Below are 115,343 nucleotides of genomic sequence, written 5' to 3'. Positions count from 1 at the left end.
GGCGTGTCGTCGCGTACCCACAGGCCGGTCTTGCCGCCCTCCTTGCGCAGCACCCGGACCTGCTCGATGCTGGCGGCCGGATCGACCGCCTTGATCATGTCGATGAGGGCCAGCCCGGCGGTGGCGACGCAGGTCAGGGCTTCCATCTCGACCCCGGTACGGTCTGCCGTACGCACCGTCGCGGTTATTTCGACTCCGTCTGTCGCGAGGGACAGGTCGACAGTGACACCGTGGACGGCGATGGGATGGCACAGCGGTATGAGTTCCGGAGTGCGCTTCGCCGCCATGATCCCGGCCAGCCGGGCGACGCCGAGCGCATCGCCCTTCGGCACGCCCGCTCCCGCCAGCAGGTCCAGCACCGCCGCCGTGGTGCGCACCCGCCCGGCCGCGACCGCGCTACGCACCGTGATCTCTTTGCCGGCGACGTCCACCATCCGCGCGGCGCCTTTGGCGTCCACATGAGTCAGTTGAGGTGAGGTTCCGGACGTGGGTAGTTCTGTCACGACTAGAGCCTAGTTGCCAAGGCGTCGAACACTGACAGTGAACACGACGAGTAAGCGACTCACCACTAACTGTGATAAATCGCCATACTTGTTTGAATTATGAACGTACTAGTTGAAAGCAACCGCGCAGAAACTACGCTCTCCAGCAGAGGTTGGCAAGCAGACAGCTCGAGCCGAGGAGACGGAAATGCGCAGTCACGAGTGGAACTGAAAATCGCTTAGGCTGTCGGCACTCACGACCATCTGTCTCCTGACGGAAGAGGTCAGCACGTGGCCGACCAGACGAACACCTCGCAGCAGACCGATCGGCAGCTCAGACTGCTAGTCGGTCTAGTTGCGTCTCTGGGGGCGGTCATCGTCCTCGCCTCCCTGGGCTTCGCCCTCACCAGACCCGTGGGCAGCGAACTGGCGCTGCGCGCCGGCGGCATGGCCCTGCTGGTGATGCTGGCGACCCTCACCAACGTGCAGGTGCGCATCCGGTCCAACCACCACAACGTGCACTGGGCCGACGCCGCGCTCCTGGTCGCCGCCGCCCTGCTGCCGATGCCCTGGGCGGTGCTGGCCGCCGTCGTGGGCTCCACCGCCGCCAGGGCCGTGAACCGGATGGCCTCGCCGATGCGGTTCGTCTTCGCCGTGGCCAAGGAGACCGTCATCTGCGGCATCGCCGCGGCGGTGCTGTCACTCGCGCCGAGCGCGGCCCAGGACCCGGTGCACCATCTCGGCCTGCTCGCGCTGGCCTACCTGGCCGCGCAGGTGGCCGACGACGTCATCGCGCTGCCCGTCATCGCGCTGGCCACGCAGACCAGCCTGCGCGACCGCTTCCTGGCCGACCCCGACCTGCGCTGGGGCTCGGCGCTGGTGCGCTTCGCGGTGGCGGTGCTGACGCTGGTCGTGCTCAAGCAGGAACCGCAGCTGCTCATCGTCATTCCTGTGATCGTCCTCAGCCTTCACCTCACCCATCGCGGCCGGGTGCGGGCGCGGGCCGAGCGCAAGGCCTGGCAGCAGCTCGCCGAGGCGACCGACGCGCTGAACGCGGTGCAGCTGGACGAGGTGCTGCGCAAGGCCGTCCGCAACGCGGCGACGCTGTTCTCCGCCGACACGGTCGAGGTGGAGATCCGCCTGCCCGGCCTGGAGCAGCTGGTCAGCGGCACCCACGCCGAGATCCTGTACCAGGGCACCCCCACCCACGTGCCGCCGGACCCGGCCCGCACCGCGGTCGTGCCGCTGGGCGGCGACGGCGACAGCGAGAAGGTCGGCGAGCTGCGCCTGTGCTTCCAGCGCCCGGTCTCGCTGTCCGAGCGCGAGCAGCTCACCCTGCGCGCGTTCGCGGGCGCGCTGGGCACCTCGGTCCGCAACGCCACCTCGTTCGTGCAGCTCGAACAGCTCGCCGACAAGTACGCCCACGACGCGACCCACGACCCGCTCACCGGCCTGCCCAACCGGCGGCTGCTGCGCGACGAGGTCACGCTGGCCCTGGACACCCGCGGCGCCCGCCGCGGCGTGACCGCGCTGCTGGTGCTGGACCTCAACCACTTCAAGGAGATCAACGACGCCCTCGGGCACGGCGCGGGCGACCAGGTGCTGGTCACCGTGGCGCGGCGGCTGGAGGAAGCGGCCGGGACGGACGCGCTCGTGTCCCGCCTCGGCGGTGACGAGTTCGCGGTGCTGTACCGCTCGGTGCCGACCCCGGCACTGGCCCAGCACCGGGCGGAGGCGCTGCTCAAGGTGCTCCAGGAGCCGGTCGAGATCGACGGCATGCCGATGGTGGTGTCGGCGAGCGCCGGTGTCGCCACCGCCCCGTCCACCGGCGGCTTCGTAGAGCTGCTGCGCCGCGCCGACATCGCGATGTACCAGGCCAAGCGCACCGGGCGGATGGTCGCGGTGTACGCACCCGACCGCGACACCGCCGACCGCACCCGTCTGGTCGTCGGCGGCATGCTGCCGCGCGCCGTGGCCCAGCGCGAGTTCACGCTGGAGTTCCAGCCGATCGTCGACATGGCCAGCGGCGCCACCATCGGCGCCGAGGCGCTGGCCCGCTGGCAGCACCCCGACCGCGGCCGGGTCGAGCCGCGCAGCTTCCTGGAGCCGATCGAGCGGTCCGGCCTGCTGACCGCGTTCACCGACGCGGTGCTCGACCAGGCCCTCGCCGGGGCGGCCCGGTGGCGGGCGGCCGGATGCCGCTGGCCGGTCGCGGTGAACATCTCCCCGCGCAGCCTGCTCGACCGGCGGCTGCCCGCCCTGGTCGCCACCCGCCTCGACGACCACGGCCTGCCCGGCGACGCGCTCATGCTGGAGCTGACCGAGTCGCACAACCTGAGCCCGCTGGACGTCGTCGACCAGGTGCTGGCCGAGCTGACCGAGCTCGGCTGCGAGCTGGCCCTGGACGACTTCGGCACCGGCTACTCCTCGCTGTCGGTGCTGGCCCGCATCCAGGCCCGCGAGCTGAAGATCGACCGCTCGTTCGTGGTGCAGATGGAGCACAGCATCAGCGACGCCGCCGTCGTGCGCTCCACCGTGGAGCTGGCCAACCACCTCGACCTGCTGGTCGTCGCGGAGGGCGTGGAGCGGGAGAGCCAGCGGCAGATGCTGTGGAAGCTCGGCTGCACCGCCGGGCAGGGCCACCTGTTCGCCAAGCCGATGCCGCTGCCCGCGCTGATGGAGCTGATCGACAGCGGCAAGATCACTCAGTTGGCCGAGCCGCTGCACCGGCCGGGCGCGGTGGTGCAGCTGCCGCAGAAGCGGCGCAACCCCGGGCGTGGCACCGGCACCGGGCGGGTGTCAGACTCCACGGCATGACCAGCGCATCCGGCCGCCCCGCCCGTGACCTGTGGCGCCGGATCGACCGGGCCGCCGGCGGCCTGGCCGCCGACCTCGGGCTGTACGCCCTGAGCGCGCTGTTCGCCGGGTTCACCGGCGCCGGGTCGACGCTGGCGCCGCACCGGGCCTGGGGCGCCGTCGCGGTCTGGGGCTACGCCGCCGCCTGCGCCGCCGTCGTGGTCCAGCTGCTCATCCGGTACGCCGCGAGCCGGGCGCCCGCCACGCCCAAGCTCACCGGCCCCACCGCCCGCGCCGCCGTCACCGCGGTGACCTGGCTGGTCGTCACGCTGCTGCCGCTGCTCCTCCAGGCCGCCGCGCGCGCCGGGGGAGCCGGCGACCGGGCCCAGGAGGAGGTGCTGGTCGTCGAGGCGTCCGCCCGGCGCCTGCTCGACACCGGCACGCCCTACCTCGGGCGGGATGCCATCGCGGGGCTGTCCGATCCGCTGCTCGGCTACACGCCGTACCAGCCGGGGATGGCGGTCTTCGGCCTGCCGCGCGCGCTGTTCGGCGCAGCGGCCTGGACCGACGCCCGGGTCTGGTTCGCCCTCGCCACCGCGGCCTGCGTGGTCGCCGCGGCCGCCCTGCTCCGCCGCCCCGGCACCGGCGGCACGCAGGTCCAGGACAGCCTCCTGGTGCGCGCCGTCCAGGCGGCCACCGTGCTGCCGCTGTGCGCGCTGACCCTGGCGACCGGCGGCGACGATCTGCCGGTGCTGGCCCTGTGCCTGCTCGCACTCGCGCTGGCGGCCCGGCGGCGGTTCGGCTGGGCGGGAGCCGCCATCGGCGCCGCCGCCGCGATGAAGCTGCTCGCCTGGCCGGTCGTGGTGGTGCTCGCCGCGTACGCCCTGGTCCGCCGCCGGGGCATCCGCTACGCCGCCGGGGCGGTGGGCCTGCCCGTGCTGGCCATGCTGCCGCCGCTGCTGGTCGAACCGGCGGCGTTCATCGAGAACGTGATCCGGTTCCCCACCGGCCACGGCCTGGTCACCAGCCCGGCCGCGTCACCGCTGCTGGGACGCCTGCTCGCCGAGCACGTCCCGGCGGGCCGCACCGTGGCCCTGGCCCTGCTCGGCCTCACCGCCCTGGCCATCGCCGCCTGGCTGCTGCGCCACCCGCCCCGCTCCGCCGCCACGGTGGCCGCCGTCTGCGCCGTCGGCCTGCTGGCAGCCATCATCCTGATGCCCGCCACCCGCTTCGGCTACCTCCTCTACCCCGCCACCCTCGCCCTCTGGGCCGCCCCGCTCTTCTCCGTCGATCATGAACTTATGGCACGGGTCGACGGCGTGTCGGGGGCACAGCTTCCTGATCAACTCAGCAAGGCGTAGCCGGCCGCTGCGGCGAGCAGGCCGAGGGTGATGCTGAGGGCGGCGTTGAGGACGGCGTAGCCCTTGGCGCCGGACTCGGCGAGCTTGAGGGTCTCGTAGCCGAAGGTGGAGTACGTGGTCAGGGCGCCGCAGAAGCCGGTGCCGAGCAGGGCCGCGAGATCGCTGGTCGCCGCGCCGCCGGCCAGCGCGCCGAGCACGAACGAGCCGACCACGTTCACCGCCAGCGTCCCCCAGGGGAAGACCGAGTCATGGCGGGCCTGCACCGCCCGGTCGGCCAGGTATCGCAGCGGCGCCCCCACCGCCGCGCCCAGCGCCACCAGCAGCACCGTCACGGCAGGTCCCCCAGGTCGACCAGCTCCACCGGCTCCACCGTGACCAGCCCGTCGACGCCGAGCTCGGCCAGCTCCGGCAGGAACGCCCGCACCTTCTCGGCCGCGTCCACGATGACCACGAACATCGGCAGCTCCGCCGAGAGCGACAGCAGCCGGTCGGTATGGATCCGCGCGGACCGCCCGTATCCCTCGACGCCGCGCAGCACCGTCGCGCCCGCCAGCCCGGCCCGGTGCGCCCGGTGCACGATCTCGGTGTAGAGCGGCCGATGGGCCACCCGGTCGTCCTCGCCGACGACCACCGTCAGCCGCAACGCGCTCACCGCCGCACCGCCCATCGCGTCAGCACCGTCCCGCCGTACACCGCGAGCAGGGCCGACACGAGCGTGCCGGCCAGGTAGGCCAGCGCCGTGCCCGGAGCTCCGGCGTGCAGCAGCCGCACGATGTCGACGGTATACGTCGAGAAGGTGGTGAACCCGCCCAGCACGCCGGTGCCGACGAACGGCCGCAGCAGGCGCCGCCCCGGATACACGTGCGTGACCAGCACCATCAGCACGCCGATGAGCCCGCACCCGAGCACGTTGATCGCGAAGACGGTCCACGGGAACCCGTCCGGCGGCTGCGGGAACGCGACCCCTAGCCCGTAGCGGGCGAGCGCGCCGAGCACACCCCCGGCGGAGATGACGCCGAGCACGTCCCACTGTCCGCGCCGCATGCCGGGCTCAGCCGAAGGCCATGTCCACGAAGCGGGAGAAGTGCAGCTGCGCGGCGACCGTGATGGTGTCGGTGGGGCCGTTACGGTGCTTGGCCACGATGAAGTCGGCCTCACCCGCGCGCGGCGACTCCTTGTCGTAGTAGTCGTCGCGGTGCAGCAGGATCACGATGTCGGCGTCCTGCTCGATCGAGCCGGACTCACGCAGGTCGGACAGCTGGGGCCGCTTGTCGGTGCGCTGCTCCGGGCCGCGGTTCAGCTGGCTCACCGCGATCACCGGGCACTCGACCTCCTTGGCCAGCAGCTTGAGGCCACGGGACAGCTCGGAGACCTCCTGCTGGCGGCTCTCGGTCTTCTTCGGCGAGCTCATCAGCTGGAGGTAGTCGACGACGATCAGCTTCAGGTTGTGCCGCTGCTTGAGGCGGCGCGCCTTGGCCCGGATCTCCATCAGGTTCATGTTCGGGGTGTCGTCGACGAAGATCGGCGCCTCGGAGATCTCGCCCATGCACCGGGCGAGCTTGGTCCAGTCGTCGTCGGACAGCTTGCCCGAGCGCAGCACGTGCAGCGGCACCTTGGCCTCGGCCGACAGCAGGCGCATGACGATCTCGGTCTTCGACATTTCCAGCGAGAAGATGGCGCTGGCCGCGTTCGCCCGGATCGCTGCGTTACGGGCGAAGTCCATCGACGCGGTGCTGTTGTGCGTCGGGATCATCGACCTGCCTGCCAGGTACAGGTGGTCGGTGTTGTCGACGGTCACACATCGCACGGGGACACTGGCGACCGGTCGCACAGCGACCACGTACCGGATGCCGGTCCGGGTCAGGTTCCTCGTCCGGCAGCGCTCCTTGTGCGCAAGCTTCTTGCGTTCCAGGCGGAAGATCTCGTCTGCGGTGGAGAAGTTCAGGGTGTACGCCGTGGAGGACTCCGGGGTCCGGCCCTTCACCCGCCTGGTCGTGACGGTGCAGCGGTAGCCCAGGCTGATAACCAGTTCCTGCATGGTGTCGGCCAGTTTCGCGCTGGTCGACGTGAGCTGGAGGTTGCCGGTGGGCGCGACCGTTCCGTCGGTGTCCATCAGCCCGGCGAGCAAGTCGCGCCGCTGGCGCTCGGAAGCACGGAGATAAGCGGCGGGGACGTGCTTGTCACCGTAGACACCGGCGGCCCGCAGATATCCGAGGAACGACCCGAACCGGGCATGGCACTCGGCACACCGCCGGGACACCCCGCCGGTGGCGGGAGTGACCTTGCCGCACGTGGCGCAGCCCTCGCGGTCCTCTGGCGGCACCATCCCCTTCGACCGGCCGCCGCAGGATCGACCACAGGTGTAGACACTGACGGCCTGGGGAGTGAACTGTTCGCCGCAGACCACGCACACACGGTCGGCGAGCGGAGGCAGCTCCGGCACTTTGATCGAGTACAGGTACAGGCCGGACTCCGGCATCATCGAGAACCCGTCAGCCTCGATATAGGTGACCATCTCCGGGTCGGCGGTCGTGATCCGAGCGGCCAGCGAATGCCCGTCGCCGAGCCAGGCGCCGAGTGTGTACGGCGGGACAGGCAGGTCCGTTCGCTCCGGAAGTGCCAGGGCGGCGGTGTTCTCCACCGCATGGTTGAGCCTGCCGTCGGCGGGGTGGTGCAGCGTGGCCGCGATCTGCTCCGTCGTGACGGGTTCGACCGGGGCTGCTGTCGTCTCCGCGTTCATCAGCCGGTCGACCCGCTGGCGCAGTGCCTGCATCAGCGCCTGTCGCGAATACGCCGGCCAGGCCCGGTTCCAGGGCTGGCCATTCCGCTCGTACTGCCGGATCACCTTCGCGCTCGAACCGACCTCAGCGGCGACGACCTGCAGCACGTGCCGGAAGACCGGACCGGCGAACGACTCCGCCTCGCGGAGCGTCACGAGCACGTCGTCCTGGGCCATCGCCTCGCGGAGCACGGCCTCAGCCTGGGCTCGGGCAGCCTCCGGCCACTGGTGGGCCGCCTTGGTCTCGGCTCGCTGCCGACGGCTTGCCCGGGTGGTGGTCTTCCAGAGATGGTCGGCGTCGGCAACGATGGTCGAACCGTCGGAGAACTCGACCTCGTAACACGGGCGATCGTGCATCACGTCGAACGCGTGCGACACCTGCGTCGGTCGGCCGTCGGCGCCGATGAGCCAGTCGCCAGGGCCGACTTCGCCCATGGTCGTCCAACCGGCGGGCGTCGGCAGCGGCGTGTCCAGCGCCAGGGCCTTGCCGAGGCCCGGTCGACCGGCGACGATGATGAGCTGGCCCGCCTGGAGCCCGCTGAGCAGTCCGTCGAGGTCCTGGAAGCCGGTGGGCACCCCGCGCATGGTGCCGTCGGCGGCGCCCACGGCCTCGATCTCGTCCAGCGTCGGCTGGATCATGTCGGCGAGCACGGCGAAGTCCTCGCTGACGCGGCGCTCGGTGACGTCGTAGACGGCCTGCTGGGCGAGGTCGACGACGTCGTCGACGTCGCGGCCGGTGCCCGCGGCCGAGCCGTAGCCGAGCTGCACGATCTTCGTGCCCGCCTCGACGAGGCGGCGCAGCACGGCGCGCTCGCTGACGATGCGCGCGTAGTAGGAGGCGTTGGCCGCGGTGGGGACCGTCGCGATCAGCGTGTGCAGGTACGGCGCGCCGCCGACCCGGGACAGCTCGGCCTTGGCCTCCAGCACCGCCGCGACGGTGATCAGGTCGGCGGGCTCGCCGCGACCGTACAGATCGAGCACGGCCTCGAAGATGGTCGAGTGCGCGGGCTTGTAGAAGTCGTTGGCGCGCAGGATCTCGACCACGTCGGCGATGGCGTCCTTCGACAGCATCATGCCGCCGAGCACGCACTGCTCGGCCGCCACGTCCTGCGGCGGAGTGCGCTCGTAGACCGCCTGGTCGGGGGCTGGAGGCTGGGTCGCGAGGACCTGTCCCCGTACGCCGTCACCCACTGTCGTCACGGCGCCTCCCCCTACTTTCGCGGATCTGATTGACCCTAGGCGGGCCGCCGCCCGGGCACAAACACCCCGGTGGACAGACCTGCGGACAACCCTGTGGACAACCCCGGAAGACCTGTGGGGGATGCTGTGCACAACCTGTGGACAGGCGCATTCCACAAGATGTGCATAACGCTCTGACCTGGGAAAACACTACACACAGGGTGTGCACACAAGATTATCGCCAAGATTTTCGGATCGGGCGTGGCGTAGATCATGACATCGTTGTCCGCCGATTTTCGCCGGTTCGGCCGATTGCCCGGGACATCGGTCTCGGCCACGCTGCCCGCGTGGGATATCCGGACCGGCAGTCGCAGCCCGAGGGGTGGGGGCAGGTGCCGTACGGCGCGCCCAACACCCGGGCCGGCGGCTGGGGCGATCCGGACGACCGGGCCGTGCCGCGCCAGCGCTCCGCCGCCGACCGCTACGGCCAGCCGTCCTACGACGACCGCGACGACCGCGGCTTCCACACCTACGTCACCCACGAGGCCTACGAGCCGTACGAGGACGACCGGTGGCCGGACAACCTCGCCGAGCACCCCCCGCCGGAGGCCCGCACGGCTCACGCCCCGGCGCCTGACCAGGGGCCGGGCGAGCGCGACTACTGGTCGGCGCTGCTGTGGGCCACCGGGTGGTTCGCCGTGCCACTACTGGTCCTGCTCGGGCGGGCGCTGCTGCTGCCCGGCACCCCCGACCCCGCGTGCCTGGCGGTCGGGCTCGGCGGCTGCGAATCCAAGCGCTCCGCGGCGCTGGGCGACCTGATCTCCTCGTCGCCGCGCTGGGCGCTGGCCCTGGGTGGCGCGCTCGCGGTGGCGGCCGTGCTCCGCTGGGCCAGCGACACCTGGCGCGCCGCGACCATCGGCTTCTGCGCCGCCGTCGTCGCCGGCGGCGCCGCCACCGTCCTGCTCAGCATCACCTGACGCCCCGTCGCGCCGCGTGCGCGCCGCCTGGCGCCGCGCCGCGCGTTCGTTGCCGCAGTTTCGGGGAAACGGCCCGAATAGGTGGCCTGATTCCAGCAGTTCCCCCGAAACTGCACGCGTCGCAGCCACCCGCGCGTGGCGGGGCGGAGGGGCAGTGCGCGGGTAGGGCCGCGTGGGCGCGGTTTCCCGGAAGGTGCTGCATCCCGGTCCGGGCGGATAACAGCCAGGTGTCAGGAGTGTCGCGATTGGTTCCGCTTGTGTCTCAGGTACGACACATCACGAGCTTTTGATCTTGTCAGGCCCGTCCATGGGTGCATGAAGCGACTCAGCGCCCCCGCCATCCTGCTCGCCGTCGCGCTCGCCGCGGCAGGCTGCTCCGCGGGCGAACCCTCGACCTCCGCCGACCGCCCAGCCCCGCCCGGACCGCAGGCCGGGGCCGACCGCGACCAGGGCGCCGCCGTCGACCCCCAGCGCGACAACCAGTCCACCTTCGCCCTGGACGTGGACACCGCCTCCTACACGTACGCGGCGGGCCGGATCGCCGACGGGCGGCTGCCCGACGCGAACACCGTGCGCCCCGAGGAGTTCGTCAACGCCTTCGACCAGCACTATCCGCAGCCCCGCGGCGACGGGTTCGCGGTGCACGTGGACGGCACGCGGGTGCCCGGAAGCCATGCGGGCTCGTCGTCGCTGCGGCTGCTGCGCATCGGTTTGCAGACCCGCGCCGAGGACGCCGGGCAGCGTAGGGACGCCGCGCTGACGTTCGTGATCGACGTGTCCGGCTCGATGGGCGACCCCGGCCGGCTCGACCTGGTCTCCGACGCGCTGCACACCCTGGTCGACCAGCTCCGCCCGACCGACGCGGTCGCGATCGTCACCTTCAACGACAGCGCGAAGGTGGTGCGCCGGATGACCCGGGTGTCGGAGAAGGAGGACCTGCACGCCGCGATCGACTCGCTGCGCGCGGGCGGCAGCACCAACCTGGGCGCGGGCCTGGTGACCGGCTACCAGACCGCGCGGGACGGCTTCCGCGACGGCTACAGCAACCGGGTGATCCTGCTCTCGGACGGCCTGGCCAACACCGGAAACACCGACGCCGACCGGATGCTGCGCCAGGTGCGCGCGGAGGCCGACAAGCAGATCGCGCTGCTGGGCGTAGGCGTCGGCAGCGACTACGGCGACGCGCTGATGGAGCGGCTGGCCGACCGCGGCGACGGGTTCGTCGTGTACGTCTCCGAGCGGCGCCAGGCCCGCGACGTCTTCGTCCGCAGGCTGCCCGCGACGCTGTCGCTGCGCGCACTCGACGCCAAGGCCCAGGTCACGTTCGACTCCGCGACCGTCGAGAGCTACCAGCTCATCGGGTACGACGACCGCCGCGTCGCCGACCAGGACTTCCGCAACGACCGCGTCGACGGCGGCGAGGTCGGCCCGGGGCACTCGGTGACCGCGCTGTACCTGGTCAAGCTGGTGCCCGAGGCGCGCGGCCGGGTGGCGCAGGTGCGGGTCCGCTGGCTGGACCCGGTGAGCAAGGAGGCGTCCGAGGCGTACGAGTCGGTCGAGGCCGCCGACCTGGACGGCACGTTCGACCGGGCCGACCCGCGGCTGCGGGTCTGCTACGCGGCGGCCTTCTTCGCGGTGGCGCTGCGCGGCGGCGCCGACGGCCGCCCGGACGTGGCCGAGCTGGCCCGCATCGCCGACACGGCCGCGGGCGAGCTGGACGACCGCGCGGTCGACGACCTCGCCGACATGATCCACGACGCCCAGCCGCTGCTGGGCCGCTGAGCAGACGATCGCGGCCCCCGGGACGGTGTCCCGGGGGCCGCGATGCGTTCCGCTTACTTGGCGGCGACCACGTTCAGGTTGAACTTGGCGGTCACGTCCGGGTGCAGCTTGATCTGCACCGTGTAACCACCGGTCGTCTTGATGTGGCCCGGCAGCTCGATCTTCCGCTTGTCGAGCGCGGGACCGCCGGCCGACTTCACGGCGTCGGCGATCTCGTTCGCGGTGACCGAACCGAACAGGCGGCCGCCCTGGCCGGCGCGAGCCTGCAGGGTGACCTTCAGGCCCTCCAGCGCCGACTTCAGCTCGTTGGCGTGGCCCAGGTCCTTGACCTCACGGGCCGCGCGGGCCCGCTTGATCGAGGAGACCTGCTTCTCGGCGCCCTTGGTCCACGCGATCGCGAAGCCCTGGGGCAGCAGGTAGTTACGGCCGAAACCGTCCTTGACCTCGACGATGTCACCCGGGGTGCCGAGACCGGACACCTCGTGCGTAAGAATGATCTTCATTGCGGTGCCCCCTCTCAGCGACCCGTGGTGGTGTACGGCAGGAGCGCCATCTCACGGGCGTTCTTGACCGCACGAGCGATCTGCCGCTGCTGCTGCGTGGTCACGCCGGTCACCCGCCGAGCGCGGATCTTGCCGCGGTCGGAGATGAACTTGCGCAGCAGCGCGGTGTCCTTGTAGTCGATGTAGGTGATCCCCTCCTTGTCGAGCGGGTTCACCTTCTTCTTCGGTTTGCGGAGGGCCGCAGCCTTCGCCATTTTCATGTTCCTCAAGTCTCTGCATTCTCTGACGGTCCGCCGCGAAGCGGCCGGATCATCCGTCAGAACGGTGGCTCGTCGTCGAAGTTGCCACCCGAACCGCCGGCCGGAGAGGCGGTAGCCCACGGGTCGTCGGCGAAACCTCCGCCGCCGCCCCCGCCGGAGCTGTTACCGCCGGAGCCGGAGCCGTAGCCGCCACCACTGCCACCGGAGCGCGACATCTTCTGCACCTTCGCCGTGGCATACCGCAGCGACGGGCCGATCTCGTCGACCTCCAGCTCGAAGACAGTGCGCTTCTCGCCTTCCTTCGTCTCGTACGACCGCTGGCGCAGCCGTCCCGAGATGATGACGCGGGAACCCCGCTGCAGCGACTCGGCGACGTTCTCCGCGACCTGACGCCACACCGAGCACTGCAGGAAGAGCGGCTCGCCGTCCTTCCACTCGCCGGAGGCCCGGTCGAGCGTGCGCGGGGTGGATGCGACGCGGAACTTCGCCACTGCCGCACCCGACGGGGTGAAGCGCAGCTCAGGGTCGTCGGTCAGGTTGCCGATGACCGTGATGGTGGTTTCTCCAGCCATGACCTTCTCCTCGGTTCACATATGTTCTGCCGCAAAGGTTCCCACAGGGATGCGACAGCACACGTGAAGCGGTCCGGGCGTTGCGTATCCGGGAGGAAGCTCAGCGAACTTCCGGACGGATGACCTTGGTACGCAGCACCGACTCGTTGAGTCGCAGCTGGCGGTCCAGCTCGGCCACGGCCTCAGGCGACGCCTGGAGGTCGATGACGGCGTAGATACCTTCGGCCTTCTTGTTGATCTCGAAGGAGAGCCGGCGACGGCCCCACACATCGAGCTTCTCAACCGAGCCACCCGACGTACGGATCACGTTGAGGTACGTGTCCAGCGACGGTGCGACGGTGCGCTCCTCGAGACTGGGGTCGAGGATCACCATGACTTCGTAGTGACGCAAGACGTACTCACCTCCTATGGGCTGATCGGCCACGGTCGTTCCGTGGCAGGAGGTCTGCGTCGTTCTGCGAGAAGCCGCGGGATAGGCCCGCGGCGGACAGAACTCGCCCATACTACCTGCTCGGGATGGTGCGCCCGCTTTCGCCCGTACCCCCGGGCGGATGACCCGTGTCACCGTCGGCAATGCGACACGGCCGCCCCAGGTGAGACGGCCGTGTACCGAATGAATGTCCTGGAATAGACCGCGGAGCGCTCTTCCGACGCTGGGTGGGACCTGGGGAGGAACGACCACACCGACGATGTTGGAAAGAGCGCTCCGCGGAGTCTCTGTTGATGCTACGCGAACTCTGCCCGAGTTGCCCGCTGAGCGATAATAGCCCGAATTGCACCCGCACCCACGCCTACGACACACACCGTGGCGATAATTGCCAGAAGTCCGATCGGCCCGTTGTCGACCGGGAAGCTGGCCTCCTGCATGGGCCCGCTGTTCCCGCTGCCCTCGCCCACCACGACGGCGCTGCTGGGGCTCGGGTCTGCCCCCGGCTGCTCGTCGTCCGGGTTGAAGATGTCCTTCGGCACTTCCGGGATCGCGGTGTCGTCGCCGCTCGGCGCGGGTTCCGAGCTGTTGGCCGACGACCCGTGGCTGCTGCTGTGGCTGTCGCGGCTCTTGCTCGGCTTGGTCGACGACGAGCTGCCCGAGGTGCTGCCGGAGCTGCGGCTCGGGTTCGGGGTCGAGCCGGTGGTGGGGGTCGTGCCGGTCGGCTGTGTGGTACGCGCCGCCACGTCGACCGTCAGCGGTTCGAAGCTCGGGTTCAGGTTGAGCAGGCACTCCGGGACCATGGCGACCTTGACCGGGCCGCGGTGGAACTGCACCTCGATCGTCTCGCCGTCCGACACCGCGGCGCTGTCCTTGCCGTCGATCTGCAGCGTCGCCTTCTGGCCCAGGCCGTTGGTCAGCTTGACCTTCGACTCGGCGGCGACGGTGATCTTCATGGTGGTCGGCTTGGAGCCGCACAGCAGCACGCCCAGGCCGCCCCCGGTGAAGTCGACGTTCGGCGCGGCCTCCGGCTCGGCGGCCCCGGCCGGGCTCGCCAGCAGCAGCGGCAGGCCCGCCAGGAGGCCGGCCGCGGCGAACGCGGCGGCACGTCGACGAATGGCGTACGACATGGATTTCTCCCCCTGGGGCAGGCGCCCCGGTTCAGGTCACCTCGCGGGGGCGAGGTGGCACGCGTCTCATGCCTCCCGACCGGCGGAGCGTGGGGAGCCACGTGCGGCACTGAGCTCAACGCGACAACTGCGCTCCGGTTGCGCCTGCGACCACGCGACAGGTCGGCGGGGGCGGGTAATACTGGTCGAATGCTTATCGGGGCTCACGTCGATTACGAAGATCCGCTCGCGGAGGCGGCCGCGCGCGGCGCGGACGTCATCCAGTTCTTCCTGTCCGATCCGCAGGAGTGGAAGCCGCCCGTGCCGCGTGCCGACCTCGCGGCCATCCGTGAGAGCGCGGTCCAGGTCTTCATCCACGCGCCCTACCGGATCAACGTGGCCACCACGAACAACCGGATCCGCATCCCGAGCCGCAAACTGCTCATCCAGCACGTGCTGGGCGCCGCGGAGGTCGGCGCCGCCGGGCTGATCGTGCACGGCGGCCACGTCGACAAGGGCGACGACCTCGCGACCGGGTTCGACAACTGGCGCAAGGCCCTCCAGCAGGCCAAGGACAGCGGCGCCGTCCTTCCCGGGACCCCGATCCTGATCGAGAACACCGCGGGCGGCGACAACGCCTGCGCCCGGCGCTTCGACAACCTGTCCCGGCTCTGGGACGCGGTCGGCGACTTCGGCGTCGGCTTCTGCCTCGACACCTGCCACGCGCACGCGGGCGGCGAGGACCTGCTCGACATCGTCGATCGTGTGAAGGCCATCACCGGCCGGATCGACCTGATCCACGCGAACGGATCGCGAGACGAATTCGACTCCGGGCGCGATCGGCACGACAATCTGACGAGCAAGAGTGAACCCGGCATGATCGATCCCGAGCTGGTCGCGGCTGTCATCAGCGCGTCCGGCGCTCCGGCGGTGGTGGAGACCCCCGGCGGCGCGGAAGGTCAGTCGGCCGACATCGCGTACCTGCGCGCACACCTGTGAGAGGTCAGCTGTGACTGGGACCGAGAGCACCGTGGCGAACGAGCCCGTGACTCCGCGCCACCCTGCGCCGGAGCCCGAGCCGATCGAGGAGGACGCCTTCGCCCGGTTCAGCCCGGCCCCGGAGGAGAACCCCGGCCGGCTGCGCCACCTCGCGCGGCGCACCTGGCGGGTGGTCGTGCACGAGTGGGCGCTGGCGGCGTACGTGTCGCTGGCGCTCGCGGTGATCATGACCTGGCCCACCGCGTGGTACGCCAGGTTCACGATCCCGCAGGACACCGGTGACCCCACCCTGCAGGCGTGGCAGATGGCCTGGTCCGGGCACTCGCTCAAGACCAACATCGGGCAGCTGTGGAACTCCAACAGCTTCTACCCCGAGCCGTACAGCTTCGCCTTCTCCGACACCCTGCTCGGCTACTCGCCCGCGGGTCTGTTCGGCACCGGCATGCAGGCGGCGCTGGTCCGCTACAACGTGATGTACATCCTGCTGCACGCGCTCGCCTTCTTCGGCGCGTACGTGCTGGCCCGCCAGCTCGGCTCGGGCAAGACCGGCGCGGCCGTGGCGGGTGCCGCGTTCGCGTACGCCCCGTGGCGCCTGGCCCAGGCCGGGCACATGCACATCATGTCGACCGGCGGCATCGCGCTGGCCCTGGCCATGCTCGCCCGCGGCCACGGCTTCTCGCTGCGCGGCGGCTACGACCCGGACAAGCGCAAGCCCGGCTGGGCGCTGGCGGGCTGGCTGGTCGCGGCGTGGCAGGTCAGCCTCGGCTTCGGCATCGGCCTGCCCTTCGCGTACGTGGTGGCCGCGATCGTGCTGGTCAGCCTGGTGTTCTGGTTCGTGTACCGCTACCGCAACGGCGCGCACCGGCCCTTCGGCTGGAAGCTGTTCTCGGCCGACCTGGTCGGCGGGGTCGTGTTCGCCGCCGTCGGCGGGCTGATGGCGCTGCCGTACCTGAAGGTCGTCGAGCTGCACCCGTACGCGCAGCGCTCCGAGGCCGAGCTGTCCTGGTACTCCCCGCCCGCGCTCGGCTTCTTCACCAGCCCGGCCCAGGACCTGCTGTGGGGCCAGGCCCACTCCGGCGCCCGCGAGACGCTGGGCTGGGCGGCGGGGGAGACCAGCCTGCTGCCCGGCTTCGTGCTGTACGGCCTGGCCATCGCCGGCCTGATCCTGTCGGTCTGGACGCTGCGCCAGCGCCTGCTGCTGTTCGCGGGCGTGGTGCTGAGCGTCGTGCTGGCCATGGGCACCCAGTTCTTCGGCGGCCGCCCCGGCTACCTGTGGCTGTACGACGTGCTGCCCGGCTGGGACGCCATCCGCACCCCGGGCCGCCTCGTGGTCTGGACCACCCTGCTGCTGGCGCTGCTGGCAGCGGGCGCGGTGACCGCCTTCGTCGAGCAGGCCAAGCAGATCGCGGTGGAGCGGGTGCCGTCCCGCCCGCACCCGATGCTGCGTCTGGCCACGTTCCTGCCGCTGGCGCTGGTGCTGATCGAGGGTCTGAACATCACCGAGCACCCGGTGGTGCCGCAGCAGCCCGCCGCGATGGCCGCGGCCCAGGGCCCGCTGCTGGTGCTGCCCAGCGACCCGCTGATGGACATGAAGGTCATGCTCTGGTCGACCGACCGGTTCGAGCCCATCGTCAACGGCAACAGCGGCTTCCAGCCGCAGAGCCTCGGCGAGATCCGGGAGCTGACCAAGAACTTCCCCGACCAGGCCAGCGTCGACCGGCTGCGCCAGATCGGCGTCAAGACCGTGGTCGTCCTCAAGGAGGAGGCCAAGGGCTCGCCGTACGAGGCGGCCCTGACCGCCTCCGGGGACGGCCTGGGTCTCCAGCGCACCGAGACCGCCGACGCGGTGACCTTCACCCTGTCCTGACCGTAAAGAGGCGCGGCCCCTGCTCCCGATGGAGCAGGGGCCGCGCCTCTTCGTATACCGGCTTCAGGCGACGGCGAGCCTGCCGCTGCCGCCGTCCGCGGCCAGGACGGGCGGGGCGCCCGGGTCCGGGTTGAGCGGGCCGGCGTCGGGGTCGGGGGTGTCGGAGTCGGCGTACGTACGCCGCACCACGTCCAGCTCCGGCCGCAGGATGTCGCGCACCACCAGCACCACCAGCGCCACCACGGCGATCAGCCGGATCGCGGAGGCCAGCACGAACACGCCCTCCGGGAACACCGGCTTGCCGGAAGCGGTCATCAGCTCGCCGTAGAAGGCCAGGAAGTAGATCACCTCGGCGACCTGCCACACCAGGAACGACACCCACTTGGGCCGCGCCAGGATCAGCAGCGGCAGCAGCCACAGCGTGAACTGCTGCGACCAGACCTTGTTGGTGATCAGGAACAGCGCCACCACCAGGAACGCGAGCTGCGCCACCCGGGGCGGGGTCTTGGCCATCAGGGCCAGCACCAGGATGCCGACGCAGCAGGCGGCGAACAGCGCCAGCGACAGGTTGGTCACCAGCGGCACCTTGTCCCAGATCGTAGCGCCGGACGGGTCGAGGTGGCGCCCGATGTACCAGGACGTGCCCCAGTCGATGCCGCGCTCGGTGTTCAGATCGAGGAACCGCTTCCAGTTGTCGTAGTGCGTGACCATCACCGGCACGTTCACCACGAGCCAGGCCACGGCACCCGCCGCGACGGCCTTGAGCAGCGGCATCAGTTCCCGGCGGCGCCAGAAGTCGAACAGGGGGTTGTCCGCCTCGCCGGTCAGCTCGCGCACCGGCCGCAGGGCCAGCGCGGCCAACGGCAGGAACAGGAACGCGGGCCATAGTTTGGCGGCCATGCCCAGGCCGAGCATGGCCCCGGCGGCGATCGGGTTCCGCTTGGCCCAGAACCAGACGCCCGCGACCGCCAGCACGATGGCCAGCAGGTCCCAGTTGACCGTGGCTGTCACCAGCAGCGCGGGGGACAGGGCGAACATCGCCGCGTCCCATGGTCTGCGCCGCCGCAGCGAGAGCATCATGGCGACCGTGGCGATCGCGAAGACGCCCAGCACCAGGGCGTTGGCGTTGTAGAAGTACTGCGCCTGGTTGATGTCGTTCTTCGTGCCGAACGCGTGCACGGGCAGGCCGATGAGGCCCATGAAGGCGCCGGTGAGCACCGGGTACTCGACCGGGTAGTCGACGTACGGCACCGCGCCCTCGTTGAGGTGCTCGGCGTAGTAGAGCGCGAGCACGTCGGTGTAGCAGAAGTGCGTGTACTGCTTGTAGTCCGCCCAGGCGCCGTCCTGGCAGGGCGACTTCTGCACCCAGTGGAACGCGAGCATCAGGCAGGTGAGCGCGAGCACGATCCGCGCGGCGGTCCAGAACCTGCCGCCGCGGTCGGGGGTCTGCGGCACCGCGTGCTCGCCGCGCGGGCCGCCGATCGCCTCGCTGAGGCCGTGGACGAACGGGTCCTCGGTCGAGGGTGAGGCGACGTGCTCACGAACATCACTCATAGCCCGACATCCTGCCTCAGAAATCTGTGAAGCGCAGCAAGGCGCCAGGTAGCGGGCGGCAATTGGGAAAAGAAAGAGGGGGTCCCGTGACGGGACCCCCTCTCAGGGCATCTGATCAGCGATTACGCCGATCACCTGTTACATAGCGGGTTCGTCGGTTTGCACGATCGCGATGGTTGCGGGCTCGGGTTCCCACCGCCGTTGCCGCCGCCGGTGCCCGGCGACTGGGACGGGTCGGGGGTCGGGCACAGCGTGCCGAGCGCGCAGCCGTCGTTCGGCAGCGTCGGCGGGGCGGTCGGGGTCGGCTCTACGCCGTCGCCCTCCTCGATCGAGCCGATCTCGCCACAGGTGCAGTCGGCGATCGGCTCCATCTTCTTGCCCTTGTTGGCGCCGTTCATGAAGCCCTGCCAGATCTGGGCCGGCAGGCCGACACTGGCGATGTTGGTGTGCCCGTCCTTCTGGTAGATCGGTTCCGAGGCGCCGACGTTGTTGCCGACCCAGATCGCGGCCGCGATCTGGTTGGTGAAGCCGACGGTCCAGACGTTGGAGTTGGCGCCCTTCTTCTTCACCGACTCCCAGGTGCCGGTCTTGGCGCCGGCCTCGCGGCCGCCCTCCAGCGTCCGGCCGTAGCGGGCCGGCATGTTGCGCAGCACGCCGGCGACCTCGTCGGCGACCTCCGGGCGGATCGTCTGCTTGGAGTCCAGCTTCTCGCCGGTGTTGGGCACCTTCTCGTACTGGCCGGTCTCCTTGTTCTTCTTCAGAACCTGGAGCACGAAGTGCGGCTTGTTGTACGTGCCGTGGTTGGCCAGGGTCGCCACGCCGGTCGCGTGGTCCAGCACCGTGATCGGGTACTGGCCGTAGCCGATCTGGTAGTCGAACGCGGCGCGGACCTTGGCCGGGTCGTTCTCGAAGGCGGGGTCGTTCAGGTGGCGGGCCTTGCCGTCGTTGGTCGACCACATGGTGGTGATGCCGACCCGGCGCGCGGTGTCGAGCACCTTGTCCGGCCCGATCTGCTTAGCGATCTTGAAGAACGGGACGTTCAGCGACAGCTCGGTGACGTGCTGCAGGGTGCAGTTGGTCTTGCAGTCGATGGCGCTGACCTCGCGACCGGAGTTCTGCACCCGGTACGGGCAGGCGTTGTAGTCCTTGCAGTTCTTCTCCGTGATCGGGGTCGGGTCCCACATCGACTTGATCGAGATGCCGTTCTCCAGGGCCGCCGTCAGGGTGTAGATCTTGAACGACGACGCCGGCGGGTGGCCGCCGTCCTCGAACTCGGTGCCCTCGGCGAACTTGCCCGCGTAGTCGATGCCGGTGCCGTTCGGGCCGCCGTAGTAGGCGAGCACCCGGCCGGTCTTCGGTTCGATCGCGACGCCGGCCGCGATGACGTTCTTCGGGTATCCGTTGATCTTCGTGCCGGGCCGGTCGAGCGGCTTGACGATGACGTCCTTGCAGACCTTCTTGTCACCCTCGCCGGTGCACTGCTCCTTGCGCTCGAAGTCGCGGAACAGCTGGGCCTCCAGCGCCTTCTGGGCCGTGGCGTCGATCGTCGTGATGATCTTGTAGCCCTTGTTGCGCCAGTCGGTGATGCCCCAGGCGGCCATCTCGCGGTCGACGTACTTCTGCACGACGAAGCCGGTGCCGGTGCCGGTGATGCCCTGCTCACCCGCCTGCGCGGAGTACTTCTTGAGCGACTTCTCCGGGAAGACCATGCCCGCGCGCGCGGCGGCGTCGAGCTTGCCCATCTCGACCATGTTGTTCAGGACGTAGTTCCAGCGCTCCTTGGCCCCGTCCATGTTGAAGTTGGGGTCGAAGCCCTTGGTGCCGTCGTTCTCGTTCGGCTCGGGCTGCTTCAGCACGCCGCCGAGAACGGCGGCCTCCTCGATCGTCAGCTTGTCCGCGGGCTTGCCGAAGTACGCCTTCGAGGCCGCGCCGACGCCGGACGAGCCGCGGCCGTACCAGACGGTGTTGACGTAGAAGCCGAGGATCTGGTCCTTGGAGAACTTGTCCTCCAGGCGCCGGGCCATGACCGCCTCGCGCAGCTTACGGGCGTAGCTGACCTCGAGGTCCTTGGCCGCGTTACGCGCGTACTGCTGGGTGATGGTCGAGGCGCCCTGGGTCTCGCCGCCGGTCAGGTTGTTCCACGCGGCGCGGGCGATACCCCACATGTCGATGCCGTGGTGGTTGAAGAAGTTCTTGTCCTCGCCCGCGATCAGCGCGACCTTCACCTGCTCGCTGAGCGTGCCCATCGGCACGATCTCGCGGTTCTCGCCGCCGAGCTTGGCGATCTGGGTCTTGCCGTCGCTGGCGTAGACGAACGTGTTCTCGTTCGAGCTGAAGTCGGCAGGCTCGGGGACCGAGGAGTAGAAGTACGTGCCGACGATCAGGCCGCCGCCCGCCAGGAGGATGAAGACCGCGATCGACGACAGGATGATGCTCAGCCGCTTGCGCTTGGGCTTCTTCTTACCGCCCTGGGCGCCCTTCTTCCCCTTGCCGCCGGGACGCGCGGAACCGCCGGGCAGGTCCTCGTCCGGCACCGACGGGGGGCGCACCGAGGCCCGGCCCGCGACACCCGGCACGCTGGCCCGGCCCGCGCCGCCGCCGACCGTGGCCCGACCGGCCGCACTGGGCACGCTGGCCCGGCCGGAGGCGGGGCTCACCGGCGCCTGGCCGTAGCCGGCGCCCTGCTGCCCGTAGCCCTGGTCCTGGCCGTAACCCTGGTCCTGGCCGTAACCGCTCTGCTGGCCGTAACCCTGGTCGTAGCCGCCCTGCTGGGAGTAGCCGCCCTGGTCGTAGCCGCCGCCCTGGCCGTGTGACTGCTGCCCGTAGCCGCCGGCGTGACCGGAATCACCCTGCGGACCGTCGGAGTAGTCGTAGCCGTAGTCCTCGGATGGCACCGAAGCGCGGCCCGAGTTCGACGCCGGCGGCTGATACGGGGGACGGGAATACTCGTCGTCGTACCCGTTGCCGGCGTTGGGGTCGCCGTACGAAGTCATGTCACACCGTTCCGGTCGGGGATGTGGCGCTGGCGCCAGCTTCGGACAGCGGGGGCGCCATCCGGTGTGCTCGGCCAAGAAGGTACTGCTCCACGAGGTGGTTCCAGTTGCAGCCGCGGCACACCTCGACCACGTATACCTGGAACTCACCGAGCGTGTCGGCCAGTGCCGCCAGCTCGGCGCGCGTGCGAGCCTGGCCGGCGGCGTGCTTCAGCTGATCGCCGTAGATGTAGTGCACGTTGATCACGAACTCGCGACGGCAGATGGGGCACCGCTTCTCGGTGGTCTCGCCGTGGAACCGAGCCGCGCTCTTCAGGTAGGGCGACGCGTCGCAGACCTCTGACGTGCCGACCCTTCCCGCGTACACCTCCCGCAGCAGCGCCCGCCGCTGCAGGGCATAGTCAACGAACCCATCCATACGGGGGCGACTCCCCGTAAGCGCCCCGGTTCGGGGCACAGAGATCCGTTGCTGCGCGCGCATGAAAAGCAGGGTAACCCGTCGTCGGGACCGCCGCGACCGCCGTCACAGAGCGTGACGAACGCCGCGCCCTGCGCAGACACGGTGATCAAGGGCACCCGGGGATTGCCTAGACCTGTCGCTCCGTTCTAACGTAACGATGTATCGGCGCGATACATCGTGAAGTCAACGTCCGTGTGAACCATGCACGAGGAGGGGGTGGCCGACTTGCTCGACCTCGCCATCCTCGGCCTCCTGCACGAATCGCCGATGCACGGCTACGAGCTGCGCAAGCAGCTCAGCACCAAGCTCGGGACGATTCGTGCGGCGATCAGCTACGGCTCCCTCTACCCCACACTGCGGCGGTTGCAAACCGCCGGCTGGATAACGGAGGCGGGGGAGACCCCCGCCGACGACGCCGGCGTGCCACCGCTGACCAGCCGTCGGGGACGGGTGGTCTACAAGATCACAGCCGAGGGCAAGGAACGGTTCCAGGACCTGCTGGCGCAGGTGGGACCGGAGGCGTATGAGGATGCGGCCTTCGGTGTTCACTTCGCCTTTTTCTCCCGGACCGACGTCGACATCCGCCTGCGCATCCTCGAGGGCCGCCGCCGCAAGGTGGAGGAGCGCCGGGAGGGCTTCCGCGAGGTGCTCGCCCGCGCGGCCGTACGGCTCGACGCGTACACCCTGGAGCTCCAGCGACACGGCTTCGACGCCGCGGACCGCGAGGTCCGCTGGCTGGAGGAGCTGATCGCGAACGAGCGCTCCGGCCGCTCGCCCCAGGCGCGCGGCGCCACCGGCCCCGCGCCGGACACAGACCTGGAAAGACCGCTCACGGCCCGACCGGGCCCTGACGACTCCGCCGAGTGAGTTGGGCGGCCCGGCCGACCGGCCGACCGCCTGAAGATTGAGAAGGAGGCAGGAGCTATGGGCTCCGTCCGCGTTGCCATCGTAGGTGTGGGTAACTGCGCCTCGTCCCTGATCCAGGGCGTGGAGTACTACCGCGACGCCGATCCCGCCGACCGCGTGCCCGGCCTGATGCACGTCGACTTCGGCGGCTACCACGTCCGCGACGTCGAGTTCGTCGCCGCCTTCGACGTGGACGCGAAGAAGGTCGGCCGGGACCTGGCCGAGGCCATCGTCGCCAGCGAGAACAACACCATCAAGCTGTGCGACGTGCCGCCGACCGGTGTCACCGTGCACCGCGGCCCGACCTTCGACGGCCTGGGCCAGTACTACCGCGAGATGATCGAGGAGTCTGACGACGCCCCGGTCGACGTGGTGAAGGTCCTCAAGGACGCCAAGGTGGACGTCGTGGTGGCGTACCTGCCGGTCGGCTCCGAGCAGGCGGACAAGTTCTACGCCCAGGCGGCGATCGACGCGGGCTGCGCCTTCGTCAACGCGCTGCCGGTCTTCATCGCCTCCGACCCGGTGTGGGCCAAGAAGTTCGAGGACGCCGGGCTGCCGATCGTCGGTGACGACATCAAGAGCCAGGTCGGCGCCACCATCGTGCACCGCGCGCTGGCCAAGCTGTTCGAGGACCGCGGCGTCGAGCTGCTGCGCACCTACCAGCTGAACTTCGGCGGCAACATGGACTTCATGAACATGCTGGAGCGCAAGCGCCTGGTCTCGAAGAAGATCTCGAAGACGCAGTCGGTGACCTCGCAGATCCCGCATGAGATGACCAAGGGCGATGTGCACATCGGGCCGTCGGACCACGTGCCGTGGCTGGACGACCGCAAGTGGGCCTACATCCGCCTGGAGGGCCGCTCGTTCGGCGACACCCCGCTGAACGCCGAGCTCAAGCTTGAGGTGTGGGACTCGCCGAACTCGGCCGGCGTCATCATCGACGCGGTGCGCGCCGCGAAGATCGCGCTGGACCGCAAGATCGGCGGCCCGATCCTGTCCGCTTCGAGCTACTTCATGAAGTCGCCGCCGGTGCAGTACAGCGACCACGACGCCCACCAGGCCGTCGAGGGCTTCATCAAGGGCACGGTAAATCGTTGATTTCGTAGCCCGCACATGAAGATGTGAGCGGGATTACTCACTCAACCGACGATGGCCTATCTGCTGCGGAAATTGACGAACGTCACGCGGCAGATAGGCCTTCATCTGTGGTAAATGGCCGCTGACGTTCCAGTTCTGGGCATGCTCAGCGTATGGACCCGGTGCCCCAGAGTATGCATAGTGAAGCCATGGGTAAGTCAGATCTCATGGACCGGGTGGCCGAGGATCTAACCAGAGGCCATACCTACCCGGCGATCCAGCGCATGCACAGCCTGGTCGCCGCGCACCCCACCGACCTCGATCTGCGGCGCAGGCTGGCCGCGATCTACCGGGCCACCGGCAACGCCGTCGAAGCCGGCCGCTGGTCCTACCTGGACGAATCCGCCGACCCGGCCGAACTGGCCGCGTTCGAGACCCGGTACCCGCCGCACCGCCGCCTCGACGCGCTGCGCTGGCCCGCCGGAGCCCAGGCCCCCACCGACATCTCCCGCGTACGGCTGGCACCCCTGCACGCCGCCGCCGGCGCCGCGGCACCGGCCGCGCCGCACGGTCCACGCCGGCTCACCACCGCGGCGGCGGTCGCCGCCCTGGTCGCGCTGGCTCTGCTCGCCGTCGTCGGCGCCCAGACCGTGCTGGAGTGGCTGCTCTGACAGGACGGGGCTGCTGCCAATGAGGCCGGCCCCCTCAATTTTCTGTGACCCGGCCGTTATAAATGCCTCTGGCGTGAGGGGCACCAGTCCATAAGGATCAGGGCGTGGCAAAGGCGGACGTACTCGCCCGGGTGCGCGCCGATCTCGCGGCCGGGCATACCCACGTGGCTGTTCAGCGACTGCGGACGCTGCTCGCGGTGCTGCCCAACGACCTGGAGGTCCGCGCGCTGCTGACCTCCGTCTACCGGCAGACGGGCAATCCCGTCGAGGCGGGCCGCTGGGGCTTCCTGACCGAAGAGGTACGGGAATCCGAGCTCGCCGCGTTCGCCAAGGCCAATCCGGACCCGTGGCAGCGCCTGCGCCTGCTGCACTTCGACGGCGACCCGGTCGGCCTGTCCGAGGCCGCCGCGCAGCGCCTCGTGCAGCTCGCCGACGAGGCCGAGAAGTCCGGTCCGCCCACCCGATGGGTCGGGTCGTACCGGGCGCCCGCCAAGTCCCGCGGCGTGGCTCTGCCGTGCCTGTTCACCACCGTCATCCTGGCCGTGGCCCTGGCGCTGGTCGGCATCGGCGCCTGGAAGATCATGGGCTACCTGCTGGAGTAGCTGTGCTGCTGGCGCCCGCCTCCGCGGGCGCGGTCCGCTCGCCTTTCAGGCGGCGTCTTCCCTCGTCGCTGCCGAGCCTTTGGCTCGGGCACGCTCCTCAGTCCAGACGCCGCCGGCGAGCGGACGGGGCGGTGGGCACGTGTGGGGCGTGCGGGCTGGGGATTTGCGGGCGGGGGCTACCTTTCGGGCCGTGGGTACCGCGACGCTGATCTTCCTGGTCATCGGGGCCATGGGCATCGTCCTGGCTGCGATCGCCATTCTCGGTGGCGACCTGCTCGACCTCGGTGACGGGTTCGTCTCCACCGAGCTCGTGGCCGCGTTCGTCGGCGGGTTCGGGTTCGCCGCCGCCATCCTCAACGAGCTGATCGGCGGCGACGTCAGCCTGGTCGTGGTGCTCACGCTGGGCCTGGTCTCGGCGGTGCCGGTCGCGGTGCTGACGGGACTGCTGGCGCACCGCCTCGGCGACATGCCCACCGACGGCACCCCCACCCGGGCCGACCTCGTCGGCACCCGCGGCGTCGTGGTGACCCCCGTGCCCGCAGGCGGTTACGGCGAGGTCCGCGTACGCATCGGCGGGCAGCCGGTGAAGCTGGGCGCCCGCGCCGACCGGCCCGTGGCGCTGGGGACGAAAGTCCTGGTCATCGAGGCCATCAGCGACACCAGCGTGTTCGTCCGAGAACTGCCTGAGCAATAATTCGGTCCCCCTCCCGCGGCACGCCTGCGCGACCGCCCCTGTCAGAAGGAAGGCAATGTCACCCCTCTACATCGCGATCGGCGGCGGCGTACTGCTGCTGCTCCTGATCGTCCTGTTCGTGCTGTCCCGGATCAAGGTCGCCGGACCCAACGAGGCGTTCATCGTGACCGGCCGCAAGGGCCGCCGGATCGAGACCGCCGACGGCGTCCGCTCCACCGATCTGTCCGGCCAGAAGGTCGTCATGGGCGCCTCGGTGTTCGTGCTTCCGGTCGTCCAGAAGCTCCAGGTGCTCGACCTGTCCAGCCGGCGCATCCACGTCGAGATCACCGGTGCGGTCAGCAAGCAGGGCATCCGCGCCAACCTCCAGGGCGTCGCGATCGTGAAGGTCGGCGGCACCGAGGACGCCATCCGCGCCGCCGCCCAGCGCTTCCTGCACCAGCAGGCGGAGATCGAGGAGTTCACCCGCGAGGTCCTCGCCGGTGCGCTGCGCTCGATCGTCGGCCGCCTCACCATCGAGGAGATCATCCGGGACCGGGCCGCGTTCGCCAGCGCGGTGGCCGAGGAAGCCGAGCACTCGATGACCAACCAGGGTCTGGTGCTCGACACGTTCCAGTTGCAGGACATCCTGGCCGAGGGGTCATACCTCCAGGACCTGGGCCGGCCGGAGGCCGCCCGGGTGCTCAAGGACGCCGCCATCGCCGAGGCGGTGGCCCGCCAGCAGGCCGAGCAGGCACGACTGCTGTCCGAGGAGTCGATCGCCGAGGCGCAGCGGAACCTGGCCCTGAAGCAGGCCGGGATCCAGGCCGAGATCGACGCCGCCAAGGCCGTCTCCGCCGCAGCGGGTCCGCTGGCCGAGGCCGAGCGGCAGCAGATCATCATCGCCGAGCAGCGCAAGGTCGCCGAGCAGAACGCCGAGCTCAAGCAGCGCCAGCTCGACACCGAGGTGCGCAAGCCCGCCGACGCGGCGCGATACAAGGTCGAGCAGGAGGCCGAGGCCGACCGCAACGCCCGGGTCCTCGCCGCGGACGCGTCCCGCCAGGCGACCATCGCCGCCGCGCAGGCCAACGCCGAGCAGGCCCGCCTCACGGGTGAGGGCGAGCGGGCACGGCGTGCCGCGCTGGCCGAGGCGAACGCCATCGAGGGTGCCAAGGAAGGTGAGGCGGAGCAGCGCCGCCGTTCGGCCATCGCGGAGGCGGTCGAGCGCGAAGGTGCTGCCAACGCCGCGGCGATCCTGGCCACGGGGCAGTCCGAGGCCGAGGCGATGCGTCTGAAGGCCGAGGCGTTCGCCCAGTACAACGAGGCGGCTGTGCTCGACCTGCTGGTCAAGGTGCTGCCGCAGGTGGTGGCCGCGGCGGCCGCGCCGATGAGCGCCATCGACAAGATGACCGTGATCTCCACCGACGGTGCCAGCTCGCTGACCAAGTCGGTCGCCAGCAACGTGGCGCAGGGCCTCCAGCTCGGCACGGACCTCACCGGGATCGATCTGCCGGCGCTGCTGGCCAAGGTCACCGGGGCGGCCCGCGAGAGCTGAGCCTCCCGCTCCGCACAGGGCCGGCGTCTCCCGCTGTAGGGCGGGGGCGCCGGCCCCGTTCACTCCGGGGCGCGGTTGCGTTCACGTACCGCCGCCCGAACCCACGTAGGGTGGGTGACGTGCCGCACCCCGTGATCCCGAACACGACCGCCAGTTCCGCGCCGGTCGCGTCCTCGCGCGCGATCCTGGCCGGCGGACCGTTCCGGCGGCTGCTGGCGGTGCGGCTGACCAGCCAGATCGCCGACGGGTGGTTCCAGGCGGGTCTGGGCGGGGCGCTGCTGTTCAACCCGGAGAAGCAGACCAGCCCGGTGGCGATCGCGGCCGGGTTCGCCATCCTGCTGCTGCCGTACTCGCTGCTCGGCCCGTATGTCGGCGTGCTGCTGGACCGCTGGGACCGCCGCGCCTCGCTCTCGTTCGCCAACATCGCCCGCGCGGTGATGGTGGTCCCGTGCGCGGCGCTGCTGTGGTCCGGGCTGCAGGGCGTCGGGTTCGCGGTCTCCGCGCTGATCGTCATCGCCATCAACCGGTTCTTCCTGGCCGGGCTGTCCGCCGCGCTGCCGCACGTGGTCGATGACCGCAAGCTCGTCCCGGCCAACGCGCTCGCCTCGACGCTGGGCACGATCTGCTACTCGACCGGGCTGTTCAGCTCGGCGGTCGTGATCGGTTTCCACCTCGTCGGCGGCGACCGCCACGGGTACGGCCTGATCAGCGCCTCGGCCGCGATCGGCTACCTGCTGTCCGGCCTGCTCGCGCGGGTGCTGTTCCGGGCCGGTGAGCTGGGCCCGCTGGCGGGGGAGCGGCGCACCGGCAGCCTGGCGCAGGCCCTGGTCGAGGTGTTCCGGGGGATGGTCGCGGGTGCGCGCCACCTGGCCGGGCGCCGCAAGGCGGCCGAGGTGATGCTGCTCCAGGCGGGCTACCGCTACCTGTACGGCGTGCTCACGCTGGCCACGCTGCTGCTGTACAGCCGGTACTTCGGCAACAGCACGGACCGGGCCGGGCAGTCGCTGCTGTCGCTGGGGCTGGTGGTGATCCTCGGCGCGGCCGGAGTCGCCCTGGCCGCGGTCGTCACACCCCTGGCGGTGCGCTGGTGGGACGGGCGGCGCTGGCTCATCGCCGTGGTCGCGGGCGTCGGCGTGGTGGTGCTGGTGTTCGGCCTGCCGTTCCGGCAGACGCCGCTGCTGGTGGCTGTCTTCCTCATCAACGTCGCGGCGCAGAGCATCAAGATCATCGTGGATGCGACGTTGCAGCACGAATGCGAAGACGCCTACCGCGGACGCATCTTCAGCGTTAACGACACCCTGTTCAACCTGCTCTGGGTGGGCGGCCTGTTCACCGCCGCGCTGATCCTGCCCCCCAACGGCAAGTCCTTCGTCGGCCTGGTCGCGACCGCTCTCGGCTTCGTACTGCTCTCCGTCTGGTACGCCGCGGTCAGCCGCCGCCCGGCCTGACCGCACGGCACGCCACGGTGGTCAGGCGTGGGGGAGGATGCCCTCGGCGCGGGCCCAGCGCTGGAGTTCGGCCTCGGCCGCGTCGCGGTCGAGCGGGCCGTGTTCCAGGCGCAGCTCCTTGAGGTGCTTCCAGGCGCGGCCGACGATCGGGCCCGGCGGCACGCCGAGCAGCTCCATGATCGCGTTGCCGTCCAGGTCCGGGCGCACCCGGGCCAGGTCCTCGGCCTCCTGCAACTGCGCGATGCGCTGCTCCAGCGCGTCGTAGTCGGCCGCGAGCTGGGACGCCTTGCGCCTGTTGCGGGTGGTGCAGTCGGAACGGGTGAGCTTGTGCAGCCGTGCGAGCTGGTCCGCGGCGTCGGTGACGTACCGGCGGACCGCCGAGTCGGTCCACTCGCCCCGGCCGTACCCGTAGAAGCGGAGGTGCAGTGCGACGAGCTGAACGACGGGCGTGATGACGTCCTTGGGGAACTTCATCAGCTTGAGGCGGGACTTCGCGAGGCGGGCGCCGACCATCTCGTGGTGGTGGAAGCTCACGCCGCCGTCGGCGCCCACCGCCTTGGTGGCGGGCTTGCCGATGTCGTGCAGCAGGGCGGCCAGGCGCAGCACGAGGTCGGGGCCGCCGTCGGCGGTGTCGAACCCGACCGCGTTGGCGACCACCTTGAGCGTGTGCTCGTAGACGTCCTTGTGCTGGGCGTGCTCGTCGATCTCCAGCTTGAGCCCGGCCAGCTCGGGCAGGAACTGGTCGGCCAGGCCGGTGTCGACCAGCAGCCGCAGGCCGGTGACCGGGTCGGCGCCGAGCATCAGCTTGCCGAACTCGTCGCGGATGCGCTCGGCGGTGATCCGCTGAAGGTCGGCCGACATCCGCTCCATCGCCTCGACCACGGACGGCTCCAGGGTGAAGCGCAGCTGCGCGGCGAAGCGGGCCGCGCGCAGCATGCGCAGCGGGTCGTCGCCGAACGACTGCTGCGGCGTGCCGGGGGTACGGATCACCCGCGCCGCCAGGTCCTGCAACCCGCCGAACGGGTCGGCGAACTCATGGCCGGGCAGGCTGACCGCCATCGCGTTGACCGTGAAGTCGCGGCGCACCAGGTCGTCATGCAGGCTCGTGCCGTACTGCACCTGCGGGTTGCGGCTGATCCCGTCGTAGGACTCCGCCCGGTACGTCGTGATCTCCAGCCGGAGGCCGGAGCGCTGGGCGCCGATGGTGCCGAACTCGCGACCGGTCTCCCAGGTCGCCTCGGCCCAGCCCTTCACGATGCGCAGGGTCTCGTCCGGGTGCGCGTCGGTGCAGAAGTCGAGGTCGTCACCGAGCCGCCCGAGCAGGGCGTCACGGACGGAACCGCCCACGAGGTGCAGTTCGTGACCGGCCTTGGCGAACCGGCGGCCCAGTTCGTCGGCGACGGGGGAGACGCGCAGCAGTTCGGCGACGGCGTTGCGCTGGGCTTCGGAGAGCGGAGTGGAGGGCGACATCGATCATCCAGCCTACTTGGCGGGCTGCTCAGCCCGATTCGCAGGTATGGTGCATGCCATGACCGCCCCCGATCGCCTCCCCCCGGTCGACGCCGCCGATCACACCGCCGTGCTGCCACGGCTGGTGTCAGACGGGCTGCCCGCCGAGGAGCTGGAGGCCGCGGCCGAGCCCAGCTTCGAGGAGGAGCACAAGGGCGCGGCCGGGAACTCGATGCTGATGGCGGTCGGCTCGCTGGTCAGCCGGGGCACGGGCTTCCTGCGTACGGCGGTGCTGACGGCCGCGATCGGCACCGAGGTGCTGGGCGACACGTACACCACGGCGCAGATCTTCCCGGGCATGATCTACGAGCTGCTGCTCGGCGGCATCCTGTCCAGCGTGCTGGTGCCGATGCTGGTCCGGTCGCGCAAGACCGACCCGGATCGGGGCGAGGCCTTCACGCAGCGCCTGCTCACGCTCACCATGATCGTGCTCGGCATCACCACCGTGCTCGCGGTGGTCTGCGCCCCGCTGCTGTCGCTGACCTACGCCAGCGGCAACCCGCAGGAGTACCGCGACCTGATCACGGCACTGTCGTACCTGATGCTGCCGACGATCTTCTTCTACGGCGTGACCGGCCTGTGCAGCGCCGTGCTGAACACCCGGGGCAGGTTCGGGCCGCCCATGTGGTCCCCGATCCTGAACAACATCGTGGTGATCGGCACCGGCATCGCGTTCATGGTCATCTACCACGACAAGCCGGTCACCGACCCCACCCAGGTGACCCGCGGCGAGATCCTGCTGCTCGGCGGCGGTGTGCTGCTCGGCATCCTGGTCCAGTCGTTCGGCCTGCTGCCGGCGCTGCGCAAGGTGGGCTTCCGCTGGCGGCTGCGGTTCGGCTTCCGCGAGCTCGGCCTGCGGCGGCTGGCCCGCATCGGCGGCTGGATGCTCTGCTACGTGATCGTCAACCAGGTCGCGCTGCTGGTGATGACGAACCTGCTCAACCGCGGCCAGAAGCACGGCCCCGGCCCGATGATCTACAACAACGTCTTCCTGCTGATGATGATGGCGCACGGCATCATCGCCGTCTCGATCATCACGGCGCTGCTGCCCCGGATGAGCGCCGCCGCCGCCGACGGCCGGGCGCACGACATCGCGGCCGACCTGAGCCGCGGCATCCGCATGGTCTCCGTCGTCATCGCCCCCATCGCGGTCACCTACGCCGTGCTGGCGCTGCCGATCGCCATCGCGCTGTTCGAGCGCGGCGCCGTCGACCGCGAAGCCTCCATCCACACCGCGCCGGTGCTGATGGTGGCCGGGCTGGCCCTGCTGCCGTTCGCGATCAGCCAGCTGTTCAACTTCAGCTACTACTCGATGCAGGACACGAAGACCCCGGCCCTGATCAACCTGCCGGTGATCTCGCTGCGGCTGTCTTTGCAGCTCGGCTGGGTCGCCGCGTTCGCCATCGGCACCACGGCGGTCGGCATGATGTTCGGCAACGCCGTCTCGTACATCGCCGCCGCCCTGTTCTCGGCGGTGCTGCTCAAGCGCCGGATCGGCCTGATCGGCCTGCGCCGCATCTCGACGACCCTGGCCAAGGTGCTGGTCGCGGCGCTGGTCGCGGCGGCGGCCGGTTGGGGCAGCGTCAAGCTGCTCTACATGGGCGCCACCCAGAGCAGCGTGAGCAGCCTCACCGCGTGGGTCACGCTCATCTTCGGCGGCCTGATCATCTGCGGCGTGTACGGCGCGGTCACCCTCGCCCTGCGGGTCGAAGAGGTCCACGACGTCCTCGGCATGGTCCGCCGCCGCCTGGGGCGGTGATCCCCGTCCCGCGGGTCAGCGGCGGCGGCGGGTGCCGAAGATGCTGCGGATGATGGCGGTGCCGGCGGCGGCCGCGGCCGTGGTGAGCAGGCGCTTGGTGGTCTTGGAGCCGAGGATCTGCTCGGCGAGGTTGGGGTCCGGCTTGGGCTGGGCCTGCCGTCCGGCGGGCGGGGGAGCGGGCTGCGGCGGGGGAGCGGCGGCGGCGATCCGGGCGCTGAGGATCTCGTACGCCGACTCGCGGTCCACTGCCTGGCCGTACTTCGGCCCCAGCGGCGAGGCGGCCACCACCGCCCCGAGCACGGCCGGGTCGACCGCGGCCATCAGCGACTGCGGCGCCCGCAGCCGGGTCCAGGCGACCGGGGTCGGGGCGCCCTTCTCGTTCAGCACCGTGACGATCGCCTCACCCGTGCCGAGCTGGGTCAGCACCTGCTGCAGGTCGTAGTCCGACTTCGGGAACGTCGACACGGTCGCCTTGAGCGCCTTGGCGTCGTCGGGCGTGTACGCCCGCAGCGCGTGCTGCACCCGGTTGCCCAGCTGCGCCAGCACGTCGGCGTGGACGTCCTTCGGCGTCTGCGTGACGAAGAAGACACCTACTCCTTTGGAGCGGATCAGCCGCACCGTCTGGGTGATCGACTCCAGGAACGCCTTGGACGCGTCCTTGAACAGCAGGTGCGCCTCGTCGAAGAAGAAGACCAGCTTGGGCTTGTCGGGGTCGCCGACCTCGGGCAGCTCCTCGTACAGCTCGGCGAGCAGCCACATCAGGAAGGAGGAGAAGAGCGCGGGCTGGGCCACGACGCCGGGCAGCTCCAGGATCGTGACCATGCCGCGCCCGTCCGGAGCCAGCCGCAGCAGGTCGGTGGTCGCGAACTGGGGCTCGCCGAAGAACGCGTCGGCACCCGCGTCGCTGAACCCGATCAGCTCGCGCAGCAGCACCCCGGCGGTCTGCTTGGACAGCCCGCCCAGGTTCTTCAGCTCGGCGGCGCCCTCCTCGGACACCAGGTACTGGATCACCGCGCGGAGGTCCTTGACGTCGACCAGCGGCAGCGCCTTCTGGTCGGCGAAGTGGAAGACCAGGTTGAGCGAGGACTGCTGCACCTCGGTCAGCCCGAGCACCTTCGACAGCAGCAGCGGGCCGAAGTCGGTGACGGTCGCGCGCACGGGCACCCCGACGCCCCGGCCGCCCAGGGTCAGGAAATCGCACGGGTACGCCGTGGGCGCCCACGCCTGCCCCAGCTCGGCCATCCGCGCTGTGATCTTGTCGGACGGGGTCGCGGCGGCGGCCATACCGCTGACGTCGCCCTTGATGTCGGCGAGGAAGACCGGCACCCCGGCCGCGGACAGCTGCTCGGCCATGACCTGCAGGGTCTTGGTCTTGCCGGTGCCGGTGGCGCCCGCGACGAGCCCGTGCCGGTTGAGCATCGCCAGCGGGACCCGGATCGGGCACTGCGGATCGGCCTTGCCGTCGTCGAGCACGAGGGCACCGAGTTCGAGCCCGGGTCCCTCGAAGGCGTACCCGGCTCTGATCGCTTCAGCATCCATCAGCGCCCCCCGTCTGTTTCGCCCGATATGGAGGAAGCGTAGCCATTTTGTGTCCTACGCAGGGCGTATCTAGTCGGGCGGGTGGTATACGTTCGATTCCGAGAACGGGGCGCCTTACCGGTACGCCGATCCGTCGGATAGCTGTAAGGTCGCACTCGGCAACCGAGCGGAGCGCCTAGGCTCTCTAAGTAGCGGACGGCATTCCGGCGGCTTCGGCCGCAGCCGACGCCATCGATGCAACCACAGTGCTTCACGAGGGGGAGGACGGGTGACCCAGGTCGGCGAGGGTCCACGCGCGGCCGAGCCGGCGGCGGAAACCCGCGGCGGATTGTCGGTCGGCGACGTGCTGGCCGAGCGATACCGCCTGGAGGAGCACATCAACAACGACAGCGCCGGGCGCCAGGTGTGGCGCGGCGTGGACGTCGTGCTCCGGCGCCCCGTGGCCCTCGTGCTCCGGCGCCCCGGCGGTTCGTCCGCCGAGGAGATGCTGTCGGCGGCGGTCACCGCCAGCCGGGTCGTGCACCCCAATCTGATCGGCGTCTACGACGCCATCGACGAGGGCGACCAGGCCTACGTCGTCCGTGAGTGGATCGACGGCGTGGCCCTGCGCGACCTGGTCGCCGAGGACGGCCCGTTCGACGCCGAGCGCACCACCTCGGTGCTGCACGCGGTCGCCGACGCCGTCGCCGGACTGCACACCAGCGGCATGGCGCACGGCAACGTGCACCCCGGCACCGTGCTCGTCGCCAACGACAGCCGGGTCGTGCTCGCCGACGCCCGCGTCGACACGCACACCAGCACCGAGGCCGACGTACGCAGCCTGGGCGCGCTGGCCTACTTCATGCTCACCGGGCACTGGCCGGCCGAGGCCGGCAGATCCGCGCTGCCCGACGGCCGCCGCGACGGCACGGGTGCGCTGGTCGCCCCGCGCAACGTCCGCGCCGGAGTGCCGACCTACCTCGACGACCTGGTAATGGACCTGCTCGACGGCAAGCTCGCGCTGCCGACCGCCCACGTGCTCGCCTCCGAGCTGGCGCGGCTGGACACCGGCGAGCGGCTGCTGCTCGGCGGCAACGGCACGCTGCGCTTCGCCGACGAGGCCGCACCCGAGCCACCGGCGCGGGCGACCACGCCCAAGCTGCTCATCGCGGGCGGTGTCGCGGTGGCCCTGGTCATCGCCGGCCTGGTCTTCGCGATTCGGGCGCTCAGCTCCGGTGACGGCGACCCGCTCGCGCAGGCCACCGCCAGCGCCGGACCGCAGGCCACCGCCTCGGCCGCGCCGCAGCCGCACGCGCTGAAGCTGCGCGCCGACCAGGTCCGCATCGTCGACCCCAAGGGCGACCGTACCGAGACCAAGGACGCCGAGCTCGTCGTCGACGGCAACCTGAAGACGGCCTGGCAGACCAGCCGCTATTACAACCACTCGAACTTCGGCAACCAGAAGTCCGGCATGGGCATCCTGATCAAGCTGGACACCCCGGCGCTGGTCTCCAGCGTCAAGGTGCAGCTGACGGTGCCCGGCGCCTCCGCCGAACTTCGTACAGGCCTGGTCGACGCCCCGAGCACCAGCGCGGGCGACAAGACCATCGTCGACACGTACAAGCAGCTCGGTGAGGCGCTCGGCAAGGACTCCGGCACCACCATGGTGTTCCCGACCGACACCTCCGTGCCGTACCAGTTCCTCCTGGTCTGGATCACCGACCTGCCGCTGGAGACCGCGAACAAGTACCGGATCGGCGTGCAGGAGATCGTAGTCGAGGTGCAGTGAGCGGCCCGGATCTCCGTACCGACGAGGAGCTGCTGCACGCCCACGTCGCCGGTGACCCGGACGCCTTCGGCGTGCTGTTCCGCCGCCACCGCGATCGCCTCTGGGCGGTCGCGGTGCGCACGGTCAACGACCGCGAGGACGCCGCCGACGCGCTCCAGGAGGCGATGCTGTCGGCGCACCGCGCCGCGGCCCGGTTCCGGGGTGAGGCGGCGGTCACCACCTGGCTGCACCGCATCGTGGTCAACGCCTGCGTCGACCGGCTCCGGCGGCGCCAGACCCACGCCACCGTGCCGCTGCCCGGCCAGGCCGGACCCGACGAGGACGACCGGCACGGGGCCGGGCGGCACGAACCGGCCGCCCCGAGCACCGACCACGACACCGCGATGGTGGTCCGCGCCGCCCTGGCCGACCTGCCGTACGAGCAGCGCGCCGCGCTGGTCCTGGTGGACCTGCAGGGTTACTCGGTGGCCGAGGTCGCGACCATGATGGGAGTGGCGGAGGGCACCATCAAGAGCCGCTGCTCACGGGGGCGCGCCCGGCTGGCTGTGATGTTGGGCCACCTACGCAACCTCAGCGGCGACGGCGACGTCCGACCCGACACGGCCACACCGCCGCGCGACAGCCAGACCACGCCGAGAGGAGGCGCCTGATGAGCACGGTCGATCTCGATCTGCTCGCCGACTGGATGGACGGCGCTCTCGACGGCACCCCTGACGAGGCACGTGTCGGCGATCTCGTCGCCCACGACCCGGCCTGGGCCGAGGCCGCCGGCCTGATGCGGTCGGCGATGCCGCTGGTCTCGGCCGACCTGGCTCTGCTCGCCGCGACCCCCGAGCCCATGCCCGCCGACCTGGCGGCCCGCTTCGACGAGCTGCTGGCCGGGCCGCAGTTCGCGCCCGCACCCACCCCGGCGCCCCGGTCCGGCACCGGTGAGCGCACCCTGGACCGCCGTCCCGCCACCGCGGCCCGCCGCCGTCGCCGCTGGGCGGTGCCGGTGGGTGTCGCCGCGGCCGCGCTGGCGCTGGCAGGGATCACCCTGCCGCTGTCGCAGCTCGGCGGTGCCGGCAGCGCCGCCGACAGCGGGGCCGAGATGCCGGCCAGCGCCGAGCTTTCCTCGGCGCTGTATCGGCGGCTGTCCAGCGGCACGGACTACAACCGCTACACGGTGACCGACGACCTGCGCAACGGCATGCAGACGCCGCCGATGACGACGCTCAGCACGCCCGAGACGAAGTCCACGCCCGGGGACGCGTCGAGCTGGATGTCCCAGAACACGCCGCCGGAGCTGCGTCAGCTGGCCGAGTCGCAACCGGCGCTCGGGGGCTGCCTCAGCGCGGTGTCCGCCACGCTGCCCGGCACGGTGGAACTGGTCGACTTCGCCCGGTTCGAGGGGCGGCCCGCACTGGTCATCACGATGGCGACCACCACCGGGCGCTGGGTCGTGGTGGCCGGTCCGCAGTGCGGCGTGAACGGCTCTGACGAGCTGTTCCGGGTCGCGGCAGACTAGACACAGTGAGCTGACCCACCGCTGGGGTGGTAAAGGAATGCGCGCTCCGTACGATGGCGTTTCAGCCTGCGTCAGCACGGCGAATCGATCGCTAGGGAGCGCGTTTCGTGGAGAACGTCCGAAACCTGATCATCGTCGGCTCGGGTCCGGCCGGTTACACCGCCGCCGTATACGCCGCGCGCGCCAGCCTCAAGCCCCTGCTCATCGAGGGCGTCGAGTCCGGTGGCGCGCTGATGACGACCACTGAGATCGAGAACTTCCCCGGCTTCCCCGACGGCATCATGGGTCCCGAGCTGATGGACCAGATGCGCAAGCAGGCCGAGCGCTTCGGCACCGAGTTCATCACCGACAACGCGACCCGGGTGGAGCTGTCCGGCGAGATCAAGAGCGTGTGGGTCGGCGACACGGAGTACCGGGCGCGCGCCGTCATCCTGGCCACCGGTTCGGCCTGGCGCCCGCTGGGCGTGCCCGGCGAGCAGGAGCTGCTCGGCCACGGCGTGTCGTCCTGCGCGACCTGCGACGGCTTCTTCTTCCGCGGCCAGCGCATCGTGGTGGCCGGCGGCGGCGACTCGGCGATGGAGGAAGCCACGTTCCTCACCCGCTTCGCCGAGCACGTGACGATCATCCACCGCCGCGACGAGTTCCGCGCCAGCAAGATCATGGCCGAGCGCGCGCTGTCGAACGAGAAGATCTCGGTCGAGTGGAACACCGTGATCGACGAGATCCTCGGCGCCGACGGCAAGGTCTCCGGCGTACGCGTGCACAACGTGATCACCGGCGAGTCCCGCGAGCTGCCCGTCAGCGGCGTCTTCGTCGCCATCGGCCACGACCCGCGCAGCCAGATGTTCGTCGGCCAGGTCGACCTGGACGACGAGGGCTACGTGAAGGTCGACGCGCCGAGCACCCGTACCAGCATCCCCGGCGTCTTCGCCGCGGGCGACCTGGTCGACCACACCTACCGCCAGGCCATCACCGCCTCCGGCACCGGCTGCACCGCGGCCCTGGACGCTGAGCGGTTCCTTGCGCACTAGTGCGCGACGGGCCGGAGAGCGCTGTCTGGCCCCCTGAGACAGGCTTCAAGTAGAGATCTGAGATAGGAGAGACGCGAGATGGGATCCAAGGCGGTCACCGACGCCTCGTTCGTCGCCGACGTGCTGCAGTCCGACAAGCCGGTCCTGGTGGACTTCTGGGCTGAATGGTGCGGCCCGTGCCGCAAGGTCGCCCCGGTGCTGGAGGAGATCGCCAGCGAGATGAAGGACCAGGTCACCATCGTCAAGCTCGACATCGACGCCAACCCGGAGACCGCACGGGCCTACCGGGTCATGTCGGTCCCGACGCTCACCCTGTTCAAGGGTGGTCAGCCGGTGCAGTCGGTCGCGGGCGCCCGCCCGAAGGGCGACATCGTCCGCCTGATCGAGTCCGCTCTCTGACACTGTTTTCCGAGGCCCCGGGCTTACGCTCGGGGCCTCGGCCTGTTACGGAGCCCCGGCACAGCTGTAACCGTGGCGCTCGTCACTGCCAGCCCGAGCGGCACGATAGGCTCCGGTGGCATTTGTGAGGTTTCTCTGGAGGTCCGCCTGTGCGAGCGATCAAGCGCGGTGAGCGGGGCCCTGCCGTCACCGAGATCCGGCAGATCCTGGTCACGCTCGGCCTGATGCCGCCCGCCCCCGACTCGGCCGAGGCCGACCATTTCAACGAGGCGACCGAGCGGGCCGTCCGGGCCTTCCAGCAGAGCCGTGGGCTGTCCGTCGACGGCGAGGTCGGCGCGGAGACCTGGCGGGCGCTGGACGCCGCGAGATGGACGCTGGGCGCCCGCACGCTGTATTACAGCGTCTCCAACCCGCTGCGCGGCGACGACGTGCGCCAGTTGCAGGAGCGGCTGCTGGAGATGGGCTACGACGCCGGGCGCACCGATGGCACGTACGGGGCGCGCACCGCCAAGGCGCTGTCGGCGTTCCAGCGTGAGATGGGCCTAGTGCCCGACGGCTCCTGCGGCCCGCAGACCCTGCACATGCTGCGCCGGCTGGGGCGCAAGGTGACCGGCGGCTCGCCGCTGAAGCTGCGCGAGGAGTCGCTGTTCCGCGCCTCCGGACCGAGCCTGGTCGGCCGCCAGATCGTGATCGACCCCGGCCACGGCGGCTCCGACCCGGGCGTGGTCGTCCCCGACGGGCCCCTGCGCTGGACCGAGGCCGACCTCGCGTACGACCTGGCCACCCGGCTGGAGGGCCGCCTGGCCGCCGCCGGGATGCGGGTGCACCTGACCCGGGGCCCGCTGCCGATCGAGGCGCCCAGCGACGCCGACCGGGCGCAGCTGGCCAACGACCTCGCCGCCGACCTGCTGATCTCGCTGCACATCGACGGCCACCACAACCCGGAGGCCGACGGCGTCGCGACGTACCACTACGGCACCGGGGACGGCGTCACCTCGACGATGGGGGAGCGGCTGGCCGGGCTGGTGCAGCGCGAGATCGTGGCCCGCACCGGCCTGCGCAACTGCCACACCCACGCCAAGACGTGGGAGCTGCTGCGCTACACCCGCATGCCCGCGGTACGCGTCGACGTCGGCTACCTGACCTCGCCGAAGGACCGCGCGCAGCTCACCGACCCGATGTTCCGCGAGCGCGTGGTCGAGGCGATCGTCGCCGCCGTGCAGCGCATGTACTACCCGGCCGAGATCGACGTGAAGACCGGCACCATCGACGTCAGCCAGCTCCGCCTGGCCCTGGGAGAACTGAGCAAGTGACCGACTCCGGCCCCTCGCCGGTGGACTACGCGGAGCGCATGTTCCACGAGGCCGTGCTCTGCCTGCGCAATGGCGACGAGCGCCGCTACCGCCTGGTCCGCGGCCAGATCCTCACCTCCTCGCTCGGCGAGCAGGCTGTCGACGTCGCCATGCTGGTGCTGTTGGAGAAGGGTGTCCAGCGGGCCTGGAACGCCAACTGGCAGCCGGCCGAACTCGTCCGCGCGGTGCGGCGCACCTTCGACGCCACCGCCGCCCTGATCGTCACCGACGCGGCGGCCGGCCTGAGCAGAGCCTTCACCGCCGAACAGGTCGATCCGCGCTGGCAGGCCCAGCTCGACGAGCTGAACGCCGTCGCCTGGTGGAGCGACGACTTCGCCTATGCCCGCGAGTTCGTCACCACGCATCGGCTCGATCGCGGCGAGCTAGTTGACTACGTCGCCATGCTCGTGGAGCTGTTCCTGCGCCTGCCCCAGCTGGAGCTGGTCGTCCCGGCACCGGGCGCCGCCCCGCCGCGCCGGGTCCCGCGCCAGGCACGCCCGGGTGACGGGCAGGAGCGCCAGCTCGACCGCATCCGGGCGCTGCTGGCCAAGGCCGAGTCGACCACGTTCGAGGAGGAGGCCGAGGCGTTCACCGCCAAGGCGCAGGAACTGATGGCGCGGCACAGCATCGACGCCGCCCGGTTGGCGGCCGCCGAGGGCGGCACGGACGGGCCGGCAGTGCTGCGCATCCCGGTCGACAACCCGTACGAGCTGCCGAAGTGCCTGCTGTTGCAGGCTGTCGCCGAGGCCAACCGCTGCCACGCCGTGTTCATGAAGGAGTGGGGCCTGAGCACGGTCGTCGGGTTCGAGGCCGACCTGGAGGCGGTGGAGCTGCTGTTCACCTCGCTGCTGGTCCAGGCGACCCGCGCGATGACCGGCACCGGCCCGAGGGCCGACCGGTACGGCCGCAACAACACCCGCTCGTTCCGGCACTCGTTCCTCACCGCGTACGCGCAGCGCGTCGGCGAGCGGCTGACCCAGGCGACCGAGCAGGTCGACGCCGAGGTGGTGGCCGGAACCGACCTGGTGCCACTGCTGGCCGCACGGGCCGAGGCCGTCGACGCGGCGTTCGAGGCGCTGTTCCCCGAGCGCACCGGGCGCAGCGCGACCGTGAGCAACCGCGAGGGCTGGGACGCGGGGCTGGCCGCCGCCGACCGGGCGGAGCTGACGATGCGGCAGCGGCTGCCGCGCTAGTTGGTGGTGCCCCGCACGGCCGGACGGACGCCGGGGCGCAGCAGCTCGGGGCTCATCGAGCCGAGCAGCTTCTCCAACGCGTACTCGACGTCGGACTTCCAGGACAGGGCCGTGCGCAGGTCCATCCGCAGCCGCGGGTAGCGCGGGTGCGGCCGCACCGTCTTGAAGCCCACCGCCAGGAAGAAGTCGGCCGGGGCCAGGCAGCTGTTCTGCTGGTGCGCCTCGGCGTCGTGCTCGCCGAACTTGGCGTCGCCGAACGCCTCGATCGCCTTCACCCCGCGCTTGGTCAGGTCGCGGGCGACCGACTGGATCAGCACCCGGCCCAGGCCGCCCCCGGCGAACGCCGCGACCACGTGCGCGGTCATCAGCTGGACCGCGTCGGGGGAGACCGGCGAGGTGGGGAAGGCGTTGCCGCGCGGGACGTACATCGGCGGGGCGTAGAGGACGAAGGCGGCGGGCATGCCGTCGACATAGGCGATCTTGCCGCAGGAGCCCCACTCCAGCAGGGTCTGCGAGACCCACGCCTCCTTCTCCAGCCCCGGGTCGCCCGCAGCGCAGGCACGCTCGGCCGCGACCGGATCGAGCTCCCAGAACACGCAGCTGCGACAGCTCTTGGGCAGGTCCTCAAGAGTGTCGAGTGTCAGGTTGACCACTCTGCGTGACATGAACAGCTCCTGCTCCGAGAGCGGCGTGGCCGCATGCCGACACGAGCGGACCCGCGAACGGGCCCAACTCATAGACTTTACGCCCGACTTCTGCCCGACTGCACCCTATCCCGTCGGTTGGATTCGACCGAATGTCGGTTCAAGAGCGACTTTACCCAGCGTACGATTTGATGACTGACTCTGCGGAACACGGATCTTCCCGGCGTTCCACGGCACTGGGGAGGGATCGTGGCGGAGACGGGCACCACGCTCGACGACTACACCGACCGATACGCACAGCGCATCTCGGGGATGACCGCATCGGAGATCCGAGCTCTCTTCGCCGTGGCCAACCGACCCGAGGTCGTGTCACTGGCCGGCGGCATGCCATACATCTCCGCCCTGCCGCTCGACGCCGTCGGCGAGGTAATCGGCGAGCTCGTCGCCCGTTCGGGCGCCACCGCCCTGCAGTACGGGCTCGGCCAGGGCATGCCGGAGCTGCGCGAGCAGATCTGCGCCCTGATGGCCGACGTCGGCATCGACGCCTCGGTCGGCGCCTCCCCGGAGGACGTGGTCGTCACCATCGGCGGCCAGCAGGCCCTCGACCTCATCGCCCGGCTCTTCCTCGACCCGGGCGACGTCGTCCTCGCCGAGGGCCCGACCTACGTCGGGGCGCTGGGTGTGTTCCAGGCCGCACAGGCGCAGGTCGTGCACGTGCCGATGGACCACGACGGGCTCATCCCGGCCGCGTTGGAGACCGCCATCGAGGAGCAGCGCAAGCTCGGGCGGCGGGTCAAGTTCCTGTACACCATCCCGACGTACCAGAACCCGGCCGGTGTCACCCTGTCGGAGGAGCGCCGCGAGCAGGTGCTCGACATCTGCGAGCGGGCCGGGCTGCTGGTCATCGAGGACGACCCGTACGGCCGACTCGGGTTCGAGGGCGAGGCGCCGCGACCGCTGCGCGCCCGCCGCCGCGACGGGGTCTTCTACCTGAGCACCTTCTCCAAGACGTTCGCGCCTGGCCTGCGGGTCGGCTGGATCCTGGCCCCGCACGCGGTCCGGGACAAGCTGGTGATCACCACCGAGGCGAACATCCTGTGCCCCAGCAACTTCGCCCAGTCCGTGGTCAGCACCTACCTGTCCACGATGCCCTGGCGCCAGCAGCTCAAGACGTACCAGCAGATCTACGCCGAGCGCCGCGACGCCATGCTGTCCGCGCTGGCCGACCTGATGCCGGAGGGCACCACCTGGACCCGCCCCGCGGGCGGCCTGTTCGTGTGGGCGACCCTGCCCGAGGGCTTGGACTCCAAGGCCATGGTGCCCCGGGCCATCGCCGCCCGCGTGGCGTACGTGCCCGGCACCGGCTTCTACGCCGACGGCACCGGCCGCCAGCACCTGCGGCTCAACTTCTCGTTCCCGGCCCCCGAGCGCATCCGCGAGGGCGTGCGGCGCCTGGCGGGCGTGGTCGAGCAGGAGCTCGCGCTGCGCGCGGTCTTCGCCGGCACCGGCCCGCTGGACTGCGCCGTCGGCCCGGAGCGGCCCGGCGCGCACGCCCCCGGGCCCGACTTGGCATGATCTGAACCTGTGACCGCGAACTCTGCCCCGCCCGCGACCGAGACCGACCTGCGCTGCCTGGTCCTCGCGGGCGGGCTTTCGTATGAGCGGGACGTGTCGCTGCGCTCCGGTGCCCGCGTCCTCGACGCGCTGCGCGCCGCCGGGGTCGAGGCGGAACTCGCCGACGCCGACGTGATGCTGCTGCCCATGCTCAAGGCCGACCCGCCGGACGCCGTCTTCATCGCGCTGCACGGCTCCACCGGCGAGGACGGCTCACTGCGCGGTGTGCTCGACCTCTGCGGCGTGCCGTACGTCGGCTGCGACGCCCGCTCCTCCCGGCTCGCCTGGGACAAGCCGTCGGCCAAGGCGGTGCTCAGCGAATCCGGCATCCCCACCCCGGACTGGGTGGCCCTGCCGCACGACCGGTTCTCCGAGCTGGGCGCGGTCGCCGTGCTGGAGCGCATCGTCGACCGCCTCGGCCTGCCGCTGATGGTCAAGCCCGCCCAGGGCGGCTCCGGCCTGGGCGCCGCGGTGGTCACCGACGCGTCGGCCCTGCCGGCCGCGATGGTCGGCTGCTTCGCGTACCACCAGACCGCGCTCGTCGAGCGCTACGTCGCGGGCGTCGACGTCGCCGTCTCGGTGCTCGACCTCGGCGAGGGCCCGTTCGCGCTGCCCCCGGTCGAGATCGTCCCCAGCAACGGCGTGTACGACTACGCCGCCCGCTACACCGCCGGGCTCACCACCTGGCACACCCCTGCCCGGCTCGAAGCCGACGTCACCGCTCACGTGGTCAAGACCGCGCTGGCCGCCCACAGCGCCCTGGGCCTGCGCGACCTGTCCCGCGTCGACCTCATCGTCACCCCGGACGGCGACTGCACCGTCCTGGAGGTCAACGTGGCCCCGGGCATGACCGAGACGTCCCTGCTCCCGATGGCCGTCCAGGCCGGCGGCCTCGACCTCGGCGAGGTCCTCGCCACCCTCGTCCGCCGCGCCGCCCACCGCTGACCCCTGCGGGGTAAAGAAGGGCACCTTCTCATCGCTTTACGCGGTGGAAGGTGCCCTTCTCAACGTCCGCTGGCACTGGCGAGCTGGCGCAGCACCTGTGCCGAGGCTGAACCCGGCGCGGGGGCGTACACCACGAGGCGCTGATCCCGGTCCGGCACGAGCAGCACCTGGCACTCGAACTCCAGCGGGCCCAGCACCGGATGGTCCATCCGCTTGACCATGTTCCGGTGGGTGTCCACGCCGTGCTCCGCCCAGATCTCACCGAACTCGGGACTGGTCCGCAGCAGCTCATCCACCAGCTCCCGGATCCCGCGGTCGCCGGGGTAGCGGACCCGCGCCGCCCGCAGGTCCGCGACCGCGGAACGGATGAACCGGGCGGCGTCCTCGTCGGCCAGGCGGCGGGGCAGATCCGGCGACTCGAAGATCCAGCGCACGACGTTGCGCTGCCGGGGCGGGACCGCCGCCAGGTCGACGATCGGGCCACCGGTCAGCAGGCGGCCCGCGAGCCCGTTCCACGCCAGCACGTCGTACTTGGCGTCCAGGACGTACGCGGGCACCTCGGTCAGTGCGGTCAGCAGATGCAGGATGCCTGCGGGCACGTCGCGTGGGGGACCGTCGGTCTGCTGCGGCAGTTCGCCCGCCAGACGGAACAGGTGGGACCGCTCGTCCGCGTTCAGCATCAGGGCCCGGCCGAGTGCCGCGAGCACCTGCCGGGACGGATGCGGCCCGCGCGCCTGCTCCAGGCGGATGTAGTACTCGATCGAGATGCCGGCCAGCTGCGCGACCTCCTGCCGCCGCAGACCGGGCGTACGGCGCGGGCCGCCGACAGGCAGGCCCACCTCGGCCGGGCCCAGTCGAGCCCTGCGGTTGCGGAGGAACTCCGCCAGCGCTTCTCTTTCCATACGCTCAGCCTGCCCTGTCGCCGCTCACCAGGGGAGGTACCACCGGTACCACCATCGACGGTGGCCTCCCTGACGGCCCGCAACCGCCGCAGGATGGGGACATGACCAAGACTGCACTGATCACCGGAGCCAACAAGGGAATCGGGTACGAGATCGCCCGCGGCCTGGCCGCCCACGGCTTCACCGTCCTGGTGGCCGCCCGCTCCGCGGAACGCGGCACGGCCGCCGCGGCCGCCTTGCGCACGGAAGGACACCGGGCGGATTTCGTTCAGCTGGACGTGACCGACCCGGAGTCGATCGCCGCGGCTGCCGCTCGGATCGACGCCGAATACGGCCGCCTGGATGTGCTCGTCAACAACGCCGGCATCGCCCGCTACGACGGGACGGCGCTGCCGAGCGAGGCCACCGTGGCGACGCTGCGCGAGGTGTACGAGACGAACCTGTTCGGGGTCGTTGCCGTCACCAACGCGATGCTGCCGCTGCTGCGGCGGGCCGACGACGCCCGGATCATCAACATGTCGAGCGACCTCGGCTCGATCTCCCTGGCCATGGACCCGGAGTCGCCGTACTACAAGCTGGCCTTCCTGGCGTACGCCTCCTCCAAGAGCGCGCTGAACATGGCGACCGCCTGCTACGCCAAGGAGCTTCGGGACAGCGGCATCTCCGTCAACGCCGTCAACCCCGGCTTCACGGCCACCGACCTGAACAACAACTCCGGAACTCGTACCCGCGAGGAGGGCGCCCGCATCGCGGTGGCGGTGGCCACCCAGGACTCGCCGCCCACCGGCGCCTTCCTCCAGGACGACGGCCCGCTGCCCTGGTAGCAGCGCAACGCCGGAGCCGGCTCTCCGTGCCCGTGCCGAACAAAAGCGGAGCGGGTGTGGTTTCACGTGAAACCACACCCGCTCCGCTTTTGTTGTCTTGAGATCCCTTGCTCACGCCTCGCCGAGCTTGGCCGGCGCCTGCCAGTCGATGCGCGGCGGCTGAGCCAGTGGAGTGCCCCCGAACTCGGCGAGCCAGGCGGCGACATGCGCCAGGCTCTCCTTCCACTGGACCTCAGGGATGGGCGGCAGGATGTCGTCCCACAGCGGCAGGAACGTGCCGCGCAACTGGAGCTGGCCCGTTGGGCGAGCCATGAACCACACGTGCAGATGGGCCGCACCGTCACCCCACCGGTACACGTGGACGCGGGCGACGTTGTCGAGCGATCGCATCGCCCGCTCCAGCCGCACCGTCATCACACCGAGCTCGGCGGCGAGAAGGTTGGGCAGGTCGCCCAGATCGAGGTGTGAACGCGGCTCAAGCATGAGCACCATGGGCAGCCCCGTAGGGCGGTCCATGGTCCGCACCCGCCAGCGCTCGTTCACCCAGATGTACGCATCATCCGGCGCAGCGCAGGCCGTGCAGTCGGCAGAGTCTTCACCCTTGCGGGTGGGCTCGGTGTCCACCGGCGGGTCAAGCTGCTTGACCTTGATATCACCCTCGAAAGGGAACGAGGGCCACGCAGTGAAGCCGGGAAGGGGCATGGGGGTATCGGCCACCTGCAGAATCTAGCCCAGCCAGGCGGTCCTGTCTCCCCCTGGCCCGAGAGTTGTGGACATGTGGTTTCACGTGAAACCACTCTCCACAGCCGGTTGTGGATAACTGTGTGGACAGTCGCCTTCAGGGCTGTGGAACCACGGATCGTGACCCTCGCCACGGACCTGGGCGCCGACCCGCGGAACCGTGATTTCGCGTGCTCATCACGCCGAAACGACGCTCAACGGGGCGAGAACGGGTGCTGGTTTCACGTGAAACGGGGGCTGTGGATAACTGAAGCCCGGTTGTGGAAAGGGTCACGGGCGAGCTGTGGACAACTTTGGGCAGGTTGTGGATCACAGGTACCGGCTCTGAGCTGGGGATAGTCCGATTCGCGTTATTTGCGCTTCGTGAGCATCTGGCTGGAGAAAGCTGTGGACAGCCGCGGGTAGGGGGCGAAGGCCGCTTAGCCGTTGAGGCCTCAGCCCGTAGACGAAGATCAACTACACCTTCAGGCCAGTGCCCCAGACCCGTGTCCTGGGGTCAGGGCTACGGTCCGAGGTTGGCAAGAAGGTCGGCATGCGGGGTGGTCTGATGGTGGACAGGCCGTCGCGAGGGGATCGCCACTAACGGATCGGGCCGAGGAGATCGGGGCTCGGAGATGGGGTCGAAGAGCGCTGGCGCCCGGAACGGGGGAGCGGGCTACGGCCGAAGCCCTCGGAGCCAAGCCGGCTGAGGCTGGATCGGCTGAGGTTGTGCCCGGACCATCGCGGGACGGTTGGTTGATGTCGAGCAGCGTCTCGATTGGCCGCCGCCTGAGGAGTGGCCTGTGGCTGAGGCGCTGAAGGACGGACATCGCCGAGGCTGATCAACCTCTGCCGCGATGCTGGCGCGTGGCTTCCGCCTATGGTGCGGCTGCGGCTTGATCCTGACGAGTCTGGAACCGCGAGCTCTGAGGTTGGCTGGCGGAGTATCAGACCTTGCGGAGGTCCCGCGTTGCCGGTCGCGAGCCAGTCGGGCTGCCTGTGTCCTGCGGCGCGATCAAGTGCCGGGTCTGCACCTTCCAGGTGCGCAAGCCGACCGGACTGTTCGTCCTGCCAACAGGTCGGCCGCCGGTGCTGGGACCAGCCCTTGTCCGGCAGCTCTCATCCAGCTGCGGCCGGGCGATGCTGCCGAGCTCCTACCTTGCCCCGACCAGCCGTACGCCCGAGTCGTCTTCTTCTCCTCGGCACAGGCCGCACGAGTACACCAGACGAGCGGGCCAGTGTATCTGGCGGTCCGAGAAGTGATGTTGCTGCTGAGAATCGGCGTTGGCGCTACTGGCGCGACCCGGCCGTGTTCCGGGCCTCGGTGGCGGTGGCGAGCGAGGCTCAAGCCCATCGAGTACGCCGGGTTGCTGGCCCAACGCGGCAGGAGGTTCGAGACTCGCAGCCGATTCTTGACGCGCCGGCTTCCGACGCGGGCCGGGCCGGCGGGTTGCCTGTTCGAACCGACCCGACTTGAACTATGAGCAGCCGGGTTCGCCGTGGGGTCGGTATCAGTCACCGGTTTACAACCCGGATCCGACTACAGCCGCCGACCGGTGCACCGCGAGCCGCCGCGCTGACGTTTGCGATCGGAGGGCCGTGAGTGGTGCAGGATATCGGCCGACAGGCTGCCCGCTGCCCGCTGCCCGCTGCCCGCTGCCCGCTGCCCGCTGCCCGCTGCCCGCTGCCCGCTGCCCGCTGCCCGCTGCCCGCTGCCCGCTGCCCGCTGCCCGCTGGTAACGCATGGGCGGCACGGAAGTTACGTGGTTCTCGACCGGGGGCATTTGGGATTCACCATCGCGGGCTGACCAGGAAAAGGTCTTGGCTCGAACGATGCGATGGGCTTCTGGCTAGCCGTCCGCAGAGCACGACGTCGTTGATGCCGAACAGTTCCGAAGCGCCGCGTTGGTTCGTCACCCCGTCCGGGTATACGACGCACGTCTGCGCCAGAAGTCGATGGTGAGGAATCAGGGGCGCAGGATGACACCCGCGCGTATCGGACTCGCCGCGTGTACTGAACGCCACCCGCGTGCTGATGCCTCAGCGCGTTGTCGGGCAACCGCCGCCGCGAAGTCCAAGACTTGCTCGCGCGATCGCTGTGTTTCACGTGAAACATCGTGATCCTCTCGGAGCATCGTGGATACACGTCGGGTCGGATCTAGAGACCGTGCACACGACCCTCGCTCTTCGGACAGCTCTACGGCGGTTGAGGCAACCAGAACTACCGCCGCTGCCGCCCGAGGGCTGACGTCGGCACCGTCAGACTTCGCCATGGCAATACCCGGGGAGGTTGTCGGTGAAGATGCGGACGAGCGACCTCGGCGAGTATGAAGCGACGGCGATGGCCTCATCCGCAGTGTTCTGCCGTGCCTGGCTGCACGTCGCACAGACTTGGTTCGACCACGGCTGAGGTGGTACGACCGTGACAGCTGGACACAGTGAGAGACGAATCCGTCCCTGACCAGAAGAGCGAGCGGATGCCACTCCGTCATGCTCCGTTCTGGCCGACAGGCGTATGAGGCACGCGGAGCCGTTCGACGGAAGGGCGAGATGCGAAGCGGGACAGCCAGGACGTCGGAGCCAGCAGGCTCAACTGACGAGTCGTGATGTCCCTGTCTCTTGGCGGAGCACGTCCAGCCGCGAGGACGCTACGCAAACGGCTGCCCCGAAGGGAGCCGGACCTCAAGCTAGGGCTGACGCTCCCTGGGTTGGCTCGGCAGTGTCTGCCGCAATGGAGCCGGGTCTTGCACTATCTGCTGGCCGTGTAGTCGTGCAAGGCGGCGAGGGCGCGACCGCCATGGTCCGTAACTGACGACTTGGAGAAAAGTCGTGTGGGGGGCGGTAGTGGGCCGCTTGATTCGCCGCAGTAATGCGGCGCGAGCCCTCACACCAGTGCACGCGCCCGGCCTGTTAGACCGGGCGCCGGAGCACGACGTCCACGCCGCGCCGCACCTGGGCCCGGCGCTGTCGTTGTTGATGTGCTCCTCCAGGCGTATCGCTCGGCCAGCACGTCGCCAGCCGACAATCTGCTGCCGGCTTCCCATCAAGCACGTAGGGAGCTCGTCGGCCTGTCAGCAGGGCTGCTCGGTGGCCAGGAAGCGACGGCCGCAGCGAGCACCACCTCATGGTGGTCGGCGCCGTCGCCGTCACGGGCGGCGATTCCGGTGCGGTCGGTCAGGGCGGGCCCGACGATGGGGACCGGCGCGTGACAGGGTGCCGGGACAGCCGCGGTGCGTTCGCGACAATCCTGCGCGATCGCTGGCTCAAGCACACGCCGGAACACGCACGCTCCTGATGTACCGCAACCGCAGTCGCGCGGTCGCTAGGTCACACTCGACAGACAACCTCGCCCGTCGTTCGGTGGCTGGCTACGGCGCCGGGTCGAGGTCGACGTGGGCAGTGGCTGCCACTGTTCGGGTGGAGGCAACCCGCTGCCCAAGGTGAGGACAGGAAGTGCGGCATGACTGGACTGCGTGATGGCGTAGGCAGGTAGCTCGCCGGCGGGTCGGCACCTTGCGGCAGAGGCAGTGGGAGTGCGATACCTCCGCGGCCCTCTCGACGAGCACGCGGTTTTTGTGCACTGGTCGTCGTCCCGGACTTCGCCTCGGCAGCGAGGCTGCGTGGTCGTTACGCGAGGTGTGCCCCCGAAGCCGCCAACTGGCTCGGTGTTTCGTCGGCCGTCGACAGCGCGCGTCAGCGGCCCGCCCGTATAGAAGCTTCGCTGGCGCATGACAGAGGTGTCGGGGACCAAGACCAGATCACCGCACCGAGACGCGGGGCCCTGGCCTCACTTCTACCTACTGTTGTGCTTCTCCACTGAGTCTCCCGACTCGGTCAAGGCGCACGCGTCGCGGGCATGTCGGGGAGGGCGTCCCGTGAAGCCGCGAGTTCCCAAACGCGTTGTGCTCCTCCTCGTGCGTGGGGTGGGAAGGCGATAGGGGCAGGCGCTCTTCCGTACATCGCCACAGCGACCAAGTCCGCCGCCGAGCCGGCGCAGACCGCTAGTGCGCTGCCGCCAGAGCCTTGGTCCCAGTCCCGTTTCGCCGCCTCGGCGACCGCTGTGTTTCACGTGAAACATTGCGGGTAAGCAGACGGGAGGGGAGTGGAGGAGGTGCGTAGGCCGCAGCTTGGCAGGCACTGCTCGGCGTGGGCTGGTCTGTCATCGGCCCGAACATCGTGGCGTTCGGCCGCTCACCAGTCGACCAGGGGTCGAGTGGCGAGCTCCTTCCGCGTGGCCTCGCTCAAATCTCGCCTGTCTCAGGTGGTGCGGTTCGACGGCCGCAAGAGAGTGCCGACTGGGTCGGGACGCATCACACCGTTCGGCACTCCGTTATCGGACGGGCCGACGGTGGCGTGTGGCAATCCCGTTCGGTCGGGTGGCCCTGTGGCCACACCTTGTCGATATCGCGCTGGGCTACGTGGCTAAGCCGGTACTCGACCTTGCAAAACTGGAGCCGCGGGCAGCCAAGAACTGCGCCTCGTTCCGAACACAAGGCGGCACCGACCCTGCCCTACCGCGAGCCCTCACCATCCGAATCTTCGCCTCTGCGCCAATGAGCTGGCGGCTGGCGGCTGGCGGCTGGCGGCTGGCGGCTGGCGGAGCCATGGTGACGGCGTACAGGTGGCGCAGGCCGCCCGGATGGCACAGCCCCCGCGATACTTCGCCCTCAACATGCTGGGATGAGCCTCTCGCCGGCCTGGCAAGAGCGCGACCACCGGAACTACCCTCATCGGTGGTGACGAACAGGCGCCCCCTGCACCGCACCGAGCGAGAGTCACGTCAGGCCCGAGTGCGCATGACCGAACAGCTGGCCCGCCGTCTAACGATGGCGACTCCTGAGTCCAGACGGATCTGGGCCTACCGGCGACGCATGACCACCCTACCCTCGCCGCAACCCATCAGGCGGGGGCGCCATAACCGACGTATGAGGGCGGCTCTCGGACGCCGTCCCGCAGCCCGGTAGACGATCCTGGCGAATAGCCCTTGGGCCGACACTCGACTCCTGCTTGAGCAGCCGGACGGTGACGACATCACCGCCTACCCTCCGGACGAGCACGAGTGCCCGGTCTCTCAGCCACTAAGCCCAGCCCCTGTACGGACCTGGCAGGGGAGAGGCGCAGTGAGCTCCTCGGGCAAGAGGGGTGCTTCCCGACGCAAGGCCGTTCTGACGCATCAGGACGCCACAGCAGACCAGCTTGTCACCCAGCAGACTGCTGACCACACCCGTGTTGAGTCGGGCGACCACATACGGCCTGACGTAGCGGGACCATAGGGGCTTGCGATCTGGCCCGGGAAGCGGCACGACCTTTGTCGTCACGGCCGAGGACTCTTCCTGACCCACCTATGCCGTGCCGAGCCTCGCCCGGAGCCTTCGTGCCCGCCGTGCCCCGCCAGATCCCACAGCCACCTGAGCCACCCGTTTAGACCAGCGGACACCTCCACTGCGCGACCAGGGGCCCAGCTGGCGCATACGACTCCCACCCCCACAACTGGATCTTTTGGTTTCACGTGAAACGCACCGGGCACCGGGCACCGGGCACCGGGCACCGGGCACCGGGCACCGGGCACCGGGCACCGGGCACCGGGCACCGGGCACCGGGCACCGGGCACCGGGCACCGGGCACCGGGCACCGGGCACCGGGCACCGGGCACCGGGCACCGGGCACCGGGCACCGGGCACCGGGCACCGGGCACCGGGCACCGGGCACCGGGCACCGGGCACCGGGCACCGGGCACCGGGCACCGGGCACCGGGCACCGGGCACCGGGCACCGGGCACCGGGCACCGGGCACCGGGCACCGGGCACCGGGCACCGGGCACCGGGCACCGGGCACCGGGCACCGGGCACCGGGCACCGGGCACCGGGCACCGGGCACCGGGCACCGGGCACCGGGCACCGGGCACCGGGCACCGGGCACCGGGCACCGGGCACCGGGCACCGGGCACCGGGCACCGGGCACCGGGCACCGGGCACCGGGCACCGGGCACCGGGCAGTGTTGTCAGCTGGCATCCCTGCTTGCAAATCGGGAACCTGGCCATCTTTGCCAGAGGCACCTCGGCAGAGCCGAGTAGCGGGGGAGGGAAAGCCCGAAACCCGCATCCATGTTTCACGTGAAACATGGATCCCGGCACCCCGGCACCCCGGCACCCCGGCACCCCGGCACCCCGGCACCCCGGCACCCCGGCACCCCGGCACCCCGGCACCCCGGCACCCCGGCACCCCGGCACCCCGGCACCCCGGCACCCCGGCACCCCGGCACCCCGGCACCCCGGCACCCCGGCACCCCGGCACCCCGGCACCCCGGCACCCCGGCACCCCGGCACCCCGGCACCCCGGCACCCCGGCACCCCGGCACCCCGGCACCCCGGCACCCCGGCACCCCGGCACCCCGGCACCCCGGCACCCCGGCACCGGAGTGTTCGACCAACTCCCCGGAGGCACAAGCCCTCGGACGCCATGTGTTCGCCCGTCCAGCGCGGATGGGCACCGGCATCCAGCAACCACTCGGCTCCACCGGCCGCCGGCAATCCCCACCAACGTCGCCGACGGATTCGAGTGGACCCCACCTCCGTCAGTTCGGCCGGAGCACGGACCACGCCAACTGGTCGGCGCCTAGACCGGACAGCCGCGCCGCCCTGGTCTGGACGACCACACCTACCCACCGCCTGTCGGGCACTACTCCCATCCGACCCCTTCAGGTCACAGGCGCCACAAACCTGTCGGTGCCGCCAGCACAATTCGCCCCCCTCAGGCGGCGCCGAACGCGCCCGTCTGGCAGCGACCCGCTCGCCCACGCCCCAACGCGGCCCTGATTTGTCGGTGGCCTCCAGGAGGATCACGGCGACGCAGCCCGACCTCACTGTTCAGGAGATCGCCATGAACGACGGACGCAACGACTTCGACTTCATCTTCGGACGGTGGCGGGTACACAATCGCAAGCTCCCGCAATGTCGCCGACCCCGCCTGCACCGAGTGGATCGAGTTCGAGGTGACGGCGCATGCCGAACCGATCCTCGGCGGGCTCGGCCACATTGACCGGATCTGGACCGACGCACCACCCGACGAGGAACCGTTCGAGGGGTTCACCCTCCGGCAGTTTGATCCCGAGGTGCAGAAGTGGCGGATCTGGTGGGCGTCCAGCCGCCGACCCGGTCACCTCGACCCACCGGTCGAGGCACCTGGCACGAGGGCCGAGGGGTCTTCGAATGCGACGACGTGCTCGGCGGGCACGCGGTGAGAGTGGACGACCGGCGGCCCGGATACTGCCCGATGGCAGCAGGCGTTCTCGTTCGACGAGGGGCGCAACTGGCAGACGAACTGGATCATGGAATTGTCCCGTACGGCTGGCTGACCGACTCGAAGCCGACCCGGCCCAGCAGCATGGCCAGACCAGATACCGCCAGCGCTGACGAGTTGCCCGCCGTCAGCCTGGGCCACCTGGCGAAGCCCGGCTAGTCCGCCGTACTGGCCGATGCGGCTCATGAGCCGGGCCTGACCCACCAAGATCCGTCGGGCTCTGAACGCGGTCTGACTCCTCGGTCGAACGGCTGGCAGGGCCTGCTTCCTCACCGCGGATGGTGCTTCTGCCAATGGGTCTCACGGCATGGCCCTCACCCGGGGCCAAACGGTGAGCCAGGGATCGCCCGAGGTTGGTGCAACCGGTCACCGGGTCAGAACCGCAGCGGTGGGCGTCGGTGCCGCCGTAGGCGGCCCCCTGGTCGCCCTCGAGCCGACAGCATCGCCCAGTTCGGCCGTAGGCGGACGGCACACCTGCGGTATCCGGAGCTGGCGGAGGCGCGCTCGGTTCGCTGGTCCGGCTCAGCCTGCGATGACACGGTGGCCGGTCACCGTGTCCGGTCCACCGCCGGCAGCACCGGGTAAAAGCAAAGCGGGCTGCCCCGCGAAGGGCAGCCCGCTTTGTTGACTTAATCGATTACTTCTCGACGCCGATGATGCCGACTATGCGTTCGAGGTCGTCTACCGTCGCGAACTCTATGGTGATCTTGCCCTTGCTGCGGCCGATGTCGACCTTCACCCGGGTGTCGAAGCGGTCCGACAGGCGGTCGGCCAGGTCCGTCAGCGCCGGGGCGTGCGGCTTGGCCCGCCGCTTGGCCGCAGGCTGCTTGCTGTCGTCCTCCAGGTTCGCGAGCGTGACCAGCTCCTCGGTGGCGCGCACCGAGAGGCCTTCGCGCACGATCCGGCCGGCCAGTTCCTCCTGGGCCTCCGCCTGGTCGAGGCTGAGCAGCGCTCGGGCGTGCCCGGCCGACAGCACGCCCGCGGCCACCCGCTTCTGCACCTGCGGCGGCAGGTTCAGCAGTCGGATCGTGTTGGAGATCTGCGGGCGGCTACGGCCGATCTTCCTGGCGAGCTCGTCGTGGGTGGCGCCGAACTCCTCCAGCAGCTGCTGGTACGCCGCAGCCTCTTCCAGCGGGTTCAGCTGCGCCCGGTGGATGTTCTCCAGCAGCGCGTCGCGCAGCATCGCGTCGTCGCGGGTGTCCCGGATGATCGCCGGGATCATGTCCTTGCCGACCGCCTGCGCCGCCCGCCAGCGACGCTCGCCCATCACGAGCTCGTACTTGTCGGACCCGATCTCGCGCACCACGATCGGCTGCAGGAAGCCGACCTCCTGGATGGAGATCTTCAGCTCGTCGAGCATCTCGTCGTCGAAGATCTGCCGGGGCTGCTTCGGGTTCGGCACGATCGAGCCGACCGGGATCTCGGCGAAGCGGGCACCGGGAACCGGTGCGAGCTCCAGGCCGACCGGCTGAGCCGGCACGATCGGAGCCGCCACTACCGGAGCCGGCGCCACCTCGACCGGAGCAGCCTGTGCGGGCGCCGCGGCCGGGGGAGCGGAGACCGGGGCGGCAGGGGGGGCCACGACCGGGGTCGGCGCAGCCGCCGGGGTGGTGGGGATGAGGGCGCCGAGACCGCGTCCCAGCCCTCCCTTGGCTCGGCCGGGGGAGGTCATGCCCGCACCTCGCCTTCCATGTCGGTCCACTCGGTCATGCCACGACTCCGATCTTCGCGCCGCGCTCGGCGATCTCCTGCGCGGCCTCGAAGTAACTGGTCGCTCCGCGCGAACCGGGATCATAAGTCATGACCGACTGCCCGTAGCTGGGCGCCTCGGAAACCCGCACGTTGCGGGGGATCACCGAGGTGAGCACCTTCTCACCGAAGTGGTTGCGGACGTCCTGCTCGACGGCGTCGGCCAGCCGGGTGCGGCGGTCGTACATGGTCAGCAGGATGGTGGAGACGTCCAGCGCCGGGTTGAGGTGGGCCTTCACCAGGTTGATGTTGTTCAGGAGCTGGTTCAGACCCTCCAGCGCGTAGTACTCGCACTGGATCGGGATCAGCACCTCCTGCGCGGCGCACAGCGCGTTGACCGTGAGCAGGCCGAGCGAGGGCGGGCAGTCGATGAAGACGTAGTCGAACTCCATCGGGAACGACTGGATCGCCCGACCCAGCCGGGACTCGCGGGCGACGACCGAGACGAGCTCGATCTCCGCGCCGGCGAGGTCGATGGTCGCGGGTACGCAGTACAGGTTCGGGATGCCCTCGACCGCCTGCGCCACCTCCTCCATCGGAACCTGGTCGATCAGACAGTCGTATACGTCGGGCACGCCCGCGTGGTGCGGGACGTTGAGTCCGGTCGAGGCGTTGCCCTGCGGGTCGAGGTCGACGACGAGCACTCGGTTGCCGTGCAGTGCCAGCGCCACCGCGAGGTTCACGGTGGTGGTGGTCTTGCCGACGCCACCCTTCTGGTTCGCGACGCACATGACGCGCTGCCGGGTCGGCCGAGGCATTGTCACCTCGCCGCTCGGGTTCAGGATCTGCACGGCGCGCATCGCTTCCATTGCCAACGGTGGGTCCTCCGATTCGCCAGGTGTCGCGTTCACGTCAGAAGCACCGTACGCGGTGCCGTTCTGATCCTCAGCCGCGACATGCGTGGAACTGGGCTGAGGGCGCGGGGATGGTGCCGGCTTGGTCGCCGGGGGCGCGGGCGCCGGCACGTAGCCGGTCGCGCCATGCGGGGCGGAGGAGAACTCCGCCGGGGGTACGCCGCCGGGCGGTGGCACGGATGCCGTGGCCCGGAAGCCTGTCGCGTCAGGTCCGACCGAACCGCCGGAAGTCGGGCCCGGGGTCGCCGTGCTCGACATGTAGACGTTCGCGGCGGTCGGCCGCGCACCGACCACCCGGTCGGTGGCGCCGCGTTGCGCCGGGGTTGATGTTTCACGTGAAACAACGCCGTAGGAGCCCCGGGGGAGGCTCATGCCGTATTCCTGCACCGTGTCATCCCTGCCCGCATCGGATCGGATGGCTGCGCCGGCCGGTCCGGCGCGCGCTGGCGTCTCTGCCGGCGGTGCATCCGCACCTGCGACAGTCGGATCCACATTATCGACGCGCGGCCAGCCTACGGCGGTCGGGCGGCGGACGCTACCGCGGTCGTCCACTCGGGCGGGCAGCGAAGCGCCGAGCGGGCGGACATAGACGAAGAAACCAGGCGTCCACGACGTGCAGCCCACGCCGTGCGCGGCGACGGCCCGACGCAGGGCGTAGGGGAGGGAGCGGGTGAGCACCCCGGGAAGGGGATGGGACAGGGCGACGGAGAGCGGTGAGGGCAGCGGTACCCGTACCGGCATACCCGATCTGCCCGCTCGCTGCTTCGCCACCCTGCACCCCTCCCGTGAGTGGAGGTGTCCGGCGGCGTCGAGCTAGCGCCGGCGCCCTCCGCGGCTCGTCCGCTTGGACGGCCTGGCTGCCTTCGGCACGACCTCTCGTTCCCGGACGATCTCCACGACGGTCGTCGCCGGGTCGATCACGCCCACCCCGCACTGGTGGATGACCGGTGTCCCGCCGCCGAGCCCGGCCACGGCCGCACCGTGCTCCGCGATCTCCTCGGCGGCCGAGGCACCCTTGAGCGCCAGCAGCCGGCCGCCGATCGCGGCGAGCGGCAGGCACCATCCGGCCAGGCGGTCCAGTGGCGCGACGGCGCGGGCGGTGACCACGTCCGCGCTGATCAGGCCTACCTGCTCCTCGGCCCGCCCGCGTACGACGGTGACCTGCTCGGCCAGGCCGAGCTCGGAGACAGCCTCTTCCAGGAAAGATGTCCGACGTGCCAGTGTCTCGACCAGAATGACGGAAATATCCGGTCTAGCCACTGCGAGCACGATACCCGGCAACCCGGCGCCGGAACCCACGTCGACGACCGTGGCGGACGGAGAAATGAGTTCCGCCACCGCGGCACAGTTCAGCAGGTGGCGGTCCCACAGCCGGGGGGCCTCACGCGGTCCGATGAGACCGCGGACCACCCCGTCGGTGGCCAGCAGCTCGACGTAGCGGGACGCCAGCGGCAGCCGCGGCCCGAACAGGGCTTCGGCGGCGGGCAGCAGCTCGGGGGAGAGAGAGGAGCCGGCCACCCCAGCGGGGATGACCGGCTCCGTGAAGTCGTCGGAACTCACGCGGGACGGACCACGATCCGGCGGTTGGGCTCCACGCCCTCCGACTCGCTCTGCACGCCCGCCGACGCGTTCACCACGTCGTGCACGCACTTGCGCTCGAAGGCCGACATCGGCTCCAGCTTCACGGCCTCGCCGTGCTGCTTGACCTTCTCCACCGCGTTTTTGGCCAGCGCGCCGAGCTCCTTGCGCCGCTGGTCGCGGTAGCCGCCGACGTCGAGCAGCAGGCGGCTCGGCTCGCCGGTCTGCTTGAAGATGGCCAGGCGGGTCAGCTCCTGCAGCGCCTCCAGCGTCGCCCCGCGCGGGCCGACCAGCGACTGCAGCTTGCTGCCGACCACCTCGACGACCGGGCGGCCGGCCGAGACCAGCTCGTCGATGTCGCCGTCGGCGTCCAGGATGTCGAGCAGACCCTCGATGTAGTCCGCGGCGATCTCGCTCTGCCGGAAGAGGTCGGCGTCAGTGGCTGCCTTGCGCTTGGGCGCGGCCGCCGTCTCCTCGCCGTCCTCGTCCTCGTCGTCGCCGTCTTCGTCCTCGTCGCCGTCTTCGTCCTCGTCGCCGTCTTCGTCCTCGTCGCCGTCTTCGTCCTCGTCGTCTTCTTCGTCGTCGCTCTCGGCGACGGCGTCGGCGACGTCGTCGATCTCCTCCGCCACGCCGTCCTCGGCAGTTCCAAGGCGCTCGACTGCCACGTCGTCCAGCTCAGTCTGGTCCGTCACGTTCTTCTCCGTGGTATTCGATCCATCAAATCCCGCGCCCGGCGCGCCGAGGCGCGCCGGTCACGGGCAGGTCTGCGTGGGGGTGGCGGGCCGGCCTCAGCCGACGTTCTTCTTCACCGACTTGCGCTTCGGGTTGTTGGTCGGCTTGGCGCCGACCTTCGGCGCGAGCGCCTTGGCCACCTCGGGGTCCACCGGCGCCTTCGGCTCCGCCTTGCCGCCCATCTTCGGCGGCGGGTACTTCTTCAGCACCCACATCTGCTGGCCGAGCGAGAACAGGTTGGTCGTGGTCCAGTAGATGATCAGACCGAGGGGGAACGCGACGGCGGAGATGATCAGAGTCGCCGGGATGCCGTACAGCATCAGCTTCTGCATGGTCCGCTGCGTCGGGTCCTCGGACCAGCCGGTCTTGAGGATCATCTGGCGGCTGGTCATGTAGGTGGTCGCGATCATGACCACGCCCAGGATGCCGCAGAGGATCGCGGCCGTGCCGCCCTGGCGGAAGGTGGCGCCGATGGAGACGCCGAAGAGCTTCGCCGCAGCGCCGCTGTCGAACTGAGCCACAGTCCAGCCGTACAGCGACTTGTCGCTGGTGCCGGTGCCCAGGCGCTTGAGGATGTGGAAGACGCCGATGAAGACCGGCATCTGCAGCACCAGCGGGAGGCAGCCCATCAGCGGGTTGGCCTTCTCGCGCCGGTACAGCTCCATCATCTCGCGCTGGAGCGTCTCCTTGTCACCCTTGTGCTTCTCCTGCAGCGCCTTGAGCTGCGGCTGGAGCGCCTGCATGGCCCGCTGCGAGCGGATCTGCTTGACGAACAGCGGGAACAGGACGGCGCGGACCGTCAGCACCAGGAAGATGATCGCGAGGATCCAGTCCCAGTTGGTGTTGAGGAAGTTCACTCCCGGCAGGACCTTGTCCCACACGCTGTGCCAGGCCAACAAGAGCCAGGAGATGACCGAGTAGATCAGTCCCATCATGAGGGTGTTGCTCCAGTCACATCAGTACTGCGGCGGGTTTCGCGTGCGGGTGGCACTGGGTCGTATCCGCCCGGGTGAAAGGGATGGCAGCGGCCGATCCGCCGGACCCCCAGCCAGAACCCCCGCAGCGCGCCGTGGCGTGCTATCGCCTCCAGCGCGTATGCGCTGCAGGACGGGTAGAACCGACAGCGGGCCGGCAGGCCCGGACTCACCCAACGACGGTACGCGATGATGGGGAGTGCCAGCACGCGACCGGGCAGTGTCGTAGGTCGCGGGACCTCGGTGGGGCTCATGGCCTGTTTCCCGTCGCAGCGGGCCGCGGACCCTTGTCCGCACGGCCGCGGGCGACCGCGGCGAGTGCGGCGTCGAGGTCGCGACCGAGTTGGGCGTACGGCGCGGCCGCCGCCTGGGGCAGCGCGCGCACCACCAGCAGCGACCCGGCGGGCAGCCGGTCCAGCCGCTCGGCGACCAGGTGCCGCAGCCGTCGCTTGACCGTATTGCGGGTCACGGCCTTACCCACAGCCTTGGAGACGACGAAGCCGGCCAGCGCCGGTGCCCCGACGGCCTCCCCGGGCACGACAACGGCGTGGTCGGGAGCGGTTTCCCGCTCCGACCACGCCGTGTTCTGTGCTTCGGCACCGGCGGGCACCATCAGGTGCACCACGACGGCGCCACGGCCTGCCCGGCGGCCCGCGCGCACGGCGGTGGCGAAGTCACTGCTCCGCCTCAACCGGTGCGCCGCTGGCAGCATGGCGTCAGGCCCGGAGGGCTCTAGACCGCCAGCTGGGCGCGGCCCTTGGCCCGGCGCGAGGACAGCACCGCGCGGCCGGCACGGGTCCGCATACGCAGCCGGAAGCCGTGGGTCTTCGCGCGCCGACGGTTGTTCGGCTGGTACGTGCGCTTGCTCACGTCAGGTCTCCTGGGGATCGCCCCGCACGTTTCGGCGCGGGGAAGTACTAGCTATTCGCGGGTTGAGCACCCGGCCGCTTGGGCATCGGGAAGACTTCTCGATGCTGCTCTGGCCGGGGGCAGACGCCGCAACCGACACCCTAGCAGAGGGTGATGGAGCAACCGCTCCAGGGTACACGCACCGTCTATGTCCACCAAGAACTCTTCGCAGCTCACTCATCGTGTCAACGGCGCGCCCTTCATCGCAACTCAGGGTGTCGTTATCAACACTCACCGAGAGTGAAGCTGTGGACAACGAGTGGACGCCTGTGGATAACCCTGTTAGCGTGCCGAGGTGCCCGACCGGGGAGACCAGCCGTTAAATGTGGCAGGCTCCGCAATACCGGGCAATATGGTGGCTCGTTCGGCACGATGGGCCGTCCGCCATGTGCCGTAGCGGTACGCGCGGACGCCTGACGTGGCCGGATCCCGGATACCGATCGACACACAGCCTGTGGATAACCTGTGGAGAACCCCGTGGATTCGGGGGATAACCCAGGGGAAAACCACGGACCGTGACGACCTCGTCATTGCTCGAAGCGGTATGGCGGTGCCGACGGCACCGGCGCCCCGGACTGGACCAGACGCACACCGCAACCGAAGGGTCGAGCGCATGAACGAGGCTGACAGGTGAGCGACCTCAACGCCGTGTGGCTGGCCGCCACCGACGAGCTCGCTGACGAGATCGTCTCGGCGCAGCACCGGGCGTACCTGCGCCTGACCCAGGCCCTCGCCGTGGTGGACGACCTCGTCCTGCTGAGCGTCCCGGACGCCTTCATCCGCGAGGTCATCGAGAACAAGCTGCGCACCGCGATCACCGACACGCTGTCGCGCATCATGGGCCGCCCGGTCCAGGTCGCCGTGAAGATCCGGCCGCCCGACGAGTCCGGTGGCCGCCCCCCGGCGGCCTCGGCACCCGAGTACCCGTCGGCCCCAGCGGTCACTCCGTTCACTCCGCCCGCGCCGTTCCCGGCCGCACCGGTCGAGCACCAGGTCGTCGCGCCGCCCGCAGACGGCGAGGACGCGCTGTTCGGCGTACCGATGCCGCGCCATCCCGACCCGGCGCCCGTGCGCACCGCGCCGATGCGCGTGCCCGACCGCGACGGCCCGCCGGACTCCGGTCCCGGCCGCGGCACCGGCCCGGTCGACCCGCGCTCCAGCGGCCTCGGCGCCATGCGCGACGAGCGGCGCCCCGGCGCGACGCCGGGCTCGCAGTGGGAGTCGGGCGGCAACAAGCTCAACCCGAAGTACCGGTTCGAGACCTTCGTCATCGGCGCCTCGAACCGCTTCGCCCACGCCGCCTCGGTGGCCGTGGCCGAGTCGCCGGCCAAGGCCTACAACCCGCTGTTCATCTACGGCGGGTCCGGGCTGGGCAAGACCCACCTTCTGCACGCCATCGGCCACTACGCCCAGGAGCTCGGCCACGCCCGCAGCGTCCGGTACGTGTCGACCGAGGAGTTCACCAACGACTTCATCAACTCGATCCGCGACGACAAGGCCAGCGCCTTCCAGCGGCGCTACCGGGACGTCGACATCCTCCTGATCGACGACATCCAGTTCCTGGAGAAGCGGGACCGGACGCAGGAGGAGTTCTTCCACACCTTCAACACCCTGCACAACGCCAACAAGCAGATCGTGATCACCTCCGACCGCTCGCCCAAGGCGCTGTCGACGCTGGAGGACCGGCTGCGCACGCGCTTCGAGTGGGGTCTGCTGGCCGACATCCAGCCGCCGGACCTGGAGACGCGCATCGCGATCCTGCAGAAGAAGGCGGCGCAGGAGCGGCTGCACGCCCCGGCCGACGTGCTGGAGTTCATCGCGTCGCGGGTGTCGAACTCGATCCGCGAGCTCGAGGGCGCGCTGATCCGGGTCACCGCGTACGCCAACCTCAGCCGGGAGCAGGTGAAGCTGTCCATCGCCGAGGAGGTGCTGCGCGACTTCATCCCCGACGACGCGGCACCGGAGATCACCGCCGACCAGATCATGCTGTCGACGTCGGAGTACTTCGGTGTGAGCCTGGAGGACCTGCGCGGGCACTCGCGCTCGCGTGTCCTGGTCAACGCCCGTCAGGTGGCCATGTACCTGTGCCGCGAGCTGACCGACCTGTCGCTGCCCCGGATCGGGCAGGCGTTCGGCGGCCGCGACCACACCACGGTCATGCACGCCGACCGCAAGATCCGGCAGCAGATGGCGGAGCGCCGCTCGCTGTACAACCAGATCGCGGAGCTGACCAACCGCATCAAGCAGAACTGACGACACCTCCTTCTCCACCGCGCCCCGTTCAGGCACCCGCCTGAGCGGGGCGCCGGCTTGTGGGCGGCCCCGTGTCACACCCCTCGGCGACGATGTTTCCCCACCGGTTGTACACAGCCTGGGGATGATCGCTGCGGCATCGAAACGTGTCGAACCACTGCTTCGTTGTCCACAGCGACGGTGGAAAACCCCGTGGATAACCCGGTGGATTTGTTGTGGACGGCCTGTGGACGCATGTGGACGAAACTCGACCCAAAAATCTTGCTGTGGAAAGGGTGTGGACGCCGTGTGGACGCACGCCCATGATCCGTGGACAGCGGGCCATGATCGGTGGATATCGCTGTGGAGGACGGGTCGGCCCGGTGTCCACAGTTTGGGGAGAAACCCTGGGGATTGACGGTGGATAACCTGTGGACGCCGGTGGACAACCGGTGGACGAGTCGCCGCCTGTGGAGAAACCGGCCGGTTTTCCACCGGCTGTCCACCGCTCCTCCACACCCCCTCAGGTGCTCTGACCTGCGAATACAGGGGTAATCCACAGTTTCCACAGCACCGATGATGAAGACGTCAGTTATCTCTAAGAGAGAAAACAAACAATCATCGGGGAGCGGGCAGGTGTGGATGCCGTACGGCCTCGATGTGCACAGGGGTCGGCGAGAAGAGATCGCCCGTAGGGACCTAAGGTTTTACCGGTCAGCAAGGCAGCATCAACGTGACCATGGAGGCTGAAGATGAAGTTCCGAGTGGAGCGTGATGCGCTCGCCGACGCCGTGGCGTGGACGGCCAAGAGCCTGCCCAGCCGCCCGTCGGTGCCGGTGCTCGCCGGAGTGATGCTGCGCGTGGCCGACGGCCGCCTGCACGTCTCCGGGTTCGACTACGAGGTCTCCAACCAGGTCGACGTCGAGGTCCAGGCGGACGCCGACGGTGCGACCCTGGTCTCCGGCCGCCTGCTCGCCGAGATCACCAAGGCGCTGCCCGCCAAGCCGGTCGAGATCGCCGCCGTCGGTGCGCACCTGGAGCTGGTCTGCGGCAGCGCGCGGTTCACCCTGCCGACGATGCCGGTCGAGGACTACCCGACCCTGCCGGAGCTGCCCGCCAGCGCGGGCCGGGTCGACGCCGCGGTGTTCGCCTCCGCCGTCGCCCAGGTGGCCATCGCCGCCGGGCGCGACGAGACCCTGCCGATGATGACCGGCGTGCGGCTGGAGCTGACCGGGGACTCCCTGGCCCTGCTCGCCACCGACCGGTACCGGCTGGCCATCCGGGAGATCACCTGGACCCCGGACGACGACAGCATCAACGTCAACGCCTTGGTGCCCGCGCGCACCCTGGCCGACACGGCCAAGACCCTCGGCCCGACCGGCGGGGACGTGACCATCGCGCTCGCCGGCGGCGGCGCCGGTGAGGGCATGATCGGCTTCGTGGGCAGCGCCAAGGTCGGCGGCTCGCGGCGCACCACCAGCCGCCTGCTCGACGGGCAGTCGTACCCGCCGGTGCGGTCGCTGTTCGCGCCCAGCTACGCCTCCGAGGCCCGGGTCGCCGTCTCCTCGCTGGTCGAGGTCGTCAAGCGCGTGTCGCTCGTAGCGGAGAAAGCGACTCCGGTCCGCCTGAGCTTCAGTGAGGATGGTCTCGTGGTCGAGGCCGGCGGCACCGAGGAGGCCCGGGCGAGCGAGGCGATGGACGCCACGTTCACCGGCGAGGCGATGACGATCGCGTTCAACCCGCAGTACCTCATCGAGGGCCTGGCGGCGCTCGGCGCGCCGACGGCGGTGTTCTCGTTCAACGACCCGTTCAAGCCCGCTGTGATCACCCCCGCCGGCGACGACGGTGCGGTCATTTCCGGTTTCCGTTACCTGATCATGCCGATCCGGGTTGGCCGCTGACACAGCGGGAAGCACAAGGCACCAGCACCAACCGCACCAAGGGGGAAGACATGCAGCTCGGACTTGTCGGACTGGGCCGGATGGGCGGCAACATGCGTGACCGCCTCACCGAGGCCGGTCACGACGTCGTCGGGTACGACCACAACCCGCAGATCTCGGACGCCGAGAGCCTCGCCGACCTCGTCGCGAAGCTTCAGGCGCCGCGCGCGGTGTGGGTGATGGTGCCCGTCGCGGTCACCGAGCCGGTGATCGACGAGCTGGCGGGGCTGCTCAGCCCCGGCGACATCATCATCGACGGCGGCAACTCGCGATTCAGCTCCGACGGCCCGCGCGCCGAGCGCCTGGCGCCGAAGAACATCGGGTACGTCGACGTCGGCGTCTCCGGCGGCGTCTGGGGCAAGGAGTACGGCTACGGCCTGATGGCCGGCGGCTCCGAGGAGCACGTCGCCCGGCTGATGCCGGTCTTCGAGGCGCTCAAGCCCGCGGGCGAGTTCGGCTTCGTGCACGCCGGCCCGGTCGGCGCCGGCCACTACGCCAAGATGGTGCACAACGGCATCGAGTACGGCCTGATGCACGCCTACGCCGAGGGCTACGAGCTGCTGGAGGCGTCCGAGCTCGTCACCAACGTGCCCGGCGTGTTCAAGTCGTGGCGTGAGGGCACCGTGGTCAAGTCGTGGCTGCTCGACCTCATGGACGCGGCGCTGGAGGCCGACCCGCACCTGGACAAGATCAAGGGCTATGCCGACGACACCGGCGAGGGCCGCTGGACCGTCGAGGAGGCGATCCGCCTCGCCGTGCCGCTGCACGTGATCTCGGCGGCGCTGTTCACCCGGTTCGAGTCCCGCCAGGACGACTCGCCCGCGATGAAGGCGATCGCCGCGCTGCGCAACCAGTTCGGCGGGCACGCCGTGCACGCCGCCGACACCACGCCCGCCGGCTGAGTCTGGCGTGTACGTCCGCAGGCTCGAACTCGTCGACGTCCGCTCGTACGCGCGGGTGGGCGTCGACCTCGAGCCCGGACCGAACGTGCTGATCGGCCCCAACGGCGTCGGCAAGACCAACCTCGTCGAGGCGCTGGGCTACATCGCGACCCTGTCCAGCCACCGCGTCTCCACCGACGCGCCGCTGGTCCGGGTCGGCGCGAGCACCGGTGTGATCCGGTGCGCGATCGTGCACGACCGCCGCGAGCTGCTGGCCGAGCTGGAGATCATCCCCGGCCGGGCCAACCGGGCCCGGCTGGGACGCTCCCCGGCCCGCCGCCCGCGCGACATCCTGGGCGCGCTGCGCCTGGTGCTGTTCGCCCCCGAGGATCTCTCCCTGGTCCGGGGCGACCCGGAGCAGCGCCGCCGCTACCTCGACGACCTGCTGGTGGCCCGGCAGCCCCGGTTCGCCGCGGTACGGGCCGACTACGAGCGGGTGCTCAAGCAGCGCAACGCCCTGCTGCGCACGGCGTACCTGACGCGCAAGGTGACCCGGCAGGGCGGCGACCTGAGCACCCTGGAGGTGTGGGACACCCACCTGGCCGAGCACGGCGCCCAGCTGCTGCGGGCCCGGCTCGCCCTGGTCGAGCAGCTCGCGCCGTATCTGGAGGACGCCTACCAGCAGGTGAGCGCGGGGACGGGCAAGGCGGCGGCGGAGTACCGCGGGTCCGTGGCCGAGCCGACCCCGGAGGCGCTGCTGGCGGCGCTGGCCGAGGTGCGCTCGGACGAGGTCGCCCGGGGGACCACGCTGGCCGGGCCGCATCGCGACGACCTGGTGCTGCGCCTGGGCGACCTGCCGGTGAAGGGCTACGCCAGCCACGGCGAGTCCTGGTCGTACGCGCTGGCGATGCGGCTGGCCGGGTACAGCCTGCTGCGCGCCGACGGGATCGAGCCCGTGCTGGTGCTCGACGACGTCTTCGCCGAGCTGGACTCGGGCCGCCGGGAGCGGCTGGCCACGCTGATCGGCGACGCCGCCCAGGTGATCGTCACCTGTGCCGTGGAGGCTGATGTGCCCGCGACGCTGCGTGGGGCACGATTCCGGGTGGAGCTGGGGGAGGTGGAGCGTGTCTGAGTCCGTACCCCCGAACAAGCCGGAGGCCGCGGGCCCGCAGCTGGCCCGGGCCGCGCTCGACGCGGCGCTCAAGAAGCGCGCCGCGCGGGCCGAGGCGGCCACCGCGCAGCCGGACACCAACCGCCGCTACCGCCCGCGCGGCTACTCGGGCCCCGGACCCGATCCGCGCGACCCGGCCAAGCTGGGCGACGTGCTGGCCAGGCTGATGAAGCAGCGGGGCTGGCAGCGGCCGACCGCCGAGGCGACGGTGTTCGGCGAGTGGGAGAAGGTCGTCGGCCCGGACATCGCCGCGCACAGCCGGCCGGTGAAGCTGGAGAACGGCGAGCTGACCGTCGAGGCCGAGTCCACGGCCTGGGCCACCCAGCTGCGCCTGCTGGCGCGCACGATCCTGGGCCGGGTCGCCGGGGTCGTCGGGCACAACGTCGTCACCAAGCTGCACATCCACGGCCCGGCCGCGCCGTCCTGGTCGCACGGGCGCAAACGCGTCCGCGGCTCGGGTCCGGGCGACACCTACGGCTGAGCGGGAACCCGGCAGCCGGGCCGGGGGTCAGAAGGCCATGCGGAAACTATGGGGGAGTCTGGCCGTCCTTCTGACGACGGCCACGGTCCTGGTGCTGGGGCCGACCAGCACCGCGTGCGCGTGCAGCTGCGCGGAGCCGAACGCGACCCGGTCGCTGGAGTGGGCCGATCTGGCCTTCATGGGTGTCGTCGTGGACGTCGACCGGCCGTTGCTCAACGACGGCTCGGGTGAACTCGTCGCCCGGCTCAAGGTGGAGTCGGTGACCAAGGGCACAGCCGGTGACGAGGTGGAGATCCGGACCTCGGTCGAGGGGCCCAGCTGCGGCTTCGACTTCGTCGAGGGGAACCGGTACCTCGTCTTCAGCCAGGACGGGCACACGGATCTGTGCGCGGGCAACCAGCTGCTCGGTCCGGCGCCGGAGGTGCCGCTCGCCTCGGACGTGCCGTACGGCGTGCTGACGGCGACCGGGGCCGGTGTCCTGATCGTGGCGCTGACGGCCTGGCTGCTGCTGCGCCGCCGGCGTGGACCGGCGGCACAGCGGCAGGAGGATCAGGACTCGGCGTAGACGGCGAAGCCGCGGTCGGCGCAGCGGCGGTAGAACTGGGCCAGCACCGCGAACTCCGACAGCGGGAAGCTCCACTGCGGGTCGCCGTCGGTCTCCTCGCGCAGGGTGTCGAGCCGCTGTTCGAGCCAGCGAAGCTGCTGCTCGGGCAGGCGCGAGTCGGCCAGGGCGGCCCGCAGCACCGCGGCGACGCTGTCGAAGGTCACCGCCTCACCGTGCGGGGTGTGCCCGGCGACGAACTTCTCCAGGCCGCCGGCGATCCAGGCGCAGCCGTCCGGATCGATGACCGGGTCCTCGTCCTCCTCCGCCGCCTCTGTGGCGTAGAGCACACCCTTCAGGCCCAGCAGCAGGTCGATCACCTCGGTGTACGCGGTGGCGCGGACCGTGCCGGTGCGGGCTATGTGCCCCGCCAGCGCCGCGGTGGGCGCGGCCGTGGTCGGCTGCTCGGCCAGCTCGGCGAAGTCGACGAATTCCGCGGGTGCGACCGGGTCGTAGAACCGACCGGTGCGCGGCCACTGCACGGCGACGTTGTCCAGCCCCATCTCAGCCTCTCGCGCGTAGGGGTTTCCCGCCCGGCTCTGCCGGTCATGGCGAACACAGGGGGCGAGCGCAACTTACGGCATCCGGGGGTCCCGGCGCGACCCTCTGAACCGGTGCTTCTCGCCCGAACGGCGCTCAGGTGTCGCGGATCGGCGCTCCGACCGTCGAGGCGGGGGGCATGCCCACTCAGCCGTGGGGGGAGTTGCGACCGGAGCCGTTCGGGCGGCTACGTGGCCGTGAGGGGCGCGAAACGGCGTACTGGGGTGCCTCCGTGCGGCGATTGTCGGCTCCACCAAGTAGGATCGCTGCCAGAGTAGGAACACTGGGTGGATCGTCGTGCGCGACACCGGGTGGGTCGTCGCGTCCGCCGCTGGCCGGCAGGTGTGCGACGCACGCCCCCTGACGCTCATGACCAGGTCTGACGACCCCGGCCCGTCAATGCGGGGCGTGCAGGCCGGAACGTTGTCCCCGCCGTCTGATGGCGGCGGAGGAGGGATTGAGAGTGGCAGCGCAGAAGCAGAACAGCGACTACAACGCATCGTCGATCACCGTTCTGGAGGGCCTGGAGGCGGTACGCAAGCGCCCGGGCATGTACATCGGCTCGACCGGTGAGCGCGGCTTGCACCACCTGATCTGGGAGGTGGTCGACAACGCCGTCGACGAGGCGCTGGCGGGAGCCTGCGACACCATCCTCATCACGCTGACGGCTGACGGCGGCGTGCGCGTGGTGGACAACGGCCGCGGCATCCCGGTCGACATGCACCCCAAGGAGAAGCGGCCGACCGTCGAGGTCGTGCTGACGGTCCTGCACGCCGGCGGCAAGTTCGACGGCGAGGCGTACGCGGTCTCCGGCGGTCTCCACGGTGTCGGCATCTCGGTGGTGAACGCGCTGTCCACCCGGATCGACCTGGAGATCAACAAGGACGGGTACGTCTGGACCCAGCGGTACAACAACACCAAGCCCGAGCCGCTCGTGCAGGGCGCGGCCACCACCAAGACCGGCACCAGCGTCACGTTCTACCCGGACCCGACGATCTTCGAGACGGTCGAGTTCAACTTCGAGACCATCTACCGCCGGGTGCAGGAGATGGCCTTCCTCAACCGCGGCCTGACCATCGCGCTGCGCGACGAGCGCGCGCTGGCCGGCGCCGGTGACGAGGAGGTCGAGATCCGTGAGGTGACCTTCTGCTACAAGGGCGGCATCTCCGACTTCGTGCGGCACCTCAACAACACCAAGAGCCCCATCCACAAGTCGGTGGTCGAGTTCGAGGCCGAGAGCGACGGCATGGCGCTCGAGGTCGCGATGCAGTGGAACGAGTCGTACGGTGAGAGCGTCTACACGTTCGCGAACACCATCAACACGCACGAGGGCGGCACGCACGAGGAAGGCTTCCGTGCGGCGCTGACGACCATCGTCAACAAGTACGGCGCGGACAAGAAGATCCTCAAGAGCGACGAGAAGCTCTCGGGCGAGGACATCCGCGAGGGTCTGGCCGCCATCGTCTCGGTGAAGCTGCGCAACCCCCAGTTCGAGGGCCAGACGAAGACCAAGCTCGGCAACACCGAGGTCAAGAGCTTCGTGCAGAAGATCTGCAACGAGTGGCTGGCGGACTGGCTGGAGCGCAACCCGGCCGAGGCCAAGATGATCATCGGCAAGGCCTCGCAGGCGGCCCGTGCCCGCATCGCCGCCGCCCAGGCGCGCAAGCTGGCCCGGCGCAAGTCGCTGCTGGAGTCGGGCTCGATGCCGGGCAAGCTGGCCGACTGCCAGTCGACCGACCCGAAGATGTGCGAGCTGTTCATCGTCGAGGGCGACTCGGCCGGCGGCTCGGCCAAGCAGGGCCGCGACCCGCGGGTGCAGGCCATCCTGCCGATCCGCGGCAAGATCCTGAACGTCGAGAAGGCCCGGATCGACAAGGTCCTCAAGAACAACGAGGTCCAGGCGCTGATCACCGCGCTGGGCACGGGCATCCACGACGAGTTCGACATCGAGAAGCTGCGGTACCACAAGATCGTGCTGATGGCCGACGCGGACGTCGACGGCCAGCACATCCAGACGCTGCTGCTCACGCTGCTGTTCCGGTTCATGCGTCCGCTGGTCGAGCTGGGCCACGTCTACCTCGCCTCGCCGCCGCTGTTCAAGATCAAGTGGAACAAGAAGGGCGACGACGCGCAGTACGCGTACTCCGACCGCGAGCGCGACGGCCTGATCCGCCTGCGTCAGGAGACCAAGCCCAACGCCAAGCCGGACGACATCCAGCGGTTCAAGGGTCTCGGCGAGATGAACTACCCGGAGCTGTGGGAGACCACGATGAACCCGGGTACCCGGACCCTGCGCCAGGTCACCTTGGACGACGCGGCAACCGCCGACGAGCTCTTCAGCGTGCTGATGGGTGAGGACGTGGAAGCGCGCCGTTCGTTCATTCAGCGCAACGCGAAGGATGTCCGGTTCCTGGACATTTAAGTCCAGGAACGAAAAGCACAGTCTGGACATCTGATAGGCGAACTGCCGTTCTGTGGGTAAACAGCATGTTTATCCACAGAACGGCCACTGATCCACAGTGTTATCCACAGCTTCTCAGCTATAGACGTGGGAAAGAGTTCTAGACAGTGAGCGAGACTCCCGACCTCCGGCCGGAAGAGGACTTCGGCGTGCACGGCCGTATCGAGCCCGTCGGGCTCGAGGTGGAGATGCAGCGGTCGTACCTCGACTACGCGATGAGCGTCATCGTCGGCCGCGCCCTGCCGGACGTGCGCGACGGCCTCAAGCCGGTGCACCGCAAGATCCTCTACGCGATGTACGACGGCGGCTTCCGCCCCGACCGCGGCTACTTCAAGTGCGCCCGCGTCGTCGGCGAGGTGATGGGCAACTACCACCCGCACGGCGACACCGCGATCTACGACTCGCTGGTGCGTATGGCCCAGCCCTGGTCGCTGCGCTACCCGCTGATCGACGGCAACGGCAACTTCGGCTCGCCGGGCAACGACCCCGCGGCCGCCATGCGATACACCGAGTGCCGCCTGTTCCCGCTGGCGATGGAGCTGCTGCGCGACATCGACGAGGACACGGTCGAGTTCATCCCGAACTACGACGGCCGCAACCAGGAGCCGACGATCCTGCCGTCGCGCTTCCCGAACCTGCTGGTCAACGGTTCTGAGGGCATCGCCGTCGGTATGGCCACCAAGATCCCGCCGCACAACCTGCGCGAGATCGCCCAGGCCGTGCAGTGGTGCCTGGAGAACCCGGAGGCCGACGAGGCCACCGTCCTGGACGAGGCCATCCGGATCGTCAAGGGCCCGGACTTCCCGACCCGGGGTCTGATCGTGGGCACCGCGGCGATCGAGGAGGCCTACCGCACCGGCCGCGGCTCGATCCGCATGCGGGCCGTGGTCGAGGTCGAGGAGGACAAGAAGGGCCGCGCCTGCCTGGTCGTCACCGAGCTGCCCTACCAGGTCAACCCGGACAACCTCGCCGAGCGCGTCGCCGACCTGGTCAAGGAGGGCAAGCTCGCCGGCATCGCCGACATCCGCGACGAGTCCTCGGGCCGTACCGGCATGCGGCTGGTGCTCGTGCTCAAGCGCGACGCCGTCGCCAAGGTGGTGCTGAACAACCTCTACAAGCACACCCAGCTGCAGGAGACCTTCGGCGCCAACATGCTGGCCCTGGTCGACGGCGTGCCGCGCACGCTGAACCTGGCCCAGTTCCTGCTGCACTACGTCACGCACCAGATCGAGGTCATCCAGCGCCGGACGGCTTACCGCCTGCGCAAGGCCGAGGAGCGGGCCCACATCCTGCGCGGTCTGGTCAAGGCGCTGGACATGCTGGACGAGGTCATCGCCCTCATCCGCCGCGCGCCGAGCGCGGAGGAGTCCAAGACCGGCCTGATGCAGCTGCTCGACGTCGACGAGATCCAGGCGACCGCGATCCTCGACATGCAGCTGCGCCGACTGGCCGCACTGGAGCGTCAGAAGATCATCGACGAGCTCGCCCGGATCGAGATCGACATCGCCGACCTCAAGGACATCCTGGCCAGGCCGGACCGCCAGCGCCGGATCATCTCCGAGGAGCTGGGCGACATCGTCGCCAAGTGGGGCGACGAGCGGCGGACGAAGATCATCCCGTTCGACGGCGAGGTCTCCATGGAGGACCTCATCGCCCGCGAGGACGTCGTCGTCACCATCACCCGAACCGGGTACGCCAAACGGACAAAGGTTGACCTCTATCGCTCGCAGAAGCGCGGCGGCAAGGGCGTGTCCGGGGCGACGCTGCGGCAGGACGACATCGTCAGCCACTTCTTCGTCTGCTCGACGCACGACTGGATCCTGTTCTTCACGAACAAGGGCCGCGTCTACCGCGCCAAGGCGTACGAGTTCCCCGAGGCCTCCCGGGTGGCCAAGGGCCAGCACGTGGCCAACCTGCTCGCCTTCCAGCCGGACGAGTCGATCGCCCAGGTGATCGAGATCGCCGACTACGAGGTCGCGCCGTACCTCGTGCTCGCCACCAAGAACGGTCTGGTCAAGAAGACCGCGCTGGGGGAGTTCGACTCCAACCGCAGCGGCGGCATCATCGCGATCAACCTGCGCGACGACGACGAGCTCGTCGGCGCGGCCCTGCTCGCGGCGGAGGACGATCTGCTCCTGGTCAGCAAGCAGGCGCAGGCGATCCGCTTCAACGCCACCGACGAGGCGCTGCGCCCGATGGGCCGGGCGACCTCGGGCGTCATCGGCATGCGCTTCGGCGACGGCGACGAACTGCTCGCGATGGAGGTGGTACGCGACGGCATGGACGTGTTGGATGTCCTCGTGGCCACCAACGGGGGCTACGCCAAGCGCACCCCGATCGACGAGTACCCGGTGCAGGGCCGGGGCGGTAAGGGCGTACTGACCGCAAAGATCACCGAACGCCGTGGCGGACTGGTGGGTGCGGTCGTTATCAGCCCGGAAGACGAGCTCTTCGCTATCACGAGCAACGGCGGAGTTATCCGAACTCCGGTGAAGCCCGTGCGGCGGACGCGCGATCGGAACACAATGGGTGTCAAGCTGATGGACCTCCCAGAAGGCGTAACCCTCGTCGCCATTGCCCGCAATGCCGATGAGCCGGACGAACAGGACTAGTGCATGACGGAGACACAGGCGATGTCGGGTGCCGCGGGGGCTCCGGCGAACCCGGTCGAGAAGGACGGCGGCGAGGCCGCTTCGGCGACCGGCCGGGCGGCCGTAGGCCGCGCGACAGTCCCCGCAGATCAGTCCGAGCCGACCCCGGCCCAGGACCAGGCTGGTAGCAGCGGTGCTGCCACGTACACGCGTCCGGCGGGCATGCCGGTGCCGGACGGCGAACCCGCCACCGGTGCCGAGCGCCCGGGTGCGGCGACCGGCCGGGCCGCGGCCGGCTCGTCGACCCTGCGGTCGGTGGTCAGCAGCGCCAGCGCCGGGGCCGTTCGGGTCACCGAAGCGGTGCGGGCCGCGCGTTCCAGCGCCGGCGCGTCCGCCTCGCGCGGGCCGCGCAGAGCCCGGCTGAGCATCAAGCGGATCGACCCGTGGTCGGTGATGAAGTTCTCCTTCGCGGTGTCGTTCGTGCTGCTCGTCGTCATCGTGGTGGCGACGTCGGTGCTCTACCTGGCCCTGGACGCCATGGGTGTGTTCAACTCGCTGAACGGCACCCTGGCCGACCTCTTCACGTCCAACGGCAGCGGCGGTGCGTTCCGCATCAGCGCCAGCGGCGTGATCGGGACCTCGGCCATTCTGGGCGCGATCAACGTGGTGCTGTTCACCGCGCTGGCGACCCTGTCCGCCTTCATCTACAACGTCTGCGCCGACCTGGTCGGCGGCATCGAGATCACGCTGGCCGAGCGGGACTGACGGCTACCGGGCCGCCGCCGCGGTGGCCCGGCACCGGCGTCCTGGCCTGGGTGGGTCGAGCTCTCAGATCGCGGGTCGCGGTCGTATCACGCTTCGGCGCGGGTACGACCGCAACCCGCGATCTTTGCCGTCTCCGGCCACCTTCGCCGCCCAGGGTTCCGCTCTGGTCGGCCCGCGTGATGATCGGCGGTTCCGGTCAATCTGGCCTGCTGGAGCGCACGTTGTGACCGCAAACGGCGATCACCAGGGTTGGCGAGGCGGGCCGCTGGGGTTGGGGTGGGTGGGGGTGGGGGGAGGCGCGACGCGCGGAAGGGGATACCGGTTTGGAAGAGGCCGGAACAGTGCGGTAAGGTTCGTTGTCGCGCACGGGGCTATAGCTCAGTCGGTTAGAGCGCAGAGCTGATAACTCTGAGGTCGCTGGTTCGATTCCAGCTAGCCCCACTCCCGAGCGTAAGGTGCTCACCATGTGGAAGAAGTTGCTGATCGTCGCCGGTGTCGGCATCGCGATCGCACTGGTCGCCAAGAAGCTCAAGGCGGCCAGCGACGAGCGGGAACTGTGGCACGAGGCCACGACCGCCCCCGATCTCCGCTGAGAGTCGACGGGACTTCTGACCCGTCCCCCGGGGCCTTAGCTCAATTGGCAGAGCACCGCCTTTGCAAGGCGGGGGTTAGGAGTTCGATTCTCCTAGGCTCCACCAGCAACAACTAGGCTGTATCGAAGGCTGTGAACCAGTCGGCGGTGCAGCCTAGAGTCTTTTCTGAGCTGTGAAGAAGGCGCCGCACCCGATGGGTGCGGCGCCTTCTCGTCGGTCGATCAGGGCTGGGGAACGTGGCGGGGCGGGGCGAGCGGTCCCACCGCCGAGGCGGCACCGAGCGACGGCGCCGTGCCGTTGGCGTACCCGCCCGGTCCGCTGATCCAGGTGGCCGCCTGGCCGGCGATAGCGTCGCTGACGACGCCGGCGCTGCCGAACACGAGGACGGTCGAGATCGACGCGCTCTCCTCACTCAGCTTGGCCCGCGCGAACTGGTCCAGCTGGAGCGCCGTGCCCGGGGTGAGCAGCAGCGGGCTGCCGAGGGTCCCGAGCAGCGCCCCGCCCGCGAGGGCGTCGGGCCAGTTCACGCCGGTGGCCAGGCCCGCGAACTGCGTTCCGTTGCCGAACGTGTCGGCCACGGCGCTGGCGGTCTCGTAGCGGCTGGCGCCCCAGATCTCCCAGCCGTCGCTGTCGTCGGCGGGGTTCTCGTACGGCGCGACGGCGGTCGCCGCCTGCCTGCCGATGGCGAACAGCTGCGCCGACCCGTGCGCGTCCAGGTAGTTCTTGGTCTGGACGGGCAGCGTGCTGTCGCTGGTGAGCACGACGACGGCGCGCTTGGTGGAACCGGGCCGGTTGCGACCGCCCGCCGCCGCACCGGCGGAGAGGGCGTCCGGGAAGTTCAGGCCGGTGGCGGCGAGGATGTACGCCGGGTTCGGGTCGATCTCGTCCGCGATGGCGGTCGAGGTCGCGAACCGGTTCGCCCCCGCCAAGCGCTTGACCTGGTATCCGAGCTGCCTGACCGTGTTCTCCACCGTCGCGGACAGCGCGCCGGTGCTGCCGAGCAGGTAGACCGTGGCGGTGGTGTCGTCGCCGAGCACCCGCTTGATCTCCGCGATGGTCTTGTCGTTGAGACCGGTCGTGGCGGTCATCAGCAGCGGACCCTGCTTGGCCGCCGCCAGCGCCGAGCCGCTCAGGGCGTCGGCGAAGGTGTCCGACCGGGACAGCACCACGGACCGCGCGGCCGGGCGCCTGTCCGCGGCGTTCGACGCGGTCCGCCAGTACGACTGCGACACGGCCTCGGCCGTGCGGAGCCGGTCCACACCCGCGAGCCGGACCAGGCTGTCCTTGCGCACCGGTCGCCAGGCGGGCTTTCCGGTGACGCCCGCCGCCACGGTCCAGGCGCCGCCGGACGCCGGCAGCAGTCTGACCTTGTTGTTGTCCGTGGAGTTGGGGCTGGCCCAGCGGTAGGCGATGGTGGTGCCGTCGGGCGACCAGGTCGGGTGGTCGCCGTGGTCGTACTGGGGACTGCCCGTGGTCAGCTGGTGGACGTCGGTGCCGTCGAGGTCCGCGGTGCACACCTCGGCGCCGCAGATGTAGGCGACCTTCGTCTCGTCCGGCGACAGGGACGGATCCATGCCGTCGGTGATCTTCGAGAAGTCGGTGCCGTCCCAGAGCCAGATGCTGCTGGCGCCCGCAGGGGTCACCCGCTCGAAGACGACCTTGCCGGAGGCTCCGCCGTCGGCGTCCTCGTAGTGGTTGCCGTCGTTGGGGGAGAACCGGACGGGTTTGCTCTCACCCGTGCCGGAACTGATCATCAGTCGGCGCACGGCGGTCGGGCTGGGGTCCCACTCGGTCCAGATCAACCTGTCGCCGCTGCCGACGTAGGTCGGATCGATGCGCTGGGTGACGAGGCCACCATCCAGCCGGAGGGTGTCGGCGACCATCCAGGTGGCGTTCTCGTCGTCGTAGCGGACGGTCATGATCTGGCCGCCGAGCGAGTGGGTGACCACGGCCCGGCTGCCGTCGGGCGACCAGGAGACGCTCTGGGGATCGGGCCGGAAGCACTCGCCCGACGGCTTGCAGAACCAGGGCTGGATGACCGGATCGCTGACGACGGTGTACGAACTGACGCCGGTCAGCAGACCGGAGGCGCCCGGATAGTCGGCCTGGGCCGCTCCGGAGCCGGCGAGCGCAGCGTATGCGCTGGTGACGAGTGCGGTGGCGAACACCGCTCGTCGGCGATTGCGTGGAAGCAAGGGATTCCCCCGATGATCAGGCCGCCGACCGGAGGTCGGGACGTCGCCTGTCAAGATCGAAAGTGTTCGAAGGCGAGCGTAGGTGCCGCCGTACAGGGTGGCCATCAGGCAATTGGTCAAGAAGGGGCGGCAGGGCCGCCGGGCGCCCGGAACGGTATACGGCGGGATCGAAAATGAGGTTGCCTCGATGTCGGGCCGCCCCATACGGTATGCCCACCAAGAACGAACACCATCCGAAACAGACCGGAGAACGCTCATGTGCCGCCGTCAGAACAACACGCCGCTGTGGCTCGCGCCCAGTGGTGATGCGGTCCTGCCCGGCGCCGTGCGATACGCCGGTCGACCCGGCTGTGAAGACTGCCGGGATCGGGGTGCGCGACGCTGTTGAAGCGTCGTCGAAGCGGCTTCAGCCGCCCGCACCCGGATCTCGGGAGCGGGCGGCTTTCTTGTTTCACACCCAGCACCACCTGCACAGACAGCTCCGGGAGACCGGCGGCGCGGACGTTTGACAACTCCACAGCGGATGGCAATGAGTGATGCGCCGCGCAAGGCGGCGCCAAGGACGATTCGGCTATGGGTAGGCCCCCGGGTTCTCAGCCCGGAAAAGCGGGTTCGAGTCCCGCATCGGCTACGTAATACAGCAGTTTCCAGGAAATCAGGCGGTCGTCGCACAACGGATAGTGCACTGCCTCGCCATGGCAGAGATCCGGGTTCGACTCCCGGCTACCGCTCCATTCGACATCACGACTCGATTCAGGAGGTGACCCGATGAACGGGGTACTGGTACTCAACGCCGACCTCGGCCCGCTGCACCGGGTCAGCCTGCGCCACGCACTGCGGATGCTGTGGCGGCAGGTGGCCGTGGTGCACGAGGCCGAGCCGGACCAGGCGGTCGGGGTGTACCCGATGCCGCGCGTGGTCCGGCTGGTCAGCTACGTGGTGACCCGCTGGCGGTTCAGCGGCGGCCCGGCGTGGTCGCGCCGCGGCGTGCTGGTGCGCGACGGGCACCGCTGCGCGTACTGCGGCGGGTCGGCGAGCACCGTCGACCACGTGCTGCCGAGCTCGCGCGGCGGCCGCAACAGCTGGCTCAACACGGTGGCCGCCTGCGGCGGCTGCAACCAGCGCAAGGGGGACCGGACGCCGGTCGAGGCACGGATGACGCTGCGGGTCACCCCGGCGGCTCCGTCCTGGGCGGCGCTGGCCCGGCGCTGAGATCGGCCGCGGGGTCCACGGGGACCCGCGGCCGGTCCGAGGGCCTGTAGCTCATATGGAAGAGCACCGCCTCGGCAGGGCGGAGGAGGCCGGTTCGAGTCCGGTCAGGTCCACGCACGATCAGGAGCCTTGATGGCGCAACGGGAGAGCGCACCGGTCTACGAAGCCGGGGGTTGCAGGTTCGAATCCTGCTCAGGGCACGACGGGCACGGTCGGTCGGGGGTCGGACCGTGCCCGGCAACGGGATGTGGCGCAGTCGGTAGCGCGCTCGTCTGGGGGGCGAGAGGTCGCCGGTTCGAGTCCGGCCATCCCGACGTACAGGTACACGCGGACGCGCCGACGATGGAGAGTCGGACCCGGCTGTAAACCGGGTGCTTCGGCTGAGGGGGTTCGAATCCCTTCGTCCGCACGCACAGCCATGCGGCGTTCCGGGTGGAGCGCTCCGTCTGCAAAACGGATGACCTCGGGTTCGACTCCCGGCGTGGCTTCCATCTGGATCACGCTCCACCGCGATCCACCGCCGTCCGCTGTGCGAGCACTATCGTCAGAGGGGTGACCCTGGGACGGTGCATGTGATCACGAATGCTGACGTCGTGGCGGCCGCGGAGCGGCTGGCCGGGCTGGTGCGGCGTACGCCGGTGGCGGTGGTGGAGCCGGGCGGGCTGTCCGGCGCGGGCTGGCTCAAGTGCGAGTACATGCAGCACACCGGCACGTTCAAGGCGCGGGGTGCGCTCAACCGGGTGCTCGCGGCGCAGGCCGCCGGTGAGCTGGATCCGCAGGTGGGCGTGGTCGGGGCGTCGGGCGGCAACGCGGGGCTGGCCTTCGCGTACGCGGCGAGCCGGTGCGGCGTACCCGCGACGGTCTTCGTGCCGCAGACCTCCTCCCCGGTGAAGGTGGCGCGGCTGCGCCAGCTCGGCGCGACGGTGGTGCAGCAGGGCGCCGAGTACGCGGTGGCGCACGAGGCGGCGCTCAAGCACGCCGCCGACCGGGGCGCCGTCTACTGCCACGCCTACGACCAGCCCGAGATGGTCGCCGGGGCGGGCACGATCGGGCTGGAGCTGCTGGCCGACCTGCCCGAGGGCTTCGACACCGTGCTGGTCGCCGTCGGCGGGGGCGGCCTGATGGCCGGTATCGCCACCGCGCTGGCGGGCCGGGCCCGGGTGGTCGCGGTCGAGCCGGTGAACGCGCCGAGCCTGCACGCGGCGCTGGCCGCGGGCGGCCCGGTGGACGTGCCGGTCTCCGGGGCGGCCGTCGACTCGCTCGGCGCCCGCCGGGTCGGAGAGATCGCGTACCAGGTCGCGGTGGCGAACGGGGTGGCCAGCGTGCTGGTGACCGACGACGAGCTGATCGAGGCACGCCGCCTGCTGTGGGCCGACCGCCGCATCGCGGTGGAGCACGGCGCGGCGGCGGCCCTGGCCGCGCTGACCAGCGGGGCGTACCGGCCGGCGCCGGGGGAGCGGGTCGTCGTGCTCGCCTGCGGCGCCAACACCGACCCGTCCGACCTGTGACGCCGGTCCGAACTTGTGCCACCGGTCCGATCTGTGACGCTGAGCAGCGGCGTCAGAAGACCTGGGTGAAGTACTCCCGGCTGAGGATGCGGAAGTAGATCCAGGACGGCAGCTTGTCGTAGCCCGGCTGCACGGCCTGGAGCACGCCGACCTGGCTGACGTGCGCGTCCAGCGCGGCCCGCTTGCTGCCGGCGACGCCGTCGATCGCCATCGCCGCGGTCGGCACCGGCAGGCCCTGAGCCGGGTCGCCGGGGTACATGTCGCGGAAGGTCGGCGACAGCTTCTTCGCCACCGTGATCATCGACTCGGGCAGGGTGGCCTGGTAGAAGTGCCACACCGGGAAGCCCGCCTCGTGTCGCCGCTCGGCGAGGACCTGGTCGACCCAGATGCCGACCTGCTCGTGATCGGGGTGGCCGTAGAAGCCGACCCGGTTGTCGAAGCTGACCACGACCGTCGGCTGGTAGCGGTCGATCAGGTCCGAGATCGCCTTCTTCGGCCCGGCCGGGTCGGCGGCGGGCAGGCCGCTGTCGGGGTAGTCGAACAGTTCGAGGTGGTCCACCCCCAGCGCCTTGCGGGCGTCGTCGACCTCGACCGTGCGCCGGGCGGCCAGGTCCTGCGGCGAGGACTTGGGCACGTTGGCGGCTTCGCCGCGGGTTAGGTAGGCCAGGGTCAGGTCGGCGCCGGGCTCCTCGCTCATGACGCGCAGCGAGCCCGCGACGGTGATCTCGTCGTCGGGGTGCGCGAAGATCGCCAGCAGCCGCTTGGGCTCGTTTGCCGGGAGAAGGCTGTCCACCAGGGGCACATCGGTGTCGTTGACGTAGCGGTTCAGCCCGAACACGACGCCTGCGGGCAGGAGCACCAGACACGCCAGTACCGAAATGATGATCTTCTTGCGGCGGGTGAGGTGCATGGCGGTCCGTTCACGGCGGGGGTGGGACCGCCCACCTTAGAGCATCGTTCCAGGTCAGCGCTGCGGGCCGTGATACCGGAGGAAGGCCGGGACGGCCAGGGCCATCGCGACCATGGCGACGATCACGAGCACCCCGCCGCCGGAGACGGTGAGGGCGACCCCGGCGACCGGCGCGGCCACGCCGTGCGCGAGGTCGGCCAGGCGCGGACCGCCCGCGACCACGACCGTCTGCACGCCCTGCATCCGCCCGCGCATCTCGTCGGTGGCGGCGGCCTGCAGGATCGCGCCCCGGAACACCATCGACATCATGTCGGCGACGCCCGCCAGCGCGAGGAAGAACACCGCCACCCACAGCGAGCTGCTCAGCCCGAAGCCGATGACCGCGACACCCCAGCCGCAGACCGCGACGGCCACCATCAGGCCGTGCCGCCGCAGGTGGGAGAAGGTGCCGGAGAGCAGGCCGCCCAGCAGCGCCCCGATCGGCACCGCCGCGTAGAGCAGGCCGAGCGCGAAGTTCTCGTCGACGCCCGGGTAGGCGGTGTGCGCGAGCTCCGGGAACAGCGCCCGGGGCATGCCGAAGACCATCGCGATGACGTCGGCGCCCATGGAGATCAGCAGCAGGCGGTGGGTGGCCAGGTAGCGGAAGCCGTCGAGCACGTCGCGCAGCCCGGCCCGCCGGGCCGTGCCGCTGAGCGGGGGTATGGACGGCAGCCGCCACACCGCGTACAGCGCGGCGCACAGGGCGAGCGCGTCGAACAGGTACAGCAGCGGCAGGCCGAGCACGGGGATCAGCGCCGCGGCCAGCATCGGCCCGAAGATCTGGCCGCCCTGCATCACGGTCGAGTTGAGCGCGCCCGCGGCGGGCAGCTCGGCGGCGGGCACCAGGCGGGCCACCGACGCCGTACGCGCGGGCATGTTCATGCCGAACAGCGCCTGCTGCACCGCGACCAGGCCCAGCAGCAGCGGGATCGAACCGAGGTCGAACGCGGCCTGGAGCCAGAAGACCGTGCACAGCAGCGCGATGCCGGTGTTGGTGCACAGCAGCATCTTGCGTCGGTCGACGGTGTCGGCGATCGCGCCGCCCCACAGCGCGAAGACGATCAGCGGGATCAGGCCGGCGGCGCTGGCGATGCCGACCCAGGCCGACGAGCCCGTCATGTCGTAGATCTGCTTGGGCACGGCCACGGCGGTGAGCTGGCTGCCCACGGCGGTGATGATCGTGGAACTCCACAGGCGCCGGTACGGCCGGTGCCGCAGCGGCCGCGTGTCCATGAAGAACCGACGGCGGGGCGGGGCCGGCGCGGGTTGTTCCTCCGTCGTCACAGCCTCGCTCACGCGGGCACACTAGCCGAGCCGCGAGGGCCTCCACCAGGGATAGTGGCGCACGAGACGCCGACGGGGCTCGCCTTTGCGAGGCAGGCTCATCTAGAGTGCCCCGCCATGGGAGCGATGAGCACGATCGGTGACTGGCGCATGAAGTTCTTCAAGTGGGCCGGCCTGCCCATCATCGCGTTCATCGGCCTGTTCGGCGGTGCCACCGACCTGGTGCCCGCCTGGCACGCGCACAACGGCTCCGGCACCCCCGGGACCTTCACGGCGCTGCGCTACTCCTGCGGCAGGCACGACTGCGACTACCACGGTGACTGGACCGCCGCCGACGGCAGCAGCAGCCGCGAGGACGTCATCCTGTACGACGAGCCCGCCGGCGTTGAACTGGGCGCCGAGGTCCCGGCCCTGGACAGCGGGGCGCGGGCGGGCGTCTTCGGCACCGAGGGCGGCACGACGTACCTGCTGATGACGGGGCTGGCGCTGGGCGGGGTGGCGGCGCTGATCGGCTGGGGCTTCGTGCTGGCCGGACCGCTGCGGCGGTGGCGGGCCCGGGTGGCGCGCCGCGAGGACGCCAAGAACCTGTTCTGAGACCGGCAACCATCGCACCGCCGGGTGTCCTCTAGTACGCCGACAACCGGCATCGGCCCTTGATGCCGACACCCACCAGCGGGGATGACCAACGATGGATGCACTGTCAGCCGAGTTCGAGACGTTCGTGCGGCATCGCGCGCCGTCGCTGCTGCGCGCGGCCTACCTGCTCACCGGTGACCAGTACCTGGCCGAGGACCTGGTGCAGGTCGCGCTCGCGCGCACCCACCTGGCCTGGCGCAGGCTGCACGACCGGGGCAACGCCGAGGCGTACACGCGAAAGGTGATGTACCACCAGCAGATCTCGTGGTGGCGGCGGCGCCGGGGCGTCGAGGTGCCGACCGAGACCATGCCGGTACGGGCCACCGTGCCCGACCACGCCGCCGACGCGGCGCTGAAGATCACCCTGCGGGCGGCGTTGCAGCGGCTGTCGGACAAGCAGCGGGCGGTGCTGGTGCTGCGGTTCTTCGAGGACCGGACCGAGGCGGAGACGGCCGAGTGCCTCGGGGTCACCGTGGGCACGGTCAAGTCGCAGACGTCGAAGGCGCTGGCCCGGCTGCGTACGCTCGCACCCGAGCTCGCGGACCTGGCCGGGGACGCGCGGCCGGTGGACCTGGCGGAGCGGGCGGTGCGTACATCCGGCCGGATGCGGGCACGCCGCGCGATCGCGACCTCGATCGGGGCCGCGGCGGCCGTCGTCGCGATCGTCGCCGTCGTGCTGGCCGCACTGCCCTGGCGCCGTCCGGCACCCGACCCCGCCGTGTCGGTGTCCCCGTCGGCTTCCGCGTCCGCGGCCCCGCAGGTCTCGGTCGCGCCGTCGTCCGCACCGTCGGCCAGGCCGCCCGCGGCGGAGATCGGCGGCTCCATGTACTGGTTCGCGTTCTCCGGCGGTGCGAACCGGCTGCTGGCGCTCACCGGCGGCCAGGTACGCGAGCTGCGCAGCCTCGGCCCCGACGACCCCTGCGTGGGCAACTCGCTGCGCATGTCGCCCGACGGCGCCACCGTGGCCTGGGTACGCGGTGAGGATCTCCTCGGCGAGCTGGTGGTGGGCGGCACCACGGGAGGGCCGGTGCGGGCGCTGGCCACCGACGTCATGTGCGCCGGGCTGGTCTGGAGCCGCGACGGGTCGAAGCTGTTCGTGCAGAGCGGCGCGGGCCCCGGGGTGGTCGCCGTGTCCAGCGGGAGGTTCACCCCGATGGAGCAGCAGGCATGGGAGCAGGCGCGCGGCCGGGAGCTCGGCGGTTACGTCGGAACCGTCGGTCGGCGGCAGCTGACCGTGACGCGGGCCGACGGCACCGAACCCCGGACGGTCGCGTACACGCCGCCCAACGACGGCGATTCGCAGGTGGTCTCGGTATCGGCGGACGGCCGCTACGCGGCGGTCGGCTTCCCGCACGGCGATCCGAACACGAGCCCCGAGGTGTACGCGGTGATCGACATGACCACCGGGCAGCAGGTGCGGTTCCCGATGGCGGGGGTGGACCTGGTCTACTTCCAGCCGGACGGGACCGTGCTGGCGGCGTCCGGTGCGCGGCACCGGATCTACCGGCTCGCGGCGGACTTCTCGGTGCTCGCTGAGGCTTCGCTGCCGACCGGGGTGTCGGCGAACGTGATGTTCCAGTACCTGCCCTGATGCGACGGTGCCGGTGAGTCGCCCGTTCGGGCAGCTCACCGGCACCGTCATATCGTCAGGTGACAATACTGTTTCACGTGAAACAAGACTTGTAGGGCTAAAAGGTCATACCGCGCAGGTGTCGTCGTCGCAGCTCTCGCCGCGCGGGGCGAGGTCGGTCAGGACCGGGGCGGCAGACTCGCGGCGGCGCACCTCGTCGAGGACCTCGCGCAGGGTGGACGGGTCCTGGGCGCCGCTGATGGCGTACTTGCCTGCGAAGACGAACATCGGCACGCCGGTGACTCCCAGCTCGCGGCCCATGGCCAGCTCGTCGAGCACCTCGTCGGCGCCCGCGGTCGAGCCGAGGAAGTCGCGCACCGCCTGCTCGTCGTGGCCGAGGCCGGCCGCGGCCCGCACCAGATCCTCCCGGCGGCCCAGGTCCAGGCCGTCGGTGAAGTGGGCGCGGTGCAGCGCCTCCACCATCGGCCGCTGGTCGCCGCCCTGCTCCCCGGCCCACCAGATGAGCCGGTGCGCGTCGAAGGTGTTGGCGCCGATCGCGCGGTCGAAGTCCATGGTCAGGCCCTCCTCCGCGCCGACCGAGCTGACCTGGTCGAACATCCGGCGCGCGTTGGCCTCGCCGCCGTAGCGGCGGCCGAGCCACTCCACCAGCGGGGTGCCGGTCGACTGGGCGGAGGGGTCGAGCTGGAAGGCCCGCCAGCGCACGGACACGTCGGGGCTGTCCGCGAGCGCGCGGTAGAGCCGCTGCTCGCCGATCCAGCACCAGGGGCACACCACGTCGGAGTAGATCTCGATCTGCACGCGAACTCCAACGCCGCCGGGGCAGTGCCGATTCCCGCTGTTAGGAAGAGCACTACCCATCGGTACGGGCCCCGGTGGCAAGATGGCGCGGTGAGTTGGAGCAGGTATGTGGCGCTGGGGGACAGCTTCACCGAGGGCATGGACGACCCGTACGCGGACGGGGTCTTCCGCGGCTGGGCCGACCTGGTCGCGGGCCGGCTGAACGAGGTCGCCCCGGGTGACTTCGGTTACGCCAACCTCGCCATCCGCGGCCGCCTGTACGACGCGATCGTGGGCGAGCAGCTCGAACCCGCCCTCGGTATGCGGCCCGACCTGGTCAGCTTCGCGGCAGGCGCCAACGACGTGCTGCGCCGCCGCTGCGATCCACCCGCCCTGATGGCCCGCTTCGACGCGACCGTGGCCCGGCTGCGCGCCACCGGCGCCGACGTGCTGCTGTTCCGCTTCGCCGACGTGATGTCCCGGCTGCCCGGCAACAACCTGGTCGCCCCGCGCATCCGCTACCTCAACGATGCCGTGGGCGACGTCGCCGAGCGCAACGGCGCCCGCCTGGTCGACCTGTGGAACGACCACGAGTACGCCAACCCCGCGCTGTGGAGCATCGACCGGCTTCACCTCTCCCCGGCCGGGCACCGCCGCACCGCCGCGCACGTGCTCGCCGCGCTCGACGTCCCGGCCGACCCGACCTGGTGGGACCTGCCGTCCTGGCCGGAGCGCCGGTCGTGGCTGGTGACCAAGGGCGAGGACCTGGCCTGGGCGGGCCGCTACCTGGCTCCGTGGATCAAGCGGCGGCTGACCGGCCGCTCCTCCGGCGACCTGATCACCGCCAAGCGCCCGACCCTCGGCCCGCTCTGACCCGATTCGGCGGCGGCCCGCCTCCCGGACCGGGGAGCGGGCCGCGACCGGTTCACGGGGCGATGTTGAGGTGAGCGAGCACCCGCTCGCCGAGTTCGGTGTCTCCGCCGACCCAGACCTCCTGCCGGGCGCGGTCGCCGCGTCCGGTGCACAGCAGCAGGAACGACTGCCAGCCGAGCGTCACGTGCACGGTGCTCGGCCGGTCGTCGGGGGCGCCGACCGCGGCCCGGCCGGTGTCGTCGACGTGGATCGCGAAGTCGACGGGGATCTCGCCCATCGCGGTGAAGCGGACCGTCGCGCCGGGCGGCACACCGGCGCCCTTGGCCACCACCTTGGGCAGCGACTGGAGGATGAGGTCGTGCGACACCCGCGCCCCGGGGGAGCCGAGATTGCCCGGCCGCCGGATCGCCCGGCGTACGTCCTGCTCGTGCACCCACAGGTCGAAGGCGCGCGCGGTCAGCTGCACCACGAACGGCACCGGCGACTGCGACCAGATCCACCAGCCGATCGCGTCGGCCGAGGGCAGCCCTGAGACGAGCTGGAGTTCGCGCTGGGCGCGGACCTCGGCCAGCTCGGCGAGCACGGACTCGCGACCGGCGCCCCGGCGCCGGGCCACGCCCTGCTCGATCCACGGCTGCGGCGGGCCGGGCGGCAGCGGCAGCCCGCCCTCGGCCATCCACTGCTCACCGGCGACGACGTGGGCGTACACGTCGCCGACCGTCCATTCCGGCAGGTCGGTGCGCCCGTCCCACTGCGCGTCGGTGAGCTCGGCACCCAGCGCGACTAGCGCGTCCAGGCTGTGACGGCAGGCTTTCGCCGCGCGTTCCAAGGATGACATTCCGGCAGCCTTTCCGGTTCCGGGGAACTTTTCAAGCCACAGCCGTGCCCTTCACGTGCGCGGCGGTGCGCGGGCTCGGCAGCGGTCGCCGCCGCCGGGTAAGTTGTCCCGCGTGAACCTCTCATGTCAGGTCGATCCGGGCGGTCGCCCCGGCTGCGGCCGGACCAGGCCGGATCGGACCGCCGACGTGCAGGGTCGCACGTCATGACCGGGCCGGAACGCGTCCGCGAGCTGATCGACCAGTGCTGGGAGGCGCCGCGCGGGGGCACCCAGGTGGCGCTGGCCGAGGAGGCGATCGCCCAGGCCGACGCGATCGGCGACGACGAGCTGCGGTTCCAGGCGCGGATGGCGGCCACAGAGGCCTACTACCGGGCCGGTGCCCCGGCGCAGTGCTTCGCCGTGTTCTCGTGGTGCCTGGCGCGCTACGACGAGCGGCCCGACCAGTATGCCGAAGCCGAGCCCCTGCTGCTGTGGCACTTCAAGTACCAGGTCCACCTGCTGCCCCGGTTCCCCGAGGTGCCGCTGGAACGCGCCTACGCGGTGCTGGAGGAGATGCAGCGCCGCTACCAGCAGGGCGGGCACAGCCTCCAGCCCGTCCACAAGCTCCGGTGGCTGGTCGCGGCGCACCTCGGCGACGAGGCGGCGGCCGGTTACCACTACGAACTGTGGCAGTCCGCGTCCCGCGACGACAACTCCGACTGCGACGGCTGCGATCCCACCGCGATGGTGCAGCACCTCGGCTGCCTGGGCCGGGACGAGGACGCGATCGAGCTGACCGGTCCCGTGCTGGAGGGCAGGCTGACCTGCGCCGAGCAGCCGCAGGAGATCCTGACCGCACTGCTGCTGCCGTTCCTGCGTACGGGGCGGCCGGACGAGGCGCGGCGGGCGCACCTGCGGGCGTACCGGCGGTTGCGGCAGCATCCCGCCAAGCTGGGCAGCATCGCCGAGCACGTCCGCTACCTCGCGCACAGCGGCGACGTCGCCCGCGGCCTCGACGTGGTGGAACGGCACCTGCCGTGGCTGGAGGACGCGCCGTCGCCCGCCGCCGAGATGGAGTTCGCGGCCGCGGCGGCCCTGCTGCTGCGGCTGCTGGCCGGCACCGGGCACGGTGACCTGACCGTGCGCGGCAGCCGCCGTACCGTCGCGGTGCTCGCCGACGAGCTGGCCGCGCGGGCGACCGGGCTGGCGGCCCGGTTCGACGCCCGCAACGGCACCGGTGCGCAGGCGGCCCGGGTCGCCGCGCTGCTCCAGGCCGAGCCGGTCGTCGAGCCGACGCCGCCCGCAGCGGGCTGGCGCTCGCCCCGGCCGCGCATCCCGGCGGAGACCGTGCCCGACCCGCTGGCCGACGTGCCCGGCGACGCCGACCTCGACACGCTGCTGGGCCTGGTCGAGGAGGCGCTGCGGCGCGACCTCGAACCCCGGGTGGAGGCGCTGTGGCTGCGCATCCGGCCGCTGAGCGAGACCGGCCCGCTGACCGCGCTCCAGCACGGCCGCCTGGCCGACCTGGCCGGGATGCGGCTGCACAGCGAGGCCGCCGAGGAGACCGAGCGGGTCTGGACCGAGGCGCTGGAGTGGTACGTCCAGGCCGGCGACCTGGTGCGCCAGCACCGCATCCGGGGGCGGCTCGGACTGCACCGCTGCCGCCAGGGGATGGTGGAGGCGGGTCTGGCCGAGGTCCAGGCGACCACCGACTACCTGCTGGTGCACGGCGACGCCCGGGACGCCGCGGGCGCGCTGCGGCGGCTGGCGGTGGCGCTGCTGCACGCCCAGGAGCCCGCCGAGGCGCTGGACGTGCTGGACCGGGCGGCGGTGATGGTCGAGCCCGACCCCGGCCCCCGGGTGCGGTTGCAGGTGATGCTGCTGCGCGCGCAGGCGCTCGGGGCCGACGGGCGGGTGCACGACGCCGCCGACGCCGCGCGGGCGCTGGTCGCCCAGGCGATCGCCGACGACGAGCCCGAGCTGCTGGGACTGGGCGAGTTCTTCCTCGGCCAGGGCCTGACGATGCTCGACGACCCGGCCGGGGCGATCCGGGCGTACGACCGCGCGCTGGCGCAGGTGCTGCCCGAGCCGCTGGAGCGCGAGGTGCGGGAGCGGCGGGCGATCCTGCTGGCCGGCACACCGCGCGCCGCCGAGGCGGTCGACGACCTGGCCGCGATGGTGGAGCGCCTGGTCGACGAGGACGACCCGGAGGACGGTGACGACACCGACCACATCCGGTTCCACCTGGCGGTGGCGCTGTTCAACGCCGCCCAGTCCGAGGAGGCGGCCGAGGCGGCGGAGGAGGCGCTGTCCGGCGCCGATCTGGCGGGCAACCAGCATCTGGCCGACCAGGCGCGGCATCTGCTCGCTGCGGTCCACCAGCGGCTGGGCGACCCGGACCGGGCGCTGTCCTACCTCGATCAGCTCGCGGCGAACCTGGACGGGTTCGACAACGCCGCCGCTCGGGCCAGGGTGCTGGAGCAGGCCGGTGAGCTGCTGTTCGACCTCGACCGGGACGGCCAGTCGGCGGCGCGGCTGGGGGCGGCCGCGGCCGCGTACGCCGTGGCGCGGCTGCCGCTGGAGGAGGTCAGGGCGCTGCGCCGCCAGTGCGTGGCCGCGATGTTCGCCGACGACGCGGAGCTGGCCCGGACCGTGCTGGCGCGGGCCGACGAGGCCGCGCGGGCGGTGCCGCCGGGTCTGGCCGCCGAGCCGGAGGCCGGGTACGAGCTGGCCTGGCTCGCCCTCGACGGCGCCCGCGCGCTGGCCGGGATCGGGGAACCGGAGGCGGCGCTGGCCCGGCTGACCGGGGTGGCGCAGCGGTTCGAGGAGCTGGAGTCGTTCGGGGAGGCGCTGCTGGCGGAGCTGACCCGGGGCGAGGTGCTGGTGGCGGTGGGCCGGGCCGAGGCCGCCGAGCCGGTGCTGCGCGGTGTGGTCAACGGCCTGCCCCGCGATTCGGCGACCCTCCCGCGCGCGGCGTACGCGCTGGCGCAGGTGCTGCTGCTCACCGGGCAGGACGACGAAGCCCGTCGACTTGCCGGGGAATATGGGTTCGAACTGGACTAAACGGACGTTAAGCCGCCGCCTGACTGGCGAGTAGCATGTCTCGGGTGACGGCAGTTGAGCAAGACGTAGCAGCACCCCCGGCAGCGGCGGCTCCCGCCAAGGCACCCCGCCGGTCGCGCCGCGAGGAGATCCTCGAAATCGCGGTCGGCCTGTTCGCTGCCCGCGGCTACCACGGCGTTTCCATGGACGACATCGGCACCGCCGCCGGCGTCACGGGTCCCGCGCTGTACCACCACTTCGCCGGCAAGGAGGCGATGCTGGTCGCCGCCCTGATGCCGGTCAGCGAGGGCCTGCTCGCGGGCGGCCGCGGCCGCGTGGCCGACCACTCCGAGCCGAGGGCCGCACTGGAGGCGCTGGTCGACTTCCACGTCGACTTCGCGCTGGCCCACCCCGCCGTCATCGCGCTGCACCTGCACGAGCTCGACCGCCTGCCCGAGGAGCCGCGCCGGGAGATCCGCCGCCTCCAGCGGCAGTACGTCGAGGAGTGGGTCCAGGTGCTCACCGCCCTGCGTGCCTCGCTGAACCCGGGTGAGGCCCGGGTGCTCGCCCACGCCGCGTTCGGTCTGATGAACTCCACCCCGTTCCTGGGCGGCGAGGTCGACCGGCACCGCCGCGCGACCCTGCTGCGCGCCGCGGCCCTGGCGGCCCTGCTCGGCTGAGGCGGCGCTGCCCGGCTTACGCAGGATTGCTCGACTGAACCATCGTTAAGGCCCGCCTCGTCCGATGTTCGGCCCACCGTCTAGCCTCAGCGGTGGTTGTCTGAGCATCGGGAGGAGACCAACATGATCGAGTCGCTGCTCGTCGCGAACCGGGGAGAGATCGCTCGACGGATCATCCGCACCGCCAGGAGTCTCGGGGTGCGCACCGTCGCCGTCTATTCGGAGGCCGACGCCGAGCTGCCCTTCGTGCGCGAGGCCGACGAGGCCGTGTGCGTGGGCCCGGCCAATCCGGCCCAGTCCTACCGCAACACCGAGGCCATCCTGGCCGCCGCGAAGCAGACCGGCGTCCAGGCGATCCACCCCGGCTACGGCTTCCTGTCGGAGAACGCCGACTTCGCCCGTACCGTCGAGGCCAACGGCCTGATCTGGGTCGGACCCGGCGCCGACGCGATCACCGCGATGGGCGACAAGATCAACGCTCGTAACCTGATGGCCGCCGCCGGGGTGCCGGTCGCGCCCGGCACCACCGACCCGGCCGCGTCGGCCGAGGTGGCGCTCGCCGGCGCCGAGGAGATCGGCTTCCCGGTCATGGTCAAGGCCGCGGCCGGGGGCGGCGGCATGGGCATGGCGGTCGCGAACGACGCCGCCGAGCTCACCGAGCAGTACGGCAAGGTGCGTGCGTTCGCCGAGCGCATGTTCGGCGACGGCGCGGTCCTGATCGAGCGCTACTTCCCCCGGGTACGCCACATCGAGGTGCAGATCCTCGGCCTGGCCGACGGCCGGGTCGTCGCCCTCGGCGAGCGCGAGTGCTCGGTGCAGCGGCGCAACCAGAAGCTGGTCGAGGAGTCGCCGTCCCCGGCGCTCTCCGGCGAGCAGCGCGCCGGGCTGCTCGCCGCCGCCGTACGCGCGGGTGAGGCGGTCGGCTACCGCAACGCCGGGACGGTCGAATGCCTGTTCGACCCGACCACCGGCGACTTCTTCTTCCTGGAGATGAACACCCGGCTCCAGGTCGAGCACCCGGTCACCGAGGCGGTGTTCGGCGTCGACCTGGTCGAGGCGCAGCTGCGGGTGGCCGCCGGGCTGCCGGTGCAGTTCGACCCGGACGCGCTGGTCTCGCGCGGTCACGCGATCGAGCTGCGGGTCAACGCCGAGGACCCGAAGCGGTTCCTGCCCGGCCCCGGCGTGATCACGACCTGGGTCGAGCCGGCCGGCGAGGGCGTACGGGTCGACTCCGGCTACGCCGGGGGCAACACGGTCACGCCGAACTACGACTCGCTGATGGCCAAGGTCATCGTGTACGGCGTGGACCGCGCCGAGGCGATCGAGCGGGCGAAGGCGGCGGTGGCCGGGTTCGAGCTGGCCGGTCCCAAGAACAACCTGCCCTTCTTCGCGGAACTGCTGGACAACGCGGAGTTCGTGTCCGGCGACTACGACACCGCCATCGTCTCCCGCATGCGCTGACCCCTCGTAGCAGGCAAGTTGCCGGGCAATCGGGCGTATGGGACCGCAAGATACGCCCGATTGCCTGGCAACTTGGACGAACTCGCCGGGCCGCCCGGTCGGGGTGGGCGGGTAGCTTAACGAGCGCTAAGGTGGCGGGATGGGTGCTGTGCTGCCGAGCAAGGTGTCGATTCGTGAGGTCGGGCCCCGGGACGGGCTGCAGAACGAGAGCCCGGTGCCGACCGCCGACAAGATCCGCCTGATCGAGGCGCTGGGCGGCACCGGCGTGAAGCGGATCGAGGCCGTGTCGTACGTGCACCCCAGAGCGATCCCGCAGATGGCCGACGCCGACGAGGTGTGGGCGGGCATCGCCCGCGACCCCGGCGTCCGCTACAGCGCCCTCGTGCCGAACCTGCGCGGCGCCGAGCGGGCCCTGGCGGGCGGGTTCACCGAGGTCGAGGTCGTGGTGTCGGCCAGCGACACGCACAACCGCCGCAACATCAACCGGTCCACCGCCGAGTCGCTGGACGAGATCGCGCCGCTGATCGAGCGGCTCCACACGGGCGGCTCCACCGCTGAGGTGATCATCGCGACGAGCTTCGGCTGCCCGTACGAGGGGGACGTCGATCCGGTGCGCGTGGCGGGGATCGTGGACCGGGTCGTCGCGGACGGGGCGGACCGCGTCGCGTTCGGCGACACCACCGGCATGGCGACGCCGCGGCGGGTGCGCGAGCTGCTCGGCGCGGTACGCGACCGGCAGCCCGACATCCCGGTGCTGCTGCACTTCCACAACACCCGCGGCACCGGCCTGGCCAACATCCTCACCGCCCTCGAACTGGGCATCACCGAGTACGACGCCAGCGTCGGCGGCCTGGGCGGCTGCCCGTACGCGCCGGGGGCCTCCGGCAACGTGGCCACCGAGGAGGTGGTGCACATGCTGCACGACATGGGCGTCGACACCGGCATCGACCTCGACGCGATGATCGAGGCGGCCCGGCTGGCCGAGAAGATCGTGGGCCGCGAGCTCCCCTCGGGCGTCCTGCGCGCCGGCCCCCGCTCCCGCACCGTGTCCTGATCCCGCACCGTGTCCCTGATCCCGCACCGTGTCCTGATCGGCGTGCTGCCGGGTGATGATCGCTATTCGCGGTCATAATCTGGTCCTTAACCGCACTATTTGACCGACGACAGCGATCACCACCCGCCACCATCGGCGATAGCTGTCGCCAATCGGACAAAAGAGCGGGGGATAGGGGCTCGGCTCGTTGTTTGATGCGATGCCACAAATGCCCTATTTGTGTACGGCCGAAAGGCTGAACCCGGGCGCACGTCGACAGCCGGAGGTCCCATGCCTCCGGCGCGCCGGTACGCACAAGGGTCGCTACTAAACGTAGCTGTGGCGTCACGGAACTCCCGTGGCAAAACAGACCGAAAGGCACTGCGACTCTCATGACTGGATACTCGCTGGGCACGTTGACCCGTACCTCGGTCAAGGTCGGCGTGCTCTCCGCCGGGCTCCTGATGATGGGTACGTCGGCCGCGCACGCCGCCGACAACTGGAACACCTCGTTCAACAGCGGCATCGGCTCCGGCAACCAGATCAAGCTGCCGATCCAGGCCCCGATCAACATCTGCGGCATCGCCATCGGCATCCTGGGCGACGCCACCGCCTCCTGCACCGGCGGCGCCGAGGCCGAGTACCCGGCGGACGCGCTGGCCACCAACTGGAACAGCCAGGGCAACTCCGGCATCCTCAGCGGCAACCAGGTGTTCGTCCCGGTCCAGGCGCCGATCAACGCCTGCGGCGTGGGCGTCGGCGTGCTCGGCGACGCCTCGGCGTCCTGCCAGGGCGGCTCGTCGGCCGTGTTCGGCGACGGCAGCCAGCCGACCACCAGCGGCAACCCGCAGAGCCACGACCCGTACGGCCACCACCACGGCTCGTACGGCCACCACCGGTGGAACGCCCACACCGAGAGCTCGCCGCTGGGCAAGGTGACCGACCTGCTGTCGCTGGGCGGCCTGTTCGGCGGCCCGCAGGCGGCCCCGGCCGGCACCGACGCCGGGTTCGACCTGGACGCCAAGCCGACGGCGATGCGCAAGCGCTACCAGGACCAGCAGCAGGGCAGCTGCGAGCTGAACTGGAACACCTCGTTCAACTCCGGCATCCTCAGCGGGAACCAGGTCTACGCCCCGGTCCAGCTCCCGATCGACGTCTCGGGCGTCGCGGCGGGCGTGCTGGGTGACGCCTCCGCGAGCAGCATCGGCGGCGCCAGCGCCGTCTACTGCTGACCCGCATCCGATACACCTGACGAGGGCCGGCGCGTGATGCGCCGGCCCTCGCCGCACGAGAGGGAGGGGTGGGGTTGCGGGGGGTGGAGGGGAGTGGGCGGTTGGGAGGGTGGCGGGTGTCCCATAGAGTGGTAGCCTAACGATCGTTCAGGTCGGATGATCGAGGAGGCACACCGGGATGAACGAGGAGCTGGATCAACTGCGGGAGCGGGTGGCCGCCGGTGGGGCGGTCAAGTACCACCAGGCCAACGCGGTCAAGGGCAAGCTCTTCGCACGTGAGCGCATCGCCCGGCTCGTGGACAAGGGCTCGTTCGTCGAGGACGGGATGTTCGCCAACGCGCTCGCGGGCGACCTGCCCGCAGACGGGGTGGTCACCGGCAACGCCACCATCGACGGGCGGCCGGTCTGCCTGATGGCCAACGACTCGACGGTGAAGGCGGGCAGCTGGGGCGCCCGTACCGTCGAGAAGATCATCAGGATCATCGAGCGGGCGTACGGGCAGGGCGTGCCGATGGTCTACCTCGTGGACTCGGCCGGTGCGCGCATCACCGACCAGGTCGACCTGTTCCCGGGCCGGCGGGGTGCCGGGAACATCTTCTACCAGCAGGTGAAGTCGTCGGGCAGCATCCCGCAGGTGTGCGCCCTGTTCGGGCCGAGCGCCGCGGGCGGCGCGTACATCCCGGCGTTCTGCGACGTCGTGGCCATGGTCGACGGCAACGCCTCGATGTACCTGGGCTCCGACCGCATGGTCGAGATGGTCACCGGCGAGAAGACCACGCTGGAGGCGATGGGCGGCGCCAAGGTGCACACCGAGCAGTCGGGCGTCGGCCACTTCCTGTGCAAGGACGAGGACGAGGCGCTGGGCGTGGTGCGCCGCTACCTGTCGTACCTCCCGTCGAACTGGACCCAGCAGCCGCCCGCGGCCGAGTCCGTGGCCGCGCCCACGACGGACCTGGCGGAGCTCATCCCCGAGAGCGAGCGCCGCGCGTTCGACATGCGCAAGCTGGTCAAGGGCCTGCTCGACGGCGGGGAGTACTTCGAGATCCAGGCGCGCTGGGCCAAGGAGCTGACGGTCGGCTTCGGCCGCCTCGACGGCCAGGTCGTCGGCGTGGTGGCCAACAACTCGCTGCACAAGGGCGGCGTGCTGTTCGTCGACTCGGCCGACAAGGCGAGCCGGTTCGTGCAGCTGTGCGACGCGTTCAACGTGCCGCTGCTGTTCCTCACCGACGTGCCGGGGTTCATGGTCGGCAGCGCGGTGGAGCGGCAGGGCATCATCCGGCACGGCGCCAAGATGGTCTCGGCCATCAGCGAGGCGACCGTGCCCAAGATCTGCGTGGTGGTGCGCAAGGCATACGGCGCCGGCCTGTACGCCATGGCCGGGCCCGGTTTCATGCCCGAGGCGACGATCGCGTTGCCCACCGCCAAGATCGCAGTTATGGGTGCTGAGGCGGCGGTCAACGCCGTCTACGCCAACAAGATCGCGGCCATCGCGGACGAGGCGGAGCGCGAAGCGTTCGTCGCCGCCAAGCGGGCCGAGTACGAGACCGACATCGACCTGGTCCGGCTCGCCAGCGAGCTGGTCATCGACTCGATCGTGGAGCCCGACCGGCTGCGCGACGAACTCATCCAGCGGTACCGCGCCGCACACGGCAAGGACCGTCACTTCTCACGCCGCCGACACGGCGTGACTCCCGTTTGAGAGAGGCCGCGAGATGACCGACTTCGGGCTGTCCGAGGAGCACCGGGAACTGCGTGACACCGTACGGCGGTTCGCGCAGGACAAGGTCGCGCCCGTGATCGGCGAGCTGTACGAGAAGCACGAGTTCCCGTACGACCTGGTCCGCCAGATGGGCGCGATGGGCCTGTTCGGCCTGCCGTTCCCCGCGTCGGTGCCCGGCGCCGACGGCCCCGTCGAGATCGGCGGCATGGACGGCGACTACCTGGCCCTGTGCCTGGTGCTGGAGGAGCTGGCCCGGGTCGACTCGTCGCTGTCGATCACGCTGGAGGCGGCGATCTCGCTCGGCGCCATGCCGATCTTCAAGTACGGCACCGACGAGCAGAAGCGCCGCTGGCTGCCCGCGCTGCTGCGCGGCGAGGCGCTGGCCGGGTTCGGGCTGACCGAGCCGGGTGCGGGCTCGGACGCGGGCGGCACGCGTACCACGGCGCGGCTGTCCGACGACGGCACCGAGTGGATCATCAACGGGACCAAGTCGTTCATCACCAACTCGGGCACGACGATGACCAGCCTGGTCACCGTCACCGCGCTGACCGGCCCGGACGAGATCTCCTCGATCATCGTGCCGTCGGGCACGCCCGGGTTCACGGTGGCGCCCGGCTACTCCAAGGTCGGCTGGTGCGCGTCGGACACCCACGAGCTGACCTTCGCCGACTGCCGGGTGCCGGTGGGCAACCTGCTCGGCCAGCGCGGGCGCGGGTTCGCCCAGTTCCTGCGCATCCTGGACGAGGGGCGCATCGCGATCGCGGCGCTGGCGACCGGGCTGGCGCAGGGGTGCGTGGACGAGTCGGTGAAGTACGCGACGCAGCGGGAGGCGTTCGGCCACACGATCGGGTCGTACCAGGCGATCCAGTTCATGATCGCCGACATGGAGACCCGCGCGCACACCGCCCGGCTGGCCTGGCGCGACGCCGCGCAGCGGCTGCTCGCGGGTGAGCCGTTCAAGCGGCAGGCGGCGATCGCGAAGCTGCACGCGAGCACGGTCGCGGTCGACAACGCCCGCGCCGGCACCCAGATCCACGGCGGGTACGGCTTCATGAACGAGTTCCCGGTCTCGCGCATGTGGCGCGACAGCAAGATCCTGGAGATCGGCGAGGGCACCTCGGAGGTCCAGCGCATGATCATCGCCCGCGACCTCGGCCTGTCCTGATCGCGGACTGCTACGTCAAGAGGGGCACCTTCCGCCACGCAATGAGGCAGGACGGTGCCCCTCCTCTCGTCTGTACAGTTGGGACAGTGGTGACGGGCAGCACAGGTGGTGCGGAAACTCGACGTGGGACTCCCACCTTCGGTCTTCAGTGCGTAGTCTTTGCGGCCATGACCCCAGGTCAGTCCGGCCCGGCAGAGCCCGTCGGCACCACCCGCGCCGAGCCGGAGTCCGCCGACGAGGCGGCGACCTTCGGAGCGCTGCTGCGCGCGCACCGGCACGCGGCCCGGCTGACCCAGTCGGAGCTGGCCGCCCGGTCCGGCCTGGGCATTCGTACGGTCCGGGACCTGGAGCACGGCCGCGCGGCCCGGCCGCAGCGCACCACCGTCGAGCTGCTCGCCACCGCCCTCGGCCTGACCGGCCGCGCCGTCACCGACTTCTTCGCCGCCGCGCGCGGCCACGGCCCCCAGCCGCCCGCCCCGCCCCGCCCCGGCGGCTACGCCCTGCCCACCCCGCCGCTGCTGTTCGGCCGGGAGGAGGAGGTCGCGGCGCTGCTGGCGCACCTGGGCGCCCAGTCCGGGCTGACCACCCTGGTGGGCCTCGCCGGGGTCGGCAAGAGCGCGCTGGCGCTGACCGCGGCGTACGCGGCGCAGCCGCTGTTCCCGGGCGGTGCCGTGGCCATCAGCATCGCGGCGGGCGACACCGCGGCCGACATCCGCGAGGTGCTGTGCGCGGTGCTCGACGCGGCGCGCCCGGCGGAGCTGCCGACCCGGCTGCAGGAGCCGGTGCTGCTGATGATGGACGCCGCCGACCGCTCGCCGGAGGCGTTCGCCGAGGTCCTGGCCGACGTGCTGGCGATCACCCCGACGCTGCGGGTGCTGGCCTCGGCGCGGGCCCCGCTCGGCCTGCCGGGGGAGCGGGTGTGGCCCGTGGGCCCGCTGGCGCTGCCGCCCGCCGAGGCGAGCACGCTCGTCGAGGCCGAGCAGCACCCGGCCAGCGCGCTGTTCCTGGCCAGGTGGCAGCAGGTGCGGCGGCAGGGATCGGCCGCACCCGCCGACGTCGAGGTGGGTGCGCTGGTCGCCCTCGTACGCCGCCTCGGCGGCCTGCCGCTGGCCATCGAGCTGGCCGCGGCCCGCGGGCGGGTGCTCGACCCGGCCGAGATGCTGGCCCGCTACGGCCACCGCCTGCTGGAGCTGGGCGGCGCCGACGACCTGGTGACCCTGCGCGACGTGGTCACCGCGAGCTACCGGCTGCTGGAGCCGTCGCAGCGGATGGCGCTGCGCAGCCTGTCGGCCTTCGGCTACCGCTGGTCCATCGAGCTGGCCGAGGAGCTGATCGGCCAGCGCGTCGACGTCGTCCCGGCGCTGGAGCGCCTGGTGGACCTCGGGCTGGTGCAGGTGCGCGGGTCCGGCGCGCTGCGCTTCGTGCTGCTGGACGTGGTGCGCGAGTTCGCCGCCGAGCAGGCCGCCGCGGCGGGCGAGACGGCCGGGATCCGGGGGCGCCACGCGCAGGTGTTCGCCGACTTCGCCGACCGCAACGCCCCGGCCATGTCGGGCGCGACCCTGGCCGCGACCGTGGCGCGCTTCGACGACGTGGCCAGCGACCTGTGGACCGCGCTGGCGTACGCCGCCGAGCACGAGCCGGTGACCGCGCTGCGGCTGGCCGCGAAGCTGCCCCGCTGGTGGCGCTTTCGCGGCCGTGACCAGCAGGGACGGCAGTGGTTGCGGCGGCTGCTCGACGATCCGCGCATCGCCGATGCCGACCCGCAGCTGCGCGCCTGGGCGGACCTGGGCGTGATGCAGCTGGCGGCCGAGCACGGCGCGGGCCAGGCCGAGCTGCCGCGCGCCGAGCAGGCCCTGGCCAGCTTCGTGCTGGTGGGCGACATCGCGGGCGAGCTGGCCGCGCGGGCGGTGCTCCAGGCCGTGCAGCAGGCCATCGGGGCGTACGACGAAGCCCGCCGGCACGGGGAGGCCACCCTCGCGCTGGCGACCCGCACCGGCCGGGTCCGGGACATGGCCATCGCGCAGAACAACCTGATCTGGCACGACCTGCGCAACGCCGACCTGGCGGCGGCGCAGCGACGGCTCGCGGCGGTGGAGCGGCTGTCCGCGCGGGCAGGCGAGCCCGAACTGCGGGCGCTGGCCCGCGCCAACCTGGCCGAGGTGCTGCGGCTGGAGGGGCGGTTCGACGAATCGGCCCGGGTCGGGCTACAGGCGGTGGAGATGCTGGCGGAGGCGGGCGATCCGAGCATCCACCGGCGGCGCGTGCTGGGCGTGGTGGGGCTGGCGTACGCCCAGGGCGGCCGGCTGCCGGAGGCGGAGAAGGTGCTCGCCGAGATCCGGTCGCAGCTCGGCGGCACGGTGTCCGAACCGGATACGGCCGAGCGGGTCGAGGACTGGCACTGCGCGATGATCGAGGCCACGCTCGCCGAGCAGCGCGGTCACCGCACGCTGGCGGCGTCCTGGTTCACGGCGGCGGCTCGGCGTGACGGCGGGCCCGATCTGCGCGACGTGGTGGAGGCGCTGCTCGGCCTGGTGCGCACGGGTGCGGACCAGGAGGAGGCGCTGTCGCGGCTGTGGCGGCTGTGCGAGAGCTCCGGCATCGTGCTCACCGAGCGGCAGCGGGCGCAGCTCGGCTGAGTGCCGGACGCGACGCGCTGTGCCGGACGCGACGCGCTGCGCCCGGCGCGGGCGGCCCCCCGACGGTCGGTGCTCTGCGCACCCGGCGGCACCGCAGTGCCGCGCCCCTCCGCCGTCTCCGCCCGCGCCGAATCAGCCCCCGTGATCAGAGCCGGCCTAGGCCGCTCCTCCCACAGGGGCATGACGCTAGCAACAGGCACCTGCCCTTTTGCCCGTTTCAGTGTCCTTTCACGTCCAGCCCCGCGATTTCTGCCGCCGCTTCTGCCGCCGTGCGGCAGGCGTGCGGCAGGTCGCCCTGGCTGAACGGCCTGTCGGTAATGCGTCAGCGCCCGACCGTGGGCGCCGGCGGGCGCCGGGGCGCCCGCATCTCGATGGGTGGCACGGTGTCGGGCCGGACGGCGTCGCGCACCACCCGCAGCCCCGCGACCAGGCCTTGGAGCTGGCGCTGGGTGAGTGGGCCGATGAGCCATTCCTCAAGGATCTGCAGGTGGCCGGGGACGGTCTCGGCCAGGCGGGACAGCCCCTGCGCCGTGAGCATGGCGAAGGAGCTGCGGCGGTCGACGTCGCAGGGCACGCGGGCCACCAGGTTTTCGCGTTCCAGCCGGTCGACCATGCGGGTCACCCCGCTGGTGCTCATGGACGTGTGTCGGGAAAGGTCGGTCATGCGCAACTGCCGACCCGGCGCGCGGGCGAGTCTGAGCAGCACCTCGAACTCGATCGGTGCCAGGCCGTGCGCCGCGAAGTGCTCGGCACAGAGGCTGTTGAGGCTGGTGTAGGCCTCCGTCAGGAGGCCCATCGTGGTGAGCCTCGAATCATCGAGGAGTTCCATTTCAGTATCGTATCGGGCGGGATGGCACATATGTTGCCCTTCGTTTCCCGAAGGATGAGACGATGAAACGTCCGAACGGGACGACCGCCCGATCCTGTTGTCGCCCAAGGCAAGTACGCTGAGAGTTCGCGTGCTTACCGTGCGTCGGGAGGGCTTTATGGGCCAGGAAGTACTGCAGCAGAGCTTCACCCGGCAGGAGCGGGAACAGTACCGCCAGAAGGTCCGCCGCTGCCTCGACGTGTTCGCCATGATGCTCAACGACTTCACCTTCGACTCCGACTACCCGATGACCGGGTTGGAGATCGAGCTGAACCTGGTGGACCCGGAGCACCGGCCGACCATGTGCAACGCCGAAGTGCTCGCCGACCTGCGCGATCCGTACTTCCAGACCGAGCTCGGGCGCTTCAACCTCGAACTGAACGTGCCACCGCGCCTCATCGCCGCCGACGGCCTCACCAAGTACGAGGCGCAGATCAGGGCCAGCCTGGACAACGCCGAGGGGTACGCGCGGCGGCACGACGCCTCGGTGCTGACGATCGGCATCCTGCCCACGCTGACCCCCGAGCACACCGTGGCCGCCAACCTGTCCACCAGTGGCCGCTACCGCACCCTCAACGAGGAGATCCTCGCCGCGCGCGGCGAGCAGATCGGGCTGGACATCCGCGGCGTCGAGCGGCTCACGGTGCACACCGACTCGATCGCGCCCGAGGCCGCCTGCACCAGCCTCCAGTTCCACCTCCAGGTGTCGCCAGCCGACTTCGCGGCGTACTGGAACGCCTCGCAGATCATCTCCAGCCTCCAGGTCGCGGTCGGGGCCAACTCGCCGTTCCTGTTCCAGCACCAGCTGTGGGACGAGACCCGGATCGCGCTGTTCGAGCAGGCCACCGACACCCGGCCCGACGAGCTCAAGGCCCAGGGGGTGCGTCCGCGGGTCTGGTTCGGGGAGCGCTGGGTCACCTCGATCTTCGACCTGTTCGAGGAGAACGTCCGCTACTTCCCGCCGCTGCTGCCGATCATGGACGCGGAGGACCCGCTCCAGGTCGTACGCGATGGCGGGGTGCCCAAGCTCGCGGAGCTGCGCCTGCACAACGGGACCATCTACCGCTGGAACCGGCCCGTCTACGACATCATGGCCGGGCGCCCGCACCTGCGGGTGGAGAACCGGGTGCTGCCGGCCGGGCCGACCGTGGTCGACATGCTCGCCAACGGCGCCTTCTACTACGGGCTGGTGCGGTCGCTGGCCGAGGACGACCGCCCGCTCTGGACGCAGCTGCCGTTCAGCGTGGCGCAGGACAACTTCCACTCGGCCGCCCGCCGGGGCATCGCCGCGCCCGCCTGGTGGCCCCGCCGCGGCGAAATCAAGATCACGGATCTGGTGCTGGAACTGCTGCCCCGCGCCGCCGAAGGCCTGGACCAGTACGGCGTCGGTCCCGCCGAGCGCGACCGGCTGCTCGGCATCATCGAGCAGCGCTGCCTGCTCGGCCGCAACGGCGCCACCTGGCAGGTCCAGACCGTGCGCGCGCTACAGGAGCGCGGCCTGGACCGGCCCGAGGCCCTGCGCCAGATGGTCGGGCGGTACGCCGAACTCTCGCGCGGCAACGAACCGGTGCACACCTGGCCCCTCTGATGGCCGAACACCTCTCTGATGGCTGAACAGCGGATGGCGGGGTGGTCCGGTGTCCTCCAACGTGTTGTCTCACCTGGTGCGCCGAGGCGCACCGCGACGAGCCATGTTCGGGAGGGATGCGCTCGTGGTCGACGGGGACGGGGTTGCCCGGATGCTGCGCGCTCGCGCCGCACGCCTGAGCGGGGTGCTGGTCGGCGTGCTCGTGCTGGCGCTGAACACCTGCGGCGGCCCCGGTGCGCCGCCCACCCCCTCCGGTCATGCCCCCGCCCCGCCTCCGCCCTCCGTGCAGCCCGGCCGGGCCCTGCCGCAACCTGAACCGGCGCCCGCGCCGCCCAGCCCAGGCTTCGCCCCGCGCACCTTCACCGTCGTCGGCTCCGGCGACGTGCTGCTGCACAACGGCCTCTGGGCCCAGGCGCAGCGCGACAGCCCCGGTGGCGGATACGACTTCCGGCCCATACTCGCCGGGGTCGAGCCCGTCGTCTCCGCCGCCGACCTGGCCATCTGCCATCTGGAGACCCCGCTGGGCAGCCCCGGCGGCCCGTTCACGGGGTATCCCGTCTTCAAGGTGCCGCCGCAGATCGTCCCCGCGCTGCGCGACACCGGCTACGACGCCTGCTCCACCGCCTCCAACCACTCCATCGACGGAGGTGAGGCGGGCGTCCGGCGCACCCTCGACGCCCTCGACCGGGCCGGGATCGCGCACGCCGGGATGGCCCGCAGCCAGGCCGAGCAGGACACCCCGACCATCGTCACGGTGCGCGGGGTGCGGGTCGGGCTGCTGTCGTACAGCTTCGGGTTCAACGGGATACGGCGGCCCAAGGGCAAGGAGTGGCTGGTCAACCTGCTCGAACCGGACCGGGTGCGGGCTGCGGCCCGGCGGGCCCGCCAGGCCGGCGCCGAGGTGGTCATCGTCTCCGTCCACTGGGGTACGGAGTACGAGCACCGGCCCAACAGCCAGCAGCTCGACGTCGCCCGCAGGCTGCTGGCCGACGGGTCGATCGACCTGATCCTGGGCCACCACGCGCACGTGGTGCAGCCGTTCGAGCGGATCGGGGACCGGTGGGTCGCCTACGGCATGGGCAACCACATCTCGTACCAGGGGTTCTCCGACGACACCCGGGACGGGGTGATCAGCCGGTTCACCTTCACGGAGGTCGAGCCGGGCCGGTTCCGGGTGACCAGGGCGGAGGCGCTGCCGACGTACATGCGCCTCAACGACGGGCCCGCGCGGGTGCTGCTGGTGTCGGCGTGCCCGGCCCCGCTGCAACGGGCGTGCCGGGCCAGCGCCGACCGCTCCACCCGGGTGCTCCGCTCCCGCGGCGCCAACCCGGATCAGCTCACCGTCATCCGCTGACCGGCGACGCGGCGTGATCGCTGGTTTCGGTCACAAGGTGGTGCTGAGGGAGCTGGGATGACCGCAAACGGCGATCATCCCCCACCCGACGGCGCTTACTTCTTGGGCCTGGAGCGGCGCGAGGGGGTCGTGGGGTCGGCCGAGGGGGTCGGGATCGCGCTGGTCTGCTCGGCGGGTGCGGCGCCGCTCGGGGCGGCCGGGTCGGCGGCGGTCGAGGCCTCGCTGCTCGCAGTGGGTGCGGCGGGTGCGGCGACGGTGGCGACGCCGGTGGCCGGAGTCGCGGGCTCGGGACGGGCTGCCGTGCCGGTGGGGCGGGTCGCCGGGCCGGTGGGGCGGGTCTTCGCGCGGCCCTGGGCCGGGACGGCGGGCCGGGGCCGCCGGGGCCAGCCGACTACGACGGCGAGCACCGCGCCGACCAGGCCGGTGACCACGGAGTACGGCGCGATCAGGTGGGCGGAGAGCTGCTCGGGTGCCACGCTGGTCAGCGTCGGCGCAGCCAGCAGGTAGGCGGCCGCGACCAGGGCCGGTCCGGCGGCGCCCGACAGCACGATCCCGGCCTGGGCGTCGCGGCGGCGTGCGGCGGGCCAGGCCGCGAGCAGGCCGATGAGCAGGGTCGACACGGCGGCGATGGCGGCGCCGGGCAGATACAGGCTGCGGAACCAGGGCCCGTCGGCGGTGACCGGCCACACCCCGAGCTGCGAGACGCCGGGTTCGCGGCCGGCGGCGAGGCTGTCGACCGAGGCGGTGACCGCCAGCAGCCAGAGCCAGACGCCGGTGGCGAACAGGTTCGCGGCGACGGCGCGGGCGGACAGCGCGGCGATCGCCAGCAGCAGGCCGAGCAGCACTCCGGCGACGGCGTATCCGCCGACGAGCAGGTGCGGGGCGAACGTGTCGGCCCGGTGGGCGCCGCGGGCCGGGATCGCGGTGAGCGCCACCACGACCAGGCCGCCCAGCGCGGCGGAGACGGAGAGTGCGATGCGCCACAGCACCCGGACGACTGTCGAGGTTTGGACACTCGGGCCGGACATGCGGTCGGCCACGACCGCGCCGAGGACCACCGAGAAGGCGGAAATCCATACCGTCCAGGCAAGACTCGCCAGCCAGGCGGCTTCGCCCGAGTCGGGCAGCGCCGGGAGCCAGGAGAAGATGCCCAGGCCATACCCGATGCCCAGCTGTGCAGCTCCGGCGCTTGCGGAGACGCCTGCGGCGGCGGCGATCGCGCCCCATCCCGACCGCTCGCCCTGGCCGTATAACGACATGATGCCGAGGGTATAGCAACGCGAGGTGGCTTCGTGTGAACGGTTTACTCTCGTTGCGGCGTCCGAGGCAGGCGTCGCGACAGAGGAGAGCATGATGACCGATCCGTGGCAGACGGGGGTCGACCAGCCGCAGCAGCGCCGCCGCGGGTTGAGCCCCGGCGCGATCGCCACCGTGGCGACCGGCACCGTCGTGATGGCGGTGGCGGGCCTGGCCATCGGCTGGTTCGCGGCCGGTGACAGCGGCACCCCGAAGGCGAACGGCACTCCATCCCCGACCGCGGCGGTCGAGTCCCCGGCCGCGTCGGCGTCGCCGAGCGCCTCGCCGCTGCCCTCGGTCGCGGCCAGCCCGACCTACACCGGGGCGACCATCCCGGACGTGGAGGGCACCAACTTCCGCGAGGCGTACACCACACTGCTCGGCCTCAAGCTCACCGTGAACGTCAGCTTCGACGAGCCGGGTGAGACCGCCGCCGGCAACGTGGTGCGGACCGATCCCCCGGTGGGCTCGCCGCTGAAGGCGGGCAAGTCCATCACGCTGTACGTGGCGGGGCCGGTCTACACGTTCCCGATGCCCGACCTCTCGGGCGGGTCGTGCCTGAAGGCCAAGGACATCCTGCGCGCGAACGGTCTGCAGGTCGAGAAGTACATCGGCGACAAGGACGACCCGTTCAAGGAGGCGTCGGCGGCCAAGGACACCACGGTGTCGTGGGGCGACCGGATCACGCTGACCTGCGAGAAGCCCGCCGATCCGTCGCCTTCCCCGGCCGCGGCCGGCTGAGCCAGGCACGCCCGATGTGCCCCGAAGCAGTGAATTGTCCGATCGACATGGTAGGACGGCAGCATGTCTGAGGCCCAGCAGCACGACGACGGCACCCCGGCCGAGGACGGCACCACGCCGCCCCCGGCCGGCGGGGCCCCCGGCGACGAGGCGACCACGGTGCTGCCCGCGGGGCAGGTGCCACCGGTCGACGCCGACCGGACCGAGGTGCTGAGCTCGTCCGACGTGCCCGAGACGCCGGCGCTGGACCGCACCTCGGTGCTGCCGCCCGTGGACGACGTCTGGACCGGCCGCGCGGGCGTGCGCGCGCCGCAGCCGCAGGAGGACACCCTCCCGCCGCTGGAGTACGGCCCGGCCGAGCGGAGCTGGCTCGCCCCGGCGCTCATCACCGTCGTCAGCGTGCTGCTGCTCGCGGTGATGGGCGTGGCGGTGTGGTTCGCCATGCGCGACAACGCGCCGGCGCCGCTGCCGAGCGAGTCGCCGACGGCGGCCCCGAGCCCCGCCGCGCCGACCAGCGCGGCGGCGAGCCCGGCGCCGTCGCCGTCCGTCGCGGCCAGCCCGGTGGCGGTGCCGCAGGACATCGTCGGCATGAGCCAGGAGCAGGCGATCGCGGCGCTGCAGGCGGTCGGGCTCAACCCGGACGTCGAGCTGCGCCCGACCGACGAGGTGGCGCCCGGCACGGTCGTGGCGACCGAGCCGGATCCGGGCTCGCTGCTGGAGCCCCACGCGACGGTGAAGATCATCGTTGCGGTGCCGCTGCCGAGCCCGTCGGCGGAGCCCAGCCCGTCGCTGTCGCCGTCACCGCAGGAGAGCCCCAACTGAGGTCACCACTGGCGTCGGCGGTACGCCACGATCACGATGCCGCCGACGGCCAGGCCGATGCCGATCATCCCGGTCGAGATGAGCGACCGCGCCATCAGTTCGGGCGGCAGGTTGTGCGTGGTGTGCAACCCGGCAGGCGCCGGTGCCTGCTCGGGGGCGGGCGCCTGCGCGGCGTACTGTGCCGCGGGTCGCGCCTCGCCTGATCCGGCCGTGGCCTGGACCGGCGTGAACAGCGCCGCCGCCAGGGCCGCGCCGCACAATGCGGCCAGCCGGTGTCGATGTGGAACGGTCGCTCTGGCGCTGGCTCCAGAGGCGATCTCTCGGTCTTCCATGGCGCCGTCTCCCGGGTGAGCGGGTGCCGTGCCACGCGAGGGCCGACGATAGTGACTCGTCGCGGCCGCCTGCGCTGGAGCAGTCGGCCAAGCGAGTCGCTACCGTCATTTCACTAGGGTCATTCGATCGTAATCCGGCGCGTACCGGCGGGAACCGAAAATCGTGAGTCTGGCTCGGACTCGGCCCGGAAACGCGATCGCGCCCCGGCGCCGGTGGTCACCGGCGGGGGCGCGAGCAACGCGGGTCAGCGGACGGCCGCGACCGCGGGGCGTCCGTGCAGGGTCGGGCGGGAGTTGTGGCTGCCCGGCCGCTGGACCGCCGCGGCGTGCGGGGCGGCGTTGCGCGGGCGGGTGGCCGCCTGGTCGGGCACGACGCGCAGGCCGGAGCGCTGCACGAAGATCGAGCGGCGTTCGACCGCGTCCCCCGCGGCGTTGAGCTGGTAGCCGTCGAGCCACACCCAGCCGTCGTAGGTCGGCCAGTCGTGCACGCGGATCACGCGGAACATCATCGGGCGAAGAAACTGCACGCTTGCTTCTCGGGTCACATGGAGGATGTCGCCGGCCTGGGGAGTCACCATGTCTCCTGCTCTTCGTCGGACAGGTGCCGTGCGTACAACACGGATTCGGTTGTCGTTCGTTGAACGCTCAGAGATGGCACCGTAGACCCAGCGTGATCATTGAACCGCCAAGATCGTACTTCCGGTGCTATAACAGACACTCTGCCCGACAACCTTGCTCAATGCAAGTTGCAAGATGCGTATGCGCGAAGGTGTCATACGTCTGGTATGCGACAAGCTGTGGTTAATGCCGCGTGAGCGTGCTGTGTCGCACCCTCTGTGCGTTCGGCCGGTTGAAGATTCCCCGATCGTGGGAGCAAACTCGCAACACGACAGACCCATCAGAATCTGATGGCGGGGGGTAGCAGGCGTCGGGTCCCTCGCCGCAACGTCGCGGAGGTGCGCCGTGACAGTCCGACAGAGCCCCACCGTGCGTCGTAGACGCCTCGGTGCCGAACTGCGCCGCAGGCGGGAGCAGGCCGGAATCACGCTCGAGTACGTGGCTGACAAGCTCGAATGCTCCCAATCGAAGATCTCCCGGATCGAGACCGGGCACAACTCGGTCACCTCGCGGGACGTACGCGACATGCTCACGATCTACGGCGCTCCGCCGGGGGAGATCGACGAGCTGGTCGAGATCGCCAAGCAGGCCCGCCAGAAGGGCTGGTGGCATCCGTACACCAACGTGCTGGTCAGTTCCTTCGTCGGCATGGAGGCGGCGGCCAGCGCGATCAAGGCGTACGAGCAGCAGGTGGTGCCCGGCCTGCTCCAGTCGGCCGAGTACGCCGAGGCGATGCTCCGGGCCGCCTGTCCGGATTGGTCGGACGAACAGGTGATGCAGCGGGTCCGTGTCCGGATGAAGCGTGGCTCGTTGCTCCTTCAGGACGATCCGATCAGCTTCGCGGCGGTACTCGATGAGTCGGTGTTGAGCCGTCCGGTGGGCGGCGACGCGGTCATGCGGCAGCAGCTGCGGCTTATCGCTGAAGCAGCTGCGAAACCGGACGTGACCATCCAGGTGCTGCCCTTCGAACGCGGCGCACATGCCGGCATGGATGGAACTTTTACGATCCTGGAATTCGCCGAAGCAGGTGACTCCGCCGTGGTTTACGCGGAGAATGCCACCGGCGGACTCTTCCTGGAGAAGTCCGACGACTTGGAGAAGTACCTTCTGATCTTCGAACACCTCCAGGGGGCAGCCTTGAGCCCCCCGGAGTCCGCCGCGCTGATCGCACAACTGGCGGAGGAGCCACTATGGAAATCGAGACCAAGGGGTTTCGAGTCGATCTGAGCCAAGCACAGTGGTACAAGAGCACGCGGAGCGGACCCAACTGCGACAACTGCGTCGAGGTGGCATTCGTCGGTGGCGCCATCGCCCTGCGTGATTCCAAGAACCCGACCGGCCCGGCGCTGATCTTCACGCCCGCCGAGTGGGACGCTTTCGTCGAGGGCGCCAAGGACGGCGAGTTCGACCTCTGAGTCGACCACCGTGCCGGTATCTCGACCTGCGCCAGTGCCCTTCCGCCAGCTCGGCGGGAGGGCACTGGCCACTCTCAGGGTGTCGTCGTCAGAACGGGCCGCGGTCCAGGGCGGCGCGGCGGCGCTCGACCATCTCGCAGCGGGCCTGCTTCAGCCACTCCCGCCGCGAGCCGGGCTCGGGTGGGAAGTCCAGGCCGAACTTGAACCAGGCCGGCGGCTGGGGCATGCGGGCGTACGCGTCGATCAGGCCGTCGAGGATGCGGGTCAGCTCCTCGCGCGCGTTGCGCCCGGCCGACAGGGTGTCGCGGTGGGTGCGCAGGTAGTCCGTCCGGCAGGTGGCGACCGCCCGCAGCCGGGTGCGCATCTCCTCGAACCGGACGCGCTGGATCGCGGCCAGCACCGCCGCCGCCCGGTCGTCGCGCAGATGCCGCGCCAGTGCCGCCCGGTGCCCCGGGCGCAGCCACGAGGACGGTCGCGCCAGGGCGTCCACGGTCGCCTGGATGCGTGCGGCGACCTTCTGCTCCGCCTCGTACGCCTCCTGGAACCGCTGCTCGATCAGCGCGGTCTGGGCCGGGTCCGGGCCGGGCGGCGCCGCGGCGGCGACCCGCTCGGCCTCGTCGACCAGGCGCCACAGCCAGCGCTCGTCGTCGTCGACGAATTCGAGCACGTCGACGATCGGGCTGTCGTCGTACGGCTCGCGCGCGGCTGGGACGAGCTGCCCGGACACCGGCCCGTGCCGGGTGCCCTGGCCGCAGTGGGCGCAGGGTGGCAGCTCGCGGACCAGCCGCGAGATCTCTCCGATGAGCTGCGCCGGCGTGACCTGCGACGGCAGTGGTGTGGACGCTGGTTCAGCGGCCATGGTGGTTCCCCCGCACGTGTAGGACAACTAGCGGGACATGCTCATAGTGACGCAGGCATTACGCGGGGTAACGGTTGCGCGTTGACCGTGGCCTGCCCTCGGCTGCGCTCGTTGTACCAGACGAGACCCCCTGACACCCCGCCAACTCGCCGGAGCGGTAGGACGCAAGATGACGATCCCCGAGCACGTGCCCAGCCAGAACGCCAGCAACGGTCGCGACCGGTTGCTGCGCGAGCCGGACCGCCCGCAGCTGCCGGGCGACACCATGCTCGAACCCGCGACCTCGTCCATGCCGTCGCTGAGCCTGGAGGGGTTCGGCGAGCCGTCGTTCCCCTCGCCGAACTGGCTGGACATGTCGCCCGAGTCGATGGTGGACCACCCGCTGCTGCGCGGCCTGCTGCTGGAGCTGCCGCCGCGCAGCTCGCACCCGTCCCCCGAATGGCTGAACCGCTGGTTCGAAGCCACCCGCGCCGTCCTCGACCTCATCTACAACCGCCGCTGACGCCGCCGCCGGCCGGACGCGGAGAAGGGCACCTGCCACCTTGGGATGAGATGAGAAGGTGCCCTTCTTAGCTTCTCTGCGCGTGCCTCAGACGGCGAAGGTGGCCGGCGACTCCGTCGCCGGTGTGGCGGGCGTGGCGCGCCACAGGCGCGTCTTCTGCGCCCCGAGCCGGGCCAGGTACTTCGGGTTGAGGATCAGGTACCGGCGCCACAGCCGCTTGGGCTCCAGGCCCAGGCGCCACAGCCACTCCAGGGCGTACTTCTGCATCCACGCCGGAGGCTTGCGCAGGCCGCCCGCGTGGTAGTCGAACGCCGCGCCGACCGCCAGCAGCGGCATGTCCAGGTGCGGCCGCATCGCGTAGGTGAACTTCTCCTGCCGGGGGCAGCCGAGCCCCACCAGCACGATCCGCGCGCCCGATGCGGCGATGCGGGACGCGATCTGCGGCGCCTCGCCTGGCTCCACGCCGCGGAACTTCGACGGCTCGGAACCCGCGATCTTCAGCGCCGGGTACTTGGCGATCAGGGCCGGGATCAGCCGGTCCAGCACGGGCTGGGTGGAGCCGTAGAGGTACACCGGCAGGCCCAGCTCGGCGGCGCGGCCGAGCACGCGCAGGGTCAGCTCCGGGCCGTACACCCGGTCGCGCAGGCCCGCGCCGTGCAGCACGTTCAGCGCCCAGCGCACGGGCTGGCCGTCCGGGGTGATCAGGTCGAAGCTGTTGAGCTGCGCGCCGAGCGTGCGGTCGGCGACGCCCTCCATCACGCCGTGCACGGCCAGCGCCGTCACCGCGAAGGGCCGGCCCTCGGCCGCCGCGCGGACGATCCGCTCGGTCGCGTCGGCGTAGTCGGTGGCGTCGACGAAGACGCCCAGCACGTTGCGCTTGCTGCTGCCGTTGAGCGTGGTGGTCATCGGGCCTACACCCACTTGTCCGCGTTGGCCTCGTAGATCTCGCGCAGGATCGCCGGGACGTCGTAGGTCATCTGCCAGTCCGGGTAGTGCGCCTGGAACTTGGCCATGTCGCTGACGTACCACTGGTGGTCGCCGATGCGGTTCTGCTCGACGTAGTTCACGCTGGCCTGCTTGCCGGTGATCTGCTCGGCGATCGCGAACGCCTCCAGGTGCGAGGTGTTGGAGAACCGGCCGCCGCCGAGGTTGTAGACCTCGCCCGCGCGGGGGTTGCGGTAGAACGCCTCGAACGCGGTCAGCACGTCGTGGGAGTGGATGGCGTCGCGGACCATCTTGCCCTTGTAGCCGTACAGGTTGTAGGTGCGGCCCTCCATGACGCAGCGCATCAGGTACGCCAGGAAGCCGTGCAGCTCGGCGGCCGAGTGGGCCGGGCCGGTCAGCGTGCCGCCGCGGAACGAGGCGGTCCGCAGGCCGAAGTAGCGGCCGTACTCCTGCACGGCCACGTCCGCGGCGACCTTGGAGACGCCGAAGATCGAGTGCAGGCTGTTGTCGATCGTCATGTCTTCGGTGATGCCGTTGGCGAACTGGTGGGCCGGGTCGATCTCGTACCGGGTCTCCTGCTCCACCAGGGGCAGGCGGTTCGGGGTGTCGCCGTAGACCTTGTTCGTCGAGCAGAAGATGAACGCCGCGTCGGGGGCGAACTGGCGGGTGTACTCCAGCACGTTGAGGGTGCCGCCCGCGTTGACGTCGAAGTCGGTGAACGGCTCCTTGGCGGCCCAGTCGTGGCTGGGCTGCGCGGCCGTGTGGATCACGAGCGAGATGTCCCGGCCGTACCGCTCGAAGATCTTGGAGAGCACGTCGCGGTCGCGGATGTCGACGTCGTAGTGCGTGTACGAGTCGCCGAGCTTGCTGGTGAGGTTCACCAGGCTCCACGCGGTGGAGCCGTCCTCGCCGAAGAAGTACTTGCGCATGTCGTTGTCGATGCCGACCACGTGCATGCCCAGGCCGGCGAAGTGACGGGCCGCCTCTGAACCGATCAGGCCGGCCGAGCCGGTCACCAGCGCAACGCTCACCACATACTCCCTGTCACCATCGACGGACGCGACCAGCCGAGAGCTTACCTGGCCTGCTGCCCGAAACGGGGAGCGCGTCAGTAGCGCGCACCCACCCTCACGCAGCGTGACGATCGCGCTGCGGGAAGGCGGGTGCGCAGGGTGGGTGCGCGGTGTCAGTACAGCCTGATCCACTCGCGGACGGGCCCGGCGCCGGGACTGAGCCACAGGCCGTCGCCGTAGCCGAACAGCGTCCCGTCCGCCGACTGCTCGATCCCGTCGAACCCGGGCAGCCCGGGGACCTCGGAGATCACGCCGTGCTCGGTCAGGTACCAGGTGCGCCGGGTGTCGCTCAGGACGAGGCCGCCCTGCTCGCCCAGGGAGCGCACCATGTGCGGCTGCTGGCCGTCGAGGTTCAGGTCGAAGCGGCGCCACTGGTCGTAGTCGAGGTGGTATGCCAGCCCGTCGGCGCAGGCCACCCAGACGTCGTGCCCGTCGGGCGAGATCACCAGGTCCGGCAGGCTGCCGAGCCCGGTGCTGTAGATCTCGGGCAGCTGCTGCCACGACCGGGCGGCGTCCACGCTGACCTGGACCCGGATCCGCCCGCTCGGGGCGACCTGCGAGATCACCCAGAGCCTGCCGTCGCCGCCGCGGTGCACGGTCGCCGCCCCGGTCATGGGGCCGCCGAGCTCGGGCTGGACCGGGACCGGACCCGACCCGAGCCGGACCAGCTCCATCTTGGCGCAGTTCAGGCCCGCGCCGCCGTCCTCGAAGCCGGTCGCCCCGGGGCAGCGCACCGCGTAGCCCTCCCGGCCGTCGCGCCGCGACTGCGCCAGCTGCGCCTGCGGCGGCGGCTGGTTCAGCGGGTACGACGAGAAGTGGGCGCCGCCGTCGGTGGTGAGCAGGTACTTCTCCCCGATCAGGTGCAGCGTCAGCGTCTGCCCGTCCAGGGGGTACAGGTTGACCACCTTGCCGGTCAGATCCGGGGTCTGCGCCCGCCGCCAGGTGCGCCCGCCGTCGCCCGTGACGCCTACGGCCATCGCGCAGGGGTCGCTGCCGGTGCAGCGCTCGACCAGGGTCCAGCCGTGGTCGGCGTCGGTGAAGACGACCGTGGGCGGGGCCTGCGTCTCGAATCCGGGCACCCGGACCGGGCGCGTCGCCCGCACCGGCGCGACGGCGCCGGACGAGACCGTCGGCGTGGGCTGGAGCACCGGAGCCTCCCCGCCGCCGCCGTACATCCCCGCCAGCAGCAGGGGAGCGGACACGGCCAGCAGGGCCAGCGCCCCGAGCCCGCCCCGGCGGGTGCGCCGCCGACGGCGCACCGCGTCGTCCACCAGGCCCAGCCCGGCGGGCCGGAACGTGCCCGCGGCCGCGGCCTCGAATTCGGCGAACGTCTCCTCAATGCGCGGCTCGGACACGGCTGTTCTCCTCTCGGGGGTCGGTGAGCGAAGCGGCGAGCGCGGTGCGCCCCCGCGACAGCCAGGAGCGCACGGTGCCCTCGGCGACACCCTCCTGCTCGGCGATCTCGGCGGTGGTCAGGTGGCCTAGGTGGTGCAGCACCACCGCGCGCCGCTGGCGGGCGGGCAGCTCGGCCAGCGCCCGGACCAGTGCCACCCGGTCGGGCTCCGGGCCGGGCAGGTGCTCCTCACGCTGGCGGGACAGGTAGCGCAGCGCGGTCAGCCGGCGGCGCAGGCGGCTGGTGGCGAGGTTCCAGGCGACCCGGCGCACCCAGGCGGCGGGGTCGTCGTACACGCTGATGCGGTGCCAGCGGTCGAACGCGCGGCAGAACGCCTCCTGCGTCAGGTCCTGCGCCTCGGCATGGTCGCCGAGATACGCGTAGAGCTGGGTCGCCAGGCGCTGGAAGTGGCTGAGGTAGAGGTCCGCGAACGCCGGATCGCCGCGTTCGGCGGCGGATGGCGCGGGTGGTGGCATGCTCGGCTCCCCGATGGCGGGCCGCCAGGGTGGCGGCTCCCCAGTGACACGTCCGGTACCGCGGGGATGTTGCAGCCGATTTCAGCCGGGCGGGAGGACGACCGTGACGACGAGACCGCCGCCCTCGCGCGGCACCGCCGCCACCTCGCCGCCGTGCGCGCGGGTGATCGCCGCGACGATGGACAGGCCCAGCCCCGCACCCTGGCCGGTGATCCGGTCCCGGCCGAGCCGGCGGAACGGCTCGAAGATCACCGGGATCTCGTACCGGGGCACCACCGGCCCGGTGTTCGCCACGGCCACCTCCCGGCGGCCGTCGGGCAGCGTACGGCTGGACGCCCGCACCCAGCCGCCGGGCGTGTTGTGCCGGATGCCGTTGTCGACCAGGTTCTGCACCAGCCGCTCCAGCAGCACCGGGTCGCCGTCGAGCTCGGCCTCGGCGGCGTCGGCCCGCACCCGTACGTCGGCGGCGGCCGCCTCGGCCGCGGACTGGGCCACCACGTGCTCCACCACGTCGGCGAGGTCGACCGGTGACCGGTCGGCGAGCTCGTTCTCGGAGCGGGCGAGTAGCAGCAGCCCGTTGATCAGGCGCTCGTGCCGGGTGTTGATCTCCAGCAGCGTCTCGCCGAGCCGCTTCACGTCGTCGCTCGCGGTGCGCCGGTGCATGGCCAGCTCGACCAGGGACCGGTTCAGCGTCAGCGGCGTACGCAGCTCGTGCGAGGCGTTGGCGACGAACCGCCGCTGCCCGTCGAAGGCCTGGTCCAGCCGGGCCAGCATGGCGTCGAAGGTGTCTGCCAGCTCGCGCAGCTCGTCGCGCGGGCCGGTGAGCGCGATCCGCTCGTGCAGGCCGAGGGCGGCGGCCGGGGCGGTGCCGATGCGCCGGGCGGTCTCGGTGATGCGGTGCAGCGGCGACAGCAGCCGACCGGCGATCACCCAGCCCATGGCGATCGAGATCGCACCGACGACGGCCAGCGCCACCGCGCCCTGGGTCAGCAGCGACGCCCGGGTGGCCTGGCGCAGGTCGTCGGCCTGCGTGCTGAGGTAGAGCATGGTGTCGGGGGCGCCCTGGATCAGCACCCGCTGCTCCCGGCGGCCGGCGACGCCCGCGACCTTGGCCGGATCGGGCAGGTCGAACGAGAACGGCTGGAGCAGCTTCTGGTCCAGCAG

Annotated in this window: 95 protein-coding genes, 9 tRNA genes and 1 pseudogene (2 of these 105 running past the window's edge); 63 read left to right on the top strand and 42 right to left on the bottom strand. The window is 70.9% G+C overall.

Going from position 1 to position 115,343, the window contains the following annotated elements:
- Positions 1 to 467, bottom strand: partial view of a bifunctional molybdenum cofactor biosynthesis protein MoaC/MoaB gene (gene moaCB, locus Cs7R123_RS20125; RefSeq protein WP_280517317.1) — the 5' portion only. It extends 544 nt beyond the left edge of the window; the window shows 467 of its 1,011 coding nt (coding positions 1-467); it begins with the start codon at positions 465 to 467; its stop codon lies off the left edge, out of view.
- A gap of 306 nt (positions 468 to 773) precedes the next feature.
- Between moaCB and Cs7R123_RS20120 the strand changes: the two genes are divergently transcribed.
- Entirely contained in the window at positions 774 to 3,299 is a 2,526-nt protein-coding gene (locus Cs7R123_RS20120) for a bifunctional diguanylate cyclase/phosphodiesterase (RefSeq protein ID WP_212828587.1), read from the top strand.
- Positions 3,296 to 4,639, top strand: coding sequence for a glycosyltransferase 87 family protein (locus Cs7R123_RS20115; protein ID WP_212828584.1), 1,344 nt, complete (start codon positions 3,296 to 3,298; stop codon positions 4,637 to 4,639). The genes Cs7R123_RS20120 and Cs7R123_RS20115 overlap by 4 nt, the downstream gene beginning before the upstream one ends.
- On the opposite strand, the gene crcB is transcribed toward Cs7R123_RS20115, so the two are convergent.
- Genes crcB through dnaB form a run of 4 tightly spaced genes read right to left on the bottom strand, consistent with a single transcriptional unit; the run spans position 4,621 to position 8,489 of the window.
- Entirely contained in the window at positions 4,621 to 4,971 is a 351-nt protein-coding gene (gene crcB / locus Cs7R123_RS20110; protein WP_212828582.1) for a fluoride efflux transporter CrcB, read from the bottom strand. The genes Cs7R123_RS20115 and crcB overlap by 19 nt on opposite strands.
- On the bottom strand, positions 4,968 to 5,291 hold the full coding sequence (locus tag Cs7R123_RS20105) for a DUF190 domain-containing protein (RefSeq protein WP_212828580.1): 324 nt from the start codon (positions 5,289 to 5,291) through the stop codon (positions 4,968 to 4,970). The genes crcB and Cs7R123_RS20105 overlap by 4 nt, the downstream gene beginning before the upstream one ends.
- Positions 5,288 to 5,683 (bottom strand): CrcB family protein, encoded by a 396-nt coding sequence (locus tag Cs7R123_RS20100; RefSeq protein ID WP_212828578.1) that lies wholly within the window; start codon positions 5,681 to 5,683, stop codon positions 5,288 to 5,290. The genes Cs7R123_RS20105 and Cs7R123_RS20100 overlap by 4 nt, the downstream gene beginning before the upstream one ends.
- Positions 5,684 to 5,690: 7 nt before the next feature.
- Positions 5,691 to 8,489, bottom strand: coding sequence for a replicative DNA helicase (gene dnaB / locus Cs7R123_RS20095; RefSeq protein ID WP_244872033.1), 2,799 nt, complete (start codon positions 8,487 to 8,489; stop codon positions 5,691 to 5,693).
- A 455-nt stretch (positions 8,490 to 8,944) separates the two neighbouring features.
- Between dnaB and Cs7R123_RS20090 the strand changes: the two genes are divergently transcribed.
- Positions 8,945 to 9,574 carry a hypothetical protein gene (locus Cs7R123_RS20090; RefSeq protein ID WP_212828574.1) on the top strand — a complete coding sequence of 210 codons (630 nt, stop codon included), beginning with the start codon at positions 8,945 to 8,947 and terminating at the stop codon, positions 9,572 to 9,574.
- A gap of 315 nt (positions 9,575 to 9,889) precedes the next feature.
- Positions 9,890 to 11,356 carry a von Willebrand factor type A domain-containing protein gene (locus tag Cs7R123_RS20085; protein WP_212828573.1) on the top strand — a complete coding sequence of 489 codons (1,467 nt, stop codon included), beginning with the start codon at positions 9,890 to 9,892 and terminating at the stop codon, positions 11,354 to 11,356.
- 53 nt (positions 11,357 to 11,409) lie between these two features.
- On the opposite strand, the gene rplI is transcribed toward Cs7R123_RS20085, so the two are convergent.
- The 5 genes from rplI to Cs7R123_RS20060 form a co-directional block, all read right to left on the bottom strand.
- Entirely contained in the window at positions 11,410 to 11,859 is a 450-nt protein-coding gene (gene rplI / locus Cs7R123_RS20080; RefSeq protein ID WP_212828568.1) for a 50S ribosomal protein L9, read from the bottom strand.
- Positions 11,860 to 11,873: 14 nt separating this feature from the next.
- The gene (rpsR, locus tag Cs7R123_RS20075) at positions 11,874 to 12,113 is read right to left on the bottom strand and encodes a 30S ribosomal protein S18 (protein WP_120317647.1); all 240 of its coding nucleotides are present in this window, start codon (positions 12,111 to 12,113) and stop codon (positions 11,874 to 11,876) included.
- Between the two features lie 62 nt (positions 12,114 to 12,175).
- On the bottom strand, positions 12,176 to 12,691 hold the full coding sequence (locus tag Cs7R123_RS20070) for a single-stranded DNA-binding protein (protein WP_212828566.1): 516 nt from the start codon (positions 12,689 to 12,691) through the stop codon (positions 12,176 to 12,178).
- Positions 12,692 to 12,791: 100 nt separating this feature from the next.
- Complete coding sequence (gene rpsF, locus Cs7R123_RS20065; protein ID WP_212829296.1) at positions 12,792 to 13,082, bottom strand: 30S ribosomal protein S6; 291 nt, start codon at positions 13,080 to 13,082, stop codon at positions 12,792 to 12,794.
- Positions 13,083 to 13,417: 335 nt separating this feature from the next.
- Complete coding sequence (locus tag Cs7R123_RS20060) at positions 13,418 to 14,248, bottom strand: hypothetical protein (protein WP_212828565.1); 831 nt, start codon at positions 14,246 to 14,248, stop codon at positions 13,418 to 13,420.
- A 189-nt stretch (positions 14,249 to 14,437) separates the two neighbouring features.
- On the opposite strand from Cs7R123_RS20060, the gene Cs7R123_RS20055 reads away from it, so the two are divergent.
- Complete coding sequence (locus Cs7R123_RS20055; protein ID WP_212829295.1) at positions 14,438 to 15,226, top strand: deoxyribonuclease IV; 789 nt, start codon at positions 14,438 to 14,440, stop codon at positions 15,224 to 15,226.
- 31 nt (positions 15,227 to 15,257) lie between these two features.
- Complete coding sequence (locus Cs7R123_RS20050) at positions 15,258 to 17,093, top strand: hypothetical protein (protein WP_244871930.1); 1,836 nt, start codon at positions 15,258 to 15,260, stop codon at positions 17,091 to 17,093.
- Positions 17,094 to 17,156: 63 nt separating this feature from the next.
- On the opposite strand, the gene Cs7R123_RS20045 is transcribed toward Cs7R123_RS20050, so the two are convergent.
- The 3 genes from Cs7R123_RS20045 to Cs7R123_RS20035 form a co-directional block, all read right to left on the bottom strand.
- The gene (locus Cs7R123_RS20045; RefSeq protein WP_212828564.1) at positions 17,157 to 18,647 is read right to left on the bottom strand and encodes a glycosyltransferase family 87 protein; all 1,491 of its coding nucleotides are present in this window, start codon (positions 18,645 to 18,647) and stop codon (positions 17,157 to 17,159) included.
- A gap of 131 nt (positions 18,648 to 18,778) precedes the next feature.
- Entirely contained in the window at positions 18,779 to 21,640 is a 2,862-nt protein-coding gene (locus Cs7R123_RS20040; protein WP_212828563.1) for a transglycosylase domain-containing protein, read from the bottom strand.
- Position 21,641: 1 nt separating this feature from the next.
- A complete protein-coding gene (locus Cs7R123_RS20035) occupies positions 21,642 to 22,058 on the bottom strand; it encodes a DUF5318 family protein (RefSeq protein ID WP_212828562.1) in 417 nt (138 codons plus the stop codon).
- Positions 22,059 to 22,325: 267 nt separating this feature from the next.
- Between Cs7R123_RS20035 and Cs7R123_RS20030 the strand changes: the two genes are divergently transcribed.
- The 7 genes from Cs7R123_RS20030 to Cs7R123_RS20000 all read left to right on the top strand — a co-directional run bounded on the left by Cs7R123_RS20030 (position 22,326) and on the right by Cs7R123_RS20000 (position 29,029).
- A complete protein-coding gene (locus tag Cs7R123_RS20030; protein ID WP_308442890.1) occupies positions 22,326 to 22,967 on the top strand; it encodes a PadR family transcriptional regulator in 642 nt (213 codons plus the stop codon).
- A gap of 57 nt (positions 22,968 to 23,024) precedes the next feature.
- The gene (locus Cs7R123_RS20025; protein WP_212828561.1) at positions 23,025 to 24,104 is read left to right on the top strand and encodes an inositol-3-phosphate synthase; all 1,080 of its coding nucleotides are present in this window, start codon (positions 23,025 to 23,027) and stop codon (positions 24,102 to 24,104) included.
- Between the two features lie 188 nt (positions 24,105 to 24,292).
- Positions 24,293 to 24,754, top strand: a complete 462-nt coding sequence (locus Cs7R123_RS20020) for a DUF6584 family protein (protein WP_212828560.1) — start codon at positions 24,293 to 24,295, stop codon at positions 24,752 to 24,754.
- Positions 24,755 to 24,858: 104 nt separating this feature from the next.
- Positions 24,859 to 25,356 carry a DUF6584 family protein gene (locus Cs7R123_RS20015; RefSeq protein ID WP_212828559.1) on the top strand — a complete coding sequence of 166 codons (498 nt, stop codon included), beginning with the start codon at positions 24,859 to 24,861 and terminating at the stop codon, positions 25,354 to 25,356.
- A 190-nt stretch (positions 25,357 to 25,546) separates the two neighbouring features.
- On the top strand, positions 25,547 to 26,050 hold the full coding sequence (locus Cs7R123_RS20010) for a hypothetical protein (RefSeq protein WP_244871929.1): 504 nt from the start codon (positions 25,547 to 25,549) through the stop codon (positions 26,048 to 26,050).
- A gap of 55 nt (positions 26,051 to 26,105) precedes the next feature.
- Positions 26,106 to 27,581: a flotillin family protein gene (locus tag Cs7R123_RS20005; protein ID WP_212828556.1), complete on the top strand. Its 1,476-nt coding sequence runs from the start codon at positions 26,106 to 26,108 to the stop codon at positions 27,579 to 27,581.
- A 119-nt stretch (positions 27,582 to 27,700) separates the two neighbouring features.
- Complete coding sequence (locus Cs7R123_RS20000; protein ID WP_212828554.1) at positions 27,701 to 29,029, top strand: MFS transporter; 1,329 nt, start codon at positions 27,701 to 27,703, stop codon at positions 29,027 to 29,029.
- Positions 29,030 to 29,050: 21 nt separating this feature from the next.
- Here Cs7R123_RS20000 and Cs7R123_RS19995 read toward each other — a convergent pair whose 3' ends face one another.
- Positions 29,051 to 30,499: a CCA tRNA nucleotidyltransferase gene (locus Cs7R123_RS19995; protein WP_212828552.1), complete on the bottom strand. Its 1,449-nt coding sequence runs from the start codon at positions 30,497 to 30,499 to the stop codon at positions 29,051 to 29,053.
- Between the two features lie 58 nt (positions 30,500 to 30,557).
- Between Cs7R123_RS19995 and murJ the strand changes: the two genes are divergently transcribed.
- Complete coding sequence (gene murJ, locus Cs7R123_RS19990; protein ID WP_212828551.1) at positions 30,558 to 32,297, top strand: murein biosynthesis integral membrane protein MurJ; 1,740 nt, start codon at positions 30,558 to 30,560, stop codon at positions 32,295 to 32,297.
- A 15-nt stretch (positions 32,298 to 32,312) separates the two neighbouring features.
- Here the strand turns inward: murJ and Cs7R123_RS19985 are convergent, their stop codons facing one another.
- The gene (locus Cs7R123_RS19985) at positions 32,313 to 33,836 is read right to left on the bottom strand and encodes a helicase HerA-like domain-containing protein (RefSeq protein ID WP_244871928.1); all 1,524 of its coding nucleotides are present in this window, start codon (positions 33,834 to 33,836) and stop codon (positions 32,313 to 32,315) included.
- Positions 33,837 to 34,104: 268 nt separating this feature from the next.
- Here Cs7R123_RS19985 and Cs7R123_RS19980 point away from each other — a divergent pair, with 268 nt between their 5' ends.
- The 7 genes from Cs7R123_RS19980 to Cs7R123_RS19950 all read left to right on the top strand — a co-directional run bounded on the left by Cs7R123_RS19980 (position 34,105) and on the right by Cs7R123_RS19950 (position 41,086).
- Complete coding sequence (locus Cs7R123_RS19980) at positions 34,105 to 35,604, top strand: protein kinase family protein (protein WP_212828550.1); 1,500 nt, start codon at positions 34,105 to 34,107, stop codon at positions 35,602 to 35,604.
- Positions 35,601 to 36,254, top strand: a complete 654-nt coding sequence (gene sigM / locus Cs7R123_RS19975; protein WP_212828549.1) for an RNA polymerase sigma factor SigM — start codon at positions 35,601 to 35,603, stop codon at positions 36,252 to 36,254. The genes Cs7R123_RS19980 and sigM overlap by 4 nt, the downstream gene beginning before the upstream one ends.
- Complete coding sequence (locus Cs7R123_RS19970; protein ID WP_212828544.1) at positions 36,254 to 37,111, top strand: hypothetical protein; 858 nt, start codon at positions 36,254 to 36,256, stop codon at positions 37,109 to 37,111. Before sigM ends, Cs7R123_RS19970 begins: the two co-directional genes overlap by 1 nt.
- Before the next feature lie 107 nt (positions 37,112 to 37,218).
- On the top strand, positions 37,219 to 38,142 hold the full coding sequence (gene trxB / locus Cs7R123_RS19965) for a thioredoxin-disulfide reductase (RefSeq protein ID WP_212828542.1): 924 nt from the start codon (positions 37,219 to 37,221) through the stop codon (positions 38,140 to 38,142).
- Positions 38,143 to 38,220: 78 nt separating this feature from the next.
- Positions 38,221 to 38,541, top strand: a complete 321-nt coding sequence (gene trxA, locus Cs7R123_RS19960; protein ID WP_212828540.1) for a thioredoxin — start codon at positions 38,221 to 38,223, stop codon at positions 38,539 to 38,541.
- A gap of 149 nt (positions 38,542 to 38,690) precedes the next feature.
- Positions 38,691 to 39,854, top strand: a complete 1,164-nt coding sequence (locus Cs7R123_RS19955) for an N-acetylmuramoyl-L-alanine amidase (protein ID WP_212828538.1) — start codon at positions 38,691 to 38,693, stop codon at positions 39,852 to 39,854.
- Positions 39,851 to 41,086: a DUF2786 domain-containing protein gene (locus Cs7R123_RS19950; RefSeq protein WP_212828536.1), complete on the top strand. Its 1,236-nt coding sequence runs from the start codon at positions 39,851 to 39,853 to the stop codon at positions 41,084 to 41,086. The genes Cs7R123_RS19955 and Cs7R123_RS19950 overlap by 4 nt, the downstream gene beginning before the upstream one ends.
- On the opposite strand, the gene Cs7R123_RS19945 is transcribed toward Cs7R123_RS19950, so the two are convergent.
- Complete coding sequence (locus tag Cs7R123_RS19945; RefSeq protein WP_212828535.1) at positions 41,083 to 41,751, bottom strand: GNAT family N-acetyltransferase; 669 nt, start codon at positions 41,749 to 41,751, stop codon at positions 41,083 to 41,085. The genes Cs7R123_RS19950 and Cs7R123_RS19945 overlap by 4 nt on opposite strands.
- 291 nt (positions 41,752 to 42,042) lie before the next feature.
- Between Cs7R123_RS19945 and Cs7R123_RS19940 the strand changes: the two genes are divergently transcribed.
- Both Cs7R123_RS19940 and Cs7R123_RS19935 read left to right on the top strand, forming a co-directional pair.
- Complete coding sequence (locus Cs7R123_RS19940) at positions 42,043 to 43,305, top strand: PLP-dependent aminotransferase family protein (protein WP_212829291.1); 1,263 nt, start codon at positions 42,043 to 42,045, stop codon at positions 43,303 to 43,305.
- Positions 43,306 to 43,314: 9 nt separating this feature from the next.
- Positions 43,315 to 44,289 (top strand): D-alanine--D-alanine ligase, encoded by a 975-nt coding sequence (locus Cs7R123_RS19935; RefSeq protein ID WP_212828534.1) that lies wholly within the window; start codon positions 43,315 to 43,317, stop codon positions 44,287 to 44,289.
- 59 nt (positions 44,290 to 44,348) lie between these two features.
- Here Cs7R123_RS19935 and Cs7R123_RS19930 read toward each other — a convergent pair whose 3' ends face one another.
- Entirely contained in the window at positions 44,349 to 45,191 is an 843-nt protein-coding gene (locus Cs7R123_RS19930; RefSeq protein ID WP_212828532.1) for a helix-turn-helix transcriptional regulator, read from the bottom strand.
- Between the two features lie 101 nt (positions 45,192 to 45,292).
- Between Cs7R123_RS19930 and Cs7R123_RS19925 the strand changes: the two genes are divergently transcribed.
- On the top strand, positions 45,293 to 46,015 hold the full coding sequence (locus tag Cs7R123_RS19925) for an SDR family oxidoreductase (RefSeq protein WP_212828530.1): 723 nt from the start codon (positions 45,293 to 45,295) through the stop codon (positions 46,013 to 46,015).
- 111 nt (positions 46,016 to 46,126) lie between these two features.
- On the opposite strand, the gene Cs7R123_RS19920 is transcribed toward Cs7R123_RS19925, so the two are convergent.
- From Cs7R123_RS19920 to rpmH, 9 genes are all read right to left on the bottom strand, one after another.
- Positions 46,127 to 46,732, bottom strand: coding sequence for a hypothetical protein (locus Cs7R123_RS19920; RefSeq protein WP_244871927.1), 606 nt, complete (start codon positions 46,730 to 46,732; stop codon positions 46,127 to 46,129).
- Positions 46,733 to 54,671: 7,939 nt separating this feature from the next.
- On the bottom strand, positions 54,672 to 55,706 hold the full coding sequence (locus tag Cs7R123_RS19915; protein WP_212828529.1) for a ParB/RepB/Spo0J family partition protein: 1,035 nt from the start codon (positions 55,704 to 55,706) through the stop codon (positions 54,672 to 54,674).
- 34 nt (positions 55,707 to 55,740) lie between these two features.
- Positions 55,741 to 56,748, bottom strand: coding sequence for a ParA family protein (locus Cs7R123_RS40755; protein WP_374707005.1), 1,008 nt, complete (start codon positions 56,746 to 56,748; stop codon positions 55,741 to 55,743).
- 702 nt (positions 56,749 to 57,450) lie between these two features.
- Positions 57,451 to 58,155, bottom strand: coding sequence for a 16S rRNA (guanine(527)-N(7))-methyltransferase RsmG (rsmG, locus tag Cs7R123_RS19905; RefSeq protein ID WP_244872032.1), 705 nt, complete (start codon positions 58,153 to 58,155; stop codon positions 57,451 to 57,453).
- 38 nt (positions 58,156 to 58,193) lie between these two features.
- Complete coding sequence (locus tag Cs7R123_RS19900) at positions 58,194 to 58,907, bottom strand: R3H domain-containing nucleic acid-binding protein (RefSeq protein WP_244871926.1); 714 nt, start codon at positions 58,905 to 58,907, stop codon at positions 58,194 to 58,196.
- 96 nt (positions 58,908 to 59,003) lie between these two features.
- Complete coding sequence (gene yidC / locus Cs7R123_RS19895; RefSeq protein WP_244871925.1) at positions 59,004 to 59,882, bottom strand: membrane protein insertase YidC; 879 nt, start codon at positions 59,880 to 59,882, stop codon at positions 59,004 to 59,006.
- Positions 59,879 to 60,175 carry a membrane protein insertion efficiency factor YidD gene (yidD, locus tag Cs7R123_RS19890; RefSeq protein WP_212828528.1) on the bottom strand — a complete coding sequence of 99 codons (297 nt, stop codon included), beginning with the start codon at positions 60,173 to 60,175 and terminating at the stop codon, positions 59,879 to 59,881. Before yidD ends, yidC begins: the two co-directional genes overlap by 4 nt.
- Positions 60,172 to 60,633: a ribonuclease P protein component gene (rnpA, locus tag Cs7R123_RS19885; RefSeq protein ID WP_212828527.1), complete on the bottom strand. Its 462-nt coding sequence runs from the start codon at positions 60,631 to 60,633 to the stop codon at positions 60,172 to 60,174. Before rnpA ends, yidD begins: the two co-directional genes overlap by 4 nt.
- A gap of 20 nt (positions 60,634 to 60,653) precedes the next feature.
- Entirely contained in the window at positions 60,654 to 60,791 is a 138-nt protein-coding gene (gene rpmH / locus Cs7R123_RS19880) for a 50S ribosomal protein L34 (RefSeq protein WP_212828526.1), read from the bottom strand.
- Positions 60,792 to 61,460: 669 nt separating this feature from the next.
- On the opposite strand from rpmH, the gene dnaA reads away from it, so the two are divergent.
- From dnaA to Cs7R123_RS19850, 6 genes are all read left to right on the top strand, one after another.
- Positions 61,461 to 63,083 (top strand): chromosomal replication initiator protein DnaA, encoded by a 1,623-nt coding sequence (gene dnaA, locus Cs7R123_RS19875; protein WP_212828525.1) that lies wholly within the window; start codon positions 61,461 to 61,463, stop codon positions 63,081 to 63,083.
- Between the two features lie 731 nt (positions 63,084 to 63,814).
- Positions 63,815 to 64,963 (top strand): DNA polymerase III subunit beta, encoded by a 1,149-nt coding sequence (dnaN, locus tag Cs7R123_RS19870; RefSeq protein WP_212828524.1) that lies wholly within the window; start codon positions 63,815 to 63,817, stop codon positions 64,961 to 64,963.
- A 50-nt stretch (positions 64,964 to 65,013) separates the two neighbouring features.
- Positions 65,014 to 65,904: a phosphogluconate dehydrogenase (NAD(+)-dependent, decarboxylating) gene (gene gnd / locus Cs7R123_RS19865; protein ID WP_212828522.1), complete on the top strand. Its 891-nt coding sequence runs from the start codon at positions 65,014 to 65,016 to the stop codon at positions 65,902 to 65,904.
- A gap of 7 nt (positions 65,905 to 65,911) precedes the next feature.
- A complete protein-coding gene (gene recF, locus Cs7R123_RS19860; RefSeq protein ID WP_212828520.1) occupies positions 65,912 to 67,015 on the top strand; it encodes a DNA replication/repair protein RecF in 1,104 nt (367 codons plus the stop codon).
- A complete protein-coding gene (locus Cs7R123_RS19855) occupies positions 67,008 to 67,535 on the top strand; it encodes a DUF721 domain-containing protein (protein ID WP_244871924.1) in 528 nt (175 codons plus the stop codon). The genes recF and Cs7R123_RS19855 overlap by 8 nt, the downstream gene beginning before the upstream one ends.
- A gap of 37 nt (positions 67,536 to 67,572) precedes the next feature.
- Entirely contained in the window at positions 67,573 to 68,100 is a 528-nt protein-coding gene (locus Cs7R123_RS19850) for a hypothetical protein (RefSeq protein WP_212828515.1), read from the top strand.
- On the opposite strand, the gene Cs7R123_RS19845 is transcribed toward Cs7R123_RS19850, so the two are convergent.
- Entirely contained in the window at positions 68,085 to 68,639 is a 555-nt protein-coding gene (locus Cs7R123_RS19845; protein WP_212828513.1) for a hypothetical protein, read from the bottom strand. The two genes, Cs7R123_RS19850 and Cs7R123_RS19845, sit on opposite strands and share 16 nt — an antisense overlap.
- Before the next feature lie 476 nt (positions 68,640 to 69,115).
- Between Cs7R123_RS19845 and gyrB the strand changes: the two genes are divergently transcribed.
- The 6 genes from gyrB (at position 69,116) to Cs7R123_RS19815 (ending at position 75,191) form a co-directional block, all read left to right on the top strand.
- Positions 69,116 to 71,098, top strand: a complete 1,983-nt coding sequence (gene gyrB, locus Cs7R123_RS19840) for a DNA topoisomerase (ATP-hydrolyzing) subunit B (RefSeq protein ID WP_212828511.1) — start codon at positions 69,116 to 69,118, stop codon at positions 71,096 to 71,098.
- 146 nt (positions 71,099 to 71,244) lie between these two features.
- The gene (gene gyrA, locus Cs7R123_RS19835) at positions 71,245 to 73,749 is read left to right on the top strand and encodes a DNA gyrase subunit A (RefSeq protein ID WP_280517308.1); all 2,505 of its coding nucleotides are present in this window, start codon (positions 71,245 to 71,247) and stop codon (positions 73,747 to 73,749) included.
- A 3-nt stretch (positions 73,750 to 73,752) separates the two neighbouring features.
- Positions 73,753 to 74,493, top strand: coding sequence for a DUF3566 domain-containing protein (locus Cs7R123_RS19830; protein WP_212828509.1), 741 nt, complete (start codon positions 73,753 to 73,755; stop codon positions 74,491 to 74,493).
- 367 nt (positions 74,494 to 74,860) lie between these two features.
- A tRNA-Ile gene (locus Cs7R123_RS19825) sits at positions 74,861 to 74,934 on the top strand.
- A gap of 23 nt (positions 74,935 to 74,957) precedes the next feature.
- Positions 74,958 to 75,086 (top strand): DLW-39 family protein, encoded by a 129-nt coding sequence (locus Cs7R123_RS19820; RefSeq protein ID WP_212828507.1) that lies wholly within the window; start codon positions 74,958 to 74,960, stop codon positions 75,084 to 75,086.
- A gap of 29 nt (positions 75,087 to 75,115) precedes the next feature.
- Positions 75,116 to 75,191: transfer RNA gene (locus Cs7R123_RS19815), tRNA-Ala, on the top strand.
- A gap of 116 nt (positions 75,192 to 75,307) precedes the next feature.
- Here the strand turns inward: Cs7R123_RS19815 and Cs7R123_RS19810 are convergent.
- Entirely contained in the window at positions 75,308 to 77,254 is a 1,947-nt protein-coding gene (locus Cs7R123_RS19810) for a cell wall-binding repeat-containing protein (RefSeq protein WP_212828505.1), read from the bottom strand.
- A 587-nt stretch (positions 77,255 to 77,841) separates the two neighbouring features.
- Between Cs7R123_RS19810 and Cs7R123_RS19805 the strand changes: the two genes are divergently transcribed.
- From Cs7R123_RS19805 to Cs7R123_RS19765, 9 genes are all read left to right on the top strand, one after another.
- Positions 77,842 to 77,912: transfer RNA gene (locus Cs7R123_RS19805), tRNA-Glu, on the top strand.
- 28 nt (positions 77,913 to 77,940) lie between these two features.
- A tRNA-Gly gene (locus tag Cs7R123_RS19800) sits at positions 77,941 to 78,015 on the top strand.
- 34 nt (positions 78,016 to 78,049) lie between these two features.
- Complete coding sequence (locus Cs7R123_RS19795; RefSeq protein ID WP_212828503.1) at positions 78,050 to 78,493, top strand: HNH endonuclease; 444 nt, start codon at positions 78,050 to 78,052, stop codon at positions 78,491 to 78,493.
- 40 nt (positions 78,494 to 78,533) lie between these two features.
- Positions 78,534 to 78,606, top strand: a tRNA-Ala gene (locus Cs7R123_RS19790).
- Between the two features lie 13 nt (positions 78,607 to 78,619).
- Positions 78,620 to 78,693: transfer RNA gene (locus Cs7R123_RS19785), tRNA-Arg, on the top strand.
- A 41-nt stretch (positions 78,694 to 78,734) separates the two neighbouring features.
- Positions 78,735 to 78,807 (top strand) — tRNA-Pro (locus Cs7R123_RS19780).
- A gap of 13 nt (positions 78,808 to 78,820) precedes the next feature.
- Positions 78,821 to 78,902: transfer RNA gene (locus Cs7R123_RS19775), tRNA-Tyr, on the top strand.
- Between the two features lie 5 nt (positions 78,903 to 78,907).
- Positions 78,908 to 78,984, top strand: a tRNA-Cys gene (locus Cs7R123_RS19770).
- An 81-nt stretch (positions 78,985 to 79,065) separates the two neighbouring features.
- On the top strand, positions 79,066 to 80,001 hold the full coding sequence (locus Cs7R123_RS19765) for a threonine/serine dehydratase (RefSeq protein ID WP_212828501.1): 936 nt from the start codon (positions 79,066 to 79,068) through the stop codon (positions 79,999 to 80,001).
- A gap of 52 nt (positions 80,002 to 80,053) precedes the next feature.
- On the opposite strand, the gene Cs7R123_RS19760 is transcribed toward Cs7R123_RS19765, so the two are convergent.
- On the bottom strand, positions 80,054 to 80,911 hold the full coding sequence (locus Cs7R123_RS19760; protein WP_212828499.1) for a PIG-L deacetylase family protein: 858 nt from the start codon (positions 80,909 to 80,911) through the stop codon (positions 80,054 to 80,056).
- 54 nt (positions 80,912 to 80,965) lie between these two features.
- Positions 80,966 to 82,246 carry an MFS transporter gene (locus Cs7R123_RS19755; protein WP_244871922.1) on the bottom strand — a complete coding sequence of 427 codons (1,281 nt, stop codon included), beginning with the start codon at positions 82,244 to 82,246 and terminating at the stop codon, positions 80,966 to 80,968.
- A 114-nt stretch (positions 82,247 to 82,360) separates the two neighbouring features.
- On the opposite strand from Cs7R123_RS19755, the gene Cs7R123_RS19750 reads away from it, so the two are divergent.
- Both Cs7R123_RS19750 and Cs7R123_RS19745 read left to right on the top strand, forming a co-directional pair.
- Complete coding sequence (locus Cs7R123_RS19750) at positions 82,361 to 82,828, top strand: hypothetical protein (protein ID WP_212828497.1); 468 nt, start codon at positions 82,361 to 82,363, stop codon at positions 82,826 to 82,828.
- Between the two features lie 94 nt (positions 82,829 to 82,922).
- Positions 82,923 to 83,432 (top strand): annotated as a pseudogene (locus Cs7R123_RS19745) (SigE family RNA polymerase sigma factor); the annotation flags it as partial.
- Between the two features lie 1,134 nt (positions 83,433 to 84,566).
- Here the strand turns inward: Cs7R123_RS19745 and Cs7R123_RS19740 are convergent.
- Positions 84,567 to 85,259: a DsbA family protein gene (locus Cs7R123_RS19740; protein WP_212828495.1), complete on the bottom strand. Its 693-nt coding sequence runs from the start codon at positions 85,257 to 85,259 to the stop codon at positions 84,567 to 84,569.
- A gap of 90 nt (positions 85,260 to 85,349) precedes the next feature.
- Between Cs7R123_RS19740 and Cs7R123_RS19735 the strand changes: the two genes are divergently transcribed.
- Positions 85,350 to 86,111 (top strand): SGNH/GDSL hydrolase family protein, encoded by a 762-nt coding sequence (locus Cs7R123_RS19735; RefSeq protein WP_212828494.1) that lies wholly within the window; start codon positions 85,350 to 85,352, stop codon positions 86,109 to 86,111.
- A gap of 52 nt (positions 86,112 to 86,163) precedes the next feature.
- Here the strand turns inward: Cs7R123_RS19735 and Cs7R123_RS19730 are convergent, their stop codons facing one another.
- Positions 86,164 to 86,949 carry a maleylpyruvate isomerase family mycothiol-dependent enzyme gene (locus Cs7R123_RS19730; protein ID WP_212828492.1) on the bottom strand — a complete coding sequence of 262 codons (786 nt, stop codon included), beginning with the start codon at positions 86,947 to 86,949 and terminating at the stop codon, positions 86,164 to 86,166.
- Positions 86,950 to 87,153: 204 nt separating this feature from the next.
- Between Cs7R123_RS19730 and Cs7R123_RS19725 the strand changes: the two genes are divergently transcribed.
- The 8 genes from Cs7R123_RS19725 (at position 87,154) to Cs7R123_RS19690 (ending at position 99,897) form a co-directional block, all read left to right on the top strand.
- Entirely contained in the window at positions 87,154 to 89,991 is a 2,838-nt protein-coding gene (locus Cs7R123_RS19725) for a hypothetical protein (protein WP_212828490.1), read from the top strand.
- A gap of 35 nt (positions 89,992 to 90,026) precedes the next feature.
- Positions 90,027 to 90,650 (top strand): TetR/AcrR family transcriptional regulator, encoded by a 624-nt coding sequence (locus tag Cs7R123_RS19720; RefSeq protein WP_212828488.1) that lies wholly within the window; start codon positions 90,027 to 90,029, stop codon positions 90,648 to 90,650.
- Between the two features lie 123 nt (positions 90,651 to 90,773).
- Positions 90,774 to 92,111, top strand: a complete 1,338-nt coding sequence (locus tag Cs7R123_RS19715; protein WP_212829284.1) for an acetyl/propionyl/methylcrotonyl-CoA carboxylase subunit alpha — start codon at positions 90,774 to 90,776, stop codon at positions 92,109 to 92,111.
- 151 nt (positions 92,112 to 92,262) lie between these two features.
- Positions 92,263 to 93,165, top strand: a complete 903-nt coding sequence (locus Cs7R123_RS19710; RefSeq protein ID WP_212829283.1) for a hydroxymethylglutaryl-CoA lyase — start codon at positions 92,263 to 92,265, stop codon at positions 93,163 to 93,165.
- A gap of 371 nt (positions 93,166 to 93,536) precedes the next feature.
- The gene (locus tag Cs7R123_RS19705) at positions 93,537 to 94,376 is read left to right on the top strand and encodes a chaplin (protein WP_212828486.1); all 840 of its coding nucleotides are present in this window, start codon (positions 93,537 to 93,539) and stop codon (positions 94,374 to 94,376) included.
- 178 nt (positions 94,377 to 94,554) lie between these two features.
- On the top strand, positions 94,555 to 96,075 hold the full coding sequence (locus tag Cs7R123_RS19700) for an acyl-CoA carboxylase subunit beta (RefSeq protein WP_212828484.1): 1,521 nt from the start codon (positions 94,555 to 94,557) through the stop codon (positions 96,073 to 96,075).
- A 13-nt stretch (positions 96,076 to 96,088) separates the two neighbouring features.
- The gene (locus Cs7R123_RS19695) at positions 96,089 to 97,261 is read left to right on the top strand and encodes an acyl-CoA dehydrogenase family protein (RefSeq protein WP_212828483.1); all 1,173 of its coding nucleotides are present in this window, start codon (positions 96,089 to 96,091) and stop codon (positions 97,259 to 97,261) included.
- 167 nt (positions 97,262 to 97,428) lie between these two features.
- Entirely contained in the window at positions 97,429 to 99,897 is a 2,469-nt protein-coding gene (locus Cs7R123_RS19690) for a helix-turn-helix domain-containing protein (RefSeq protein WP_212828480.1), read from the top strand.
- Positions 99,898 to 100,219: 322 nt separating this feature from the next.
- Here Cs7R123_RS19690 and Cs7R123_RS19685 read toward each other — a convergent pair whose 3' ends face one another.
- Positions 100,220 to 100,726, bottom strand: coding sequence for a MarR family winged helix-turn-helix transcriptional regulator (locus Cs7R123_RS19685; protein WP_212828479.1), 507 nt, complete (start codon positions 100,724 to 100,726; stop codon positions 100,220 to 100,222).
- Positions 100,727 to 100,883: 157 nt separating this feature from the next.
- Between Cs7R123_RS19685 and Cs7R123_RS19680 the strand changes: the two genes are divergently transcribed.
- Together Cs7R123_RS19680 and Cs7R123_RS19675 are read left to right on the top strand one after the other, a co-directional pair.
- Positions 100,884 to 102,353: a glutamate--cysteine ligase gene (locus tag Cs7R123_RS19680; RefSeq protein ID WP_212828478.1), complete on the top strand. Its 1,470-nt coding sequence runs from the start codon at positions 100,884 to 100,886 to the stop codon at positions 102,351 to 102,353.
- 151 nt (positions 102,354 to 102,504) lie between these two features.
- A complete protein-coding gene (locus Cs7R123_RS19675; RefSeq protein WP_212828477.1) occupies positions 102,505 to 103,707 on the top strand; it encodes a CapA family protein in 1,203 nt (400 codons plus the stop codon).
- A 95-nt stretch (positions 103,708 to 103,802) separates the two neighbouring features.
- Here Cs7R123_RS19675 and Cs7R123_RS19670 read toward each other — a convergent pair whose 3' ends face one another.
- Positions 103,803 to 104,966 (bottom strand): hypothetical protein, encoded by a 1,164-nt coding sequence (locus tag Cs7R123_RS19670; protein ID WP_212828475.1) that lies wholly within the window; start codon positions 104,964 to 104,966, stop codon positions 103,803 to 103,805.
- A gap of 94 nt (positions 104,967 to 105,060) precedes the next feature.
- Here Cs7R123_RS19670 and Cs7R123_RS19665 point away from each other — a divergent pair, with 94 nt between their 5' ends.
- Both Cs7R123_RS19665 and Cs7R123_RS19660 read left to right on the top strand, forming a co-directional pair.
- Positions 105,061 to 105,744 carry a PASTA domain-containing protein gene (locus Cs7R123_RS19665; RefSeq protein WP_212828468.1) on the top strand — a complete coding sequence of 228 codons (684 nt, stop codon included), beginning with the start codon at positions 105,061 to 105,063 and terminating at the stop codon, positions 105,742 to 105,744.
- 63 nt (positions 105,745 to 105,807) lie between these two features.
- Positions 105,808 to 106,566: a PASTA domain-containing protein gene (locus Cs7R123_RS19660; protein ID WP_212828466.1), complete on the top strand. Its 759-nt coding sequence runs from the start codon at positions 105,808 to 105,810 to the stop codon at positions 106,564 to 106,566.
- Between the two features lie 2 nt (positions 106,567 to 106,568).
- Here Cs7R123_RS19660 and Cs7R123_RS19655 read toward each other — a convergent pair whose 3' ends face one another.
- On the bottom strand, positions 106,569 to 106,898 hold the full coding sequence (locus Cs7R123_RS19655; RefSeq protein WP_212828464.1) for a hypothetical protein: 330 nt from the start codon (positions 106,896 to 106,898) through the stop codon (positions 106,569 to 106,571).
- Between the two features lie 245 nt (positions 106,899 to 107,143).
- Positions 107,144 to 107,476 carry a hypothetical protein gene (locus tag Cs7R123_RS40235; RefSeq protein ID WP_374706970.1) on the bottom strand — a complete coding sequence of 111 codons (333 nt, stop codon included), beginning with the start codon at positions 107,474 to 107,476 and terminating at the stop codon, positions 107,144 to 107,146.
- 385 nt (positions 107,477 to 107,861) lie between these two features.
- Between Cs7R123_RS40235 and Cs7R123_RS19645 the strand changes: the two genes are divergently transcribed.
- Both Cs7R123_RS19645 and Cs7R123_RS19640 read left to right on the top strand, forming a co-directional pair.
- A complete protein-coding gene (locus tag Cs7R123_RS19645) occupies positions 107,862 to 108,743 on the top strand; it encodes a helix-turn-helix transcriptional regulator (protein WP_212828462.1) in 882 nt (293 codons plus the stop codon).
- Positions 108,713 to 108,931, top strand: a complete 219-nt coding sequence (locus Cs7R123_RS19640; protein WP_212829282.1) for a DUF397 domain-containing protein — start codon at positions 108,713 to 108,715, stop codon at positions 108,929 to 108,931. The genes Cs7R123_RS19645 and Cs7R123_RS19640 overlap by 31 nt, the downstream gene beginning before the upstream one ends.
- 88 nt (positions 108,932 to 109,019) lie before the next feature.
- Here the strand turns inward: Cs7R123_RS19640 and Cs7R123_RS19635 are convergent, their stop codons facing one another.
- Complete coding sequence (locus tag Cs7R123_RS19635) at positions 109,020 to 109,790, bottom strand: hypothetical protein (RefSeq protein ID WP_212828460.1); 771 nt, start codon at positions 109,788 to 109,790, stop codon at positions 109,020 to 109,022.
- A 169-nt stretch (positions 109,791 to 109,959) separates the two neighbouring features.
- Here Cs7R123_RS19635 and Cs7R123_RS19630 point away from each other — a divergent pair, with 169 nt between their 5' ends.
- The gene (locus tag Cs7R123_RS19630) at positions 109,960 to 110,292 is read left to right on the top strand and encodes a hypothetical protein (protein ID WP_212829313.1); all 333 of its coding nucleotides are present in this window, start codon (positions 109,960 to 109,962) and stop codon (positions 110,290 to 110,292) included.
- Between the two features lie 87 nt (positions 110,293 to 110,379).
- Here Cs7R123_RS19630 and Cs7R123_RS19625 read toward each other — a convergent pair whose 3' ends face one another.
- From Cs7R123_RS19625 to Cs7R123_RS19605, 5 genes are all read right to left on the bottom strand, one after another.
- Positions 110,380 to 111,198, bottom strand: coding sequence for a WecB/TagA/CpsF family glycosyltransferase (locus tag Cs7R123_RS19625; protein ID WP_212828458.1), 819 nt, complete (start codon positions 111,196 to 111,198; stop codon positions 110,380 to 110,382).
- Between the two features lie 5 nt (positions 111,199 to 111,203).
- Positions 111,204 to 112,268: an NAD-dependent epimerase/dehydratase family protein gene (locus tag Cs7R123_RS19620; RefSeq protein ID WP_212828457.1), complete on the bottom strand. Its 1,065-nt coding sequence runs from the start codon at positions 112,266 to 112,268 to the stop codon at positions 111,204 to 111,206.
- A 155-nt stretch (positions 112,269 to 112,423) separates the two neighbouring features.
- Entirely contained in the window at positions 112,424 to 113,665 is a 1,242-nt protein-coding gene (locus tag Cs7R123_RS19615) for a hypothetical protein (RefSeq protein ID WP_212828456.1), read from the bottom strand.
- Positions 113,646 to 114,179 (bottom strand): RNA polymerase sigma factor, encoded by a 534-nt coding sequence (locus tag Cs7R123_RS19610; RefSeq protein WP_212828455.1) that lies wholly within the window; start codon positions 114,177 to 114,179, stop codon positions 113,646 to 113,648. The genes Cs7R123_RS19615 and Cs7R123_RS19610 overlap by 20 nt, the downstream gene beginning before the upstream one ends.
- 81 nt (positions 114,180 to 114,260) lie before the next feature.
- On the bottom strand, positions 114,261 to 115,343 hold the 3' portion of the coding sequence (locus Cs7R123_RS19605) for a HAMP domain-containing sensor histidine kinase (RefSeq protein WP_244871921.1). 111 nt of this gene lie beyond the right edge of the window; the window shows 1,083 of its 1,194 coding nt (coding positions 112-1,194); the start codon falls outside the window, past its right edge; the stop codon is at positions 114,261 to 114,263.

Source organism: Catellatospora sp. TT07R-123 (assembly GCF_018327705.1).
Taxonomy (GTDB): domain Bacteria; phylum Actinomycetota; class Actinomycetes; order Mycobacteriales; family Micromonosporaceae; genus Catellatospora.
This window is presented reverse-complemented; position numbering and strand designations above follow the sequence as displayed.

Coding starts and splice junctions, on each gene's coding strand:
- Cs7R123_RS20115 (WP_212828584.1), top strand. CDS start 3,296: ATGACCAGCGCATCCGGCCGCCCCGCCCGTGACCTGTGGCGCCGGATC.
- Cs7R123_RS20100 (WP_212828578.1), bottom strand. CDS start 5,683: ATGCGGCGCGGACAGTGGGACGTGCTCGGCGTCATCTCCGCCGGGGGT.
- dnaB (WP_244872033.1), bottom strand. CDS start 8,489: ATGCTGTCGAAGGACGCCATCGCCGACGTGGTCGAGATCCTGCGCGCC.
- Cs7R123_RS20085 (WP_212828573.1), top strand. CDS start 9,890: ATGAAGCGACTCAGCGCCCCCGCCATCCTGCTCGCCGTCGCGCTCGCC.
- rplI (WP_212828568.1), bottom strand. CDS start 11,859: ATGAAGATCATTCTTACGCACGAGGTGTCCGGTCTCGGCACCCCGGGT.
- rpsR (WP_120317647.1), bottom strand. CDS start 12,113: ATGGCGAAGGCTGCGGCCCTCCGCAAACCGAAGAAGAAGGTGAACCCG.
- Cs7R123_RS20070 (WP_212828566.1), bottom strand. CDS start 12,691: ATGGCTGGAGAAACCACCATCACGGTCATCGGCAACCTGACCGACGAC.
- Cs7R123_RS20060 (WP_212828565.1), bottom strand. CDS start 14,248: ATGTCGTACGCCATTCGTCGACGTGCCGCCGCGTTCGCCGCGGCCGGC.
- Cs7R123_RS20055 (WP_212829295.1), top strand. CDS start 14,438: ATGCTTATCGGGGCTCACGTCGATTACGAAGATCCGCTCGCGGAGGCG.
- Cs7R123_RS20045 (WP_212828564.1), bottom strand. CDS start 18,647: ATGAGTGATGTTCGTGAGCACGTCGCCTCACCCTCGACCGAGGACCCG.
- Cs7R123_RS20040 (WP_212828563.1), bottom strand. CDS start 21,640: ATGACTTCGTACGGCGACCCCAACGCCGGCAACGGGTACGACGACGAG.
- Cs7R123_RS20035 (WP_212828562.1), bottom strand. CDS start 22,058: ATGGATGGGTTCGTTGACTATGCCCTGCAGCGGCGGGCGCTGCTGCGG.
- Cs7R123_RS20025 (WP_212828561.1), top strand. CDS start 23,025: ATGGGCTCCGTCCGCGTTGCCATCGTAGGTGTGGGTAACTGCGCCTCG.
- Cs7R123_RS20020 (WP_212828560.1), top strand. CDS start 24,293: ATGGGTAAGTCAGATCTCATGGACCGGGTGGCCGAGGATCTAACCAGA.
- Cs7R123_RS20005 (WP_212828556.1), top strand. CDS start 26,106: ATGTCACCCCTCTACATCGCGATCGGCGGCGGCGTACTGCTGCTGCTC.
- Cs7R123_RS19995 (WP_212828552.1), bottom strand. CDS start 30,499: ATGTCGCCCTCCACTCCGCTCTCCGAAGCCCAGCGCAACGCCGTCGCC.
- murJ (WP_212828551.1), top strand. CDS start 30,558: ATGACCGCCCCCGATCGCCTCCCCCCGGTCGACGCCGCCGATCACACC.
- Cs7R123_RS19985 (WP_244871928.1), bottom strand. CDS start 33,836: ATGGATGCTGAAGCGATCAGAGCCGGGTACGCCTTCGAGGGACCCGGG.
- Cs7R123_RS19970 (WP_212828544.1), top strand. CDS start 36,254: ATGAGCACGGTCGATCTCGATCTGCTCGCCGACTGGATGGACGGCGCT.
- trxA (WP_212828540.1), top strand. CDS start 38,221: ATGGGATCCAAGGCGGTCACCGACGCCTCGTTCGTCGCCGACGTGCTG.
- Cs7R123_RS19945 (WP_212828535.1), bottom strand. CDS start 41,751: ATGTCACGCAGAGTGGTCAACCTGACACTCGACACTCTTGAGGACCTG.
- Cs7R123_RS19940 (WP_212829291.1), top strand. CDS start 42,043: ATGACCGCATCGGAGATCCGAGCTCTCTTCGCCGTGGCCAACCGACCC.
- Cs7R123_RS19930 (WP_212828532.1), bottom strand. CDS start 45,191: ATGGAAAGAGAAGCGCTGGCGGAGTTCCTCCGCAACCGCAGGGCTCGA.
- Cs7R123_RS19925 (WP_212828530.1), top strand. CDS start 45,293: ATGACCAAGACTGCACTGATCACCGGAGCCAACAAGGGAATCGGGTAC.
- Cs7R123_RS19915 (WP_212828529.1), bottom strand. CDS start 55,706: ATGACCTCCCCCGGCCGAGCCAAGGGAGGGCTGGGACGCGGTCTCGGC.
- yidC (WP_244871925.1), bottom strand. CDS start 59,882: ATGATGGGACTGATCTACTCGGTCATCTCCTGGCTCTTGTTGGCCTGG.
- yidD (WP_212828528.1), bottom strand. CDS start 60,175: ATGAGCCCCACCGAGGTCCCGCGACCTACGACACTGCCCGGTCGCGTG.
- rnpA (WP_212828527.1), bottom strand. CDS start 60,633: ATGCTGCCAGCGGCGCACCGGTTGAGGCGGAGCAGTGACTTCGCCACC.
- dnaN (WP_212828524.1), top strand. CDS start 63,815: ATGAAGTTCCGAGTGGAGCGTGATGCGCTCGCCGACGCCGTGGCGTGG.
- gnd (WP_212828522.1), top strand. CDS start 65,014: ATGCAGCTCGGACTTGTCGGACTGGGCCGGATGGGCGGCAACATGCGT.
- Cs7R123_RS19850 (WP_212828515.1), top strand. CDS start 67,573: ATGCGGAAACTATGGGGGAGTCTGGCCGTCCTTCTGACGACGGCCACG.
- Cs7R123_RS19845 (WP_212828513.1), bottom strand. CDS start 68,639: ATGGGGCTGGACAACGTCGCCGTGCAGTGGCCGCGCACCGGTCGGTTC.
- gyrB (WP_212828511.1), top strand. CDS start 69,116: ATGGCGGCGGAGGAGGGATTGAGAGTGGCAGCGCAGAAGCAGAACAGC.
- Cs7R123_RS19830 (WP_212828509.1), top strand. CDS start 73,753: ATGACGGAGACACAGGCGATGTCGGGTGCCGCGGGGGCTCCGGCGAAC.
- Cs7R123_RS19820 (WP_212828507.1), top strand. CDS start 74,958: ATGTGGAAGAAGTTGCTGATCGTCGCCGGTGTCGGCATCGCGATCGCA.
- Cs7R123_RS19795 (WP_212828503.1), top strand. CDS start 78,050: ATGAACGGGGTACTGGTACTCAACGCCGACCTCGGCCCGCTGCACCGG.
- Cs7R123_RS19760 (WP_212828499.1), bottom strand. CDS start 80,911: ATGCACCTCACCCGCCGCAAGAAGATCATCATTTCGGTACTGGCGTGT.
- Cs7R123_RS19750 (WP_212828497.1), top strand. CDS start 82,361: ATGAGCACGATCGGTGACTGGCGCATGAAGTTCTTCAAGTGGGCCGGC.
- Cs7R123_RS19730 (WP_212828492.1), bottom strand. CDS start 86,949: ATGTCATCCTTGGAACGCGCGGCGAAAGCCTGCCGTCACAGCCTGGAC.
- Cs7R123_RS19725 (WP_212828490.1), top strand. CDS start 87,154: ATGACCGGGCCGGAACGCGTCCGCGAGCTGATCGACCAGTGCTGGGAG.
- Cs7R123_RS19720 (WP_212828488.1), top strand. CDS start 90,027: ATGTCTCGGGTGACGGCAGTTGAGCAAGACGTAGCAGCACCCCCGGCA.
- Cs7R123_RS19715 (WP_212829284.1), top strand. CDS start 90,774: ATGATCGAGTCGCTGCTCGTCGCGAACCGGGGAGAGATCGCTCGACGG.
- Cs7R123_RS19705 (WP_212828486.1), top strand. CDS start 93,537: ATGACTGGATACTCGCTGGGCACGTTGACCCGTACCTCGGTCAAGGTC.
- Cs7R123_RS19700 (WP_212828484.1), top strand. CDS start 94,555: ATGAACGAGGAGCTGGATCAACTGCGGGAGCGGGTGGCCGCCGGTGGG.
- Cs7R123_RS19695 (WP_212828483.1), top strand. CDS start 96,089: ATGACCGACTTCGGGCTGTCCGAGGAGCACCGGGAACTGCGTGACACC.
- Cs7R123_RS19690 (WP_212828480.1), top strand. CDS start 97,429: ATGACCCCAGGTCAGTCCGGCCCGGCAGAGCCCGTCGGCACCACCCGC.
- Cs7R123_RS19685 (WP_212828479.1), bottom strand. CDS start 100,726: ATGGAACTCCTCGATGATTCGAGGCTCACCACGATGGGCCTCCTGACG.
- Cs7R123_RS19680 (WP_212828478.1), top strand. CDS start 100,884: ATGGGCCAGGAAGTACTGCAGCAGAGCTTCACCCGGCAGGAGCGGGAA.
- Cs7R123_RS19675 (WP_212828477.1), top strand. CDS start 102,505: ATGCTGCGCGCTCGCGCCGCACGCCTGAGCGGGGTGCTGGTCGGCGTG.
- Cs7R123_RS19670 (WP_212828475.1), bottom strand. CDS start 104,966: ATGTCGTTATACGGCCAGGGCGAGCGGTCGGGATGGGGCGCGATCGCC.
- Cs7R123_RS19665 (WP_212828468.1), top strand. CDS start 105,061: ATGACCGATCCGTGGCAGACGGGGGTCGACCAGCCGCAGCAGCGCCGC.
- Cs7R123_RS19660 (WP_212828466.1), top strand. CDS start 105,808: ATGTCTGAGGCCCAGCAGCACGACGACGGCACCCCGGCCGAGGACGGC.
- Cs7R123_RS19655 (WP_212828464.1), bottom strand. CDS start 106,898: ATGGAAGACCGAGAGATCGCCTCTGGAGCCAGCGCCAGAGCGACCGTT.
- Cs7R123_RS40235 (WP_374706970.1), bottom strand. CDS start 107,476: ATGGTGACTCCCCAGGCCGGCGACATCCTCCATGTGACCCGAGAAGCA.
- Cs7R123_RS19635 (WP_212828460.1), bottom strand. CDS start 109,790: ATGGCCGCTGAACCAGCGTCCACACCACTGCCGTCGCAGGTCACGCCG.
- Cs7R123_RS19630 (WP_212829313.1), top strand. CDS start 109,960: ATGACGATCCCCGAGCACGTGCCCAGCCAGAACGCCAGCAACGGTCGC.
- Cs7R123_RS19625 (WP_212828458.1), bottom strand. CDS start 111,198: ATGACCACCACGCTCAACGGCAGCAGCAAGCGCAACGTGCTGGGCGTC.
- Cs7R123_RS19610 (WP_212828455.1), bottom strand. CDS start 114,179: ATGCCACCACCCGCGCCATCCGCCGCCGAACGCGGCGATCCGGCGTTC.